Annotated in this window: 97 protein-coding genes and 3 pseudogenes; 59 read left to right on the top strand and 41 right to left on the bottom strand. The window is 60.1% G+C overall.

Going from position 1 to position 115,029, the window contains the following annotated elements; all coding sequences use genetic code 11:
• Nucleotides 1-469 precede the first annotated feature (469 nt).
• Complete coding sequence (locus BJ928_RS31730; protein ID WP_047637188.1) at nt 470-718, top strand: type II toxin-antitoxin system VapB family antitoxin; 249 nt, start codon at nt 470-472, stop codon at nt 716-718.
• A complete protein-coding gene (locus BJ928_RS31735; RefSeq protein ID WP_047637169.1) occupies nt 715-1,104 on the top strand; it encodes a type II toxin-antitoxin system VapC family toxin in 390 nt (129 codons plus the stop codon). The genes BJ928_RS31730 and BJ928_RS31735 overlap by 4 nt, the downstream gene beginning before the upstream one ends.
• A 306-nt stretch (nt 1,105-1,410) precedes the next feature.
• Here BJ928_RS31735 and BJ928_RS31740 read toward each other — a convergent pair whose 3' ends face one another.
• The 4 genes from BJ928_RS31740 to BJ928_RS31755 are packed head-to-tail and all read right to left on the bottom strand — an operon-like array spanning nt 1,411 to nt 6,414.
• Nucleotides 1,411-1,950, bottom strand: coding sequence for a sarcosine oxidase subunit gamma family protein (locus BJ928_RS31740; protein ID WP_047637171.1), 540 nt, complete (start codon nt 1,948-1,950; stop codon nt 1,411-1,413).
• Nucleotides 1,943-4,876 carry a sarcosine oxidase subunit alpha family protein gene (locus tag BJ928_RS31745; RefSeq protein ID WP_047637173.1) on the bottom strand — a complete coding sequence of 978 codons (2,934 nt, stop codon included), beginning with the start codon at nt 4,874-4,876 and terminating at the stop codon, nt 1,943-1,945. The genes BJ928_RS31740 and BJ928_RS31745 overlap by 8 nt, the downstream gene beginning before the upstream one ends.
• Nucleotides 4,873-5,151, bottom strand: a complete 279-nt coding sequence (locus BJ928_RS31750; RefSeq protein ID WP_047637175.1) for a sarcosine oxidase subunit delta — start codon at nt 5,149-5,151, stop codon at nt 4,873-4,875. The genes BJ928_RS31745 and BJ928_RS31750 overlap by 4 nt, the downstream gene beginning before the upstream one ends.
• 12 nt (nt 5,152-5,163) lie before the next feature.
• Nucleotides 5,164-6,414, bottom strand: coding sequence for a sarcosine oxidase subunit beta family protein (locus BJ928_RS31755; protein ID WP_047637190.1), 1,251 nt, complete (start codon nt 6,412-6,414; stop codon nt 5,164-5,166).
• An 88-nt stretch (nt 6,415-6,502) separates the two neighbouring features.
• Here BJ928_RS31755 and BJ928_RS31760 point away from each other — a divergent pair, with 88 nt between their 5' ends.
• The 15 genes from BJ928_RS31760 (at nt 6,503) to aac(3) (ending at nt 21,486) form a co-directional block, all read left to right on the top strand.
• Nucleotides 6,503-7,462, top strand: a complete 960-nt coding sequence (locus tag BJ928_RS31760; protein ID WP_047637177.1) for a GlxA family transcriptional regulator — start codon at nt 6,503-6,505, stop codon at nt 7,460-7,462.
• Between the two features lie 77 nt (nt 7,463-7,539).
• Entirely contained in the window at nt 7,540-8,223 is a 684-nt protein-coding gene (locus BJ928_RS31765; RefSeq protein WP_047637179.1) for a helix-turn-helix domain-containing protein, read from the top strand.
• 92 nt (nt 8,224-8,315) lie between these two features.
• Entirely contained in the window at nt 8,316-9,224 is a 909-nt protein-coding gene (locus BJ928_RS31770; RefSeq protein WP_047637180.1) for a glutamine amidotransferase family protein, read from the top strand.
• Between the two features lie 31 nt (nt 9,225-9,255).
• Entirely contained in the window at nt 9,256-9,942 is a 687-nt protein-coding gene (locus BJ928_RS31775) for a GXGXG domain-containing protein (protein WP_047637181.1), read from the top strand.
• A gap of 15 nt (nt 9,943-9,957) precedes the next feature.
• On the top strand, nt 9,958-11,286 hold the full coding sequence (locus BJ928_RS31780; protein ID WP_047637183.1) for an FMN-binding glutamate synthase family protein: 1,329 nt from the start codon (nt 9,958-9,960) through the stop codon (nt 11,284-11,286).
• A gap of 77 nt (nt 11,287-11,363) precedes the next feature.
• The gene (gene glnT / locus BJ928_RS31785; RefSeq protein WP_047637184.1) at nt 11,364-12,671 is read left to right on the top strand and encodes a type III glutamate--ammonia ligase; all 1,308 of its coding nucleotides are present in this window, start codon (nt 11,364-11,366) and stop codon (nt 12,669-12,671) included.
• Between the two features lie 98 nt (nt 12,672-12,769).
• Nucleotides 12,770-13,654, top strand: a complete 885-nt coding sequence (gene purU / locus BJ928_RS31790; RefSeq protein WP_047637185.1) for a formyltetrahydrofolate deformylase — start codon at nt 12,770-12,772, stop codon at nt 13,652-13,654.
• Between the two features lie 3 nt (nt 13,655-13,657).
• The gene (gene folD / locus BJ928_RS31795; protein WP_120296757.1) at nt 13,658-14,563 is read left to right on the top strand and encodes a bifunctional methylenetetrahydrofolate dehydrogenase/methenyltetrahydrofolate cyclohydrolase FolD; all 906 of its coding nucleotides are present in this window, start codon (nt 13,658-13,660) and stop codon (nt 14,561-14,563) included.
• A 113-nt stretch (nt 14,564-14,676) separates the two neighbouring features.
• Nucleotides 14,677-15,810 carry an aminomethyltransferase family protein gene (locus tag BJ928_RS31800; protein WP_047635898.1) on the top strand — a complete coding sequence of 378 codons (1,134 nt, stop codon included), beginning with the start codon at nt 14,677-14,679 and terminating at the stop codon, nt 15,808-15,810.
• Between the two features lie 10 nt (nt 15,811-15,820).
• A complete protein-coding gene (locus BJ928_RS31805) occupies nt 15,821-16,426 on the top strand; it encodes a dimethylamine monooxygenase subunit DmmA family protein (protein WP_047635897.1) in 606 nt (201 codons plus the stop codon).
• On the top strand, nt 16,423-17,388 hold the full coding sequence (locus BJ928_RS31810) for a PDR/VanB family oxidoreductase (protein ID WP_047635896.1): 966 nt from the start codon (nt 16,423-16,425) through the stop codon (nt 17,386-17,388). The genes BJ928_RS31805 and BJ928_RS31810 overlap by 4 nt, the downstream gene beginning before the upstream one ends.
• 27 nt (nt 17,389-17,415) lie before the next feature.
• Nucleotides 17,416-18,456, top strand: a complete 1,041-nt coding sequence (locus BJ928_RS31815; RefSeq protein WP_047635895.1) for a DUF3445 domain-containing protein — start codon at nt 17,416-17,418, stop codon at nt 18,454-18,456.
• 68 nt (nt 18,457-18,524) lie between these two features.
• The gene (locus BJ928_RS31820; protein WP_047635894.1) at nt 18,525-19,862 is read left to right on the top strand and encodes an NAD(P)/FAD-dependent oxidoreductase; all 1,338 of its coding nucleotides are present in this window, start codon (nt 18,525-18,527) and stop codon (nt 19,860-19,862) included.
• 117 nt (nt 19,863-19,979) lie between these two features.
• The gene (locus BJ928_RS39760) at nt 19,980-20,579 is read left to right on the top strand and encodes a PAS domain-containing protein (protein WP_047635911.1); all 600 of its coding nucleotides are present in this window, start codon (nt 19,980-19,982) and stop codon (nt 20,577-20,579) included.
• An 85-nt stretch (nt 20,580-20,664) separates the two neighbouring features.
• Nucleotides 20,665-21,486 carry an aminoglycoside 3-N-acetyltransferase gene (aac(3), locus tag BJ928_RS31830; protein ID WP_052227944.1) on the top strand — a complete coding sequence of 274 codons (822 nt, stop codon included), beginning with the start codon at nt 20,665-20,667 and terminating at the stop codon, nt 21,484-21,486.
• 20 nt (nt 21,487-21,506) lie between these two features.
• Here aac(3) and BJ928_RS31835 read toward each other — a convergent pair whose 3' ends face one another.
• On the bottom strand, nt 21,507-23,876 hold the full coding sequence (locus tag BJ928_RS31835) for a DUF1989 domain-containing protein (protein WP_047635892.1): 2,370 nt from the start codon (nt 23,874-23,876) through the stop codon (nt 21,507-21,509).
• 243 nt (nt 23,877-24,119) lie between these two features.
• Here BJ928_RS31835 and BJ928_RS31840 point away from each other — a divergent pair, with 243 nt between their 5' ends.
• Nucleotides 24,120-25,904 carry an APC family permease gene (locus BJ928_RS31840; protein ID WP_047635891.1) on the top strand — a complete coding sequence of 595 codons (1,785 nt, stop codon included), beginning with the start codon at nt 24,120-24,122 and terminating at the stop codon, nt 25,902-25,904.
• A gap of 99 nt (nt 25,905-26,003) precedes the next feature.
• On the opposite strand, the gene BJ928_RS31845 is transcribed toward BJ928_RS31840, so the two are convergent.
• On the bottom strand, nt 26,004-27,458 hold the full coding sequence (locus BJ928_RS31845) for an MFS transporter (RefSeq protein WP_047635890.1): 1,455 nt from the start codon (nt 27,456-27,458) through the stop codon (nt 26,004-26,006).
• Between the two features lie 111 nt (nt 27,459-27,569).
• On the opposite strand from BJ928_RS31845, the gene BJ928_RS31850 reads away from it, so the two are divergent.
• Both BJ928_RS31850 and BJ928_RS31855 read left to right on the top strand, forming a co-directional pair.
• The gene (locus BJ928_RS31850) at nt 27,570-28,445 is read left to right on the top strand and encodes a helix-turn-helix transcriptional regulator (RefSeq protein WP_047635889.1); all 876 of its coding nucleotides are present in this window, start codon (nt 27,570-27,572) and stop codon (nt 28,443-28,445) included.
• A gap of 301 nt (nt 28,446-28,746) precedes the next feature.
• Nucleotides 28,747-29,052, top strand: coding sequence for a hypothetical protein (locus tag BJ928_RS31855; RefSeq protein ID WP_047635888.1), 306 nt, complete (start codon nt 28,747-28,749; stop codon nt 29,050-29,052).
• A gap of 109 nt (nt 29,053-29,161) precedes the next feature.
• On the opposite strand, the gene BJ928_RS31860 is transcribed toward BJ928_RS31855, so the two are convergent.
• On the bottom strand, nt 29,162-30,061 hold the full coding sequence (locus BJ928_RS31860) for a LysR substrate-binding domain-containing protein (protein ID WP_047635887.1): 900 nt from the start codon (nt 30,059-30,061) through the stop codon (nt 29,162-29,164).
• Nucleotides 30,062-30,246: 185 nt separating this feature from the next.
• Between BJ928_RS31860 and BJ928_RS31865 the strand changes: the two genes are divergently transcribed.
• The 11 genes from BJ928_RS31865 (at nt 30,247) to BJ928_RS31915 (ending at nt 42,058) form a co-directional block, all read left to right on the top strand.
• Nucleotides 30,247-31,749 (top strand): ABC transporter substrate-binding protein, encoded by a 1,503-nt coding sequence (locus BJ928_RS31865; RefSeq protein WP_348628269.1) that lies wholly within the window; start codon nt 30,247-30,249, stop codon nt 31,747-31,749.
• Between the two features lie 22 nt (nt 31,750-31,771).
• A complete protein-coding gene (locus BJ928_RS31870) occupies nt 31,772-32,653 on the top strand; it encodes a dihydrodipicolinate synthase family protein (RefSeq protein WP_047635885.1) in 882 nt (293 codons plus the stop codon).
• Nucleotides 32,654-32,687: 34 nt separating this feature from the next.
• Nucleotides 32,688-33,647 (top strand): nucleoside hydrolase, encoded by a 960-nt coding sequence (locus tag BJ928_RS31875; protein ID WP_047635884.1) that lies wholly within the window; start codon nt 32,688-32,690, stop codon nt 33,645-33,647.
• The gene (locus tag BJ928_RS31880; RefSeq protein ID WP_047635883.1) at nt 33,644-34,615 is read left to right on the top strand and encodes a nucleoside hydrolase; all 972 of its coding nucleotides are present in this window, start codon (nt 33,644-33,646) and stop codon (nt 34,613-34,615) included. The genes BJ928_RS31875 and BJ928_RS31880 overlap by 4 nt, the downstream gene beginning before the upstream one ends.
• Before the next feature lie 5 nt (nt 34,616-34,620).
• Nucleotides 34,621-35,595, top strand: a complete 975-nt coding sequence (locus BJ928_RS31885; RefSeq protein ID WP_047635882.1) for an ABC transporter permease — start codon at nt 34,621-34,623, stop codon at nt 35,593-35,595.
• Nucleotides 35,595-36,533 (top strand): ABC transporter permease, encoded by a 939-nt coding sequence (locus BJ928_RS31890; RefSeq protein WP_047635881.1) that lies wholly within the window; start codon nt 35,595-35,597, stop codon nt 36,531-36,533. Before BJ928_RS31885 ends, BJ928_RS31890 begins: the two co-directional genes overlap by 1 nt.
• A 3-nt stretch (nt 36,534-36,536) precedes the next feature.
• Nucleotides 36,537-38,342, top strand: coding sequence for an ABC transporter ATP-binding protein (locus tag BJ928_RS31895; RefSeq protein ID WP_047635880.1), 1,806 nt, complete (start codon nt 36,537-36,539; stop codon nt 38,340-38,342).
• Between the two features lie 114 nt (nt 38,343-38,456).
• Complete coding sequence (locus tag BJ928_RS31900; RefSeq protein ID WP_047635879.1) at nt 38,457-39,521, top strand: ABC transporter substrate-binding protein; 1,065 nt, start codon at nt 38,457-38,459, stop codon at nt 39,519-39,521.
• Complete coding sequence (locus tag BJ928_RS31905; protein ID WP_047635878.1) at nt 39,518-40,552, top strand: iron ABC transporter permease; 1,035 nt, start codon at nt 39,518-39,520, stop codon at nt 40,550-40,552. The genes BJ928_RS31900 and BJ928_RS31905 overlap by 4 nt, the downstream gene beginning before the upstream one ends.
• Nucleotides 40,542-41,330, top strand: a complete 789-nt coding sequence (locus BJ928_RS31910; RefSeq protein ID WP_052227943.1) for an ABC transporter ATP-binding protein — start codon at nt 40,542-40,544, stop codon at nt 41,328-41,330. Before BJ928_RS31905 ends, BJ928_RS31910 begins: the two co-directional genes overlap by 11 nt.
• Nucleotides 41,327-42,058 (top strand): molybdate ABC transporter substrate-binding protein, encoded by a 732-nt coding sequence (locus BJ928_RS31915; RefSeq protein ID WP_047635877.1) that lies wholly within the window; start codon nt 41,327-41,329, stop codon nt 42,056-42,058. Before BJ928_RS31910 ends, BJ928_RS31915 begins: the two co-directional genes overlap by 4 nt.
• Before the next feature lie 5 nt (nt 42,059-42,063).
• Here BJ928_RS31915 and BJ928_RS31920 read toward each other — a convergent pair whose 3' ends face one another.
• Nucleotides 42,064-42,954, bottom strand: a complete 891-nt coding sequence (locus BJ928_RS31920; RefSeq protein ID WP_047635876.1) for a LysR family transcriptional regulator — start codon at nt 42,952-42,954, stop codon at nt 42,064-42,066.
• Between the two features lie 172 nt (nt 42,955-43,126).
• Between BJ928_RS31920 and BJ928_RS31925 the strand changes: the two genes are divergently transcribed.
• From BJ928_RS31925 to BJ928_RS31945, 5 genes are all read left to right on the top strand, one after another.
• Nucleotides 43,127-43,903, top strand: coding sequence for a class I SAM-dependent methyltransferase (locus BJ928_RS31925; RefSeq protein WP_047635875.1), 777 nt, complete (start codon nt 43,127-43,129; stop codon nt 43,901-43,903).
• Between the two features lie 10 nt (nt 43,904-43,913).
• Nucleotides 43,914-44,558, top strand: a complete 645-nt coding sequence (locus BJ928_RS31930; protein WP_047635874.1) for a pyridoxal 5'-phosphate synthase — start codon at nt 43,914-43,916, stop codon at nt 44,556-44,558.
• Between the two features lie 84 nt (nt 44,559-44,642).
• Nucleotides 44,643-45,860 (top strand): DUF2325 domain-containing protein, encoded by a 1,218-nt coding sequence (locus BJ928_RS31935; protein ID WP_052227942.1) that lies wholly within the window; start codon nt 44,643-44,645, stop codon nt 45,858-45,860.
• A 153-nt stretch (nt 45,861-46,013) separates the two neighbouring features.
• Nucleotides 46,014-46,502 carry a peptide-methionine (R)-S-oxide reductase MsrB gene (gene msrB / locus BJ928_RS31940; protein ID WP_047635873.1) on the top strand — a complete coding sequence of 163 codons (489 nt, stop codon included), beginning with the start codon at nt 46,014-46,016 and terminating at the stop codon, nt 46,500-46,502.
• Between the two features lie 18 nt (nt 46,503-46,520).
• On the top strand, nt 46,521-48,371 hold the full coding sequence (locus BJ928_RS31945) for a cytochrome c biogenesis protein DipZ (RefSeq protein WP_047635872.1): 1,851 nt from the start codon (nt 46,521-46,523) through the stop codon (nt 48,369-48,371).
• Between the two features lie 82 nt (nt 48,372-48,453).
• Here the strand turns inward: BJ928_RS31945 and dinB are convergent, their stop codons facing one another.
• Complete coding sequence (gene dinB, locus BJ928_RS31950; protein ID WP_047635908.1) at nt 48,454-49,551, bottom strand: DNA polymerase IV; 1,098 nt, start codon at nt 49,549-49,551, stop codon at nt 48,454-48,456.
• A gap of 384 nt (nt 49,552-49,935) precedes the next feature.
• Here dinB and BJ928_RS31960 point away from each other — a divergent pair, with 384 nt between their 5' ends.
• A complete protein-coding gene (locus BJ928_RS31960) occupies nt 49,936-50,259 on the top strand; it encodes a hypothetical protein (RefSeq protein ID WP_047635871.1) in 324 nt (107 codons plus the stop codon).
• Between the two features lie 78 nt (nt 50,260-50,337).
• On the opposite strand, the gene BJ928_RS31965 is transcribed toward BJ928_RS31960, so the two are convergent.
• The 4 genes from BJ928_RS31965 to BJ928_RS31980 form a co-directional block, all read right to left on the bottom strand.
• Nucleotides 50,338-50,898: a GNAT family N-acetyltransferase gene (locus BJ928_RS31965; RefSeq protein WP_047635870.1), complete on the bottom strand. Its 561-nt coding sequence runs from the start codon at nt 50,896-50,898 to the stop codon at nt 50,338-50,340.
• A 123-nt stretch (nt 50,899-51,021) separates the two neighbouring features.
• Nucleotides 51,022-53,379 carry an Orn/Lys/Arg decarboxylase N-terminal domain-containing protein gene (locus tag BJ928_RS31970; protein WP_047635869.1) on the bottom strand — a complete coding sequence of 786 codons (2,358 nt, stop codon included), beginning with the start codon at nt 53,377-53,379 and terminating at the stop codon, nt 51,022-51,024.
• 250 nt (nt 53,380-53,629) lie between these two features.
• On the bottom strand, nt 53,630-54,877 hold the full coding sequence (locus tag BJ928_RS31975) for an MFS transporter (RefSeq protein ID WP_052227941.1): 1,248 nt from the start codon (nt 54,875-54,877) through the stop codon (nt 53,630-53,632).
• Entirely contained in the window at nt 54,874-55,278 is a 405-nt protein-coding gene (locus tag BJ928_RS31980; protein WP_047635868.1) for a DoxX family protein, read from the bottom strand. The genes BJ928_RS31975 and BJ928_RS31980 overlap by 4 nt, the downstream gene beginning before the upstream one ends.
• Before the next feature lie 155 nt (nt 55,279-55,433).
• Here BJ928_RS31980 and BJ928_RS31985 point away from each other — a divergent pair, with 155 nt between their 5' ends.
• The 4 genes from BJ928_RS31985 (at nt 55,434) to BJ928_RS32000 (ending at nt 60,553) form a co-directional block, all read left to right on the top strand.
• The gene (locus tag BJ928_RS31985) at nt 55,434-56,330 is read left to right on the top strand and encodes a LysR family transcriptional regulator (RefSeq protein WP_047635867.1); all 897 of its coding nucleotides are present in this window, start codon (nt 55,434-55,436) and stop codon (nt 56,328-56,330) included.
• Nucleotides 56,331-57,211: 881 nt separating this feature from the next.
• Nucleotides 57,212-58,126, top strand: a complete 915-nt coding sequence (locus BJ928_RS31990; RefSeq protein WP_063769477.1) for a CheR family methyltransferase — start codon at nt 57,212-57,214, stop codon at nt 58,124-58,126.
• 81 nt (nt 58,127-58,207) lie between these two features.
• Nucleotides 58,208-59,722, top strand: coding sequence for an oligosaccharide flippase family protein (locus tag BJ928_RS31995; RefSeq protein ID WP_047635866.1), 1,515 nt, complete (start codon nt 58,208-58,210; stop codon nt 59,720-59,722).
• Between the two features lie 417 nt (nt 59,723-60,139).
• Nucleotides 60,140-60,553, top strand: a complete 414-nt coding sequence (locus BJ928_RS32000) for a hypothetical protein (protein WP_047635865.1) — start codon at nt 60,140-60,142, stop codon at nt 60,551-60,553.
• Between the two features lie 434 nt (nt 60,554-60,987).
• On the opposite strand, the gene BJ928_RS32005 is transcribed toward BJ928_RS32000, so the two are convergent.
• Complete coding sequence (locus tag BJ928_RS32005) at nt 60,988-64,929, bottom strand: alpha-L-arabinofuranosidase B (protein ID WP_197070150.1); 3,942 nt, start codon at nt 64,927-64,929, stop codon at nt 60,988-60,990.
• A 50-nt stretch (nt 64,930-64,979) separates the two neighbouring features.
• Entirely contained in the window at nt 64,980-65,960 is a 981-nt protein-coding gene (locus BJ928_RS32010) for a hypothetical protein (RefSeq protein WP_047635864.1), read from the bottom strand.
• Between the two features lie 170 nt (nt 65,961-66,130).
• Between BJ928_RS32010 and BJ928_RS32015 the strand changes: the two genes are divergently transcribed.
• Complete coding sequence (locus BJ928_RS32015; RefSeq protein ID WP_047635863.1) at nt 66,131-67,258, top strand: cellulase family glycosylhydrolase; 1,128 nt, start codon at nt 66,131-66,133, stop codon at nt 67,256-67,258.
• Between the two features lie 252 nt (nt 67,259-67,510).
• Here the strand turns inward: BJ928_RS32015 and BJ928_RS32025 are convergent, their stop codons facing one another.
• The 5 genes from BJ928_RS32025 to BJ928_RS32045 all read right to left on the bottom strand — a co-directional run bounded on the left by BJ928_RS32025 (nt 67,511) and on the right by BJ928_RS32045 (nt 74,898).
• Nucleotides 67,511-68,863, bottom strand: coding sequence for an NCS2 family permease (locus BJ928_RS32025; RefSeq protein WP_047635862.1), 1,353 nt, complete (start codon nt 68,861-68,863; stop codon nt 67,511-67,513).
• 47 nt (nt 68,864-68,910) lie between these two features.
• On the bottom strand, nt 68,911-70,689 hold the full coding sequence (locus BJ928_RS32030; RefSeq protein WP_047635861.1) for an adenine deaminase C-terminal domain-containing protein: 1,779 nt from the start codon (nt 70,687-70,689) through the stop codon (nt 68,911-68,913).
• Nucleotides 70,670-71,677 carry a LacI family DNA-binding transcriptional regulator gene (locus tag BJ928_RS32035; protein ID WP_047635860.1) on the bottom strand — a complete coding sequence of 336 codons (1,008 nt, stop codon included), beginning with the start codon at nt 71,675-71,677 and terminating at the stop codon, nt 70,670-70,672. The genes BJ928_RS32030 and BJ928_RS32035 overlap by 20 nt, the downstream gene beginning before the upstream one ends.
• A 159-nt stretch (nt 71,678-71,836) precedes the next feature.
• The gene (locus tag BJ928_RS32040; RefSeq protein ID WP_047635859.1) at nt 71,837-73,669 is read right to left on the bottom strand and encodes an ABC transporter ATP-binding protein; all 1,833 of its coding nucleotides are present in this window, start codon (nt 73,667-73,669) and stop codon (nt 71,837-71,839) included.
• Between the two features lie 32 nt (nt 73,670-73,701).
• Nucleotides 73,702-74,898, bottom strand: a complete 1,197-nt coding sequence (locus tag BJ928_RS32045; RefSeq protein ID WP_047635858.1) for an aminotransferase class V-fold PLP-dependent enzyme — start codon at nt 74,896-74,898, stop codon at nt 73,702-73,704.
• Between the two features lie 192 nt (nt 74,899-75,090).
• Between BJ928_RS32045 and BJ928_RS32050 the strand changes: the two genes are divergently transcribed.
• The gene (locus BJ928_RS32050) at nt 75,091-75,828 is read left to right on the top strand and encodes an IclR family transcriptional regulator (RefSeq protein ID WP_245432649.1); all 738 of its coding nucleotides are present in this window, start codon (nt 75,091-75,093) and stop codon (nt 75,826-75,828) included.
• Nucleotides 75,829-75,839: 11 nt separating this feature from the next.
• On the opposite strand, the gene BJ928_RS32055 is transcribed toward BJ928_RS32050, so the two are convergent.
• From BJ928_RS32055 to BJ928_RS32075, 5 genes are all read right to left on the bottom strand, one after another.
• The gene (locus BJ928_RS32055) at nt 75,840-76,337 is read right to left on the bottom strand and encodes a RidA family protein (RefSeq protein ID WP_047635856.1); all 498 of its coding nucleotides are present in this window, start codon (nt 76,335-76,337) and stop codon (nt 75,840-75,842) included.
• Between the two features lie 33 nt (nt 76,338-76,370).
• Complete coding sequence (locus BJ928_RS32060) at nt 76,371-77,579, bottom strand: amidohydrolase/deacetylase family metallohydrolase (protein ID WP_047635855.1); 1,209 nt, start codon at nt 77,577-77,579, stop codon at nt 76,371-76,373.
• On the bottom strand, nt 77,580-78,458 hold the full coding sequence (locus BJ928_RS32065) for an ABC transporter permease (RefSeq protein ID WP_047635854.1): 879 nt from the start codon (nt 78,456-78,458) through the stop codon (nt 77,580-77,582). It abuts the gene before it with no gap.
• The gene (locus BJ928_RS32070) at nt 78,458-79,399 is read right to left on the bottom strand and encodes an ABC transporter permease (protein ID WP_047635853.1); all 942 of its coding nucleotides are present in this window, start codon (nt 79,397-79,399) and stop codon (nt 78,458-78,460) included. Before BJ928_RS32070 ends, BJ928_RS32065 begins: the two co-directional genes overlap by 1 nt.
• 82 nt (nt 79,400-79,481) lie before the next feature.
• Nucleotides 79,482-81,008 carry an ABC transporter substrate-binding protein gene (locus BJ928_RS32075; protein ID WP_047635852.1) on the bottom strand — a complete coding sequence of 509 codons (1,527 nt, stop codon included), beginning with the start codon at nt 81,006-81,008 and terminating at the stop codon, nt 79,482-79,484.
• A 280-nt stretch (nt 81,009-81,288) separates the two neighbouring features.
• On the opposite strand from BJ928_RS32075, the gene BJ928_RS32080 reads away from it, so the two are divergent.
• Together BJ928_RS32080 and BJ928_RS32085 are read left to right on the top strand one after the other, a co-directional pair.
• Entirely contained in the window at nt 81,289-83,709 is a 2,421-nt protein-coding gene (locus tag BJ928_RS32080; protein WP_052227939.1) for a glucan 1,4-alpha-glucosidase, read from the top strand.
• A gap of 38 nt (nt 83,710-83,747) precedes the next feature.
• On the top strand, nt 83,748-84,488 hold the full coding sequence (locus BJ928_RS32085) for an ROK family protein (RefSeq protein WP_052227945.1): 741 nt from the start codon (nt 83,748-83,750) through the stop codon (nt 84,486-84,488).
• Nucleotides 84,489-84,533: 45 nt separating this feature from the next.
• Here BJ928_RS32085 and BJ928_RS32090 read toward each other — a convergent pair whose 3' ends face one another.
• Together BJ928_RS32090 and BJ928_RS32095 are read right to left on the bottom strand one after the other, a co-directional pair.
• Nucleotides 84,534-85,412 carry a hypothetical protein gene (locus tag BJ928_RS32090; protein WP_047635851.1) on the bottom strand — a complete coding sequence of 293 codons (879 nt, stop codon included), beginning with the start codon at nt 85,410-85,412 and terminating at the stop codon, nt 84,534-84,536.
• Between the two features lie 121 nt (nt 85,413-85,533).
• The gene (locus BJ928_RS32095; protein WP_120296759.1) at nt 85,534-86,460 is read right to left on the bottom strand and encodes a LysR family transcriptional regulator; all 927 of its coding nucleotides are present in this window, start codon (nt 86,458-86,460) and stop codon (nt 85,534-85,536) included.
• A 105-nt stretch (nt 86,461-86,565) separates the two neighbouring features.
• On the opposite strand from BJ928_RS32095, the gene BJ928_RS32100 reads away from it, so the two are divergent.
• The 5 genes from BJ928_RS32100 (at nt 86,566) to BJ928_RS32120 (ending at nt 91,150) form a co-directional block, all read left to right on the top strand.
• Nucleotides 86,566-87,132 (top strand): chromate transporter, encoded by a 567-nt coding sequence (locus BJ928_RS32100; RefSeq protein ID WP_120296763.1) that lies wholly within the window; start codon nt 86,566-86,568, stop codon nt 87,130-87,132.
• Complete coding sequence (locus BJ928_RS32105; protein WP_047635850.1) at nt 87,129-87,659, top strand: chromate transporter; 531 nt, start codon at nt 87,129-87,131, stop codon at nt 87,657-87,659. The genes BJ928_RS32100 and BJ928_RS32105 overlap by 4 nt, the downstream gene beginning before the upstream one ends.
• 360 nt (nt 87,660-88,019) lie before the next feature.
• Entirely contained in the window at nt 88,020-88,934 is a 915-nt protein-coding gene (locus BJ928_RS32110; protein WP_245432648.1) for a diguanylate cyclase, read from the top strand.
• A 304-nt stretch (nt 88,935-89,238) separates the two neighbouring features.
• Complete coding sequence (locus BJ928_RS32115; protein ID WP_047635848.1) at nt 89,239-90,657, top strand: LLM class flavin-dependent oxidoreductase; 1,419 nt, start codon at nt 89,239-89,241, stop codon at nt 90,655-90,657.
• A 190-nt stretch (nt 90,658-90,847) separates the two neighbouring features.
• Entirely contained in the window at nt 90,848-91,150 is a 303-nt protein-coding gene (locus tag BJ928_RS32120) for a hypothetical protein (RefSeq protein ID WP_052227938.1), read from the top strand.
• A 242-nt stretch (nt 91,151-91,392) separates the two neighbouring features.
• On the opposite strand, the gene BJ928_RS32125 is transcribed toward BJ928_RS32120, so the two are convergent.
• The 11 genes and pseudogenes from BJ928_RS32125 to BJ928_RS32170 all read right to left on the bottom strand — a co-directional run bounded on the left by BJ928_RS32125 (nt 91,393) and on the right by BJ928_RS32170 (nt 99,079).
• Nucleotides 91,393-91,794, bottom strand: a complete 402-nt coding sequence (locus BJ928_RS32125) for a type II toxin-antitoxin system VapC family toxin (protein WP_047635847.1) — start codon at nt 91,792-91,794, stop codon at nt 91,393-91,395.
• Nucleotides 91,791-92,054: a type II toxin-antitoxin system VapB family antitoxin gene (gene vapB / locus BJ928_RS32130; protein ID WP_047635846.1), complete on the bottom strand. Its 264-nt coding sequence runs from the start codon at nt 92,052-92,054 to the stop codon at nt 91,791-91,793. The genes BJ928_RS32125 and vapB overlap by 4 nt, the downstream gene beginning before the upstream one ends.
• Nucleotides 92,055-92,330: 276 nt before the next feature.
• A pseudogene (locus tag BJ928_RS32135) lies at nt 92,331-92,465 on the bottom strand (integrase); the annotation flags it as partial.
• A 4-nt stretch (nt 92,466-92,469) separates the two neighbouring features.
• Nucleotides 92,470-92,816: pseudogene (locus BJ928_RS39495) on the bottom strand (type II toxin-antitoxin system VapC family toxin); the annotation flags it as partial.
• A pseudogene (locus BJ928_RS39500) lies at nt 92,811-92,956 on the bottom strand (IS6 family transposase); the annotation flags it as partial. The pseudogenes BJ928_RS39495 and BJ928_RS39500, both read right to left, overlap by 6 nt.
• Before the next feature lie 61 nt (nt 92,957-93,017).
• Nucleotides 93,018-93,599 (bottom strand): NAD(P)H-dependent oxidoreductase, encoded by a 582-nt coding sequence (locus BJ928_RS32145; protein ID WP_047635844.1) that lies wholly within the window; start codon nt 93,597-93,599, stop codon nt 93,018-93,020.
• Nucleotides 93,596-95,005 carry an FAD-binding oxidoreductase gene (locus BJ928_RS32150; protein ID WP_047635843.1) on the bottom strand — a complete coding sequence of 470 codons (1,410 nt, stop codon included), beginning with the start codon at nt 95,003-95,005 and terminating at the stop codon, nt 93,596-93,598. The genes BJ928_RS32145 and BJ928_RS32150 overlap by 4 nt, the downstream gene beginning before the upstream one ends.
• Nucleotide 95,006: 1 nt before the next feature.
• Complete coding sequence (locus BJ928_RS32155; RefSeq protein WP_047635842.1) at nt 95,007-96,320, bottom strand: cytosine deaminase; 1,314 nt, start codon at nt 96,318-96,320, stop codon at nt 95,007-95,009.
• Nucleotides 96,320-97,120 (bottom strand): ABC transporter permease, encoded by an 801-nt coding sequence (locus tag BJ928_RS32160; protein ID WP_120296765.1) that lies wholly within the window; start codon nt 97,118-97,120, stop codon nt 96,320-96,322. The genes BJ928_RS32155 and BJ928_RS32160 overlap by 1 nt, the downstream gene beginning before the upstream one ends.
• A 65-nt stretch (nt 97,121-97,185) precedes the next feature.
• Nucleotides 97,186-98,010: an ABC transporter ATP-binding protein gene (locus tag BJ928_RS32165; protein WP_047635840.1), complete on the bottom strand. Its 825-nt coding sequence runs from the start codon at nt 98,008-98,010 to the stop codon at nt 97,186-97,188.
• Nucleotides 98,011-98,062: 52 nt separating this feature from the next.
• Nucleotides 98,063-99,079 carry an ABC transporter substrate-binding protein gene (locus tag BJ928_RS32170; protein ID WP_047635839.1) on the bottom strand — a complete coding sequence of 339 codons (1,017 nt, stop codon included), beginning with the start codon at nt 99,077-99,079 and terminating at the stop codon, nt 98,063-98,065.
• A gap of 184 nt (nt 99,080-99,263) precedes the next feature.
• On the opposite strand from BJ928_RS32170, the gene BJ928_RS32175 reads away from it, so the two are divergent.
• Nucleotides 99,264-100,232 (top strand): LysR substrate-binding domain-containing protein, encoded by a 969-nt coding sequence (locus BJ928_RS32175; RefSeq protein ID WP_047635900.1) that lies wholly within the window; start codon nt 99,264-99,266, stop codon nt 100,230-100,232.
• On the opposite strand, the gene BJ928_RS32180 is transcribed toward BJ928_RS32175, so the two are convergent.
• From BJ928_RS32180 to BJ928_RS32190, 3 genes are all read right to left on the bottom strand, one after another.
• Nucleotides 100,220-101,017, bottom strand: coding sequence for a creatininase family protein (locus BJ928_RS32180; RefSeq protein ID WP_047635838.1), 798 nt, complete (start codon nt 101,015-101,017; stop codon nt 100,220-100,222). The two genes, BJ928_RS32175 and BJ928_RS32180, sit on opposite strands and share 13 nt — an antisense overlap.
• 220 nt (nt 101,018-101,237) lie before the next feature.
• Nucleotides 101,238-102,161 (bottom strand): response regulator transcription factor, encoded by a 924-nt coding sequence (locus tag BJ928_RS32185; RefSeq protein WP_047635837.1) that lies wholly within the window; start codon nt 102,159-102,161, stop codon nt 101,238-101,240.
• A 1-nt stretch (nt 102,162) separates the two neighbouring features.
• Nucleotides 102,163-105,543 carry an ATP-binding protein gene (locus tag BJ928_RS32190; protein ID WP_047635836.1) on the bottom strand — a complete coding sequence of 1,127 codons (3,381 nt, stop codon included), beginning with the start codon at nt 105,541-105,543 and terminating at the stop codon, nt 102,163-102,165.
• 231 nt (nt 105,544-105,774) lie between these two features.
• Here BJ928_RS32190 and urtA point away from each other — a divergent pair, with 231 nt between their 5' ends.
• The 8 genes from urtA to BJ928_RS32235 all read left to right on the top strand — a co-directional run.
• A complete protein-coding gene (gene urtA, locus BJ928_RS32195; RefSeq protein ID WP_047635835.1) occupies nt 105,775-107,064 on the top strand; it encodes an urea ABC transporter substrate-binding protein in 1,290 nt (429 codons plus the stop codon).
• 72 nt (nt 107,065-107,136) lie between these two features.
• The gene (gene urtB, locus BJ928_RS32200) at nt 107,137-108,762 is read left to right on the top strand and encodes an urea ABC transporter permease subunit UrtB (protein ID WP_082011990.1); all 1,626 of its coding nucleotides are present in this window, start codon (nt 107,137-107,139) and stop codon (nt 108,760-108,762) included.
• Complete coding sequence (gene urtC, locus BJ928_RS32205) at nt 108,759-109,919, top strand: urea ABC transporter permease subunit UrtC (protein ID WP_047635834.1); 1,161 nt, start codon at nt 108,759-108,761, stop codon at nt 109,917-109,919. The genes urtB and urtC overlap by 4 nt, the downstream gene beginning before the upstream one ends.
• Nucleotides 109,920-109,923: 4 nt before the next feature.
• A complete protein-coding gene (gene urtD / locus BJ928_RS32210) occupies nt 109,924-110,679 on the top strand; it encodes an urea ABC transporter ATP-binding protein UrtD (protein ID WP_047635833.1) in 756 nt (251 codons plus the stop codon).
• 1 nt (nt 110,680) lies between these two features.
• The gene (urtE, locus tag BJ928_RS32215; RefSeq protein ID WP_047635832.1) at nt 110,681-111,376 is read left to right on the top strand and encodes an urea ABC transporter ATP-binding subunit UrtE; all 696 of its coding nucleotides are present in this window, start codon (nt 110,681-110,683) and stop codon (nt 111,374-111,376) included.
• Between the two features lie 279 nt (nt 111,377-111,655).
• Nucleotides 111,656-111,856 (top strand): hypothetical protein, encoded by a 201-nt coding sequence (locus BJ928_RS32220; protein ID WP_047635831.1) that lies wholly within the window; start codon nt 111,656-111,658, stop codon nt 111,854-111,856.
• Between the two features lie 876 nt (nt 111,857-112,732).
• Complete coding sequence (locus tag BJ928_RS32230) at nt 112,733-113,980, top strand: efflux RND transporter periplasmic adaptor subunit (protein ID WP_052227937.1); 1,248 nt, start codon at nt 112,733-112,735, stop codon at nt 113,978-113,980.
• A 9-nt stretch (nt 113,981-113,989) separates the two neighbouring features.
• A partial coding sequence (locus tag BJ928_RS32235) for an efflux RND transporter permease subunit (protein ID WP_183079482.1) occupies nt 113,990-115,029 on the top strand: 1,040 nt, incomplete at its 3' end.

Here is a 115,029-nt window from a genome sequence, read left to right on the forward strand (position 1 = left end):
TCAAATCAAAGCGCGCCATCACAGCCTCCAATCGCTGAAGAAAGTGAATCACAAACCGCTCAAATCTAAAACTATTTTATGGGTATGTGACCTAGCCGCGACATCATTGGCGACATCATTGGCAACAAGCGGGCCGACTATAAACGGCTACTGGCTGCGACAATGAAGGATGCATGGGAGGAATGGATACTCTATATGCGGGAAGCTGTGCGCGACACAACGGAGTGGTGGACGGCCCGGGTCCGCGCTATTCGCGATCTTCTCGATCAAACTGCGCAACAGCGACACGATCACGCTGAATGGGACGGTCACGATAGTGCATAAGATGCCGAACAGCGAATGGCTGCATTCGGTGCGCTGTTCCGAACTGTAAGTATCTGCCCTGTACGACATGCTCACCTGGAAACTGTCAAACAATAGGGTAGAATGGTAGAAAAATAGACATTTAGGTAGAATGGAGCGCCTCAGCATGAGCCTCAATGTGAAGGACCCCGAAGCGCGTCGCCTTGCACAAGCAATCGCCCATGCGACCGGGCAGAGTATGAGCCGTGTCGTGACCGATGCTCTGCGTGAGCGGTATGCGCAAATTGAAAAACAGAGAGGCAGGGCCTCTGTCGAAGAGCTTCTGGCGATAGCCCACAGGGCCGCAGCCCATCTGAAGCGGCCTTATGCGGATCACGCCGAACTCCTTTATGACGAGGACGGCCTGCCGAAATGACTATCGATACATCCGCAATGGTCGCGATCCTCTATGGCGAGCCGGAGGCCGCTGCCTTCACGCGACTGATCCACGATTCCGCAACAAGCCGGATCAGTGTGGCAAACTATTTGGAATTGTCCATGGTGATCGAAAGGCAGCTCGGGCCGGAAGGCATGAGGCAGGCGGATGCCTTCTTCCGCCGTGCAGCGATTGACATTGAGCCTGTGACGGTTGGACAGGGTCATCTGGCCAGACAGGCATTCCTCGATTTCGGGACAGGCAGACATAAAGCGGGATTGAATTTCGGTGACTGCTTTGCATACGCTCTCGCCAGGGATTTCGATGAGCCGTTGCTATTCAAGGGCAACGATTTCACCGAGACAGACATTCGTTCGGCTGCATGACGCACGAACTGGTATGATGGCTAGGGGCTGACGTGCTGATCGGTGCTTTGGCGCCTCGTAACCAAAACGGCAGCTTTCCACGTTTGCCACTCAAGCGGACCAGTTCTAGCCCTCCCATCCCGTCCTACCCAAATGGTGGTCGCCGGTTTCCCATGCCCCTGGATAACTGGAGATGGCTTTATATTGCGGCTGTTACAGCGTCTCCGCGCTAGCCGCCTCAGGTTCCGGCACCAGATAGGGTGATCGGCGAAGGACATGCGACCGATCGTTGCCGGCCCGCTCGGAGATGACGAGAGGTTTTGGCGATCACCGCCCTTCGGCGGTTTCGGAGAGGACCAGGGCGGCCAACTCCTCGTGAAGCGATTCCGCAAAGCTGCGCAGCACGGTCAGCTCGAAATCCTCCATGTCTGTGCGCGTGAGCTGCACCGAAATATGCCCGAAGAGCGTCATGGCGCTGCTTGCCTCGGGGAAGCTCAATGGATGCAGGTCGACGGCGGTACCCTTGTTGAGCACCCGGGCAGCACTTGATCCTGAGACGCGGATACGGACGCGACCGTGGCTTTGGTCGCAGATGAAGGCACGGCCAGCAAGGGCAGTGGCGAGGGCCTGCAGATGCGTATCCGTAAGGCGGTCATTGCCGGCGACGAACCATTGCCGGTATCCGGCCGCACGCACAGAGCTCTCCTTGAGGCCGGCTGCCAGAAGATGGCCCGCGAGTTCCTCGCTCGTGGTCGCACCCATCACATGCAGGAGGTGGCCTTCAGGCAGGGCTTCCAGCCGGATCGTCTCGCCTTGTAAAACGGCCTTCCCGGCAAGGACCGGCTTCGATGTCGGCAAATCAGGCATGGAGTTTCTCGTTCTGAGGGTCGATGAAGACGAGGCTGCAGATCACTGCATCCGTGTATTCGTTTCTAAGGCCGTTCCAGACGGTGACCTTTTCGCCGATGCGCTCCGGCCCGTTCTTGATGAGGGCGAGCCCGATCGTATGGCCAAGGCTCGGTGAAAAGGCACTCGATGTGACGTAGCCTTGGTCGTTTTCAAGCGTCGCGGCTGCGCCTTCCGCCAGGATATGGGCGCCGGTGCGGAAGCTGGTCGCGGGGTCCACCGGTTTGACGCCGACGAGGCGAGGGCGGTCGGCCGCTTGCAGACCTTCGCGCTGAAGCATCGCCTTGCCGATGAAATCTGGCTTTGTGGCCGAAACCATGCGGGCAAAGCCGAGATCGCCCGGCGTCACCGTACCGTTGATTTCGGCGTGGGTGACATGGCCCTTCTCGATGCGGAGCACGCCGAGCGCTTCGGCGCCATAGGGGCAGATTTCATGCTTGCGACCCGCCTGCATGATCGCATCGGCGACAAATTCGCCATAGGCAGCAGGCACACCAAGCTCATAGGCGAGCTCGCCGGAAAAGGAGATACGGAAGAGCCGGCCCTTGAGCTTGCCGCCGAACAGGGAGACCTCGCGTGCGCTCATGAACGGGAACGCGGTATCGGAAATGTCGTCATCGACGATTTCGGAAAGGATGGCGCGGGATTTCGGACCTGCCACCGCCATCTGCGCCCATTGGTCGGTCGACGATGCAAAATAGACGTCCAGTTCCGGCCATAGCGTCTGGGCGCAGAATTCCAGATGCGTCAGCACGCCGGCGGCAAGCGCAGTCGTCGTGGTCATGAAGAAATGGTCTTCGCTCAACCGGCTCGTGGTGCCGTCGTCGTAGATCATGCCGTCCTCGCGCAGCATGATGCCGTAGCGTGCCTTGCCGACCGGCAGCTTGGCAAAGCCGTTGCAATAGATGCGGTCGAGGAAGGTGGCGGCATCCTTGCCGAAGATCTCGATCTTGCCGAGCGTCGAGACATCGCAGATGCCGGCGTTCTTGCGGATGTTCAAGACTTCGCGATCGACGCTTTCGCGCCAGATCTTTTCGCCCTCGCGCGGGAACCAGGACGATCGATACCAGAGGCCGGTCTCGACGAAGATTGCGCCATTCTTCCTCGCCCATTCGTGCAAGGGCGACTTGCGCGCCGGCTGGAAATGCTTAGCCCGCGAAGCACCTGTCAGCGCACCGAAGGAAACAGGGGTATAGAACGGTCGGAACGTCGTCGTGCCGACTTCCGCCGGCGAAATGCCGCGCGCCTCGGCGAGGATGCCGATGGCGTTGATATTGGAAAGCTTGCCCTGGTCCGTTGCCATGCCGTTGGTCGTGTAGCGCTTGGCAAGCTCGACGTCACCATAGCCTTCATGGACCGCGAGGCCGAGATCCTTCAGGTGCACGTCGTTCTGATAGTCGACGAAGGCTTTGCCCTTGCCGCCTTTGACATGCCAGAGCGACGCGGCAGCGGGTGACACCTCGTCCGCTGAAGCAAAGGCAGGGTCAACCTTGCCAAAGCCGATTGCTTCCAGTGCCTCGATCGCCTTGCGGGCACCGTCACCAAGGCAGGCCTCGGTGGAACCAAGGCCGGCTGCGGAGCCGGCGATCGACAATCCTTCCTGCCGTTCCGGCGCGAGAAAGGCTGCGTATCTTTCCGACCAGAGCGGCTTGGCACCGCGATGGCAGGCAAGGTGGATGATGGGGCTCCAGCCGCCGGACATGGCCAGCGCATCGGCATCTATGTCTTCGGAACCGGAGGATGTCGCAATCGTCACACGGCGCAATTGCTTGCCGCCATGTGCATCGACGATGCGGGCACTGGGTAGTATTGGTGCCTTGCCGTTCCATCGTTCGTCGCTGTTGGTGCGGCTGTCGATGATGGCGGCCACCTCGATGCCGGCGGTCTCAAGATCGGCCGCCGTCCGATAGCCCGAGCCGTTTGTCGTGAAGATCACGGTGCGTTTGCCGGGAGCGATTGCCTGGCGGTTCAGATAGCTGCGCATGGCGCCGGCCATCATGACGCCTGGGATATCGTTGCCGCCAAAGACGATCGGCCGCTCTTCCGCGCCGGTGGCGAGAATTGCCTGTTTTGCGATGATGCGCCACAGGCGCTCGACCGGGCGGTGCGCTTCAGGTGTCGCGACATGTTTCTGGACGCGTTCGACAGCGCCGAAGACATTGTCGTCGTACCAGCCGATGACGGTCGTACGTGGCAGGCATTGTACGTTCGGCAAACCATCAAGCTCGTCCAACATTTCCCTGAGGTGCGAGCCGGGCTCCGCAAGCAGACTGCCGCCGAGCGCGAAGCCTTCGTCGGCGAGAAGAACGCGCGCGCCGGCGCGGCCAGCCGTCAGTGTAGCGGCAAGACCCGTTGGCCCCGCGCCGATGACGAGGAGATCGCAATGTGTCCAGCACTTTTCATAGGAATCGGGATCGGTCTCATAGGAAGCCTTGCCAAGGCCGGCGGCGTTGCGGATCAATGGCTCGTAGACCTTCTCCCAGAAGGCGGCGGGCCACATGAAGGTCTTGTAGTAGAAGCCCGCGCTCAAGAATGGCGAGAGCAGTCCGTTGACGGCGCCGACGTCGAAATTGAGCGAGGGCCAGCGGTTCTGGCTGCGGGCGGTCAGTCCTTCATGCAGCTCGATCATCGTGGCGCGCGTGTTCGCCTCGGTGCGGCCGCCCGTGCCTGTCGTGACAAGCGCGTTGGGTTCCGCGGCGCCTGCGGTCAGGATGCCGCGCGGCCGATGATATTTGAAGCTGCGGCCGACAAGCTGGATGCCGTTGGCAAGCAGGGCGGAGGCGAGCGTGTCACCGGGATGGCCGGCAAGCTCCTTGCCATCGAAGCTGAAGCCGATGGTGTGCGAGCGGTCGATCCGGCCACCGGAAGACAGACGGTAGCTGCTCATGCTTCACCTCCGAGCCTGGCAAGCGCCGCATCGCTGACGCCGTGAACCTTATGGGTGACCGTGTCGCGCTCGACGATTAGCCAGCGCCGGCAGCCGGAGGAGTGATGCCAATACTCCTTGTGCAGCCCTTTCGGATTGCCACGGAGATAGACGTAGTCGAACCAGTCTTCGGCGCCCGCATCCGCAGCGGGGCGGCTGATGCTCGCATCACCTTTGATGGTGAACTCTTCCTTGGGCCGCGCGCCGCAGTGAGGGCAGGAAATCAGGCTTGCCATCGTGTCATGTCCTCAATGCAGGTTCGGTTGGGCGCCAACACCCTTTTCATCAAGCTGATAGCCGCGCTTGAAGCGGTCGAGGCGCAATTGTGTTGCCGTCTCATGTGGCTCGTTGCGAGCGATCAGATGCGCGTAGCAATAGCCCGATGCTGGCGTCGCCTTGAAGCCGCCGTAGCACCAGCCGGCGTTCAGATAGAGATTGTCGAGATGGGTGCGGTCGATGATAGGGGAGCCGTCCATGCTCATATCCATGACCCCACCCCATGTGCGCAGGTAACGCACCCGCGTCAGTGCCGGGATCATCGCCACGCCGGCTTCGGCAACATGTTCGACGGTCGCAAGATTACCGCGCTGGGCATAGGAATTGTAACCGTCGATGTCGCCGCCGAAGACGAGGCCGCCCTTGTCGGATTGCGAAACGTAGAAATGCCCGGCGCCGAAAGTGACGACGCAATCGATGAACGGCTTCAAGCCCTCTGAGACGAAGGCCTGCAGTACATGGCTTTCGATCGGCAGGCGCAGGCCCGCCATGTCAGCGACCACGGTGGAGTTGCCGGCCGCCGCCAGCGCCAGCTTGCCGCAGCCGATGAAGCCCTTGGTCGTTTCGACACCGATGACGCGGCCCTGGTCGGTGCGGATGCCTGTGACTTCGCAGCCGGTGATGATATCGACGCCGCGGCTGTCGGCACCGCGGGCATAGCCCCACGCAACGGCATCGTGGCGGACCGTGCCGCCACGCTGCTGCAACAATCCGCCCATGATCGGGAAGCGGGCATTTTCAAAATCGAGGAAGGGCAGCTTATTGCGGACAGCCTCGCGATCGAGCAGCTCGGCATCGACGCCGTGCAGGCGCATGGCATTGCCGCGGCGGGTATAGGCGTCGCGCTGCGCATCCGAATGGAAGAGGTTGAGCACGCCGCGCTGCGAGACCATGGCGTTGAAGTTGAAGTCCTGCTCCAGTCCTTCCCAGAGCTTCATCGACAGCTCGTAGAAGGGATTGTTGCCCGGTAGCAGATAGTTGGAGCGGATGATCGTGGTATTGCGGCCGATATTGCCCGAGCCGAGATAGCCTTTTTCCAGAACGGCGACATTAGTGATGCCGAAGGTCTTGGCAAGATAGTAAGCTGTTGCCAGCCCATGGCCGCCGCCACCGACAATGATCACGTCGTAATGCGGCTTCGGTTGCGGCTGGCGCCAGGCTGGTGCCCAGCCGGTATTGCCGCGAAGACCGTTGAGGAAAACAGAAAAAGCCGAATAGCGCATGGTCAGGTCCGCCTTGAATTGTGCCCATGATGCCAGAGTGGAAAATGACGACTTGCCCAATTGGGACTTATTTCGATAGAAAAGGGACATGACGTCGATCGACACAAGAAATTCCCAGAATATCGGGTTCATCCTGATCCCGGGATTCGCGCTGATGTCGTTTGCATCGGCGAGTGAGCCGCTGCGCGCTGCCAACCTTCTGACTGGTCGTGAGATTTATCGGCAGACCAATTTTTCGCCGGATGGCGGGCCGTCGCTTTCGTCGGGTGGTGTGCCGGTGCCAGCCGGGCCGCTTCCAGGTCGAGGCTCGGATCTTGGCACCGTCTTCGTCTGCGCCGGTGGGTCGGTCCGAGACTGGCACTATCCCGCAGTTCTTGCCTGTCTGCGCCAACTGGCGCGCGACGGCGTCCGTATCGGCGGGATTTCAGGCGGCTCTTATCTTCTTGCCGCCGCCGGTCTTTTGGCCGAGCGTGATTTTACCATTCACTGGGAATACGCGCCGGCACTGCTTGAAGCCTTCCCGACGCTTTCGCCGCGCCAGGCTCGCTTTGTCGTCGATGGCAACCGGATTACCTGTGGCGGCGGGATAGCGTCGCTCGACATGATGCATGTCCTGATTACCGAGCGCATGGGTGCCGATTTTGCCCGCCGTGTCAGCGACTGGTATCTGCAGACCGAAGTCGGTGAGCCTGCGGCACCCCAACGCGGATCGCTCGCCGAGCGCTATGGCGTCCACCATCCCGGTTTGCTGAGCGTGTTGAAAAAGATGGAGGAAACGATCGAGATGCCGCTCGATCGCGCCGCCATGGCGCGGATTGCCGGCGTCACGCCGCGCCATCTCGACCGGCTGTTCGCCACGCATCTCGGCTCGACATTCCTTAAGCAATATCGCCGGATAAGGCTGCAGCATGCCCGTAGGCTTCTGGAACAGAGCCCGCTTTCGATTTCCGAAATCGCCGTCGCCACGGGCTTTTCCAGCGGCGCGCATTTTTCCCGGACCTACCGTTCTCTCTACGGGGTCGCGCCCGGCGACACCCGTCGTGCATGATTTTCGTGGCAGTTGAGAAAATTTCACTGGGAGGATAGGATCGCTGCAGCAAGCCCTGCCGGCAAAAAGGATCATAAATGAAAACCAAGGCAGACAAAACGCAAAATGACGAGCATGCGCACGCCGCGCGCACCGCCTTCTTGCAAAACCCGCACGCAGTTCGGGAGCCTAAAGAAAACAATCTTGAGATGGCGATCGGCCACGAGGTCCGCGCCTATCGCAAGAAGCTCGGCATCACTGTGACAGATCTTGCAGCCGCGACCGGTATCTCGCTCGGCATGCTGTCGAAGATCGAAAACGGCAATATCTCGCCGTCGCTGACCACGCTGCAATCGCTGTCGCGGGCGCTCGGCGTACCCTTGACGGCCTTCTTCCGTCGTTACGAAGAGCCGCGCAACGCTGTCTTCGTCAAGGCTGGCCAGGGCGTCGAACTGGAACGCCGCGGCACGCGTGCCGGCCATCAATATAATCTGCTCGGCCATATCGACAATAATTCGAGCGGCGTCATCGTCGAGCCTTATCTCATCACGCTGACCGCCGATTCCGACGTCTTTCCGACATTCCAGCACGAGGGCATGGAATTTCTCTACATGCTCGAAGGCGAGGTGATGTACCGTCACGGCGACCAGCTTTATCCCATGCAGCCCGGCGATAGCCTCTTCTTCGATGCGGATGCGCCACATGGTCCCGAAGTGCTGGTGAAGCTGCCTGCAAAATACCTGTCGATTATCAGTTACCCACAGCGAGGCAAGACCGACTAACTTGCCTTAAAAGAAAAATTTATTCTTTTGAGTTGAAAAGCCGCTGTGGACCTGATAGCCATTTTGCAGATGCGAAAATGGAGGGTTTGGGCATGTGCGGAATTGTCGGTCTTTTCTTGAAGGATAAGGCGCTGGAGCCGAAACTCGGCGCGCTTCTGTCCTCCATGCTTGTGACGATGACCGATCGCGGACCTGATAGCGCAGGCATTGCGATCTATGGCAATGATAATGGCACCACGGCGAAGATAACCGTTCAATCCGCCGATCCGGCAAAGGATTTCGACGGGCTTGAATATGAGCTGAGACGCGCCCTCGACGTGCCGGTTACAGTGACGATCAAGAGCACGCATGCGGTCATCACGCTTGCCAAGGACAAGCTTGACGAGGGCAGGGTGGTTCTGACGGAACTTCGTCCGAACATCCGGGTGATGAGCAGCGGCGACACCGTCGAAATCTACAAGGAAGTCGGCCTGCCGAAGGACGTGGTCACGCGCTTTGGCGTGACTTCCATGTCCGGCACGCACGGCATCGGGCACACGCGCATGGCGACGGAATCGGCCGTCACCACGCTCGGCGCCCATCCCTTCTCCACCGGCTCCGACCAGTGCCTGGTTCACAACGGTTCGCTGTCGAACCACAACAACCTGCGCCGTGAGCTGAAGCGTGTGGGCATGACCTTCGAAACGGAAAACGACACCGAAGTCGCCGCCGCCTATCTCACGGCGGAGATGGCGAAAGGCAAGGATCTTGGGGCGGCGCTGGAAGGTGCGGTCGACGATCTCGATGGCTTCTTCACCTTTGTCGTCGGTACCAAGTCGGGCTTCGGCGTCGTTCGCGATCCTATCGCCTGCAAGCCGGCGGTCATGGCCGAAACCGATCAATATGTCGCTTTCGGCTCTGAATATCGCGCGCTCGTCAATCTCCCGGGTATCGAAAATGCTCGCGTCTGGGAGCCGGAGCCGGCGACCGTCTATTTCTGGGATCACGAAAAGGCTGCCTGATCAGAAGCGCCGCAATCGAGAGAGATCTTTCATGCCAGTTTTCGACCTATCCGTTACGCCGCTGCGTGAACTCAACAGCGCCCTTCATGGCCTTCCCGCGGGCGCCAATGATCTGGCCTTCGAAGTCGTTAATCCGCGCGGCCATCATGCTGTCGCCGCCGGCATCGACGCGCCCGTCACCGTCGATATCAAAGGGTCTGTCGGTTACTACTGCGCCGGCATGAACGATGGCGGTAATGTTACGGTACATGGCTCGGCCGGTCCGGGAGTTGCCGAAAACATGATGTCCGGCAGCGTCGTCATCGAAGGCGATGCCAGCCAGTATGCCGGCGCGACCGGCCGCGGCGGGCTGCTTGTCATCAAGGGCAACGCCGCCTCGCGTTGCGGCATTTCGATGAAGGGTATCGACATCGTCGTCCACGGCAATATCGGTCACATGTCCGCCTTCATGGGACAGTCGGGTCATCTGGTCGTCTTGGGCGACGCCGGAGATGCGCTGGGCGACAGCCTTTATGAGGCCAAGCTTTTCGTTCGCGGGACGGTCAAAAGCCTCGGCTCAGACTGCATCGAGAAGGAGATGCGCCCCGAACATCTCGCAAAGCTCTCCGAGCTTCTCGAAAAGGCCGGCGTGCGCGGCGTCAGGCCGGAAGAGTTCAAGCGCTACGGATCCGCGCGCAAGCTCTATAACTTCAACATCGACAATGCCGACGCGTATTAAGGCGAAGGGGACCTCATGAGCTATCACAATCCGTATACGCCGCCGCGCAAGTCCGCCACCTTCGACGATCATACGCTGGCGGAAATCCGTCGCGCTGCGGCAACCGGCATTTACGATATTCGCGGCGCCGGCACGAAGCGCAAGGTGCCGCATTTCGATGATCTATTGTTCCTCGGCGCGTCGATCTCGCGCTATCCGCTCGAAGGCTATCGCGAGAAGTGCGATACGACTGTCGTTCTCGGCAGCCGACATGCCAAGAAGCCGATCACGCTGAAGACCCCGATCACGATTGCCGGCATGAGCTTCGGCGCGCTCTCGGGCAACGCCAAGGAAGCGCTTGGCCGGGGTGCAACGCTTGCAGGCACGTCGACCACGACGGGTGACGGCGGCATGACGGATGAAGAACGCGGCCATTCGCAGACGCTGGTCTATCAATATCTCCCCTCGCGTTACGGCATGAACCCGAAAGATTTGCGTCGCGCCGATGCGATCGAAGTGGTCGTGGGACAGGGAGCCAAACCTGGCGGCGGAGGCATGCTCCTCGGCCAGAAGATCTCCGATCGCGTCGCCAACATGCGCAATCTCCCGAAGGGCATCGACCAGCGCTCGGCCTGCCGTCATCCGGACTGGACCGGTCCGGACGATCTCGAAATCAAGATCATGGAATTGCGCGAGATCACGGATTGGGAAAAGCCGATCTACGTCAAGGTCGGCGGCGCGCGGCCGTATTACGATACGGCGCTTGCGGTCAAGGCCGGAGCCGACGTCGTCGTGCTTGACGGCATGCAGGGCGGCACCGCTGCAACGCAGGACGTCTTCATCGAGAATGTCGGCATGCCGACGCTTGCCTGCATTCGTCCAGCCGTGCAGGCGCTGCAGGATCTCGGCATGCATCGCAAGGTGCAGCTCATCATTTCAGGCGGCATCCGCTCCGGCGCCGATGTGGCGAAGGCGCTGGCGCTCGGTGCCGATGCGGTTGCCATCGGCACGGCGGCGCTCGTTGCGCTCGGCGACAACGATCCGAAATGGGAAGAGGAATACCAGAAGCTCGGTACGACCGCCGGCGCCTATGACGACTGGCACGAAGGCAAGGACCCCGCCGGTATCACGACGCAGGACCCGGAGCTCGCAAGCCGGCTCGACCCGATTGCGGCCGGCCGACGTCTTGCCAATTATCTGAAGGTCATGACGCTGGAAGCGCAGACGATCGCGCGCGCTTGTGGCAAGAATCATCTGCACAACCTGGAACCGGAGGACCTGTGCGCGCTGACGATGGAAGCGGCCGCCATGGCCCAGATCCCGCTCGCCGGCACCAACTGGTATCCGGGCAAGGGAGGCTTTTGATATTTCGGCCGGGCCGAAAGGCCCGGCCGATGCATGCATCATCGAAGTGTCTCTGAGAAATCCAAAGGGGAACGAGAATGACACTGGATCTTGCTGCCTTTGCCAAAGACAAGGGCATCAAATATTTCATGATCAGCTATACCGATCTTTTTTCCGGCCAGCGTGCCAAGCTGGTGCCGGCCCAGGCGATTGCCGGCATGCAGGAAGACGGCGCCGGCTTTGCCGGTTTCGCCACCTGGCTCGATATGACGCCGGCCCATCCCGACCTTTTTGCCGTGCCCGATGCTTCCTCTGTTATCCAGCTCCCATGGAAGAAGGACGTTGCCTGGCTCGCCGCGGATTGCATGATGGAGGGCGAACTGGTCGCCCAGGCGCCGCGCAACGTCTTGAAGAAGCTCGTGAAGGAGGCGGAAGCAGCAGGCAAGCGCGTCAAGACCGGGGTCGAGGCCGAATTCTTCCTGATCACGGCCGATGGCGCCAAGATTTCAGACGAATACGATACGGCGGAGAAGCCCTGCTATGACCAGCAGGCCGTCATGCGGCGGTATGACGTTATTTCCGAGATCTGCGACTATATGCTGGAACTCGGCTGGGGGGCCTATCAGAACGACCACGAGGACGCCAACGGCCAGTTCGAGATGAACTGGGAATTCGACGATGCCTTGAAGACGGCCGACAAGCACTCCTTCTTCAAGTTCATGGTGAAATCGATCGCCGAGAAGCACGGGCTTCGCGCTACCTTCATGCCAAAACCCTTCAAGGGTCTGACGGGCAACGGTTGCCATTGCCACATTTCCGTGTGGAGCAACGACGGCAGGACCAATGTCTTTGCCGACAGGGAGGCTGAATTCGGCCTGTCGGCCGAGGGAAAGCATTTCCTCGGCGGCATCATGAAACATGCCTCGTCGCTTGCGGCAATCACCAACCCAACGGTGAATTCCTACAAGCGCATCAATGCGCCGCGCACGACCTCGGGCGCCACCTGGTCTCCGAACACGGTGACATGGACCGGCAACAACCGCACGCACATGGTGCGCGTTCCAGGTCCAGGCCGCTTCGAGCTGCGCCTGCCCGACGGCGCCGTCAATCCTTACCTGCTGCAGGCGGTCATCATCGCGGCTGGCCTCGACGGTCTGCGCAGCCGCGCCGATCCGGGGCCTCATCACGATATCGACATGTATGCGCAGGGTCATCTGGTGAAGAATGCGCCGCGCCTGCCGCTCAATCTTCTCGATGCTTTGCGGGCTTATGACGAGGACGAGGGGCTGAAGCAGGCGATCGGTTCGGAGTTTTCCGAAGCCTATCTGAAGCTCAAGCATCAGGAATGGAACGCCTACTGCTCGCACTTCACGCAGTGGGAGCGCGACAGCACGCTCGATATCTGAGTGCGCAGCTAAGAGATGTCTGAATTGACCCATGTGCCGGGGCGTACCGCCCCGGTGCAAAAGCGGAATTTCGGCCGTTGACGGTGAGGAAGATCAGCATGAAAAGCTATGTACTGACTGTATCCTGCAAATCGACCCGCGGGATCGTTGCGGCGATCACCGGCTATCTGGCCGAACAGGGCTGCAACATCGTCGATTCCAGCCAGTTCGACGATCTCGACACCGGCATGTTCTTCATGCGCGTCTCCTTCATCTCCGAGGAAGGCGTCGGCGAGGCGGCGCTGGTGGAAGGCTTCAAGCCGATCGCCGAGAAGTTCGCCATGGTCGCCGAATTCCACGACAGCAGGAAGCGCATGAAGGTGCTCTTGATGGTGTCGCGCTTCGGCCATTGCCTCAACGACCTGCTCTATCGCTGGAAGATCGGCGCTCTGCCGATCGACATCGTTGGCGTCGTCTCCAACCATTTCGATTATCAGAAAGTGGTGGTCAATCACGACATTCCCTTCCACCACATCAAGGTGACGAAGGAGAACAAGCCTCAGGCCGAAGCCCAGCTTCTGGAGCTGGTCGAGCAGACCGGCACCGAGCTTGTCGTGCTCGCCCGCTACATGCAGGTGCTGTCGGATGCGATGTGCCGGAAGATGTCGGGACGGATCATCAACATCCACCATTCCTTCCTGCCGTCCTTCAAGGGGGCGAACCCCTACAAGCAGGCCTATGAGCGCGGCGTGAAGCTGATCGGGGCGACGGCGCATTACGTCACGGCCGATCTCGACGAAGGTCCGATCATCGAACAGGACACGGCGCGCATCACACATGCGCAGTCGGCCGACGACTATGTCTCGATCGGCCGCGACGTGGAGAGCCAGGTTCTCGCCCGCGCCATCCATGCCCATATCCACTTCCGCACCTTCCTCAACGGCAACCGAACCGTCGTCTTCCCGGCAAGCCCCGGTTCATACGCCTCCGAGCGCATGGGGTGAGAGATGGCGCTTGCAACAGTGATCGACGGAAAGAAGGCGGCAGCTTCGGTGATCGAGGCTGTGAAGGTTGCGGCGGCAGGGCTTGAGGCCGAGACCGGCGTAAAGACCGGGCTTGCGGTCGTCATCGTCGGCGACGATCCGGCCAGCCACACCTATGTCGGTGCCAAGGGCCGCATGGCCAAGGAATGCGGCTTCAACTCCATCCAGCACACGCTGCCGGCCGAGACATCTCAAGGTGAATTGGCAAGGCTCGTGCAGTCGCTGAATGAGGACGCCTCGATCCACGGCATTCTCGTGCAGCTGCCGCTGCCGAAGCATCTGAATTCGGAGCCGATCATCCAGTCGATCAGGCCGGAGAAGGATGTCGACGGCCTGCATGTCGTCAATGCCGGCAAGCTTGCCACCGGCGATCTTGAAACCGGGCTGATCTCCTGCACGCCGGCCGGCGCCATGCTTTTGGTACGCTCGATTCACGGCGAGGACCTGTCGGGCCTGAATGCCGTGGTCATCGGCCGCTCCAACCTGTTCGGCAAGCCGATGGCGCAATTGCTGCTCAACGCCAATGCGACGGTCACGACGGCGCATTCACGGACGAAGGATCTGGCCTCTGTCGCCAAGGGCGCCGATATTCTGGTGGCGGCCGTCGGCCGTCCGGAGATGGTCAAGGCGGATTGGGTGAAGCCGGGTGCGACCGTCATCGATGTCGGTGTCAACCGGATCGATGCGCCGGAGCGGGGCGAGGGCAAGAGCCGTCTGGTGGGCGACGTCGCCTATGCGGAGGCCTCCGACGTTGCCGCGGCCATCACGCCGGTTCCGGGTGGTGTCGGGCCGATGACGATCGCCATGCTGATGGCCAATACCGTTATCGCAGCTCATCGTGCCGCCGGCAGAAAGCCACCGAAGTTTTAAAGGAAAATGCGGTCTGGCGGTCGAGAAAAAACCCTCAGGTTTGGCTTGCCAAGGCGTGAAAGACGATTATAGTCAGGAAATAAATATTCCGTAGAAGAAAATGAGGGAACGAAATGGCATTATCATGGCGTTTCTCCGCCTTGGCGGACCGGCACCGTGCTCTCGGATCGAAACTCGAGGACTGGAGCGGCATGGGAACCGCCTGGACCTACGACAAGGACATGTCGCAGGAACATGTCGCGATCCGCACCAGGGCCGGCATCATGGACGTTTCCGGCCTGAAAAAGGTGCATCTCGTCGGGCCGCACGCCATTGCCGTGCTCGACTATATCACCACCCGCGACATGTCCAAGATCTATCCTGGCCGCTCGGTCTATGCCGCAATGCTCAATGACCGCGGCTACTTCACCGACGATTGCATCGTCTACCGCACCGGCCCGAATTCCTTCATGCTGGTACATGGTTCGGGCTCGGGCCATGAGGAAGTGCTCAAACAGGCTGCCGGCCGCAACTGCGCCGTCCTCTTCGACGATGATCTGCACGATCTGTCGCTGCAGGGTCCGGTCGCTGTCGACTATCTCGCCAAATATGTGCCCGGCATTCGCGACCTCAAATACTTCCATCACATGCAGACGACGCTGTTCGGCGCGCCTGTGATGATCTCGCGCACCGGCTATACCGGCGAGCGCGGCTACGAGATCTTCGTGCGTGGCCAGGATGCGCCGATGGTCTGGGATCGCATCGTCGCCGAAGGCGAAGAGATGGGGATCATTCCCTGCTGCTTCAGCGTTCTCGATATGCTGCGCGTCGAAAGCTACCTGCTTTTCTACCCCTATGATAACTCGCAGATGTACCCCTTCGCTGATCAGCCGCCCGGCGACAGTCTTTGGGAGCTTGGCCTCGACTTTACCGTCAGCCCCGGCAAGACCGGTTTTCGCGGTGCTGAAGAGCACGCGCGGCTCAAGGGTAAAGAGCGCTTCAAGATCTTCGGCATGCTGATCGATGCCGATAGCCCGGCCGATCTCGGCGATGAGGTCTTTGCCGAGGGCAAAAAGGTCGGCGTGATTACCTGCCCCTGCTATTCGACCTTGACGAAGAAATCGATGGCGATCGCCCGTCTCGATGTTGACAAGGCCGTTCAGGGCACGAAACTTGAAGTGCGCGGCAAGAGCCTCAAGGCGAGCGCGATTGCCCATACGCTGCCGTTCGACGATCCGGAAAAGAAGAAGAGGACGGCTATCGGCTAAGGAGGCGCTCATGCTTGTCGAAGGCATAAAGAGCCGACCGGTCTATAAGGGTCTTTCCATTCAGCCGCACGCCCGGCGGCATCTGTTTGCGCTGGAAGGCGAGGGGGCCAATGCCCTCCTCGACCAAGGATCTACGTTCGATGATGTCGCGCTGTCACGCAGCGAAATCCTCTATGTTGCCCGCGGTTCGCAAGGGACGGGCAGAGACGAGATGCTGCGCAAGCTCGGTGCCGATATGTTTTTTACGGCGCCAACGATCTCGACCCTGCTCTTCCGCCTGAGAGGGTCACTGTCGACGGCTCACATGGGCACGCGGCTCTATATTGCCGGCACCGAGGGTTTTATCGGCCAGGCTATGATGGTGGCATTGGATCTGGGCATGGATCACGCCTCGATTGTGACGGAGCATCGCGGTTCGCTTGCCCGCCGGGTGCAATGCGTACACTGCAAGGGCATCACCGAAGATGTGACGCAAAGTCCGTTTGCCTGTAGTCATTGCGGGCTTCCGCTTCTGGTGCGCGATCATTACTCGCGCCGCCTCGGCGCTTTCCAAGGCGTCAATATCGATGCGGAGGAACCAGGCAGCGCGCCCGATACCGAGGAGTTGTTCCTGTGAGCGGTGGTACAGAAATTCCTGTTCGTGTCGCGAAGGTGACGCCGGTCGCCGAGCGCATCAAGCGCTTCCGCTTTGTGCGTCTAGACGGCGAGCCGATGCCGTATTTCTCGGGCGGCGCCCACGTCATCGTCTCGATGAACGACGAAGGGCACGTGCGTCGCAACGCCTATTCTTTGATGTCGCCGCCGCATGATTGCTCGGCCTATGAGATCAGCGTGCTCCGCGTCGAGGAATCGCGCGGTGGCTCCGCCTTCATGCATGAAAAGGTGAGGGAGGGCGACGAACTGAAAGTCAGCTATCCCGTCAATCTCTTCCAGCCGGACTGGCGCGGCCGCAAGCATCTCTTGATTGCCGGTGGCATCGGCATCACCCCTTTCATCGCCATGATGCAGCAGTTCTCGCGCGAAGGTGCCAATTTCGAGCTGCATTATGCGGTGCGTTCGCTCGATCGCGGCGCTTATTGTCGCGAGCTTGTCGAACAATACGGCTCGCAGCGGGTGAAGATCTATTGCGATGCAGATCGCAATTTCATCCCCGTCGCGCGCCTGCTCGAAAGCCAGCCGCTCGGTACGCATCTCTATGTGTGCGGACCCGCCGGCATGATCGACGGCGTGCTGAGGACCGGTATCGAGGCCGGCTGGCCGGAGCAGAACCTGCATTCGGAACGCTTCCTGTCGTCGCAGCCCGGCAAGCCTTTCTCGATCGTGCTGACTAGATCGGGCAGGACCGTCCATGTCGGCCATCATGAAAGCATGCTGGAGGCGATCGAAGCTGCCGGTGTCGATCCGCCGTTTCTCTGTCGCGGCGGTGCTTGCGGCCAGTGCGAGACCGGCGTTGCCGTCTGTAACGGCAAGCTTCTGCATAATGACGTCTATCTGAACGATGAAGAAAAGGCTTCGGGCCGAAAGGTGATGATCTGCGTCTCCCGTTTCGAGGGGAGCGCATTGCATCTCGACCTCTAGGCGTCCGGCCGGAACAGGAGAGCGGATATGGCTATCGCATTCAAGCAGGAAACGTTTCGCGACGATTTCAGCTATCGCAACAGTCCGGAGAACATCCGGCGCTTTCCGTTCCCGTTCGACCGCGACGAGTACATGTACGCCGTCAATATGGAACCGCATGTGAAAGGTCAGAAGAACACGGTCTTCGAAAGCCTGATCGATGTCGATGAGCACTATGTCGCCGAGATGCGCGACCGGGCGCTGGTGCTGAAGGAAGATCCCCTGCGCTACCAGGCGCTGCCGCACATGATGACGGCGCAATGGGATACGCTGGAGCTCCTGATGGAGGAGCAGGCAGCCGGCTATCCCGAACATTTCACGCTCACCAAGAACGGCGATCAGTGGCGCTGGATCAACCGTCCCCTCGGCATTGACGACACCTTTACATTCGGCGATGCGTCGACGCTGCCTTACGAGCCCTTCGAATACATCACCCGGCAGGCACAGGGCGATTTCTGCATCGTCGACCAGCGCGACGGCAATCTGTGGATGGATGCCGGCATGGTGACGACCCAGGCGGACTGGTCGCTCGATTTCGACATTGGCATGAACTTCATGGAATGGCACGGGCCGGTGCCGCTTGCCCATCAGATCGGCGTCTTCGACCGCGCGCTCAAATTCCTCTTGAACCTGCAGCAAGGCAAGCCGACACGGCGGTTCAACTGGACGATGACGATCAATCCCCGCCTCGATACCAGCCCCGAAAACTACCCGAAATGGGGACCTGACCGCACGAGCGTCACGCCGGAAAATGTCGGCGAGAAGGTGCACCTGCGCGTGGAGTTGCAGAGCCTTTGGCGCCTGCCGCGCTCGAACGCCATTCTCTTCGTCATCCGCTGCTATCTGATGAATATGGACGAGCTCGTCACCGTGCCGAAATGGGCGCGCCGCTTCCCGCGCGTGCTGCGCACACTCCCGCCCGAGCTCATCGACTATAAGGGCCTGACACGGTTCCGTCAGACCACGATCGACTGGCTTTCGACCTATGACGACGGGGCTCCGACCAGTGCCGGCATCTTCCCGGACTGAGGCTTCAAGCCGCACCAAACGACCGCATGCAATAAGAATATCGATACAATCGAGAAGGGGAATGCGACATGACACGAGTTGCCGTTATCGGTGCCGGCCCTTCGGGCCTTGCCCAGCTGCGGGCCTTCCAATCGGCTGCAAAGAAGGGCGCTGATATCCCTGAAGTTGTCTGTTACGAGAAGCAGGCGGACTGGGGCGGCCTTTGGAATTATACCTGGCGCACGGGCCTTGACGAATATGGCGAACCTGTTCATGGCAGCATGTACCGCTATCTCTGGTCGAACGGTCCGAAGGAATGCCTGGAATTTGCCGATTATTCCTTCGAGGAGCATTTCGGCAAGCCGATCGCCTCCTATCCGCCGCGCGCCGTGCTTTGGGACTACATCAAGGGCCGCGTCGACAAGGCTGATGTCCGCAAATGGGTGCGCTTCAGCACGCCGGTGCGCATGGTGCGTTTCGACGATGCCACGAAGAAGTTCACCGTGACGGCGCATGATCGCACGCAGGATCGGATGTATGACGAGGAGTTCGACTATGTCGTCGTTGCGTCGGGTCATTTCTCAACGCCGAACGTACCTTATTTCGAAGGCGTAAAGACCTTTAACGGCCGGGTGCTGCATGCGCATGACTTCCGCGATGCAGTCGAGTTCAAGGGCAAGGACGTCCTGCTTGTCGGCCGCAGCTACTCGGCCGAGGATATCGGTTCGCAATGCTGGAAATACGGGGCGAAATCCGTCACGACAAGCTATCGCTCCAAGCCGATGGGCTTCAAATGGCCTGCCAATTTCGAGGAACGGCCGCTGCTGACGCGGCTTGAGAATAAGACGGCTCATTTCCTTGACGGCTCGTCGAAGGAGGTCGATGCGCTGATCCTCTGCACCGGCTATCAGCATCACTTCCCGTTCCTGCCGGATGATCTGCGCCTGAGGACGGCAAACCGCCTCTGGGCCGATCATCTCTACAAGGGCGTGATCTTCGACAAGAATCCGCAACTCTTCTATATCGGCATGCAGGATCAGTTCTACACCTTCAACATGTTCGACGTGCAGGCCTGGTGGGCGCGCGATGTCATCATGGGCCGCATCAAGCTGCCGCCGGAAGCCGAGCTGCAGGCGAATTTCGACAAATGGCGCGCCCGCGAGGAGACGCTCGAGGATGCCGAGCAGATGATCTGGTATCAGGGCGACTACGTGAAGGAATTGCTCGCCGAGACCGACTATCCGAGCTTCGACATCGAGGGCACGAATAAGACCTTCATGGAATGGGAGCACCACAAGGCGGAAAATATCATGGGCTTCCGCGACAACGCCTATCGCTCGTTGATGACCGGCACCATGTCGCCGACACATCACACACCCTGGGTCGACGCGCTTGACGATTCGATGGAGGAATATCTGCGCAATTGATCCGCGGTCATTTCCCCACCTAACCGGCAAGGGTGGCGAACAGCCACCCTTGCCGGCCCTTTTGTGCGTTGAGACAAAACGAGTTCATCCGCAACCCTCTCTTCGGGCATGGCCTTCATGGATTTTCAGACAAGCGTTCTCGGTCGCATGGCCGGCTTCCTTTATCGCTGCCGGGCAGATGAAAACTATACGATGCTTGACATGACCGACGGCATTGAACGCGTCTTCGGTTATCCGGCCGACGAGATCGTCGGCAATCGTGTACGAACTTTCACGTCGATCATGTATGAGGAGGACGTTCCGCTCATGGATGAGCTTGTCGGCAAGGCGCTGGAAGCGCGCACCGACTGGACGATGGAATATCGCATTCGCCACCGCGGCGGACATCTTGTCTGGGTGACGGAGACCGGCGGCGGCGTTTGGGACGAGGCCGGAGAGCTCTTGTATCTCGAGGGCAGCATCCTGAACGTCGAAACCTTGTATCAGCGCCTCGACGAGCAGACCGCCGGTATGCGGGTCACGGCATCCAAGACCAACGAGATCCTGCAGTCTCTGCGCTACCTGAAGCTGCTGGCAGTCAATGCCGGCATCGAAGCCGCGAGGGCGGGGACGGCAGGATCGGGCTTTGCTGTGCTGGCGGCCGAAATGCGCTCGCTTGCAAACTCCTCGGAAGAAGCTGCACGCGCCATTACAATTGCACAGAAAAGGGCTGATTAGATTTTGTTGCGATGTAATCTTGTTTCTAATTGCCTGACATTTATTTGAATCGCAGTCGGCGATCAGCCCTGGGAGCAATAGAGCGGTGTTAGAAAGCAGAAGTGCTCCATTTAGAACTCATTGTTCTTTGCAAGAGGACCTGCAGCGCATTGGATTGTGTTCGGGCGACACCGTGATGGTTCACGCGGCAATGAGTAAAGTTGGACGCCTGCTTGATGGGCCAGATACATTCATTAGGGCGCTTGTTGATACGGTGGGGCCAACGGGAACCATTGTTGCTTATACTGATTGGAATTCAGGCTACGACGAGCTTTTGGATGAAAGCGGCTATGTTCTCAGCATGTGGCGTTCTCACGTTCTTCCTTTCGACCCACGGACCTCTCGCGCTATTCGTTCGAATGGAGTTTTTCCCGAATTTCTCCGCACCACGCCGGGTGCTGTTCGAAGTGGCAATCCGGCCGCATCGGTAACTGCTATCGGAGAACAGGCGGTTTGGATCACCGCTGACCATCCTCTCGACTACGGCTATGGACAAAAATCTCCATTGGCAAAGCTCATTGCCCTGAAGGGGAAGGTTTTAATGACGGGAGCACCGTTGGATACGATGACCTTGCTCCATCATGCTGAGCATATCGCGCGGATTCCCGGGAAGCGCATCCGTCGCTATGAAGTGCCCTTCGTGGCTGCTTCTGGCCCCGAGTGGCGGATGACGGAGGAATACGATACCGCCAACCCGGTTGTGCCGAGCCTCGAAGAGGGCTATTTCGCGACAATCGTTGAGGAATTTCTAGCAACAGGCGAAGGGGCACGTGGCGTTGTCGGGGAGGCCAGTAGCGTCTTGGTCGACGCTCCGTCAATCACCGCGTTTGCCGTTGACTGGCTGGAATCTCGACTCGGTAAAACGTGATCTGCGGAGCTGCTGCGTCCTTAAGCGCGCGGCCTCGTCTTCTGTGGATCGTAGTGGGACAGCGGCACGATAACGGCCGGAAGCCGCTTCTGCTGACCGTCGAGCTTGCCGATCTCGACCCTGGTGCCGACGGCAGCATGGGTGACGTCGACGCGGGCAAGCGCAATGGTCTTGCCAAGGATCGGTGATCGCGTAGCACTGGTGATCACACCGATCTGCGCCCGGCCGATATGAATGCAATCGCCATGTCCGACGGCTTCGTTGGCTTCGATGTCGAGGCCAACCATCAGGTGACGCGGATGTTCCTTTCGCCTGATCAATGCATCGCGACCGATGAAATCGTCCTGCTTGGATTTCAATGGCACGGTGAAGCCGATGCCGGCTTCGAAGGGATCGGTCTGGTCGTCGAATTCGTGATGGGCAAAGACGAGGCCGGCCTCGATGCGCACCATGTCCAGTGCCTCCAGGCCCATCGGTTTCAGCCCATGGGGTTCGCCAGCCTTCCAGACTGCGTCGAAGACGGTAGTCGCATCCTTCGGATGGCAGAAGATTTCATAACCGAGTTCGCCGGTATAGCCGGTACGCGACACCACGACGGGCGCACCCTCGAAATGGCCGATACGGCCTACCGCGAAGCGGAACCATTCGAGTTCGCTGATCGTCGGCTGGCGGGGAGCCGTCCAGATGATCTCTTTCAAAATATCGCGGCTCTTCGGACCTTGCAGGGCAATATTGTGCATCTGGTCTGTGGAAGAGCGCACCCAGGCCTTGAAGCCCTTTTTCTCGGCCTGCTCACGCAGCCAGATGCCGCTATAGTCGTCGCCGCCGATCCAGCGGAAATTCTTGTCCCCGAGGCGGAACAGCGTGCCGTCGTCGATCATGCCGCCATGCTCGTAGCACATAGCGGTGTAGACGACCTGGCCGGGCGACAGCTTGCGCACGTCGCGGGTCAGGCAATATTGCAGAAGCTCTTCCGCATCCGGTCCGGTGACCTCGAATTTGCGGAGCGGCGAGAGGTCGATGACGACGGCGCGTTCGCGACAGGCCCAGTATTCCTCGACGGGCCCCTCCGAGGAGAAGCGGTTCGGCAGCCAGAAGCCGCGATATTCGGTATAGTCGCGTGTCATGGCGGAGAGGCGCGGGTGAAACGCGGTTTCGCGCGTCAGTTCGGGGTCGGCGTCAGGGGTCATGCGATAGGCCACCGCTCGTGTGAATTTTTCTTTGCCGGAGAAGGTGCGGACGTGAATGTCGGTCGGGTCCCATCCGTTGGCCGCGTCGATATCGTCGGGACAGGAAGAGGAAACGCAGACGAGATCCGTCAGCGCGCGCATCAGGACGTAGTCGCCCGGTCTCGACCAAGGCTCGTCGAGATAGAGCTGGTTATTGTGATCGATGTTGGTGTTGTAGAAATAATTCAGCGCTTCCCAGCCCTTGCGGCCGGCAATCCCATAGGGCGCGAGTGCCGCGTTGAAATTGTCGGTGCAGTTGACATGGCCGGGATAGCCCATGTCGTCGTAATAGCGAGAATTGCAGGCGGTGGCGAAAGCGTCATGTCGGCCGACCGTGTCCTGCATGATTTCTATAAGAGGCTCGAAATCACGGTCGAAGGCCTTGGAAGGAAGGCCGGGCATCGGGTAGCTGCGGCCGAGCAGGGTGCGGGTCACGGTGGAATCGAGCGCGAGATCGAGACCCTTGTCGACCTTGCGGGCGGAAAAGGCCTGGAAGTCGGTACATTGCCGGCCATAGACATCAATGATCTGGATATATTCGCCGGCACGGACGAAATAGGCCGAGGCGGTCGCCGCCTTGATGCGGATGTCTTCGATCGGATCGGCGAGCGGTTCAGGCAGCGCGGACGTATAGTCGCGCAGGATCGCCGTGCGACGTATCCTGACCTCGATGGGCGTCGCCGTATCCTGCGCCTCCGGCGACATGGCCGTTCCCGGCGCACAGGCGACAAGCAGGCCCTTGATGGCGATGGTGAATTCCGCCGTGCTGCCCGCTGGCGATGACGCGCCGAAGAGGTGTAGCGCCGCCGCAGAGGCTAGATCGGCGCCACGCCGCTCCAGCGCCGCTTTCACGCGAGAAGCGCTATCATTGCCGGACGAAAGGATGGCCTTCAGGCCGGTTGCTTCGCCGGTGAAGGCCGACCCCAATCCTGCGGATTGAAAGCGGCCCTTCTCATCCAAGAAAGTGAGCTCGCAGACCTGCCCGCCTTCGCTATCGGTGACCGTGATACGGTCACCGGGTTCGACGCGCACGACGAGCGATCCGCCACCTTTGCAGCGATAGCGTTCGGTATCGCCCGGCAGCACAGGAATGCCCGGATAGCGCACGACGCTCGCCGAAATTGGCCGTATTCCGGCGGTTGGCGGGTGGAGATCTCGCATTGGGCCCTCTCGGGAAATGACGTCCGTCAGGACACCGGAATCATGCTGACAAAATGCCGTCTGAAAGTAAAGAGATATTGACTAGAAAGAAAATATCTTCACTATGTATAAAGGGCATGCATCTGGAAACCCGCGCACAGACTCGGCTCATGAAAACCTCCAGCAGGCCCCGCAATGCCATGGGAGGCACGTTCAGGGAGACGTACAAAGATACGTCCGGAACAAAGATGGGGAATACCAACAATGACAGACATCGTGGACGCCGGCGCTTCTGCCGGCACCGAAGGTAAGCTTATACGCGCGCTTGACTGGAAGGGCGCGTTCTGGGTGGCAGCAGGCGTACCGCCACTTGTTCTTTTCTCCATCGGCGGCATCGCCGGAACGACGGGCAAGCTTGCCTTCGTCGTCTGGATCATCTCGATGGTCATGGGGTTCCTGCAATCCTTCACCTATGCCGAAATTGCCGGCATGTTCGGCAACAAGTCCGGCGGCGCCTCGGTTTATGGCGCGACGGCCTGGCTGCGATACTCGAAATTTATCGCGCCGCTTTCGGTCTGGTGCAACTGGTTTGCCTGGTCGCCGGTGCTGTCCCTCGGCTGCGCCATTGCGGCCGGCTATATCCTCAATGCCTTCTTCCCGATACCGGCTGCGGATTCGCAGGCCGTGATCAGCTGGATCAGCGCGCACGCCAGTTCTATCACCGTCGATAGCCCGCGGGTGGCGGAATATATTGCCGCCCATGCCGGCACCTCGCCGGCGGATGCGGTCAAAGCACTTTTAAGTGCTGACGGCGTCGCCGCCCTGACGCCGGCCATTCGCAACTGGTCGCTTTTGACCTTCAACATTCCATTCCTTGCGACCGCCAATATCAACGCCACTTTCTTCATCGGCGGCATCTTGATGCTGATTATTTTCGCGATCCAGCATCGCGGCATTTCCGAGACGGCGAGCGTGCAGAAGTGGCTGGCCATCATCGTTCTCGTGCCATTGCTCATTATCGGCATCTATCCGATCGTCAGCGGCCAGATCATGTCATCCAACGTTACCGGGCTGGTGCCGCCAACGGCCGCCTATGCGGGTACGGATGGAACCTGGAGCAATGGCGGCTGGACGCTCTTCCTCGGTGGCCTCTATATCGCCGCCTGGTCGACCTATGGTTTCGAAACCGCGGTCTGCTATACGCGAGAACTGAAGAACCCGAAGACGGACACATTCAAGGCGATCTTCTATTCAGGCCTTGCCTGCTGCATCTTCTTCTTCCTGGTGCCCTTTGCTTTTCAGGGCGTGCTCGGCCATGCCGGCATGCTGGCGCCGGGCATCGTTGACGGCACCGGCGTTGCCGAAGCGCTCGGCGGTCTGATCGGCGCCGGTCGGATCGTCACGCAGTTGCTTGTCATCCTGATGATCCTGGCCTTGTTCCTCGCCATCATGACCGCGATGGCCGGTTCGTCGCGTACGCTCTATCAGGGGTCAAAGGATGGCTGGTTGCCGAAATATCTCGATCATGTGAACGAGAACGGTGCGCCGACGAGAGCGATGTGGACGGACTTCGCCTTCAACCTCTCGCTTCTGGCGATCGCGTCGGATACCAGCGGCTATTTCTTCGTGCTTGCCGTCTCCAACGTCGGATACATTATCTTCAACTTCCTCAATCTCAACTCCGGCTGGATACATCGTATGGACTCCGGCCATGTCGAGCGTCCGTGGAAAGCTCCGTCCTGGCTCATCGGCCTCAATACCGTGCTTGCCTTCGTCAACGCGCTGTTCCTTGGCGCCGGCGCCAAGGTCTGGGGTTATGCCAATGCGCTCTGGATAGGCTTTGCTTTCGCGGCTCTCATCCTGCCGGTCTTTGCCTACAGGCATTACGTGCGCGATGGCGGCAAGTTCCCGGCCGGCGCGATGGACGATCTCGGGCTGGTCGGTCAGGATTTGGGCGTCAGGAAGGCGGGGATTCTGCCCTACTTGGCGCTCGTCGGCGGCCTTGCCATCGTGCTGATCGCCAATTGGGCCTTCCAGCTGCCGGCATAGCGGCATCCGGCCGGAGGGATAATCGAACATGCAGGTCCGGCCTGGTCACAGGCCGGACTTCGCTATTGAAGCGACAGATTGCTCACCTTCTCGGCCCGATCATTCGGGCGCGACGATCAGCGTATCGTCGATTTCGGCTTCGTCTTCGGGCCGACGGCGCTGCCGCGCCAAGCGTAGAAGCGTTGCCATCAGCAGGATGGCCATCAGCCCGAACTCGACGGTGACGGCTGTTACCCCGGCCGAGAGATAGGCGCCGGAATGCTGCAGCACCTGAGCAAATACGGCTCCGAGGATCGCCGGCCCGAGACCCAATGACACCTGCTGCATGGTCGCAAGCATGGCGCTGCCGGCGCCGGCATGTTCGTGCGGCACGTCGGCCAGCCCGAGCCGGTAGAAGCTATTGACGATCAGAGCCTGTCCGAAACCGATCAGCACGGTGGACGGAATAAGGTTGATGACGCCCGGCTGCGGCCAGACCGTTTTGAGCGTCACGATGAGCAGCGCAAGACCGGTCATCTGGATCACGCAGCCGATTGCCAGCATGAGTTCACGGCGTATGTTTGCCAGGCGCCGCGTCACGAAGGCGGCCGAGATGAAGTAGGAGCCGCCGAGCGCGATCAAGGCATTGCCCGATTGCAGTGGTGTCAACCCGGCACCTGCCTGCAGCGTCAGGGCGAAGACGAACATGAAGCCGCTCCAGCAGGTGAAGAAGAGTATGGCGATCAGCCCTCCGAACCGCATGCTGGAGATGCGGGTGAGCGACGGAGGCAGGATCGGGAAGGCGCCGCGTGCCTCCTTGGCGCGTTCGATGCGCCAGAGGAGGGCTCCCAGCGGCAGGATCGGGACGAAGCCGAGCAGGCAAAGCCAATTCCAGTGGAGCGACGGGCCAAGCGCGGTTGGCAGCAGAACCGAGAGCGTCAAAAGCGCCAGCGTGATCATGCCGGACCAATCCACCGGAACTCTGCCCTTGCCGCGCGTCTCGGGAACGTGGCGCCACATGCTGAGCAGGATCAGGATGCAGATCGGCAGGTTGATGAGAAAGATGCTGCGCCAGCCGGACCCGGCGATATCAGCCGAAATTAGGAAGCCGCCGAGAACCTGACCGACGATGAAGGCGATGCCGCCGATCGCGCTGTAGAGAGAAACGGCCCGGGCGTGATCGCGTCCGGTCAGGCTGACATGGATGGTCGCCAATACCTGCGGCACCATGAGCGCTGCCGCAATGCCCTGCAATGCGCGGGCAACGATAAGAAAGGCGACTGAAGTCGCCACGCCGCACAGAAGCGAAGCGAGGCAGAACATCAAAACGGCCAGGCCGAACATGCGGCGACGGCCGAAATTGTCGCCGAGACGGGCGCCCATGGCCAGGCAAACGGCAAAGGCGACGCCATAGGCGGCGACGAAGAGTTCGAGTTCGGTCTCGCCGGCATGCAGCGAGGCGGAGATGGCGGCAAGACCGACATTGATGATGGAAAAATCGAGCTGCAGCAGCAATTGCCCGGCAAGCAGGATCATCAGGCCGAATTGGCCAAGCCGGATTGGTGCGGATGACATGGGGACCTCAAAGGATTTCCAGAACTGAGTCCACAGCGTTTTACACCCGTGCTAAACTAGTACAAGATACCTGTTTAGACTGGTATAAAAAGTATTAGGCTGGAGAGTGAAATGCACGGCACGCTCGATATCGTCCCCAATCAGATGCCTTCGCGCGCACAGGAACTCGGCGAGATGCTGCGAAGACGACGGGAAGCTCTCGACCCGCAGCGGCTGGGCCTTGGCCGTGCGGGGCGCATTCGTACGCCCGGATTGCGGCGGGAAGAAGTGGCCTCGCGCGCCGATATCGGCATTACCTGGTATACGAAGCTCGAGCAGGGCCGGCCGATCCGTGTGTCGCCGCGCGTGCTTCTCTCCGTTGCGCACGCTTTGGAATTCAACGAAGTCGAGACGGAGCACCTGTTCAGATTGGCCAATCTGCCGATCCCGCCCCGGTTCGAAAATCCGCGGGTTTGTGAGCCGCTGACGGCAGCAACCCAGCACATTCTCGATCAGCTCTGTCCTTATCCTGCCATGATTCAGACGAAGCGCTACAATATACGCGGCTTCAACGAGGCCTACCGCCGTCTCGTCGGCGTCGATCTCGATGCAATCGCACTTGAAGATCGCAATTGCATCTATCTGTCCCTCGTCAATCCTGCCTGGCGCGCCAGTCAGGTAAACCCCGACGAGGTGCTGGCCAGCATGGCCGCGCTCTTCCGCGCCTCCATGGCGGAGCATCTCGACGATCCGGCCTGGGAGCGGCAACTGGAACGCTATATGAGCGTCTCGGATCAGTTCCGCATCGTCTGGGACCGCTATCAGCTCAAAGGTATCGAGAATGTCGTAAAGCGATTCCGCTTGGCCGATGGCACGATCCTGGCGCTGCAATCCAACAATTGGTGGGCAAGCCCCAGCAATGACGACCGTATGATCGTCTATACACCCGTCGACGAAGACGGCGCGGAGAGGCTCTGCGCAATGATGAAGCGCAAGCGGACTTGCTGAGCGACAAGCCGGCAGAACCTGAAGCATCGATTGCCACAACCGCACTTGAGGCACTTTTACCGCCCCTCGATGGGGTTTTTGGCGTTCCGGCGGTGTCAAAAATGGACGTAGGCTTTAAACGACTGTCTGCCTAACGTGCTTGCAGCAGACATAGGCGTGGTCGATCCGGCCGACGGCTTGCCGCCAAGGACCGCCCATCGCGCAAAACTGAAGTAACGAACTGTAATAGTGTCAGAGTAGTTTCACTTGCAAGGGCGAGGCCATCCGTGATGTCGCACCGGCAGTGGTCCTCGAAGGAGGCATGATGGAACGTTTTCGCCACCTTACGGGAGGCAACCTATCGCCGAAGCAAGCAGCGACACTCCAGAAGGTGCTGGACAGCGTCGTCAGCCAACCCTGGTTCGACAGCAACGAGCAATGCCGCAATGCCTTGGCCGGGCGACTGACATTCCTGATGAAAATTGGAATAGAAAACGCCGCGCATCTTCAAACTATCGCTGTCTGTTGGGCAATAAACGACTTCAATCGGGATGTGATGAAAACGAATGGAAGGAAGCCGACGGAGATAAGGGAGCCCGAGCAGCTTCGACTTCAGGACTACCGGTAAGGCTTTACTCCCGAGCTCGAAATCGACGGGCATCTCGCCGAACATCCGATGCCCCGCCGTAGGCTGCGATTTCACTTGCATGGCAAGCGCGAGCAAGGCCATCCGTGGCCTAGATCGGGGATGTTGCACCTGAGCCTACGAGCTCGCTCATTCGTTTGATCAGTTCGTCCAAGATAGAGATGCGGTGAGCGCCGGAAGGACGAATCGCGAAGTAGGCGACCTCGATCTGCGGTTCGAACGGGATCGCGACGATATCGATTCCGGCGGACTGCAGGCTTGTGTGGTCAACGATGCCGACGCCCATGCCTGCCGCCGCGAAATGACAGCAGTTAAGCATCGACGTTTCCATCGTGCTCATCGGCTGATGATCCTGCCCGGAAAAGGCGCGGTCGAGCGCCAGTCTGAGCGGCGAATTGCGGCCGGGGATCAGCACGCGCTCATCCATGAGATCGGCGGGTCGGATGACCTTTCGCGCGGCAAGCCGGTGTTCCGGCGCCATGGCGGCGACGGCATGGGAGCTATGCAGGAGAACGGCATTCTTGTCCGCCATGCGGGGCGAGCCGAACACGAAGCCGAGATCGTAGCGGTTCTTGTCGACCATATCCCAGATGTGCCGGCTGTTTTCGACATCGATGACCAGCGGAATATCACGCCGATTGCCGACGACATCAAGGATCGCCTGATGGAGATATGGTCTGACGAGCGATGTTACGCTTGCAATGCGCAAGACGATGTTCTTGTGCCGGCGGATGTCGTCGGCCGCCTGGGCGATCTGGTCAAGGCCGAGATACAGCCGCTCGACTTCCCGGAAGAGCTGTGTCGCCTCGACCGTCGGCACGAGGCGGGCGCCGACTCGCTCGAACAGGGTAATATCCAGAATTTCCTCGAGGTCGCGGATGAGGCGGCTAACGGCGGGCTGCGTGACGTTCAGGGCATCGGCCGCTGCCGTGATGCCCCCCGTCATCATTACGCTTCTGAACGCTTCCACTTGCCTTGGTTTCAATCGCATCCTGGCATCCCCTCCATAACATTAGGGCATGGATCGAACACAAAATGCAATTTTTCTTTTTGGAGCAGACGCTTTAGTGGCAGATCAAATCTGTTTGGAGAGCGCGGATTTTAAAAAAGCGCTGGAGGAGCACCGTCATGAAATTTCTAAAGGCCGCGGCCGTCTTGGCGGTATCCGCCCTTGCCATGCCACTCATAAGCCACGCCCGGGACCTGACCGTTGGCCTTGCCGCCTCGACGACGTCGATGGACCCGCAATTTTACGTCGTCGGTCCGAACAGCGCGATGGCGCGCAATATTTTCGATGGCCTCGTCAATCAGGACGAGAAGCAGCGGCTTCAGCCGGCGCTGGCGCTGTCCTGGAAGACGATCGACGACACGACCTGGGAGTTCAAGCTCCGTCCGAATGTGAAGTTCCACGACGGAAGCGATTTTACCGCAGATGACGTCGTTGCCAGCATCAAGCGGGTTCCGCTTGCGTCGAAAAACAGCCCGAGTTCTTTTGCCGCCTATGTCAAGGCGATCACCGAGGTCACCGCGGTCGATCCGCTGACGGTCCGCATCAAGACCGACGGACCGACGCCTTTGCTGCTGAACAACCTCAGCCGTATCGCGATCCTGCCGGCCAAGATGCGAGATACCACGACGGAAGAGATGAATTCCGGCAAGGGGGTAGTCGGCACGGGTCCGTTCAAGTTTGTCTCATGGACACCCGACGACAACGTCGTGCTGGCACGCAACGACGCCTATTGGGGCGAAAAGGCTGCCTGGGACAAGGTCACGTTCAAGATCTTCAAGAACAGCAGCGCCCGTGTTGCCGCAATGCTTGCCGGCGATGTCGATATGATCGAAAGCATCCCGACGGCCGACACGCGTCGCCTGCAGGCTTCCGATCAGTTGAAGGTCGTCAATGTCGCCGGCAACCGGATCATGTATCTGCATATGGATCAGGCGCGCGACGTGTCGCCGTTCGCCAAGGGGCCCGATGGCAAGAACCCGCTGTTGAAGCCCGAGGTGCGCCGTGCGCTTTCGCTTTCGATCAATCGCGAAGCGCTCGTCGACCGCATCATGGACGGGCAGGGCGTGCCCGCCGGGCAGCTAGTTCCGGAAGGCTATTTCGGTTACGATCCAGCCATCAAGGTCGATCCTTACGATCCGAACAAAGCGAAGGAGTTGCTCGCCAAGGCCGGCTATCCCAACGGCTTCTCGCTGACCTTCCACGCGTCGAACGATCGCTATCCGAACGATTCCAAGGTCGCCCAGGCGATCGGTCAGTTCTTCAGCCGCATCGGCATCAAGACCGAAGTTGCGACCCTGCCGGGCAGCGTTTACTTCACTCGGGCATCCAATCTGGAATTCAGCTTCATCATGGGCGGTGCGGCGGTCGAGACGGGCGAGGCATCCGGCGTACTCGGCCCGATCCTCGAAACCTTCGGAGACAAGGCCGGGCAGGGCAACCGCGGACGCTATTCGAACCCTGAATTCGACAAGGCGCTGAACGAGGCGCGCTCGACGCTTGATGACGGTAAGCGCGAGGAGCTGCTTCGCAAGGCAACCGAGATCGCCATGAACGATCTTGGCGTCATCCCGATCTTCTATCTCGCCAATACCTGGGCGGTGAAAAAGGACTTGTCTTATCCCGGCCGGTCGGATGGCTACACGCTTCCCTATTACGTGAAGCCGAACTGAGCCGGCGAAGGGACGATCGAACATGTCTTTGCGCGGCGTATTTCCCTATCTCGTTTCTCCGATCGATCCGTCCGGTCAGGTGATGAAGGGCGTGTTGACCGACCTCGTGGACCACCTGATTGCCTCAGGGGTCCATGGCTTGACGCCGCTTGGGAGCACGGGCGAATTTGCCTATCTGAACTGGGATCAGCGCCGCAGCGTCGTCGACACGGTGATTACGGCCAGCCGTGGACGTGTTCCCGTCGTTGCCGGCGTCGCATCGACATCGACCAGCGATGCCGTCGCCCAGACCGAGTACATGGTCGAGGCGGGAGCCGACGGCATCCTCGCCGTGCTGGAATCCTATTTTCCGGTCAGTGACGAAGGCGTCGAAGCCTACTTCACCGCCATTGCCAAGGGGGCAAAGGGGCGGCCGGTGGTGCTCTATACCAATCCGCAGTTCCAGCGTTCCGATCTGAGCCTGCCTGTTATTGAGCGGCTGAGCCGGGTCGATAACATCCGTTACATCAAGGATGCCTCGACCAATACGGGGCGTCTTCTTTCGATCATTGAGCGCACGGAAGGCCGGATGGAGGTATTCGCCGCCTCGGCCCATATCCCGGTCTGCGTGATGATGATCGGTGGTGTCGGCTGGATGGCAGGCCCGGCCTGCGTCGTGCCGAAGCAGAGCATCGCGCTCTATGAGGCGGCCAATGCCGGTGATTGGACAAGGGCGATGGAACTGCAGCGGCCGCTTTGGCAGGTCAACGAGATCTTCGCGAAATATTCGATCGCCGCCTGCATCAAGACGGCGCTAGAGCTGCAGGGCTTTGCGGTCGGCGCGCCGATGCAGCCGCAGCTCCCGCTTGGCGAGGCCTCGCGCAGCGAAATCGCGGAAGTTCTCCGCAAACTCGGCGCGCTTTGACATCGCATCCACCATCTATTGAAGGCACTCTCCCATGAAGCCGATTTCGATCATTGTCGATTGTGACCCTGGAATTGACGATACGATCGCCCTTCTGACCGCATTCGTGTCGCCAGAGCTCAACATCCTCGGCATTACCCCGGTCTGCGGCAACCAGCCGCTGGAACGCACCGTGCGCAACGCCCTCCAGGTCTGTGAATTGGGTGGGCGCCCCGACATTCCGGTCTTTGCCGGCTGTTTTCGCCCGATGCTGCGCGAGCCGATCCATGGCCAGTTCCACGGCAAGACCGGCCTTGGCAACACCGTTTTGCCGGAGCCGGAAAAGGTGGCGGAGAGCAAATCGGCTGTCGATTTCCTCATCGAGACCTTGACCGAAGCGGCGCGGACGGGCGAGCGCGTCACGCTTTGCTGCCTCGGGCCGATGACCAATCTTGCCGTCGCCCTCAGGATGAAGCCGCAGATCGCCGAAGGCGTCGAGCGGATCGTCATGATGGGCGGAGCCTACCGCGAACCCGGCAACCGGACCATGACCTCCGAATTCAACATGCTGGCGGACCCGCATGCGGCGCATGTGGTGTTCTCGAGCGGAATTCCGCTCGTCGCTCTCGCGCTCGATGCGACGCATCAGGTGATGCTGAAGCCCGAACATGTGGCCGAGTTCTCGCGTGTCAGCGGCCGTATCTCTCAGACGCTTGCCGAGCTGATGGCCTTCTGGGATCGCAACGATGTCCGCCGCTACGGCTCGCGCGGCGGCCCGCTGCATGATCCGCTGGTGATGGCCTATATCCTTGCCCCGCATCTGTTTCAGACCGAGAAGGCCCGCGTCTTCGTCGAACATGAAAGCGAGCTCTGTATGGGGCAGACGATTGCCGACTGGTATGGCAAGAGCGGTCTCGAACCGAATGCGGATATCGTCACCAAGGTCGATGCCGAGGGTGTGATTGCCTTCTTCCTCGACCGGCTGTCACGCTACGCCGAAAAGGCTGTCGCATGACGCGCGAGAAGATCATCATCGATGCCGATCCGGGGGTGGACGATGCCGCAGCCATCCTGATGGCGCTCGCATCGCCGGAAGTCGACGTGCTCGGCCTGTCGATCGTCGCCGGCAATGTTGCCCTTCGCGATACGGTGCTCAATGCTTGCAAGATCGTCGGCCTCAGCGGTCGACGCGACGTGTCGGTTTACGCAGGCGCGGCCGGACCGCTGGTACGCGACCAGGTCTATGGCAAATATGCCCGCATCGGTGCCTTTGACGATGCCTTGGTCAGAGCCGGCGATATCGGCGCATCCGAAGAACATGCCGTGCATTTCATCGTGCGCTCGGCGCGCGAAGCGGCAAAGGCCGGCGAAAAGATCACCATCTGCGCCATCGGGCCGATGACCAATATTGCCCTGGCGCTCGTCCAGCATCCGGACGTGGCATCCGGCATCAGGCAGATCGTTTCGATGGGCGGCGCTTTCACGGCGCTGGGGCATCGCACACCCTGGGCCGAGTTCAATATCTATGCCGATCCGCATGCCGCCGAGATCGTCTATCGCTCCGGCGTGCCGATCATCATCATGCCGCTCGACATGACGTTCCAGGCCCTGTTTACCTCGGAGCATTTCGAGCGGTTCCGGGCCGGCGGCGAGGCGGGGAATGCGCTCTTCAATCTGTTTTCGACCTTCGATCGCAGCGATGTCGGGCGGTTCGGCAGGCCGGGCGGTCCGATCCATGATGCCACCACGATCGCCTGGCTCATTCGCCCGCAGTTGTTTAGCGGCCGCGAAGCTTTCGTCGGCGTGCAGGTGACGGGCCTCACCATGGGCTACACCTATGCCGACTTTTACGGAAAGATGGATCGCGCGCCGAATGCCACTGTCATCACCGATGTCGACGAGGACGGGTTTATCGCACTGCTGATCGAGCGCATTGCCCGCTTCGGACAAGGCGGCCTCGGCGTCGCAGCGCAGGGAGGTTGAAACTCATGGGCGGATATTTGCTGAGCCGGTCGGTCCAGACCGTTCTGACGCTGCTCGTCATGTCGGTTCTGGTCTTTGCCGGGCTCTATCTGGTCGGTAATCCTGTCGATGTGCTGTTGAGCCCGACGGCAACGCCGGCGGAGCGTCTTCAGGTCATCCAGTCCTTCGGCCTCGACAAGCCGGTCTGGGAGCAATACTGGCTGTTTCTGACGCGTGCGCTTTCGGGCGATCTCGGCAATTCCTTCGTGTACAATCAACCCGCTTTGACGCTGATCCTGCATCGTATGCCCGCGACGTTGGAGCTTGCCTTCGTCGCGCTGGTCATGGCGCTCGTCATCGGCATTCCGCTTGGCGTCTATGCCGGCCTGAAACCGAAGGGCCTGATCTCGAAATCGATCATGACCTTCTCCATCCTCGGCTTCAGCCTGCCGACCTTCTGGATCGGCCTCGTGATGATCATGCTGTTCAGCGTGCATTTCGGCTGGCTGCCGGCATCGGGCCGAGGGCAGACGGTGCCCGTCTTCGGGGTGCCGCTCAGCCTTTTCACCCTGGACGGCCTCTCGCATCTGGTGCTGCCGGCCTTCAACCTGGCGCTCTTCAAGATTTCGCTCGTCATCCGCCTGACCCGCGCCGGCGTGATGGAGACGATGCAGCTTGATTTCGTCCGGTTCGCCCGTGCCAAGGGTCTCACGGAACGCCGGATCGTCACCGTGCATGTGCTGAAGAACACGCTGATCCCGCTGATTACCGTGATCGGCCTCGAACTCGGATCGCTGATCGCCTTTGCCGTCGTGACCGAGACGATCTTTGCCTGGCCCGGCATGGGCAAGCTCATCATCGACGCGATCGGCGTGCTCGACCGTCCGGTCATCCTCGCCTATCTGATGATCACCGTCGTGATGTTCAGCGTCATCAACCTGCTGGTCGACATTCTCTATTCGATCGTCGACCCTCGCGTTCGTCTCGAAGGGAATTCGTAATGAGCGACAACAGCGCAAACGCCGGCTCGGTGCATGCGGGCCAGGGACGTGCAGGAAAGGCCGCCTCGCGTTCACCCTTCCGCCAGACGATATCGGCGCTTCTGCATGACAGGCTTGCTCTCGCAGGCCTCATCATCGTCGCCATCTTCGTGATTGCGGCAATATTCGCGCCATTGCTCGCGCCGCAGAACCCTTACGATCTCGCCCAGCTCGACATTCTTGACGGCCGCTTGCCGCCCGGCTCGCACGCCACGAGTGGCATGCTTTACCTGATCGGCACGGACGATCAGGGCCGTGATCTGATGAGCGCGATCCTCTATGGTCTTCGCACCAGTCTGCTGGTGGGTATATCGAGTGCAGCCGTAGCACTTGTCATAGGTGCATCGATCGGGCTCATCAGCGCCTATATCGGCGGTCGCCTCGATGCCTTCCTGATGCGCATTGTCGATATCCAGCTAAGCTTTCCCGCCATTCTCATCGCGCTGATCTTTCTCGCCATCCTCGGCCAGGGTGTCGACAAGATCATTCTGGCGCTCATCGTCACGCAATGGGCCTATTACGCCCGCACGATCCGCGGCTCGGCGCTGGTGGAGCGCAAGCGCGCCTATGTGGACGCGGCCCGTTCCATGGCCTTGCCCGATGGCAGCATCCTCTTTCGCCATATCCTGCCGAACTGCCTGCCGCCCTTGATCGTCGTTGCCACGATGCGCGTGGCCTATGCGATCATGCTGGAGGCGACGCTTTCCTTCCTCGGCATCGGCCTGCCGGTTACGCAGCCGTCTCTTGGCCTCTTGATCTCCAACGGCTTCGAATATCTGCTCTCCGGCGACTACTGGATCAGCTTCTTCCCGGGCCTGGCGCTCCTCATGCTCATCGTCGGCATCAATCTCATCGGCGATGCGCTCCGCGATATCCTCAATCCAAGGCGGGAAGGCTGAGCCATGACCAGACCGATCCTTTCCATCTCCAAGCTCAACACGGCCTTCCGCGTCGGCGGCGAATGGCGCAATGTTGTCAGCGATATCAGCTTCGATATCGGCCCAAAGGAAACTGTCGCAGTCGTCGGCGAATCCGGCTCCGGCAAGAGCGTCACGGCCATGTCGATCATGCGGCTTCTGTCCCCGATCAATTCGCGTATCACAGGCAGGATCGAATTCGAGGGAAGGGATCTCCTGTCGCTGCCGCTTGCCGACATGCAGGCGATCCGTGGCAATCGGATCGGCATGATCTTCCAGGAGCCGATGACCTCGCTCAATCCCGTTTTGAAGATCGGCCAGCAGATCACCGAGGTCCTGGTGCAGCATCGCGGCATGTCGCAGTCGCAGGCCGTAGCCGAAGCGGTGCGCCTGCTCGACAAGGTGCGCATCCCCTCGGCGAAATCGCGCCTCAACGAATATCCGATGAATTTTTCCGGCGGCATGCGCCAACGCGTGGTGATCGCGATCGCGCTAGCCTGCGATCCGAAACTGCTGATCGCCGACGAACCGACGACAGCGCTCGATGTGACTATCCAGGCGCAGATCTTGGGCCTGATCAAGACGTTGCAGGAAGAGGAGGGCATGTCGGTCCTCTTTATCACCCATGATATGGGCGTCGTCGCCGAGATTTCCGATCGCACCGTCGTCATGTATCGCGGCGAGCAGGTTGAGACGGATACGACGGCCGCGCTCTTTGCCGGTGCCAGGCATCCCTACACGCGAGCGCTTTTGTCCGCGGTGCCGCAACTCGGCTCGATGACCGGGAAAGACCGGCCCTTGCGCTTTCCGCAGGTGGACATGGCGACCGGCGAAGTGCAGCCGGTCAAGCCGACCGAGGACACGGTAAGGCTGAACCAGCCGCCGATCCTGAAGGTCGATAACCTCGTCACCCGTTTTCCGGTCAAGCGCGGCTTCCTGCGCAGGACCGTCGGTAGCATCCACGCCGTCGAAGGCGTCTCGCTCGAGCTTCGGCAGGGCGAAACCCTGTCGCTTGTCGGCGAATCCGGTTGCGGCAAGTCGACGACGGGTCGTTCGATCATCCGTCTTGCCCCGGCGACGTCAGGAGAAATCCGCATCGACGGCAAGGATGTCCTGAAGGCCGGCAAGGGCGATCTTGCCGATATCAGGCGCGAAGCGCAGATGATTTTTCAGGACCCGTTCGAAAGCCTCAATCCGCGCATGCGTATCGGCCAGGCGCTCGCCGAACCGATCATTGCCCATGGACTGGCAAGTGCCTCGCAGGCAAAGGATCGCGTGCGCGACCTTCTCGAACGGGTTGGCCTCTCTGCCGAGATGGCGGATCGGTTCCCGCACGAATTCTCGGGTGGGCAACGCCAGCGCGTCTGCATCGCTCGGGCATTGGCGCTTGAGCCGAAGCTTCTCATTGCCGATGAATCGGTTTCCGCCCTCGACGTCTCCGTCAAGGCGCAGGTCATCAACCTGATGCTGGACCTGCAGGAGAAATACGGGCTTGGCTATCTCTTCATCAGCCACGACATGGCTGTGGTGGAGCGTATCAGCCACCGCGTTGCGGTGATGTACCTTGGCGAGATCGTCGAGATCGGGCCGCGCCATGCGGTGTTCGACAACCCGCAACACGACTATACCAAGCGCCTGATGGCAGCGGTTCCGATTGCCGATCCCGCGCGTCGTCAGGTACGCCGCATCTCTAATGAAGAGATCGGAAGCCCGTTCCGCAGAGCCGACTACCAACCACCAAAGCGCAGATACGAGCAGGCGAGCGATGGCCATTTTTTCCAGGTGGCCTGAGAGGCGGACGTGCCGCGCCGATGAGGGCGCGGGCGCGGTTTGGTTTTCGGATTTGCGGTCGTTGTATACCAAGAAATATAATGATAGCGGTTGGAATCTTTTCAGGAGAATTCCATGTTCCAGCGCCGCCATCTGCTTATTTTTGCTAAAATTTCCATCATTTTCAGCAGTTTGCTATTTTCCGCTCCCGCCTGGGCCGACCGTCTCGTGACCGATCAGATCGGCCGGCAGGTGCATATTCCGGATGCCGTCAATCGCGTCGTCATCCTGCAGCATCAGACGCTGAACATCGCCGTTCAGCTCGATGCGATGGACAAGGTGGTCGGCGTTCTCGACGAGTGGAAGAAGCAGCTCGGCGCCAATTATGTGCGGCTTGCGCCGCAACTGCCGAACCTGCCGATGCCGGGCGGCCTGACCAAGGTGAATATCGAGGAGCTTTTGAAGCTGAAGCCGGATGTGGTCTTCGTGACCAATTATGCGCCGGCCGACATGGTGAAGCAGATCGAGGATGCCGGCCTTTCCGTCGTGGCGATCTCGCTGCTCGACGTGCCGGCGGCGGAGGCGGTCAAGCTCAACCCATCCGTCAAGGATGAGCCGGCTGCGATCGATTCTGGTTTTGCCACCGGTGTACGCCTCATCGCCGATGTACTCGGCCGCAAGGACCAGGGCGAAGCGATGATTGCGGCGACCAAGAAGACCCGCAAGCTCGTTGCCGATCGTCTCGCCGACATTCCGGCAGACAAGCGCGTGCCTGTTTATATGGCCAATCCGGATCTGACGACCTATGGCCGCGGCAAATATACCGGCCTGATGATGGAGCGCGCCGGTGCGCGCAACGTTGCAAGTTCGATCAGCGGCTTCAAGCAGGTGACGATGGAGGACGTGCTGACATGGAACCCCGCCGTCATCTTCGTCCAGGAGCGCTACCCGGCCGTCGTGGACGAGATCAGGAAGACCCCCTCCTGGCAGACGATCGATGCGGTCAAGAACGGCCGCATCTACCTGATGCCGGAATATGCAAAGGCCTGGGGCTATCCGATGCCGGAGGCCATGGCGCTTGGCGAGCTCTGGATGGCGAAGGAGCTTTATCCCGAGCGGTTCAAGGATATCGATATGCAGAGGCAAGCGGACGCCTATTACAAGGAATTCTACCGCACCGATTACCGCGCCGCGCAATGAGCGCGGTGACTTCCAGCCGACACGGGCCTAGAGCGACGATCGCCACGCTGGCGATCCTGCTTGCGATGGTCGCTGTCGTCTCGCTCGGTGTCGGGCGGTACGATATTCCCTTCATGCGGGTCGTGGAGATCCTCTGGTCGCCGATCTCACCGCCGGCGGTGCCCGTGACGGCGACGGAGGCGAATGTCGTCTTTACGGTGCGTATGCCGCGCATCCTGCTGGCGCTGCTTGCCGGCGCTGGTCTGGCTCTCTCGGGTGCCACGCTGCAGGGCGTGTTTCGCAATCCTCTGGTGGGGCCGCAGGTGATGGGCGTCTCTTCCGGGGCGGCTTTCGGCGGAACGCTTGCCATCCTGTTGAGCTTTTCGCGCTATGGTCTGCTCGGTTCGGCTTTCGCGTTCGGTTTGTCCGCCCTTATCATCGTCTATGGGCTGAACGGCATTGTCGCGCGTCGCAATATCCTGGCGCTTGTTCTCGCAGGTGTCGTGGTCAGCGGCTTCTTCGGAGCGCTGGTAAGCCTTGTGCAATATCTCGCCGACACCGAAGACAAGCTGCCGGCCATGGTCTTCTGGCTGCTCGGCAGCTTTGCGACGGCCAATTGGGAGAAGTTCTGGCTGATTGCAGCACCCGTCGTCATCGGCAGCTTGCTGCTGCTCGGTCTGCGCTGGCGCATCAACCTCCTGTCGATCGGCGACGAGGATGCCCGCGCGCTCGGCGTCAATGTTGAGCCCTTGCGCTGGCTGATCCTTGTGCTGGTCTCCTGCATCGTCGCGGCGCAGGTTGCCGTCAGCGGCATCATCGGGTGGGTCGGTCTTGTCGTGCCGCATATGGCGCGCATGCTCGTTGGCCCGGATCATCGCGTGATGATGCCGGCATCCCTGCTGATCGGCGCACTCTACCTGCTTGTGATCGACACGATTGCCCGGACGGCGACCGGCTCCGAAATCCCGCTTGGCATCCTGACGGCGCTGATGGGCACACCGGTCTTCGCGCTAGTGCTGAGGCAAACCCAGCGAGGCGCACGTGGTTTCTGATCGGGTCAAGCTGCGTTTGGAAGGGGCGAGCCAATCCTATGACGGCGAACGCTGGCAATTTCGCGAGCTTGATCTTGAACTTCGCGCCGGCGAGATCACGACCATTCTCGGGCCGAACGGCCGCGGCAAGTCTACCTTGCTGCGCGTGCTCGCCGGGCTTTTGAAGCCGAGCGCCGGCAGTATCGCCCTGAACCCGCAGACTGGCTTCGTGCCGCAGGAGTTTTCCGGTTCCTTCCCCTATTCCGTGCTCGACGTGGTGTTGATGGGCCGTGCCCGTCACATCGGGCTTTTCCAGACACCCCGCAAGGTCGATGTCGAGAAAGCCATGGAGGCGCTCGAGCTTACCGGTATGGTCGGCTATGCGCAACGCAACATCGAAGCGCTCTCAGGAGGCGAGCGGCAACTGGTGCTAATCGCGCGGGCGCTGGCCGGCGAGAACGCCGTGCTACTGCTTGACGAGCCGGCCTCAGCGCTCGATCTCAAAAATCAGGATGTCGTGTTGTCGTTGCTGGCGACACTTGCCGATCGGCAGGGATTGGCGATTGCCTTTACCACGCATCAGCCGAACCATGCGGTTGCTGTCGCCGACAAGGTGCTGCTCATGCTCGAATGGGCAAGAACCGTCTTCGGCGCCACCGATGATGTGATGACCGAAGAGAATCTCGAAGCGCTCTATGGCCTTCCGGTTCGCTCGGCGACGCTTGGCAACGGTAAGCTTGTGGAGACCGCGTTCGTGCCGCTGTTCCGCCAAAGAGACCGAAAGGGAAATCGCCCGTGAGCAATGCAGTTCAAGTCTTGTCCGCCGGCAGCCTACGCCATGCGTTTCCGGCGATTATCGGCGCGTTTGGTTATGAATTCGGCATTGGCATTTCGCTGACGCTCGGGCCTGCCGGCCTGTTGCGGGAAACGATCGAGGCGGGCACCAGCTTCGATCTCTTTGCGTCCGCTAACATGGCGCATCCGCGGCGGCTTGTTTCGATGGGTCTTGCGCAAGACGCGGTCTGCTTTGCCCGCAATCGGCTCTGTGTGCTCTCGCGTGCCGAGCTTGGCCTGACGACGGAGAATTTTCTCGCGGTGCTGTCAGATCCCGCCGTGAGGATCGGCACGTCGACACCGGGCGATGATCCGGGCGGTGACTATGCTTTCGAGGCCTTCGACCTCATCGAAGCCCGGCATCCGGGGAGAGGGGAGGCGATCCGGTCCCGCTCTCGGCAATTGGTGGGCGGGCGCAATTCGCCGCCGACGCCGCCGGGCAAGGGCGCTGCCTACCTGGTCACCGATGGCGTGGTCGATCTCATGATGAGCTATTCTTCGAATGCACGCCTTCTGGCGGGTGATCCGGCTTTCAACATTGTCGATATCCCCGACGAATTTCAGCCGCTGATCGAATACGGCATGGTCATTCGCATGGATGCGGATGCCGAAACCAGAGAGCTGCGCGATTTTTTATTGTCGCCGACCGGGCAGAAAATCCTGAGCGAAGCCGGCTTTTCTGCCATCGGCTGACGACATCATCTCCTCGGAGGTGCGTTGGAGCGAGCATAGGCCTCGGCTTCCTCATGCAGCCATTCGCAGAAGAGTACGGATTTTCTGTTCCGGCGGGCGCGGCGCAGCGCCACATATTCGTGGCCGCTTTCCAGGAAGCCATAGGGTGCTATCAGCCGGCCGAAGCGGATGTCGTCGCTGACATAGGGCCACGGGGCGACGCAGACGCCAAGCCCGGCGCTCGCGGCTTCCAGCATGAAATAGAAATGCTCGTATTCGACGCGCGGGCCGATCGCCACGGATCGCTGAGAGCGGGCGAGCCAGTCACCCCAGGCTCGCAGCCTTGTACGCGTATGAAGCTGCGGCAGGCCGTCGAACTCGGGCGTCGACGTGGCAAAAAGCGACGGCGCGAGCACCGCGCCGGTCTGTTCCGGAAACAGGGGGATCACATCGGCGCCTGAGGGCCACGGCGCTGTGCCGACCCGGATCGCCACATCGAACCCGTCACGGCTGAAATCGACCGGCTTTGATGAGGCTGACAGGCGCACTTCTATGGCGGGATATTTCGCCTGAAACCGATAGAGGCGAGGAATGAGCCAGCGCATCGTAAACGTGCCGGGACAGGAGACGTCGAGCTGACCGTCTTCGGTGTCGGCAACGGCACGCACCGACAGATCCATCTGGTCGAATGCGGCCGTCAATCCCGACAAGAGGGTCGAACCGCCTTCGGTGAGCCTCAGCCGGTTCTTCGGTCCCTCGAAGAGGGGAACGCCAAGGACCTCTTCGAGATGCTGGATTTGCCGGCTGACGGCGCTGTGCGTCACATTGAGTTCGTCGGCGGCAAGCGTCATGCGGCCGAGCCTGCCTGCTGCCTCGAAGGCGCGCAATGCGTTCAGTGAGGGTATTCGCCTAGCCATGTGCATTTTCCGAACATTGACTGTTCGAACATATCGTTTTTCTTCCGAGGGAATAGCGTGTTTTTTGCCGCCGAGACGAATGGACAATGCGAGCAACGAACAAAGATGCGGCGATGCAATGGCATTTTCGCACTTGGCGAAGCTTTGTCCGTAAATACCAAGGAGACAGGACATGCAGAATAGACATCAGGACGGCAGTGCAGGCGACGCGAACTACGGGGTGATCGGATCGGGCTACACCAGCTATCGTCAGCCGGACCCGCACATTGCCGAGTTCATCCGCGCCGCGCTCGGCGATGCCAGGACCGTGTTGAACGTCGGCGCCGGCGCCGGCTCCTATGAACCGATCGATCGTCAGGTGACGGCTGTCGAGCCTTCCGACTCGATGCGTGCCCAGCGGCCCGCGCATCTTCCCGTCGCGATCGACGGCACCGCCGAACACCTGCCCTTCGCAGACCGGAACTTCGATGCCGCAATGGCGACTTTCACCGTACATCAATGGTCGGATTTGAAGCAGGGGCTTGGCGAGATGCGCCGCGTCACGCGTGGCCCGGTCCTTGTGCTCAGCTGCGATCCGGATCTGCTGGAGCGGTCATGGCTGCACGCCTATGCGCCTGAAATGATCGCCGTCGAGGCAAGACGTTATCCGGCTATGAATATGATCGCGGAAGCGCTTGGCGGCGATGTGGAGATCAAGGCGGTGCCGATCCCGCTGAACTGCGTCGACGGCTTCGGCGAAGCCTATTACGGCCGACCCGAACGAATGCTCGATCCCGGAGCGCGGCTTGCCAATTCCGCATGGAGTTTTGTCGATTCTTCCGTGGGAGAGCGATTTGTCGCGAAACTTGGTGGTGATCTGGCCGATGGTTCCTGGGATCGCCGCTATGGCGCCCTTCGCACGCAACCCTTCTTCGAGGGTTCGCTGCGTCTGATTATCGCCAGACCTTGAGGAGTATGCCGTGAGAGACGAGCTACGCATATTGAAATCGCTGGCCGGACCGTTTCCGCCATTCGAAGCGGATCTGACGCCGGATGAGCCGCGAGATCTGTTTTCCTCCTGGCTGCGCGATGCCATCGAGGCTGGGATCAAGGAACCGCATGCCATGGTGCTCTCCACGATCGACGAAGATGGCACGCCGGATGCCCGCGTTCTCATCCTGAAGAATCTCGACCAGCGCGGCTGGCATTTCGCAACGACGGGTCGGGGGCCGAAGGGCCGGCAGATTGCCGCCAATCCCTCCGTGGCACTGACCTTCTATTGGCCGCAACTCGGGCGGCAGGTGCGCCTGCGGGGCATGGCGTTTCAGGCCGAAGCCCATGAGCGCTATGCGGATTTTCGTGCGCGGACGTCGGGCGCCAAGGCGGTGGCGCTGACGGGGCGGCAGAGCGAGGTCCTTGGTTCGTCGCAGGAGCTGGAAGATGAGTTGGCCCTGCAGCATCGACGATTGCAGGAAGAGCCCGATCTCGTCGCCACCGGCTGGGCGCTTTTCATCGTCATGCCGCATGAGGTCGAATTCTGGCAGGGAGACACCGAGCGGCGCCACCATCGTCTGCGATACAGGCGGGAAAAGGCCGGGTGGCTGAAGGAGCGGCTCTGGCCGTGAAGGCCTGGTCGCGATGGCTGGGCTTGCCTGATGGCGAAAGACGCACTAGCGTAATATTCGGTGAAATATAACGCTAGTGCGGACATGTCGGTTCTCCTCAATCACAAACGGCCCTTTGCGCTTCCGATCGTCGAACAGCATCCGGCTGCCTCCACAATATCTGTCAGGGCTCAGCGCCTGAAAACCTGGGAACTGCCTTCGATGTTCCATTGCTCCATCGTCGGCACATGCCTGACGACGGTGGAGCTGCGGCAGGTGCTGACGAAAGTCGGCGATATCGATACGAAGACGGCGACGGATCACGTTCTGCACAGCCGCGGCGTTCGTGCCGCCGGCCAGCGCGATATCGCGGCCAAGCTGCTGAACAAGGCGCTCGACCGCCGTCATGAGCGCATTCTCAAGCATTTTTCAAAGCTTTCGACGCCGGCCGAGATCAAGGTCCAGTGGGACAAGGCCGTCGATGACGGCGATATATCGGGCGCCTATTGGGCCGTCATGAGCCATCCGGCCAGCGATCGTCCGCTGATGAACGATATTTTCGGCGAAGTGCACATGCTGTCGCATCTCGTCGGCAGCTCCAGCCGGCTCGATCTCGCGCGTCTGCGCAGACTGCAACTGGATGTCGAGGCGAGGGACGACAAGATCGCCCGGCAGGAGGCGCGCCTGCAAGCGGCTGCTCAAGACAATGTCATCTTGCAAAGGCGCATGGAAGAGCTGGAGGAAAACCTGCGGCGTGCGCAGGCCGCCGCCGGCGAAACGGCGCCGGCGATGGTGGATCAGCGGCAAGAGACGAGGCTGTCGGAAAAGCTGCAAGCAGCCGGGGAGCGCGCGGAGGGATACGAGAAACGCCTCGCACTCGCCGAGACGAAGCTTACAAAGGCCCTCTCGCTGGTCTCCGTCCTCACAGAGGAGAACCTGGCGCTGAAGCGCGAACTGGATCTGCTGGAGGTGACCATCGCTATGGCCGCTGAACCCGGCACCGCCGCGGGCGAGCATGGGCAAGAGACGCTGCTCTATGTCGGCGGCCGACCGAACCTTTTCGATCGCCTGCGGAAGCTCGCTGAAAGCCGGAACATCGAGTTGCTGTTTCACGATGGCGGCGTGGAAGATAATCTCTCCTTGTTGCCTGCCATGGTCGGGCGGGCGTCATCGGCGGTTTTCCCGGTCGACTGCATCAGCCATTCGGCCGCCGACATGGTGAAGCGGCTCTGCCGCGAGAGCGACAAGCCATATCTGCCGCTGCGATCTGCAAGCCTTGCGAGTTTCGCTGCCGTGATTGCCGAGCCTTTGGCGGCGGAGTGAGGGTCGATCACGTTTCGGTGTCTTCACCGGCATGTGTGTAACAAGCTGGCCCCCTCTTCCGTAATCCATGGTGACAGGACACGCTGCGGCGCTGCCGATTGCGGATAATTGCCCTGTAAGCTGGCGGCTTGTCCGTCGAAGGAGAAAGGTGCGATGCTGAACAGACGACGGATACTTCTGGCAACGGTTCTTGGCGCCATTGGCCTTAAATTGGGCTACGGCTCGGCCGCGGCCAAAACCGCCATGAATTTCCCGGTTTCCCACACCGATAAGGAATGGCAGAAGATCCTGACAGCGGATCAATATGCCATCTTGAGAGATGAGGGGACCGAACGCCCCTTTACCAGCCCGCTGCTGAACGAACACGGCAAGGGCAATTTCGCCTGCGCCGGCTGCGATCAGGACGCCTTTTCCTCGACCACGAAATTCGATAGTGGCACCGGCTGGCCGAGCTTCTGGGCGCCGCTCGACGGCGCCGTGGCGACATCACGCGATACGTCCTTCGGCATGGTGCGCGACGAAGTGCATTGCACTCGCTGCGGCGGCCATCTCGGGCATGTCTTCAACGATGGGCCGAAGCCGACCGGCCTTCGCTACTGCATGAACGGCGTCGCCATGACATTCCATAGGGCTGCGGCCTAAGCGATCAGAGACCGACCGATGCTTCTGTTTATTCTTGCCTATCTTGGCGGCGTTCTGACGATCGTCAGCCCCTGCATCCTGCCCGTCCTGCCATTCGTCTTCGCACGCGCGGGCCAGCCCTTCCTGCGCAGCACGTTGCCGATGCTGATCGGCATGGCGGCGACCTTTGCCGCCGTTGCAACGCTTGCCGCCTTCGGCGGCGGCTGGGCTGTTGCGGCCAACGAATATGGGCGCTACGCCGCGATGGCGCTGCTTGCGCTCTTCGGGATCATTCTCCTCTTTCCGTCCCTTTCCGATCGTCTGACACGTCCTCTCGTGTCACTTGGCGCGCGGTTGTCGCAGTCGGCCGACCGCGCAAGCCGGAGCGGCGGCTCGGCGATTGCCGCGTCGTTGCTGCTCGGTGTGGCGACCGGTCTGCTTTGGGCGCCTTGTGCCGGCCCCGTGCTTGGTCTCATCCTGACGGGGGCGGCGCTGCAGGGCGCAAGCGTCGGCACGACGCTGCTGCTGCTCGCCTATGCGCTGGGCGCGGCGACATCGCTTGCACTTGCTCTTCTGATCGGCGGCCGCGTCTACCTGGCGATGAAGCAATCGCTTGGGATCGGCGAGTGGCTGCGCCGCGGCGTCGGTGTTGCCGTGCTTGCCGCAGTCGTCGCGATTGCGATGGGGCTCGATACAGGTCTTTTGACGCAGGCGTCGCTCGCAAGCACAGCATCGCTTGAGCAGAACCTGGTCGACCGTTTCAAAGCTCAGGCCCCGAACAAGCCGTCATCGGTCGTTATGAAGAATGATGGCGGCGCGATGATGAGCGCGACAAACCAGGCGATGATGAGCGCAAAGCCGGAAGGAGCCGCCGGTGGCGATTCCATGGCGATGGTGATGACGCAAAAGCCTGCCGCCGCGCAATTGCCGGTCGAAGGGCCCATTCCCTCGCTCAATGGTGCGGTGCAATGGCTGAATTCGCCGCCGCTTACGGCGGCCGGCCTGAAAGGCAAGGTCGTCCTCGTCGACTTCTGGACCTATTCCTGCATCAATTGCCTGCGCGTCATCCCCTATGTCGAAGCTTGGGCGCAGAAATATAGGGATCAGGGCCTTGTCGTCATCGGTGTGCATGCACCCGAATTTGCCTTTGAAAAGAACGTCGACAATGTGAAAAAGGCAATCGCCGATCTCGGCATTACCTACCCGGTTGCGATTGACAACAACTATGCGATCTGGCGCGCCTTCGACAATGAATATTGGCCCGCCCATTATTTCATCGATGCGCAGGGGCAGGTGCGCCACCATCATTTCGGCGAAGGCGATTACGATCAGTCCGAAAGGGTGATCCAGCAACTGCTCGCCGAAGCGGGTAAGAGCAATGTCGCGAGCGACATCGTGGCCGTGAAGGCGACGGGCGCGGAGGCCGCCTCCAACGAGGCCGATGTACAATCGCCGGAAACCTATGTCGGTTATCTGCGCTCGCAGAATTTTGCGGATGATGCCGGCACCGTGAACGACGCCGCTCACGACTATGTCGCGGCAATGCCGAAACTCAACGAATGGGGTCTTGCCGGTAACTGGACCGTCGGCCCGCAGGAAGCGACTTCGAACGCTGCCGATAGTCGGCTCTATTATCGCTTCCATGCCCGCGACCTGCATCTGGTGCTTGGGCCATCGGCGGACGGAAAACCCGTTCGCTTCCAGATCACCGTCGATGGCAAGCCGCCCGGCGACAGCCACGGCGTCGATACCGACGCAGACGGTAGTGGGGTGGTGACGGGGCAAAGGCTCTATCAGCTCGTGCGTGCGAGCGGCCCGGTGTCGGATCACACATTCGAGATCAAGTTCCTCGATCCAGGCGCCGAGGCTTATGCCTTTACCTTCGGCTAAGGAAAAGGTCTAGCATTCTCGTTCGCCCAGGGTAGAGAGATCAGGGTCGTTATCGTGATCGATCGGAGGGAGGTCGGCCTTCTCAAATACCCAGGTCGAGCTGGGACTGCGGCTGACCATTATCGGCATCTTCGTTCGTCAGAGACGAGAGCGTGATACCAAGCAGCCGGATAGGCCGCACAAATGGATGGACGGTTGCTAGAAGCGCGGATGCTATTGCGAGAACATCGCTTGCGTCGGCGACCGGATGGGCACTTGTCCGGCTGCGTGTTGCCTGGGTAAAGTCGGAGTATTTGATCTTCACGGTCACCGTCTTGGCGCTGATGCCGCCGGTCTCGCAGTAGCGCCAGACTTTCTGCGCGAGTGGCCGCAGCTCCGCCGTCGCCAGTTCGAGGTCGTCTATGTCCTGCGTGAATGTATCTTCCGCGCCTATGGATTTGCGAACCCTGTCGGGTTTTACCTGGCGCTCGTCGATACCGCGGGCGATGCCGTAGAAGTAAGGCCCTGCCTTTCCGAAATGCTCCTGCAGGAAGGCGAGGGACTTAGATTTCAGATCAAGCCCGGTTTCGATCCCGTATTTGTGCATGCGCTCGGCGGTCGCGGGCCCGACGCCATGGAACTTCTTGACGGGAAGCGTTTCGACGAAGGCCGGCCCATTCTTCGGCGTGATGACCGCCTGGCCATTCGGCTTGTTCAGGTCGCTCGCCATCTTGGCGAGGAACTTGTTATAGGAAATGCCAGCCGAAGCATTGAGCCCGGTGACCTGCCTGATCTTGGTTCGGATCTCCAAAGCGATCTCGGTGGCGATCTCCATGCCCTTCAGATTCTGGGTGACATCGAGATAGGCTTCGTCCAGCGATAGTGGCTCGATCATCGAAGTATATTCGGCGAAGATCTCCCGGATCTGCTGCGATACAGCCCGGTAGACGTCGAAGCGCGGCGGCACGAAAATCAGGTCGGGGCATTTCCGCTTTGCCGTGACCGATGGCATCGCCGAGTGAACGCCGAAGGCGCGGGCTTCATAACTTGCCGCCGCGACCACGCCGCGTGCCGCAGACCCACCGACGGCAAGCGGCTTGCCCCGCAGTTCGGGATTGTCCCGCTGCTCGACCGAAGCATAGAACGCATCCATGTCCACATGGATGATCTTTCGTATGGGGCTGGGGCTCATGTCGTTCATGGCGGACTCGGTCATCAAACTGCAAGTTCAGCACGGCTCTTCATCTGTAGCTGCCGAAACAAATGCAGAACATATCATCCTTGATGACGATATCAAACCGGCTCTGTCGTCATGCCTGAGAAAGCCCAAGAAGGCATCCCGTGCCAGTCTTGCTGCAAACGCCACCTTGAGATGCGGTCGAGGCTTCCTATCTCTTGTCCGTCCCCCAATACGGAGCCTCATGATGGGCCAAATCGCAATCAATCCAGTTTCCGACCTGCTTATGGAGATTCTCCCGCCCGAGCGCGACGAGGAATCGCGAGCAGACGGTACCGCGTGTCTGTGCTGTCGAAAGGTGCGATCGGCCAGGAAGATGGATGAGGACGGTTGCGGCATATGCGACGAATGCCTGGCTCCATGAGGGACGACACGCCAAAGTTGCGGTCCGGCGGCTTGGCTGAATTCGAAAATGCGCTTGCAGAGCTGCCCGAGGGCTATGCGGAGGGGCGCTTTCTGGAGCAGGCCTGGGGTGTGACCGTCAAGCGGTCCGCCGATGAGAAACGGGTCTGGCTCTACGGCGAGGAACTCGGCGGCACCGACATCATCAGCTTCAATCTCTATGTGCTTTCCGGAACGAAGATTGCCCTCAAGCCCTGCGAGATGTCCTCGTCCAAGGTCGTGGATTTCGTGCTGGGTTTCAGGCTCGCTGCGATGCCGCGCACAAGATAAGCACGGGTCTTCGTGGCGGCAGAAGGCACCAGTTCGCCGTTATCGACATACGCGCGGCTTGCAGCAACTCGCTCGGTTTCAGCGGGTGGAGAGCGGTGGCGGAGGCGGCTGCGTGGTTGCGCCGGGGCCGAGTGAGCGCTGGACCATCACCGTGTCAGCCCAACGGCCGTAGCGATAGGCAACGGCCGGCAAAAGGCCGACACGAACGAAGCTGAAGCGTTCGTGCAGGGCAAGCGAAGCCGCATTGTCGGCGTCGATATAGCCGATCATCTGTCGGAAGCCGGCCGCTGCGCAGGCGTCGATCAGCCCGCGCATGAGCAGGCTGCCGACGCCCTGGCCGATATGGTCGTGATGCACATAGATCGAGTGTTTGACGGTGTAGCGATAGGCTGGGCGCTTGCGGAACAGCACGACATAGGCATAGCCCACGACCTTCTCGCCCTCGATCGCAACGACATGCGGAAAGCGCCGATCCTTTAGATTCTTGCGACGCTCGCGTAGATCGTCGGGTTGCGGCGTGTCGCTATCGTCAACCCCGGCTTCGACGCCGCGATGAATGTGGCGGCGATAGATTGCCAACATGGCGTCGACATCGCTCTCCCGGGATGGGCGAACGACGATTGTTTTATCCTGCTTCATGATCGAACCTGATTTTCAAGCCTGGAGCGGTTCAGCTCTTCACGGAATCTCTGAACCGCTCTACCTCTTTGTTATCTAGCAATTCCGGACGGAAAACCGCTGCGCAGTTTTTCTGGAATTGCTCTATTCCGCGACGACGTAGGTATAGAGCCTGATTCTGCCTGATGCATCGACTTCGCGATAGAGTCCTTGAATCTCCACCTCGAAACCGGGGAAGGTATTGAAGCAGGTTTCAAACATCTTGAGATAGTCGATCATCGGCTTTGCTCTTTCCGTCAGCCGCTCGCCGGGCACGATGGTCGCGATCCCTGGCGGGTAGACAACGAATGGCGTCGTTGCGATGCGGCCGGCAATCTCGTCGATCGGCAGATAATCCACATCGTTGCGTACCAGGCAGCGCGCGGCATCATGGGGCGACATTGCGATCGGCGGCAGATGATCGGCGGAAAACTGCTTGGCCTGGAGTGCGCTGACATCGGCCTGGCGAAAGAACTTGTGCATTTCCATGCAGAGGTCGCGAAGCCGCACGCCCGCATAGCGGCCCGGCCGGCGCCGATAGAATTCCGGAATTGCCTCCTCCAGCAGCGCGTTGTCGTCATGGAGTTTCTTGAAGGCGACCAGCCCGCTGATCAGCGTGCCGGCCTTGCTCGCCTCGACGCCCGGTGTCAGCAGGAAGAGCAGCGAATTGAGGTCGTTCTTCTCCGCGACGATGCGGTTTTCGCGCAGATATTGCGCGACCACGGGCGCGGGAATGCCGTGCTCGGTGTATTGCCCCGTCGCCCGGTCGAAGCCGGGGGTGAGCAGGGTGAGCTTGTTCGGGTCCGTCATGGCAAAGCCGGGCTCCATCCCCGAAAAGCCGTGCCATGTCGCGCCGGGCGTCAGATGCCAGAAGGCCGGATTGGTGGCGAGCTGGTCGGTGGCGACGCTCTCCCAAGGCACGTCATGCACGGCGCCGGGGCTCGACACGTCCGGGATCGCGACGCGATCCGGCACGAAAGGTTCGAAGAACCAGCGGCGTTCCGGGCGATGCTCCTTCTCCTCGAATTCGCGGCGAACGGCGCGGATCTTCTTGCGCAGCTCGATGCCGAGGCGGATCGTGTCGTCCCAGAGCACTTCGCCCGAGCGGCCCTTCATCATCTGCGCACCGACATCGAGCGAGGCAAAGAGCGGATAAAAGGGCGAGGTCGAGGCGTGCTGCATGAAGCTTTCGTTGAAGCGGCGGTGCTCGACGCGGCGTTTCTGACCGGTGATATGCCGGTCCTTCATGTGGATCTGCGAGGCCTGCGAGAAGCTTGCCAGCTGCTTATGGGTGGATTGCGTGGCGATGATGCCGGGCGCATCCGGGCCGAGATCGGCAAGCCCCATGGCGAAGCGTCCGGCATAGAGCGGGTGGAACTTCATGAAGCCCGCCCATGCCTCGTCGAAGAGGATGTAGTCGCAGAGATGGCCGATGCGCTTGAGGATCATCTCGGCATTGTGGATGGTGCCGTCATAGGTGCACTGCTCCACGACGGCGACGCGGAACGGGCGTGGCTTCTTGTAGGCTTCGGGGTCTTTCACCAGCGGATGGGTACGGATGTGCTCTCTCAGAGTGTCCTCGTCCATGGTCGCGAAATCCATCGGGCCGATCAGGCCATAGACGTTGCGTATGGTCGGCAGGTAGACCGGAATGCCGCCTGATATCATCAGGGCGCCGTGATGGGCGGCCTTGTGGTTGTTACGGTCGAACAGCACCAGGTCGCCATCGGTGACGAGAGCTGACAAAGCGACCTTGTTTGAGGTGGAGGTACCGTTCAGAACAAAATAGGTCTTTTCGGCGCCAAAAATCTTGGCCGCCTCCTTTTGTGCGGCGAGTGCCGGCCCCTCATGGGTCAGCAGATCGCCGAGATCGAGCACGGAATTGTCGAGGTCGTCGCGGAACACCGCTTCGCCGAGATGCTCCATGAAGACCCGCCCGATGGGGCTTCGGCTGTAGAAGATGCCGCCATTGTGGCCGGGGCACGTCCAAAGATGATTGCCTTCTTCCGCATAGTCGACCAGCGCGCCGAAGAACGGCGTCTTCAGCGTCTCGGCATATTGCTTCAACCGGCTGATAAGGCTTTTCGCGATGAAGGCCGGCGTTTCCTCGGACAGGAAGACATAGCCATCGATGAAATCGAGCACTTCGACCGGCACGTCCTCGAAGCGCTTGCGCCGGATCAAGAGGATGATCGGAAACTCGAGGCCGCGTCGGCGCATCAGGTTGATGAGGGAGGCCGTCTTGCCCTCAAGCCCCTTCTTGCCCCAGTCGACCAGCATGCAGCCGATGGCGGCATCCGTCTGGACGGCGATCTCGGCGTCTTCGAGATTGCGGGCCCGCACCACTTCAAAGCCGGAGCGTTCGATTTCCTTGATGATCTGATTGTAGCGGGCGCCTTCCAGATCCTCGCTGTCGAAGGTTGGCGTTGCGAACAGAAAGTTGAAACGTCTGAAATAATCCATGTCGATACCCGCTCCTGATTAGGCATGAGGTGTCGGCGCATTTGATGACAAGGATGTGACAGAATAGAGGAGCCTCGAAACAGGGCCGGTGACGGCCTGTCCTCGCTAATTTTCGAGCTTCCTCAATTGGTGCTGCTGACTGGTCATCGAAGGGATGGCAAGCGCACTGAATAAGGTGGCTGCGCGGCCCGAAGATCAAGGTTCCGGGCCGCATGTCTGCTGGCGATGGCGGTTGGGTCGCTTTCGGCAGCTACCGGCCGGCTGCCGACGGCTTCAGGGCAGCGAACATGGCGGCCGTCAGAAATGCCGTAACGGCGGCAGCGGCAAAAGCGGCCTTCAGGCCCAACTGGTCGAAGAGGAGGCCACCGATGAGGGCACCGCTTCCGATCGAAGTCTGGGCTGCTGAAACCAGTATCGCCTGTACGCCTTCCAATTGATCGGGCGCAGCATTGAACATCCAGTTCTGTATGACGATCGGCTGCATCCCGAAGCCGAGCCCCCAAACGAGGATCAGTGGAATTGCCGCAGCGGGGTAGGAACCGAGCAATATCAGCAATAGCACCGAAGTACCAAGAAGCGTCAGGGTACCGGCGGTCGCCCATCGCAGGCTCTTTCCAACCGCCCAGCCGCCGAGAATGTTGCCTGCGACGCCAACTAGTCCAAATCCGAACAGGACTGCGCTGACCGTCGGAGGGTCGACGCGTACGATCTTCAAGAGAAACGGCGCGATATAAGTGTAGCCGGCAAACTGACCGACGAACGATAGGAAAATCCCGACGAGGCCGAACCGAACCATGGGGTTCTTGAAGACCCGATAGAGGTCGCCGAGCCCACCGGAGCTCTTGACCGGGAGCGGCGGAACGAGCAGCGCGATGGCGACAAGCACGAGCACGGCGACAATGGCCGATAGACCGAATGTATACCGCCAGCCGACGAGCTCACCGATCAGCGCGCCCACCGGCACGCCAGCCACCGTTCCGAGCGAAACCCCCGACAGGATGATCGCCGTTGCAAGGCCTGCCTTTGGACCCGGCTTCAGCCGGGGACCGAGCGGACCGGCGATGGTCCAAAAGGCGCCGATCGTTGCGCCGAGAAGAACACGGCCGAGCAGGATCATCAGGAAGCTCGGTGCCATCGCAACGATGAGATTGGCGATCAGGAGTATTCCGAGGAGAAACAGCAGCACCTTGCGTCGATCAAGGCTGCCCGCGATCCAGATGCTGATCGGTGCGGCGGTGGCGGCAAACAGGCCCGACATGGTCACCGCCAGTCCGGCCTGGCCTTCGGTTACGGTCATATCGCTGGCGATCTGCGGAAGTAGGCCAACCGGCAGGAACTCGGTCGTGACCAGAGCGAAGGCGCCAACGCCGATCGCCACCAGTGCCGCCCAAGACGCTGTCGTTGCCGGCGGTTCAATCGGCTCTTCCGCTTCGATGCCTTGGTGGGCAAGCGCCATGGCCAGGGGCTCGGACAAGGTCTCGCGTGAATGCGCACTCATGCGGCGACCCTTGCAGATTGCCGGCCGTCGAGGCTGAATGCGCCGGCTCCGAAAGCGACGACCTGGAGCAGGCCGCCAGCCATGGCGACATTCTTCAGGAAATGGATCATCTGGTTCTGGTCGGCGAAATCATGATGAAAGAACAGGGCGGTCACGACCGTGAAGACGGCCATGGCGAGGGCGACGATCCGGGTCTGGAATCCGATCACCAGCAGGATGCCGCCGCCGATTTCGACGGCGATTGCCGCCAGATAGGCCAAGAGCGGCGCTGGCAGGCCGACTGAGCTGATGTAGCCCTGGGTCATCGCCGGTTCGGCGATCTTGCCAAGGCCACTGAAGATGAAGATCACCGCAATCAGCAGGCGACCGAAGGCAGGTAGATAAGAGGACTGCGTATTCATGATGTATCCCTAGTGTTCTTGAGGAGACTTAAGGCCCATGATCGGCCGAAGGGATCGGTTGATCTGCGACCCCCGCTGTCTGGTCGGAAAACTAAGCATTCACTTTGATAAAAAATACCCGTAAAATACTGGTCATAACGTTCAAGGAATTTGAAATGCAGGGCCCCGGCCAGCCGAGCCTCGATCAGTTGCAGGTCTTTCTGACCGTCGTCGAGACAGGCAGCTTCGCCGCCGCGGGCCGAAAGCTCGGACGGGCGACATCGGCGGTGAGCTACACGATCGCCACCCTCGAACAGCAGCTCGGGGTACAGCTGTTCGATCGCGACCGCACACGCAAACCGGTCTTGACCGCGATCGGGTCATCGGTTCTTTCCGAGGTTCGCACGGTGTCGATCGGCGTCGATAGCCTGCGCGCGAAAATCAGAGGCATGCTCGGTGGCCTGGAATCCGAGGTGTCGCTCGTCGTCGACGTCATGCTTCCGACAAGCCGGGTGGTTGATGCGGCACAGGCGTTCGAACGGGAATTTCCCACCGTCACTCTGCGACTGCATGTCGAGGCGCTCGGCGCGGTGACGCAACTCGTTCTATCGGGCGTTGCCACGGTGGGTGTCAGTGGTCTTGAGCATAAATCGCAATCCGGCCTCGAGCAGATCAATATCGGCGGTGTTGACTTGATCCCGGTCGCAGCCCCCGGACATCCACTGGCCAAAGGCGGCTCGATTCCGCCGGGCGCCGCCAGGGATCACGTTCAGCTCGTGCTGGCCGACAGGTTCAGATTGACGGAAGGCAAGGATCTTGGCGTCCTTGGAAATCGCACATGGCGATTGTCCGATCTGGGTTCCAAGCATGCCTTGCTGCTGGCCGGCATTGGTTGGGGCAGCATGCCGGCGCCCATGGTTCGTGCGGATATTGAAGCCGGGCGCCTCGTGCAAATTCACCTGCCCGAATGGGGCCTCGGTTTCTACCCGCTGCATGCGATCTACCGAACGGAGACGCCGCCCGGTCCGGCAGCGGCGTGGCTAATCGACCGATTCTCCGCACAGATAGTGTGAGGCTTACGCCCGCGGTAAACGCCTTCGTTGCACAAGCTCGCTCAGGGGCTCTGATGGGGTGGGCGCCCCTCGACGGTATCTGTGTGCCAGATGCGGCATCCGGGCAGAACCAGTATTTTCCTATCTCATCGGTGGTTACGTTGTCGACGCTGCTAGATGTCGACGAAACTACTCCCTTTGATCGATGGCTTGGGCACTCTTTGCTAAATTGAGTAAAGGGATGGTCCGTCCTACAACTATCATATGAAGCTACAACAGCTCAGTTTGGCGCAGAATGTTGTTATGATCGCTGGGCTTCTGGCATCCATCGCGCTCGCCCTGAACTCGCCGCATATCCGTTCAGGCATGCACCTTCATCAACCCTTCCAGATCGTCTCCACCATATCGTCGATCTCTGTACATCATTGTGCCATGTCTGATCTAGGCACGGGGCACGCGCAAATCCGCCAGCGGTTGTGCTTCTGCACGCACTGCAGCGGCGCTTATTCCGTCTCTCACGTCATCTGCCCGCCACTTTTCTCCCAAATGATCGAGACGACGCGCGCACATTTCACACGATACTGGCCAACGTTGTTTCCCGCTGGTCTGCGGAGTTTTCATCATCCGCCATAGGGGCCGTTTCACGTCGATCCGCGTCTTTGCGCTCGGTAGGACAAATCATTCTCCGCATCAGATGCCGGGCTCGAACTGAGCGGTTATCGGGATGAGTACAGCTGCGGAGACAGGCCAACCCTGTCGATTAGTCGGCAGGCTACAGCGGAGCCACACATTCACGTCTCAGTGCCGCTGCCCTGCTCATTGATTTGTCCCGCCTCAAATCGAGTCCCTGTTTGCCTGCCCGGCCATCTCAGGAGCCGGCGGCGCATTTGAAGGAGTTTTCGATGTCGATCACCATGACTGGTTTCACTCTTTTCCATCAAGCCCCCTTTCGTCTTTGTCGAGCGATCTGGGAGACCATACCGAGTTCGGTTAGGCGGACACCGACCATGGTCCGCGTGGGACGATACATCTATCGAAACTTCGTGAGAGACACCGTGAGGTTTCAGTCTCACTACACGCATTTCCTGCGCAACCCGCCGCTGCTTTCTGCGGTTGCATCGCTGACGTCCGGCTATCCTGCCAATGGCAATCTCAACATTATCTCGATCGGCTGCAGCACGGGGGCCGAACTCTATTCTTTTCTCCATGCGATCAAGAAGGTGCGAAGCGACCTAAATGTGAAGGCACAGGGTGCAGATATATCGGAAGTCGTGGTGGAGGTGGCAAAACGGGGCATCTACTTTCCGGACACCCCCGCAGCCGAGGGCGGCTTGTACGTCGCAGGCAGGGCGGAAGTTGCAAGTAAAGACGTTCCATCACTTGTCGAAATTCTAGAGCCTCTTGCGGATGGGTCGTTGCGTGTGAAAGACCGGCTCAGGCAAGATGTTGTATGGCTGACGGTCGACGCGACCGATGAAAGACTTTCAAACCTCGTCGGTCGGCAGGATATCGTCCTGGCAAACAACTTCATGGGGCCGATGCCAGACGAGCTGGCCGAACGGTGCCTCGTCAACATGATGGGGCTGGTCGTTCCGGGCGGGTATCTGGTGGTCGATGGAATCGACCTCGACATTAAGACTCAAGTGTTGAAGGCATCCAGGTTTCGACCCGTGCTGACGAGCCAGGAGGAAATATGGTCTTCGGAGAGTTCAAGGGGCGGATGGCCCTGGCTTCGTTGGGCCAGAGAGCCGTTCGACCGTAGCGAAGCTGACTGGGCATATCGATACTCGGTCATCTTTCAAAGTGGAGATCATTGACCCCTGAGCTTGAGGGCGATCACCATGTGCTGCTCGTCTAGTACATGGTGATCGTTGCCCTACCAAATCGGAACGTTGGCGATGGTTTTATCGATCAAGGACACAGATCCTCACACCGGCCAATCACAATCGCGAGGGGCGGCAAGGGGCCAGTTTCTGCCGATGATCGTATCCGGCGGAATTTGGATCGTTGCCGCCAAGATCGTCTCGCAATTTTCTCAAGTCGCGACCTTTTTCGTTGCGGCGCGCATGTTGAGCCCGGAAGAATTTGGGCTCTTTGCCTTCACATCCGCCATAGCGATGCTGCTGGTGGTTGTGGCGGAAGGCGGATGGGCGGAATTCATCATGAAAGCGCGAGATGCTGATCATTGCTTTGATCAAGTCGCTACCATCTCGCTCATCAGCGGAGGCTTACTCACTGCCGTCGGCCTGGTGGCTGCGATCGTCTTCCACATGTTTACTGGCGATGAAGCACAGAGCGCGATTCTGGCCTTATTCAGCGGCTGGATGTTGCCGGCGGCGCTGACTGCAGCGTTTGATGGAAGGCTCGTTGCCTCGGGGCGGCTGCGCCAACGTGCAATCGTCAGGATTGGGGGCGAGTTGTCTGGCCTGATAACAGCAATCGTGATGCTTGGCCAGCATGGGAATGCGTCATCTTTGGCCGTGGCGAAAGTCGTTTGCCAGCTTGTTCTCTTGCTTGGATCGGCGCATGCCGCGGCGCGATTGCCGCGCCTGCATCTCACAAAGCCAGTTGTCATCGAAGTCCTGGCATTTTCTCGCCAGATCGTCGGCAATCGCCTGGTCGTCTTTATTGGCTCCTATTCTGGGACCCTGGTCGTCGGAAGCTTTCTCGGAATAGCGGACGCTGGATTCTACAGGGCTGCAGAGCGTGTCGTTGCCGTCGTGTCCGAGCTGCTGGGTGAGCCGGCTCGGTCGCTGAGTTGGGTTGTTTTCCGCCGCGCGCACCTGGAGCCTGCCGGATCGACCCGCCGGGCCGGCTTTGCTTGTGATCGGTTCGTTCTGGTGTTAATTGCCATTGCCGCGCCCATGTATCTTGGACTAGGGCAGGTATCCGAGCCGGTCGTGCGGCTCGTGCTTGGTGATGCCTGGATGCCCGCAGCCTCACTAATTCCTTTTCTGTGTCTGCGACAACTGCTGCTCTCCCCGGGCTACATCAACGAGGCGTCGCTTTCGGTTGTCGGACGGATCGGATACCGGTTTCCAGTCACGCTCTTGAATGTTGCGATCTCGCTCGTAGTCGTCATCGTGGTCGCACAATTCGGATTGCGGGCGCTGGCAAGTGCGCAATGCTTCACGGCTGCTTTTGCGCTTTTGACCTGCATCGTACTACAGTCGAAACTCGCCAACGTGGATTGGTTGGAAATTACCAAGGGGGCAGCGTTATTGATCGTGCCTTCGAGCCTTATCATGGTCGTCGCGGTGTTTTTGGTTCGAGAGAGCTTTTCAGAGGCTTTGTCCTGGCACGAAATTTTTGTCCTTCAGATCGTCACAGGTGTGCTGACCTATGCTTGCGTATTGGCGATGCTGGTGGCGTTGAGCAGGCGTCTGCGTTGGTTGGCGTCGCTTGGCGCTTAGTCGAGCTCTCCCTCAATTTTGTGGTTCGACGGCTACATTTTCGCCCTCGTCAGTTATGGGCCGGCGCGATCATGCATTGCTCGCTCAAATGTCTTCAGGCGGTTGATCTGCTCTTCGGTTTGCGCGGCACTCTAGGTGAGTTCGATTGCTTCTTGTTGGGAGCCACTCACCCGGCCAAGAAGCTCATAACTGGGATTATCTGCGAAACGAACTCTTTAGGGGTACTGATCTAAATATGCGCCCCTTTGATGCGTGTTTAGATGCGGTGTCCAACTGCTCACCCTCCTCGTGCCGACCGGCCGCGCTCAAGCCGAAGCTATTGCTTCTTGCAACGCAAGGCTGGTACGGTGAGAAGATGCAAGGTCGCGCCATTCCGAGCTGTCGATGGCCATCTCCTTGTCTTTTCCGGAGTAGAGAATGGCGCGATTTGTAATTGGTCCGGATGTGGCGCTGCGTCTTGCAACGACGAGCGCGAAGATATCTCCAGCGGATAAGATGATGGCTCCTACGCTCATGCGATCGCAACTGCTGTCCATGCTATACGGAGAGGTTGCTCGTGGGGTGCTTGACCGCAAGGCAGCCGATACAGCGCTCGCCTACCTTCAGACCTTGAAGCTTAGATTTCTAGGGGACAGAACGCTCCAACGTCACGCATGGACGGTGGCCGAGCAACTAGCTTGGCCTGACACTTATCATGCAGAATACATCGCCTTGACGAAACTCCAGGCTGATGCCTTCGTGACCCTCGACAAGGAGCTGGAGGAATTGGTGAAAAATATCGTTCCTGTGGTGCCAATCGAGCAGCTACTCGACGTAACAGCGCAGCGATGACGGGCTGGGACAATAAGTCTTCACAAGACTGTGCTATTGCGGCAATCGCCATCCTAGAAGTGAGATCGATCCAAGCGACCGTTGCCAAGGCGCGAGGCCCGCAGCTCATTTGAGCGATGCGCGTGCTTCGGGTGCCTCCATCGTCGGCGGCACCATATCCCAGTTGCATGCAAATCAAATGAACACGGCCCAGCCGCGTTCGCATAGCTGCAATGCACAAAAAATGGATGCATCGATGATGCAAAATCGGGCATAAGGAGCGTAGCTGATGCATATGACGGCTTCCTCCCAGTTCCGTCGCAGCAGCTGTTCCCCTCTGGAGGTTTTTGACCTTCACACTTTATGGGCCGCAGTCTATCTGTCGGCCCTTTTTTCTTTCCGAAAGTAGCCCAGTACGAGTTCATGCGAATGCGGTGGCGGCTGGGTAATCGCGACTAGTGCGCAGTGCCGGCGACTGCAGCTGCGATACCAGGCAGCAGGTCGCCGGTGGAGGGATCCGTCATGCCGTCCAGGCAAAATCCGGCCGGAAGGTTCGTCTTCCAGCTGTATTTGACCTCAGCGCATTTTGGCGATTGGCCGGCGGAATCGTAGGCGTAGTAAAGGACGTGGCTGATGTTCACAGGCAAGCTTGCTGACGATCGCAGCGTCTCGACGACATCTTTGTTGAAGACGCGGATGGCGCCCGCCCGGTCCATCGCCGGATAGGTTCCGCTCGTATCAGCCTTGTTCAAGTCACCTCCGGGCTTGCCGCGGGCGTCGTATTGAAAATACCAGGGTTGACCGTTCCACCAGCTCGACCCCGCCGGGTTCCACTCCGTGATCCAAATAGGTTTCTGGTTCACATGCGGGTAGTGAGCGGCCTCGTAGTGCAGTTCGTCGGTGAGCTCCTCGACCATCGCCAGGGTGGTGGTCGAGGTCGGGTAAAGATGCGCGCCGTAGCCGTCGATCAACCCGGTGTAATCGGTCGTTCTGCCGTCCGTGTCGCGCATGCTGGCCAGAGCTTCGATCAGCGGCGCCGAAGCTGGCATGGAATTGCCATATGTGATGATTTCGGCCTTGGGAAAATACTTGCGGATCGAGGCGACCGAGGACGCCAGAAAGGGCGCATAGCCGCGCGCGAAGGCCTGCACCTGGGCGTCGCTCAGGAACCATTTCCACTGGTGCTTGGCCCAGTCCGTGCCGGTTGGATTATCCGCATCGTTGCAATAAAGATCGAGCTCATTGCCAATTTCGAAGGCGTCGACCGTCTCGCCAGCGTCGCGGATTGCCGAAAGCTCCGCCTCGATACGCTTCTGATAGGCGGCAAGGTTGATCTTGCTCAGAGGATAGGTCCCCCATTGGCAGCCGCTCTGAGCCTTGTCGATATAGGCGCCCGGTGGATAGTCGGTGGATGCCGCGCTGATGATCGCGAGCATTTTCATGTGGCGCTGGTGTACGAGCCTCAAAATATCGATCGCCTGAGCGGCATTGCCCAGGCCGTCGCGAAACCATTCGGCGTGAACCCGCGCGATCCCGTCCATCACGGCAACGCGGCGCGCCTCGAAATTCCCGGGCTTGTTGTAGTCGGCGGACAAAAAGGGTGAGACCTTGGGCTCCTGCGGCCATGCCAAGGTCCACTGCGTCGCCATGTTGGACCGATCGATGCCGAACTCAAGCGGCGTGGCCGGGGACGGCCGGGTATCCGGGGCGGCGGCCGCGCCGCCCCCGCCCGCCGTAAGGGCGGAAAGCGGGGGGCCGATGATGAAGCTGGTGTCGTCGCTCCAATGCGCTGTGGCATCCCAAGGATTTGCGCCACCATTGCCGGCGACATAGAGCTTTCCAAGGTAGTGGCGAATGTATTTTGTCGCGTCATCCACCGTCCGGAATGAACTTCCCTGCCCGTTCTTTCCAGGCTCGGGACAGAAGGTGGTATCAGACCGGCCGGGGCCTGTGCCGTCGAATGGTGCTACGCTGAGCGCAAGGTTCCGGCGTCTCAGGAAGTCGCCGGGGTGATTGCTCGATTCTAGCGAGATGCAGGCACTGTCGGCAAGGCCACGGCGAACGATCCAGGTCGCATCGCCCTTGTCTGGCTCGGGACTGTCCGCGGTGATGGGCACGATGACGGCGGCGGAATTCTCGTCTCGGATATAGTCTCCGGTGCAGCAGGGCGTGGTGGCCCGCAAGGAGATTTCCGCGCCCGGCGTCAGCGTTCCGGACAGGCGCGTGGATGCGCCGTAGCGCGCAGCGACAATGTCGGACTGGACGGCACTCTCCGCCCCCTCGGTCGGAAGACCCGCCGTCAGCGCGCCTTCGAAGAAGGAGCCCGCGGAGGCATGGCTGTTGTCGCCGCCGATGCCGAGGAGGATCGCGCCTTCCTGTCGCATTGGCGCGTATCCCGCGGGAAGCGCGCCGGAATAGATGGCGTGGAGCCCACCTGACTGCGCGTCGCCCCATTTCAATGCAAATTGCGTCTGACCATTGTTCTTCAGCCATGCTGAGATGAAGGGATGCAGCCCATCGCCTATATTCGAAGCGGGATTGCAGCTTGGCTTGTCCCAATCGAATATTCCGTTTTCGAGGTCGGCCTGCACTCCGGGCTCTGCAGGCCCGTTGCGGCAGTCGGGCCACTCCAGATTTCTGCTGACATTGAGAGCATCCATATGCCCCGCCCCGGTATCTGCGCCGCTCGTCTCGGCGTTGCCATAGTCGAAACAGCAGCCTGAATTGAAATGGGTTCCGGAGGCGACCATATACATACCCTCCGGCTCTCCATTGACCGCAACGCCCGAAGTCTGGTTGTTGCGGTAACCCATACCGGGGGAAATCGAGAGGCCGTAAACCTGGTGGCCGCCAGCCGTAATCGGCAACGCATCCGCGGCGGCACCGAGATCGGCGCCATTGGCGGCCGGCCCCTTGTACCGTCCGCCGACGGCAATCGCGAGGTCGTTGCGCCTTGGCGACTGATCGTAAATCCGGGTGATGATGCAGGTGGTGTTGGCGCAGAATTCGTCCTGCAAGGTGCCGTTTGCGTAGCCGTCGGAAAGCAGGCCGATATTTTGCCTGGTGCCGTCTGAAGCCCTCTCCACCTGATAGAGCGGACCGCCATATTTGGCGTACAGCGCGCGCACGGTGCTGTGCGCGGCGACGCAAGGCGTATTGTCGGCTGCATAGAGGTCACAGGGCCTTGGCTTGATCGATCCGGCGTGGCCGGCGTCAGGACCGGTCTCGCTTGCAGCTGTAGGAGCCGGGATCGGCGCGACCGCCAGGCGCCCGCTTTCTGTCACCGCGCCGCAGCGAAATGCGCTGTCATGGTCTTCCACCGCTGCATGAAGGGCACCTTGCCAGGTATAGTAGAGCGCTCCGCCCAGACGGTTTTGTCGCCAAAGCTCGCTGAACAGGCCGCGCATGTCTTGCACGGCCTCGACCCGCATGCCGTCATCGATCGGGCATGCGTCGAGCCCCTTCAGGCCGTTGAAGTTCCATTCCGTGATCCAGCAAGGCTTTCCGACAATGCCGGCGGCTGGCCGGCATTCAGATAGACCGTTGGCTTCAAGATGTGTGCGGAGCCCGGCGACGCCTTCAGTCGTCCCCGGGCTCGTCGCATAAGGGTAGAGATGCAGGCCGTAGCCGTCGACCAGCCTGTCGAGGCCATGGGCCTGGAGAAAGTGGAGGGTGGCCTCGACGCCGACCGCATCGGCCCCGACGCTCTTAAGCCACGTCTCCGATCCAGTCGGATCGGAGAGGCCTGCGGAGAGGATCGGCGTCTCCCGGTTGAGCCTCGATCCATCGCGTAGGGTCTTCAGTGCGGCGAGACTGTCAAGATAGCGCAAATAGCCCTTTGTGATCTTTTGCCCTTCGGGATCCTTGGCGAGGTCTTCCTCGTCCAGGATTCGCCCGTTGGCCGAGAGGGGAAAATCGGCATTGAAGCCGGTCCAGTTGATCTCGTTGCCGAGTTCGAAGCCGGCGAGCACGACGCCCTTGTTTTCCAGCCTTGCCAATTGCGCGCCGACTGCAGCCTTCAATTGGTCGGCATTCGTCGTCGAGAGCGGGTAGCCGCGCCAGAAGTTCTTGCCTCTGTAGGCGTCGGGCAGTTTCGGCCACGCGGTTCCGCGATCGGGATAGATCCATAGCAACCACTCGATCTTGATCCCGTGAGCATAGGCCCGCTGCGCAAAGGCCAGGCCGTCATCATTGTCGGGGATGCCGGCGCGGATGACGTGGACGCCGGCCGATTGCAGAGCCTTGAATGTCGCCTCCTGCTCCAAAACGCTCTGCTTATAGGGCTCGTTGACGAGGTTGACGCCGATCACCGGCGGCGTGGGAGCCGCAGTCGCGGGGCTTGCGAACGCCGCCGCGAGAACGAAGGCTGCGCTGAGCATCGATATTAGACGTTTCATCCGCAGGTTTCCCATCATCGCGTGCCAAATTGCGTTCCAAACGGAGCCTCTCACCGACCGTCGAAATAAAAATTAACCAGATGAGTGAACGCCTCGGGCGAACTGTCCGGCAGGTTACGGGTCGGAAAGGCGTGCCACGTGGCAAAGACGATCTGATCCGGCGGCCAGGCAGCGGACGCCTTCAACAGGGCGATGTTATGTTCGGCGCTCGCCATCCAGGCGGCGTCCGGCCCGTTCGGCCTTGCGGCTATGATGATCGGGGCAAAGGCGATGTGATTGCGCCGCACCAGATCGGCGACAGCAGGCAGATAGCCCGCGAGCGGTCGATCCCAATCGGTAATGTCTTCGTGGACAACGGCAAGGTGCGAGCCCGTTTGCTTCTCCAGGGCGTCGAGCCAGGCTTGCGTCTCCTTCGCCCAGCGACCGGTCGGATCGCCGGAAGGTGGCGGCCCCAGCGGCTCGGTGTCCCCGAGCTCCACGTTGGGAAATACGCGTCTATAGGCATTGAAATTCGCCGCCACATCTGCGGCAAGCGCATCGATCGGGCTGTGACAAGCATTCTCACCGCCATAGAACCGTCCGAACCAGAAGGCTTCATCGATGTCGATCGTGTCGAGCTCGCCGCCAAGCGCCTTGATTCTTTGAGCCACATAGTCGGAACCGCCCGGCGGCACGTAGCCTTCCACATGCTTTCCGCAGCGATTTGACCAGGTGAGCATGCCGATGCTGACGGCAAGCTTGAGGTGGTTTTGCTTTAAAAAGGCATAAAAGGAGCGCAGCTTGTCCGGCGGTCCGTTGGTGACAAGGTTCTGGGCGATCGAGATGCCCTCGACATGTGCCATTGCCCTTGCCCAGGGCGCACCAGGCTCAAACATCGACCAGAAATCGGGTGCTCCGCCGTGGGTAGGGTCGTTGCTGGAGATCCATGCCTTGGTGGTTGAGGCAAAAACCTCGTCGGCCGCGAAAGGATTGGCGGCGGTGGCAAAACACACGACCAAGATGAACACTTGCAGGGACTGGAAGAAACGCATCCGGCTTCCTCTTGCCGTTTGCCGACAGCCGCCTCGGTATAGCCGAATTCGGCGACGGTGCGATGAAACTCCGGTTGAGCGACCTGTTGATTTGGAATTCTGGTCTATATCTAACTGTAGCATCGAAATGACAATCTGGCGCTACTTTGGAAGGATGGGGAGTTCGCACCATGAAGACGGTTGCTCGCCTCTTCCTTACAGCGATGGCGTTTCAGATCTCTTTTACGAATAGTGTGAATGCCAACGGTCAGCCGCCGCCTAATCGCGTTGAAACATTGCGCCGGGGCGCCAATATCAATCGCTGGTTTTCAGATCCGGGCGCGCATCCCATAAGCTTTTATGCCAGCTATGTCAGCCTCCAAGTCCTCAAGCAGATCAAATCGGCCGGGTTCACCTACGTGCGCGTGCCGCTCTCACCCTCCGCCCTGCAGCAGCCGGACGGCGAGCTGGATGTTGACGTGGCCAAGGCGTTAGTGGTGCAGATGGCGGCGATCCAAAATGCAGGACTTGGCGTATCCATATCACCGGAACGCCAAAAATGGGACCTTTCGAACAATCCACGCGACCGCGCGTCGCTGGCGAAATTCTGGGATCAGCTTGCACCTCTGCTGGCGCCGCTCAACCCGAACCTCACCTTCGTCGAAACCCTCAACGAACCAAATTTTCCTAACGGCAGCGACTGGGATGCCCTGCAACTCCGCTTGCTGCGCATCATCCGCAGCCACCTGCCCAACGTGACCATCCTGGCCACTGGCAATCATTGGGACGACGTCACCACCCTGCCGAAGACGAAGCTTCTGCCGGACAGAAACATCGTTTACGTGTTTCATTTCTACGATCCGACCTTCCTGACCTCCACGCAGGTGAAGGATCTACCAGCGGAGGATGCACCGGTGCTTTCCGCTCTCATCTTTCCGGTGAACGATCCCTCCGGCTGCACCAGTGTCAGCCAGACCGCCAAGACTGCCAAGACCGAGGGCCAGGTCAAATGGTATTGCCAGTCCGGTTGGACGGCTGCCAAGGTTGCGGCCGACATTCATGCGGCGGCCGCCTGGGCGCACCAGAACGGCGTTGTGGTAGCCAATGAGGAATTCGGAATCCTCGATAATCGGCCGAAGGCTACCCGCTTGGCCTATTTGCTCGCTGTGCGGAAAGCCTGCGAAGCCGAGGGCATGGGCTGGGGACTGTGGGCCTACAACGACGGCTTCGGCCTCGGTGCGACCCTTGGTAAATCCGGCCCTGACACGCTCGATCCTAGCCTTCTCATGGCGCTGGGGCTAACTGTAACCAGTCACTGAACGGGTTTGCAACGATCCCAAGCGCTGAGGGTGCTCTGGCGCTGCGAGGGCTTTGTTCGATTAATCCCGGCATGGTGTAAGCCGGGGGGTAGGCCCCCTTCAAGATCGCGGTAGCTGACACCATAGCGGCAGCACCGGCGGACCGCCCAAAGGATAATCTTGCCCTGAAAATGGCGTCACATGAAATCCCTCATCAAAAGTCTCGCTGAAAATTGCGAATGCTCTTGATGCAAACGCAGGATCGGTGGCCGCTCAATGAGCAGCTATCGTCCAGAAATAATAGGCCAGCGGGATGGCAAGAAGATACATGCCGATGGAGACCTGCTTTGCTTCTCCCGACAATACCTTGACGATGACGTAGAACAACAGCCCACCGGCGATGCCGGTTCCAAAGCTGTTGGAGACGAGGGTCAAGAGGACCATCATCAAGGCGGAAAGACCGTCGGAGAAATTCTCAAGGTCGACCCGCTTTAGCGCGCTGAACATCGACATGCCGACGAGGATCAGGGCGGGTGCGGTGGCCGCTGCCGGGATCATCAGCGCGATCGGGGTGAAGAGCAAGGTAAGGGCAAAGAGGGCCGCGGTTGCAAGCGAAGCAAAGCCGGTGCGGCCGCCCGCTTCCGCGCCCGTGGCGCTTTCGACAAGCGCTGTCGCGGAGGGAATGCCGAGCAGCGGGCTGATCGTGGCAGCGATCGAATCGACGAGGAACGGCTTGCCCAGATCCGCCATATTGCCCTCCTCGTCGACAAGGCCGGCCTTGGCGCCTACGGCGAGCGTCGTGCCAAGCGTCGAGAAGAACTCGGATGCGAAGAAGGCAAAGAGATAGGGGAAATATTCGATCTTCAGCGCACCGAGGAAATCGAGCTGCAGGCCGATCTCGGAGATGCCGTGTGGTGCTCCGAAGAATGCGGCAGGCACCTTGGTGACGCCGAGCGGAATGCCGAGCAGCGTGCTGCCGAGAATGGCCCACAGGATCGGTCCCGGCACCTTGCGACCACGCAGAAAGACGGCGAGGAAGATGCCGAAGACGGCAATGATGGCCTGCCCCGAGCTGAATGAGCCGAGCATGAGCGCGTGGCTCTTGGCGTTGACGTCGACGAGACCGGCATTCTTGAAGCCGAGAAGCGCGATGAACAATCCGATCGCGGCACCCAGACCGAGCTTGATCTGGGCTGGAACCATGCGGGCGATGACCTGGCGTACGCCGAGCACCGTCAGCAGCACGAAGATGACACTGGACCAGAAGGAGATGGCAAGCCCGGTCTGCCAGGGAATATGCTCCACGGCTGCCATCGTCGGACCCACCAGAACCGAGCCGCCGATGCCTGGCCCCACCACGAAGGGCATATTGGCATAGAGCGCCATGAACAGGGTCGCGCCGATGATGACGAGAATGGTTGCTGTCGTTGCGGCGGCGCGGTCGATGCCTCCGGCCGAAAGCAGGGAGGGGATCACGACGAGAAGATAGGCCGACGCCAGGAAGGACGTCATGCCGGCGATGACTTCCGTCTTGATATTGGTCTTGCGCTCGCGCATGCGGAAATAGCTCTTCCACCACGGTTCGACCGCGTCGTCCGGCTGTCCGACATTCATATTTGAGGCCATTGTGACTATCTCCTAAGTCGGCAAACGCTGCCGTGCGGCTGATGACCTCAGTTTCGGCTTGCAGCCAGAAGCGGTCTGATTTCCTGGGTTGTCCCGTCTGTCAGACCGAGGTCGGTGACGTGCGGGCCTGGGTTGCATGCAAGGCTTGCGCCGACGACGGCCTTGAAGGTGCGAATGGGCGGCATCCAGTCGGCAATGTTGTCGGCCGCCGCGCGCAGTCTGGCGAAATCATCCGCCACTTCCTTCGCAGGCGCATCTGACAGCAAGCCGCAGACGGGCAGGGGCAGGACGGCCGTAACCATGCCATCGGCAGCGGTCGCCATGCCGCCGCCGGCCTCGATAACGGCATTGGCCGCCGCTGCCATATCCGCGGGATCGCGGCCGAAGACAGTGAGGTTGTGGCTGTCATGGGATATCGTCGTCGCAAGCGCGCCGCGCCAATGGCCCCAGTCTTCCAGCACGCCGATGGCCGGCGTCGGGTCCTTTCTTCCGTGGCGGTGGATGACCGCCATCAGAAGCATGTTGTCGGGCAGGACGAGCTTGTCGTCTTCCACTTTGACGGCCGCTTCCCCCCATTTCGTGAAACGCGGGCTGACAATCGTGTTGATCCTGGCTGCCGTCATGCCCGGCAGTGCGATCGTGAAGTCGGCGGCAGAAAGCCTGCCAAGCTTTACGGTGTCGCGATAGGCATTCGCGGATACGCTCTCACAGGTTCCAGTGAGGCTGCCGCCTCTTGCGACCTCACGCCCCGATGCGAAGACGTGGTCGACCGCGATCGTCTCCAGGTCGGAGAGAATGATGATGTCGGCGCGACGACCGGGCGCCACCAGCCCCAGATCATAGCGGTTCAGCCACATGGCGGCGTTGAGCGTGGCGGCGCGGATGGCGTCGATCGGCTTCATACCGTAGCCGATGAGGCGCCTGAGAACAGATGACATCGCACCATCGCTCACGAGGTCGTCGGGGAAGACGTCATCGGTGCAGATCGTCAGCGTTTGCGGCATATGCGGCAGCCTTTTCAACGCCTCGATCACGCCGGGCAGGACATAGTCGTGGGAACCGCGCAACTCGATGGTGAGGCCGGTCCGCAATTTTGCCAGCAGGTCTTCGCCCGAGGTGATCTCGTGATCGGATTGAATCCCCGCAGACACGAATGCCTGCAATTCCGCGCCTTCGAGGCCACGAGCATGGCCGCAGACGCGCTTGCCGCTCGCAAGCCCGGCCTCGACGATGCCGCGCATCGGCTCGCTTCTCTCAAGGACCCCACGCATATTCATGACTTCGGCAACGCCGGAAATCTCCGGCCAGCTCAGCATGGTCGCCATTTCGCCGGACCGGAACTCCGCACCGGCAAGCTCCAGGCCGGGCGCCGAAGGCACGCAGGACGGCGCCAGGGTCAGGAAGCGCAGCGGCAATTGCCGTGTTTCTTCGAGTGCCCATCGAATGCCGTCAAGACCGGCGACGTTGCCGATTTCATGCGGGTCCCAGCAGATGGTCGTCGTACCCTGCGGGACGACCGTTTCGGCGTATCGCCTCGGCGTCACCATCGAGCTTTCGACATGCATATGGGTGTCGATGAAACCGGGCGCGATGAAGCGTCCCGACGCGTCGACGATCTCGTTCGCGTCCTTCCTGCTTCCGGAGGGATGAACGCTTGCGATCAGGGGACCGACAAGGCCGATGTCGGCCGGCCTCATTTCCGAGGTCGCGACGTCGACGAGCGTGCCGCCGGCAATGAGCACGTCGAACGGCTCAAGGCCCAGGGCTGCCCGCACGGCGCGATCGCGCAGCTCCGGTGAATGGAGGTCATGGGGTTCGTTCGGCATCTTTGCCTCCTTGGACGAAAGCGGACGGGCGCGCGGTCGATTGCCGCAAGACAAGTTCCGTCGGGAATATCCCGCTGGTCTCGGTTTCTCCGGCAACGAAGGCGAGTGCGTGGTTCGCCACGGCTTCCAGATCCTGCCGGACGGTGGTGAGCGGCGGAGAAACGATTTGAGCCCACATCAGATCATCAAAGCCGGTGAGCGATATGTCTGCCGGAATGCTGTAGCCCCTGTCTCTGACGGCGATGGCAAAGCCGATGGCCAGGGCGTCGTAGGCGGCTGCACAGGCTGTAAAATCCCGCACATCGAGCTCGCGACCGAGGGCGCTGCCTGCTTCGAAAGTGGCATCGCCGTACCGCAATGCCGGTTCGACACCGGCCTGGCGGAAGATTTCGCACATTCCTTCGACGCGCTCGCGCGCCACCAGTGAATTCTCAGGGCCGGCGAGGATCAGAAGCCTGTCATGGCCAAGTTCGAGCAGATGACGGGCGATCAGGCGGCCTCCCTCACGATGATCGCTGGCGGCGATATTGCCCGTTGTGGCCGCGCTGTCTATGACGGCGACGGGCACCGAAACATCCTCGGGCACAACGGTTGTGCCGCGCGTCGGGATCACGATCAGCGCGTCGACGCCGCGGGCGATCATGGTTCTCATTTCGAAGTCCTGCTGCCGGGGATCGCCTTGGCTGTCGCCGATCAGAACGGCCAGATCGCGCTGCTTTGCCGCCCGTTCGATCGCCTGTGCAAAGGCAGGAAACAGCGGTTGCCCGATGTTCGGGACCAATAGGCCAACCGTATTGCTCCGGCCGGTGCGCAGCGCCCGTGCCGTATGGTCAGGGACATAGCCGAGCCTGTCCGCCTCCAGACGAATCTGAGCCGCAAGGGCTGATGATACCCGCCCCGTACCGCGCAGCGCATTGGAGACGGTTGCCGTGGAAACACCCAGCCTGGTTGCAATTTCGCGGATGGAAGAGGGGCGTGTACTGCTCATTCAAGAATGCGCTCTGGTTTTTGTGATTAAACGATTAATCAACATGGCACACTTTTGCAAGAGCATCTTTCGTCGCTCATCGATGCGGCGCGGATCGACCTATATTGGCGGCTCGATTTGTGGGTGACGATCGGCCCGCTGGCCGATCGGATAGAGGTATCAGACCGCAACCAGATGATTGGGGGAAACAGTTCGATATTCGCGCGGCGTGACCAGATAATCGACCGGCCGGATCGGGCTCTTCAGCTCGTCGCCGGCTGCCGCGCGTTTCTCGCGTCGGCGGTCGGGGTCCGGCACCGGAACGGCAGCCATCAGCTTCTTCGTATAGTCATGCTGCGGATTGCCGAAGACGGCTGCGCGGGGGCCGATCTCGACGATTTCACCGAGATACATGACGGCGACGCGGTGGCTGACGCGCTCGACCACGGCCATGTCGTGGGAAATGAACAGGAAGGAGAGGTTCAGGCTCTGCTGCAGGTCGAGCATCAGATTGATGACCTGCGCCTTGATCGAGACGTCGAGCGCGGACACGCTCTCGTCGGCGACGATCACCTTTGGCTGCAATGCCAGGGCGCGGGCGATGCAGATGCGCTGACGCTGGCCGCCGGAGAATTCATGTGGGTAACGGCTGGCCATGTCGGGTGTCAGCCCCACCTTGCGCAGCATGTCGGCTACGATCTCTCTCGCCTCCTTTGCCGTTCCCATCCCGTGTTCGAGATAGGGTTCCGCGACTGCCTGGCCGACCGTCATGCGCGGGTTGAGCGACGCGAACGGGTCCTGGAAGATCATCTGCACGGATTTGCGCATCTCGCGCATGTCACGCTTGCCAAGCGAGAGAACGTCCCGGCCATCGACCACGACGGAGCCGGATTGCGGCTCGATCAGCCGCATGATTGCGCGACCGGTGGTGGACTTACCGCAACCGGATTCACCAACCAGCGACAATGTTTCGCCGGCGAAGAGATCGAACGAGACGTCCTCGACCGCATGCACCCGACCTTTGAGCTTTCCGAAAAGGCCGGAGTGGATGTCGAAACGCTTGGTGAGGTTCTTGACCTGCAGTACCGGCTTTTCGGTCGCCACCGTATCCGGCACCTCGACCGGCGTGTCGGATTCTCCGGTCGCGGTATTGACGACGGGAAAGCGAAGCGGGCGCTCGTAGGCCTGCATCGAGCCGAGCACGGGCACGGCCGACAGCAGCGCGCGGGTATAGGGATGCCGGCCGCGATGGAAGATGTCGGCCGTCGCCCCCGTCTCCACCTGCTCGCCGCGATACATGACGACGGTGCGATCGGCGATCTCTGCGACCACGCCCATGTCGTGCGTGATGAACAGAACGGAGGTTCCTTCCTCCTCCTGCAGCATCTTGATCAGGTCGAGGATCTGGCCTTGGATCGTGACATCGAGCGCCGTTGTCGGCTCGTCGGCAATCAGCAGCCTCGGCTTCGAGGCGAGCGCCATTGCGATCATGACGCGCTGGCGCATGCCGCCGGAAAAGCGGTGGGGATATTCGTCGAAGCGCGACGCGGCCGAGGGGATGCGGACCTTTTCCAAAAGCCGGATCGTCTCGGCCTTGGCGTCCGCCGCCGACATGTCCTTATGGCAGAGTAAGGCTTCTGAAATCTGATCTCCGATAGTAAAGAGCGGATTGAGAGAAGTCATCGGCTCCTGGAAGATCATCGATACGTCATTGCCGCGCACTTTGCGCATCTCATGTTCGGGAAGCGAAAGCAGGTTGCGGCCGCCGAGCATGATCTTGCCTTCGATCCGGCTTGAATCGCTCTGCAGCAGCCGCATGATCGAAAGCGAGGTCACGCTCTTGCCGGAACCGCTCTCGCCGACGATCGCCACCGTCTCGGCCGGCTGGACGGAGAAGGAAACATTGCGCACGACAGGCTTCCATTCGCCGTCCACCAGGAACGAGGTAGTCAGATTTTCGACTGAAATGACCGGTTCCGCGCTCCCGGCGATCCTTACCTGTGATGTGCTCATCTTTACTCCCCCGCTACGATTCTTGTCATGGCTCAATCGGGCCAGTTCAGCATGCCGTCAAAGCGATGCCTGCTGCGGTTCTCGATCGGCGTCGCGATGATCTCGTTGGAGGCGCGCGCCTTGTCGAGCTCCTCGGCCAGCCGGGCAGCGACGATCGTCTCCTGGCCGGGATGCAGGTTGCAGGGATCGAGATAGAAATAGTGATGTTCGACCTCATGATCCCGTACGATGACGGGCGGGTTGCCGCGGCCAAGCGCTGCGGCAAGATCCCAGGCGCTGATATGCGCCTCCGGTGCCTGGACAATGACCCGCAAACGCTCGAGCGGATTGTTGGTGGGGTCCGGCTCGATCAGGGCGGTGACGCCGGGTCGGCCATCCAGGGTCCGCTTCCACAGGTTGAGATAGCCGGTTTCCCGTTCGCGGATGCCGGCATGGTCGCGCTTTTCCCAGGCCTCCAGCGCCGCCATGACGCCATAGATGCTTTCCTTGCCGACCTTCATGCCGCGGCCGATGCCCATATTCTGCAGGAAAGCATTGCGCACCAGTTCCTTCTTGCCGGCGACGATGCCCGACGTCGGGCCACCGAGGAACTTATGACCGGAATAGAGGACGATGTCGGCGCCCTGCGCGAGGAAAAGCTTGAGATCGTATTCCGAAGCGGCGTCGACGATGACGGGCACGCCCTTGGCATGGGCGATCTCGACGAATTCGATCAGATTCAGCAGGCCATAGTCGACCACATGATGGGATACGACATAGACGGCGGCAGCCGTCTTCTCGGTGATGGCGTTTTCCATGTGGAAGCGATGCGTCGATGTTGCCTGGCCGATCAGGACGACCTTGCCGCCGGCAAGGCGGATTGCCTGATCCACCGGAGCGCCATAGCTGACTACATGGCCCATCTGCACGATGACTTCGTTCTTGTCCGGACTGATGTCGGGCAGTCTCTCGATGGCGAGCAGATTGTTACCGGTTATGGCGCCGGCGACGGCGAGACTGATGCCCGAAGAACAGGATGCCGTCACGAAGCCTGCCTCGCTGCCCGTCAGTCGTGCGATGACTGCACTTGCCTTGCGCTGCAGGTCATTGATCTCAACGAACTGCGGAAGAATTGCCGTCATTGCCGCAATGGCTTCGGGTACGACGATCGACGCGCCGAGGCTGGTCATGGTGCCGGACACGTTGATGACAGGCCTCAGGCCGATTTTGCTGCGGATATCGTCAGACATTCTATCTCTCCAAAGTGACGGCCCGTTGCCGATTGTCATCGACAGTTATGCCATAGTAATGTAATAGCTTCTCGAAATATCACGAGGAGCGTTGATTTGGACGCGAAGACCCTACCCGCAGCACTCCCTGAAGGCACCGGCTCCAGCGGGGAAGCCGAAGCCAAAGGCGCTCGCCGCTCGCGCGTAAGCGGCATCGACCGCGCGCTGCAGGTGATCGATTATCTCTATGAAACCGGCGCGCCGGCCGGAGCCTATGCGATTGCCAAGGCGATCAAGGCGCCTCTTTCGACTGTCTACGTCATCATCGACGATCTGGTCGAAAAGAACATGCTTGGTCGCAATGCCGATGGTTCGGTTTGGCTGGGTGCTCGCCTTTATCACTACGGTCTCGCCTACGCCCGGTCGCTCGATTTCATGAGTGTCGCCACCCGCGAGATGCACGATCTTTGCCGGCAGGCAAGTGAGACGGTGCAGGTCTGCGGCCGCGACGGCGATACTATGCTGGTGCTGGCGATGGCGGATGGGCCAAGCCATTTCCAGGTGGCTTCCCGTGTCGGAACCCGCGTACCCCTCAACTGGACGGCGTCGGGGCGGCTTCTGGTCGGCCATCTGCCGGAGGACGAGAGGATCGAGCTTTTCAAGCGCTGCGCCCGCACCTCCCCGACCGGTCGGGCCGAGATTGACGCCCGCGTGCTTTCCGATTCTGCGGGCAAGGCCTTTGAGGAACGCCTGTCGGTCCAGGTGGCGGAATCCGACTACGCGGTTGCCTGCATCGCTTCGCCGGTCGTTGATCGTGACGGCCAATGCGTCGCGACCATTTCGATCGTGCTGCCCGAACAGAAAGTCGTTTCCGACGGCAGCCATTATGGCGAGCAGGTGCGCGCGGCTGCCGAGCGGATCGAAAAGCTGATGGGCTGGCGCAACCACTGAATTCGTCCTCCTCAGTCGTTGAGCGAGACGATCGCTTCGATCTCGACCGTGATGTTGCCGGGCAGCGAGCCGAAGCCGACGGCCGAACGGGCATGTTGGCCCGCCTCGCCGAAGACCTCGATGAAGAGGTCCGAGCAGCCGTTGATGACGCTCGGATGGTCCTCGAAATGCGGCACGGCATTGACCATGCCGAGCAGCTTCACCACTCGCTTGACCCGGGAGAGGTCGCCAAGCGCTCCGTGCATGACGGCGAGAAGGTTGATGCCTGTCAGCCGCGCGTGCTGATAGGCCCGATCAACACCGACGTCACCGCCGACCTTGCCTGAGTGGAGATGGCCGTCTAGCTCCCGCGGGCCCTGGCCCGACAGATAGAGCACGTTGCCCTCGCGGACATGGGTCACGAAGTTGGCAATCGGCGGCGGCGGCGGCGGAAGCTCGATCCCGAGCGCAGCCAGTCGCTGGTAAGGTGTTTGCGCTGCTGAAGCGGCCTGTGTTGGGGACGTAATCACGTATGCTCCTGCTATGCGATTTTAAGGTTCCGACTAGCGCCACGAGTAACCGTGGCTATGGCGTACGAGCTTGCGGGCGCGCGGTATGTAGCGGCTGGCGGTGACCGCTTCTGAGCCGATGACCGCGTAACGCGGCTCGAAGAGTTTCTGCAGGCGGGAGACGTCGCCGTTGGAATCAGTCGCCTCGAGATCTGCATCCACGAGGTCGAAGATGGTGAAGTCGCCCCGCTCACCGACGGATAGCCGGTTCTCCATCGACAGCTTGATGACCGAAGCGGGCGCGTGGGTAACCGCGTCCACGACCTTGTCGAAGGGCATGCCGACCGAGAGCAGCTTCGACATGGTGGTTGCAAGATCCCAGACCGGGAAGTTCATCGAATGCCCGTGCAGGTCGGTCGAGATCGAGTAGGGCAGCAGACCGCGCGCGATCGCTGCTTCCGCGACCTTGAAGGAGAAGGATGCGCCTCCATGGCCGATATCGAGCCGGATGCCTTCGCCGGCGCAGCGTTCGGCGAGATTGTAGAGATCCTCGTCCTCCATGATGCTGGAACCGGCCTTGCCGTTGAAGCAGTGGGTGACGACATCGCCCGGTCCGAGGATTTCGAGCACTTCGTCGTAGAGCGCCGGCGGCTCGCCGACATGCACCATCATCGGCACCTTCAGGATCTTTGCGATCTTCTTGCCGAGCTTGACGGGCGTGACACCCCAGGAGCCCGTGATGACGTGGCTGGCGCGCACCTTGATGCCGACGATGTGCTCGCTGTTCTCAGCATAGCATTCGAGGATGCGGTCGAGGTCGATATCCTTGATATCGCGAAGTTCGGGAACGCGATTGCAGGCGACAAGGCCGATCGAACCCAAATTGAGGAAGGCTTTGATACGCTCCTTGGACGGTTCGATGATGTATTCGCGAAACCCGTGAAAATTGGCTTCGCCGGCCGAGCCGGCATCGACCAGCGTCGTGACGCCGCGCTCGGCGCCGCATTCGGACGGACGGATCGAGATATCCGTGCCGCCATGCCAGATATGGACGTGGAGGTCGACCCAGCCGGGAGAGATCCATGCGCCCTTGCCGTCGACGCGTTCGACGTCACCCGGAGCGGCGAGCTGCGGCCCGAAAGCGGCGATCTTGCCATCGGCGCCGATGAGGATGTCGATCGCGCCGGCGGGCACATCGCCGCCGAACGCCATGGGCTTCACATTGGTGAGGAGGAGCGGCTTGCCCGCTTTTTCACCGGTCATTTACAGGTCCTTTCGAAGTCTTGGGTCGAGCATGTCCCGCAGGCCGTCGCCGACCATTTGCAGCGAAAGCACGGAGAGAATGATGGCAAAGCCAGGGAAGTAGGTCATCCAGTCGGCCTGGCCGATATATTGGCGACCGGCGGCGATCATGGTTCCCCAGGTCGGGATTTCGGGGCTGACGCCGAGGCCGAGAAACGAGAGCCCCGCTTCGGCCAGCATGGCGCTGGCGAAGAGAAACGAGCCCTGCACCAGGATCGGCGACAGAAGGTTTCTCAGCACATGCCGCGTCATGATGTGAAACGTCGAGATACCGAGAGCCTTTGCCGCCTCGACGTAGGGCAGCTCGCGGATAACAAGCGTCGATGCCCGAACGATGCGGGCCAGCCGCGGCGAATAGACGATAGACAATGCGATGATGACCGTTGTCAGCGACGGGCCGAGGGCCGCAACAAGCGCAATGGCAAGCAGGATATCGGGAAATGCCATCATCGCATCGATCAGGCGCGCGATCGGTGTGTCCAGTTTCGGGAAGAAGCCGGCGAGCAGGCCCAGCGTAACGCCGATAGCGGCCGATAGCGCCACTACGGCGGCTCCGACCAGCAGCGACAGCCGTCCGGCATAGATGGTGCGGGAGAAGATATCGCGGCCGAATTCGTCGGTGCCAAACCAGTAAACTTCGCTCGGTGGCTTCAGCCTGTTGACGATCGAGAGCTTCGAGGGGGAATAGGGAGCAATCCACGGCGCAAGAACGGCGAGTAGCACGAAAATCGTCAGGACGATCAGGCCGGCGGCGACGGTCTTGCGCTTCAGGAGCCGGCGCAGAAATTTGCTGCGCTCGCTTGGCATCTGTTTGGGTGTATCGGTTGCGATATCGGCCATCAGTAGCGTACCCTCGGATCAACCAGCAGATAGAGCATGTCGATCGCAAAATTGATCAGGACGTAGAGGCCGGCGATAACGAGCAAGGCCCCTTGGATCACCGGATAGTCTCGGCGCAGCACCGCGGAGACGACGAGGCTTCCGATGCCCGGCAGACCGAAGACGGTCTCGGTGACAACAGCGCCGGAAATCAGGACGGCGGCCGTCAGCCCCAAGACGGTGAGAATTGGAATGAGCGCGTTCTTCAGCGCATGTTTCAACACGACGCGACGTTCGATAAGCCCCTTTGCGCGGGCGGTGCGGATATAATCGTCTCCAAGGACGTCGAGCATCGAGGCGCGGGTGAAACGCAGGATCAGCGCCGACGAAACGAGGCCGAGCGCAACGGCCGGCAGCGTCAGGTGATACATCCGGTCAAGGAAACTTGCGCCCGGTCCGCCATAGCCGGAAACCGGGAAAATGCCCAGCCGCACCGCGAAGAACTGCATCAGGATGAGGCCGAGCCAGAAGCTTGGAATGCTCGCCGCCAGCATGCCTATCGCCATCGAGGCCTGATCGACCAGCGATCCGCGCCGATAGGCGGCATAGATGCCGATCGGCAGCGCGATGACGCCGGCGATGACGAGCGAAAACAACGTCAGGAAGAAGGTCGGTTCGGCGCGTTCAAGAAGCGCGGAGGAAACCGGAATGTTGAGAAAGATCGATTGGCCGAGATCGCCTTTCAGCAACTGTCCGACATAGAACAGGTATTGGACGAAGATGGACTGGTCGAGGCCAAGCCGCACTCGCAGCTCTGAAATATCCTGCGCGGTCGCGTCCGGGCCGAGCATGACGGCGGCCGGATCGCCGGGGGTTACGCGCACGATCACGAAGACGATCGTGACGACGAGAAACATCACGACGATCATGCCTGCGAGACGTTGAAGGATGTAGCGTATCATTGGATTGGTTCCTGTGTCCGCGGGGCAGACAGGATCGGGAACGGGCGCCGGCTGTGGCCGGCACCCGAACGCCTTGGGAGGCTTACTTCTTGATGGATGCGTTCCAGAAATAGGGCCACGGCGCAGGATCGACGCCCTGAAGCTTGGTGGAGATCGCCGCAACGGCGTTGAAATCGCCGATCTTCATCATGGGAGCTTCGTCATACATCGCCTTTTGAACGTTCGCCCAAAGCTCGACACGTTTCTTCGGGTCGACCTCTGTGTTGAACGCGTCGATCGCGGCCTTGCTTGTCGGCGTGTTCCACCACCCGGGCGAGCTCGGTGAAAGCGTGCCGATCAGGGCGGGCTCGGGCAGGAACGGGCTGTGCGTGATATAGATGTCCCACAATGCCTTGTCGGTGCGGCGCTGAGTGAGCGTTGCCCAGTCGACCACCTGAAGATCGACCTTGAAGCCCGCCTGTTTCAGATATTCGGCCGCGACCTGCGCCATCTTGTAATGGAACTCGTACTGGCGGCTGGTCAGGATGCGGATCGGTTCGCCGTTGTAGCCTGCGGCCTTGGCGGCAGCGGCAGCGCCATCCGGGTCGGCGACGTTGTAATTGCCCTTGACGCCGGCATCCGTGCTCCAGGTATAGGGGGCAGGGTAGATGTTGCCGTCGAGCGTGTAGAAATTCGTGCTGCCGAAGGCCGCCGCCAGCATGTCCTCCATGCTGAGTGCCTGACGGATCGCCTTGCGGATCGCGACGTTCTTGGCGATGCCGTCGGCGGTGTTGAAGACGAAGACCGGATAGCCAAACGGCTTCAGGAGCAGCGGCTGGGTCGCAGAGGAGGATTTCAGCTTGTCGAAGGATTCGACTGGCAGGCTGTCGATATAATCATACTGGCCGGAAATGGCCGCTTCGACGCGGGTATTGGCATCCGGAACCGGAACGAAGCGGATTTCGTCGAGATATTGGTGGCGAGCGCCGCCGTAACCGTTGCTCTCGCCATCCCGGGGCTTGTAGCCGTCGAAACGGACAAGCTGGATATACTGGTCGGGCTTGCGCTCCTTCAGCATGTACGGACCGGTGCCGATGAAGTCGGTCATCGTGTCGGCCTGCTTGCTGGCGGGAATGATGATGGCGGCGGAGTTGTTGAAAGCGAGCAGCGAGGTAAGCGGGGCATAGGGCTGCTTGAGCTTGATGACAACCGTCGCCGGATCTTGGGCAGCGATCGATTCGATGAAGCCGCCAGCCTGCTTGCCGCGCGATGCCAATTTGATCCAGCGGTTGAGCGAAGCCACGACGTCATTCGACGTCATGACGCTACCGTCGTGGAACTTGATGCCCGTCCGGAGCTTGATGGTGTAGGTTTTGCCGTCGGCGCTGATTTCGGGCAGGCTCTCGGCAAGGAGCGGCGTGACGTTCCAGCTCTTGTCGAAGGTGTAGAGCGTCTCGAAGATGTGTTGCGTCACGATGCCGACGAGATCGGCGGTCGAGGTCATCGGGTCCAGTGTCGGCGGTTCGCCGATCGTCGCGACGTTGATGACGCCGCCTTTTTCCTGGGCCAACAGTAGCGAAGGGGTTGCAATCAGGGCAGCCGCAATCAGCAATCCGACTTTTAATTTCATCGATATTCTCCCATTTATTGTTCCATTATTATGTTATATACAATTTTATAACAGAATACAGGACGTGCGCGGGCTGTCAATGGCGGCGGAACGGCACCTAGTCGGTTCAGCGAAATCGGGTGGATTCTGTGATGACGGCGGCGCGGTCGACGTGCGAATTATGCGGCCCACGGCGCTGCCTCATCGGGGCGATCGTCCTTTATTGTCAGCGATTTCAACAAACCGGCCCTTGCCGAAACATCTTTGTCGGAGCAGATTGCAACGATAGAGGAGACAGTGCATGGCGCTTTACGATGCTTCCGGCTCTAGCGTGAATGGTATCGAACCTCGCTGGACGTCCAGCGCAAAGAGCGGAGTTGGCACGGCGCTTTCGCCAGCTTGCCGCATCTGGTTCACACTCAGTCACGGCATTCTGAACGAAGTCTATTTTCCCCGCGTCGACAGCGCCTGCACCCGCGATATCGGATTGATCGTCACAGGCCCCAACGGCTACTTTTCAGATGAAAAGCGCGATACGCAGAGCGTGGTCGCGACGGTCGAGGATGGCGTTCCGGCTTACCGGCTGATTAATACGGCGATCGACGGCCGCTACCGGATCATCAAGCGCATCATTGTCGATCCGATGCGCAGTAGCCTGATTCAGCAGATATCATTCGAGCCGCTCGAAGGAGCGATCCACGATTATCGTCTCTACCTGCTTGCGGCTCCGCATCTGGTCAATGCCGGCTACGGAAATACGGGCTGGGTGGGAGACTATAAGGGTACGCCGATGCTTTTTGCGACGGGCGCGGGCGGTGTCTCGCTTGCGCTTGCCGTCAGCGGCGGTTGGCGCACGGCATCCGCCGGCTATGTCGGCATCTCCGATGGATGGCAGCAACTGCGAAAAACGGCGCAACTTGACCCGGCAGTCATGCATGCCGCCGATGGCAACGTCGCGTTGACCGGCGAGATCGATCTGACCGCCGGCAATGACACGGTTACGATATCGCTTGGTTTTGGGAGCCATGCCAAGGAAGCCGGCTACAATGCCCTTGCCAGTCTGCAGGCTGGCTACGAGCATGCGGAACGCAGCTATATTTCCGACTGGCGGGCGTGGCAGGACGGGCTGCTGGCCCTCGACGAACCGAAAGCACCTCCGCCCGAACTCAATCGCTATCGGATATCGACAGCCGTTCTGGCGACGCACCGGCCTTTATCCTTCGAGGGGCCGGCTGTTGCCTCCCTCTCCATTCCGTGGGGCTTTGCCAAAGGTGACGAGGATCTTGGTGGATATCATCTCGTATGGCCGCGAGATCTGGTCGAGACCGCCGGCGGTTTCCTGGCCGCGGGCGCCTCGCAGGATGCTCTCCGCATTCTGACCTATCTACGCGTCATCCAGGAAGAAGATGGACACTGGCCGCAGAATTGCTGGCTGGACGGCGAGCCTTACTGGACCGGGATACAGATGGATGAATGCGCCTTCCCGATCCTGCTTGCCGATGCGTTGCGTCGGGAAGGGGCGTTAACGGGCGAGCAGCTTTTATCCTACGTACCGATGGTCGAACGTGCCGCGCGCTATGTGGTTGTCAACGGTCCCGTTACCGGCGAGGACCGTTGGGAGGAAGACGGCGGCTTTTCTCCCTTCACCTTGGCGGTTGAGATCGCCGCATTGCTGGCGGCCGCCGATATTCTGGAGATTGCAGGGCAATCGCATAATGCGGATTACTTGCGGCAGACCGCGGATGCCTGGAACGACCAGATCGAGCGCTGGACCTATGTCAGCAACGATCCGGACAGCTCCGGCCTTGGGGTCAGGGGCTATTACGTCCGCATCGCGCCGCCTGACATCGCCGATGGAAGCTCGCCTGCCGATGGTTTCGTGCCGATCAAGAACAGGCCACCCGCCGAATCGCTGCTGCCGACCGCTCGCGTCGTCAGTCCTGATGCCCTGGCGCTGGTACGGTTCGGATTGCGGGCCGCCGATGATCCGCGCATCGTCGACACTGTCAGGGTCATCGACGCGCAACTGAAATGCGACCTGCCTCAGGGGCGGGTATGGTATCGCTATACAGGTGACGGCTATGGCGAGCACGAAGACGGCGGCCCGTTCGACGGCACGGGCATCGGGCGTCCATGGCCGCTGCTTGCCGGCGAGCGTGCCCATTACGAGCTTGCGGCCGGTCGACGCGAAGCTGCCTTCGAGCTGCTGAGAACGCTCGAACAGTCCGCGGGGCAGGGTGGTCTGTTTCCCGAGCAAGTGTGGGATCGCCCCGACATTCCGGAGTTGGGCCTTGTCTTCGGTGGACCCTCCGGTAGCGCCATGCCGCTTGTCTGGGCCCACGCCGAACATATCAAGCTCTTGCGCTCGCTGAGAGATGACGCCGTTTTCGACATGCCGCCGCAGGGTGTCGAACGGTATGTGAAAAACAGGGTTACGGCACCCTTCGTGCTATGGCGTTTCAATAATAAGTTGTCGCAGCTTGCCGTCGGCAAGCGCTTGAGGATCGAGGTCATGGCGCGGGCTGCCGTGCGCTGGAGCCTTGATGGTTGGGCGAGCGTCAACGATACCGAAACCCGTCAAAATGCCTTCGGCATCCATGTTGCCGAGCTTTCATGCGAACACCTATCCAAGGGGGCTGTGATCAGTTTCACGTTTTACTGGCCAGATACCGACCATTGGGAAGGAGAGGATTTCTCTGTCGCGGTCATTGATGCGGCATAGAACGAAGGATGCCCCACGAATAGAAGGTGCCGATGAAGATGAGCCAGGTGAAAGAAGGACGCAAAGCGAAGGTGGAACCCAAGGAAGAGAGTGCTAAGGCGGCGGCGAAGGATCCTGTCGTGCTGGCAATCGACCTTGGCGGTTCGCATGTGAAAATGCGCGTAAGCTCCGGCGGCGATCGCCGCGCGGCGGTGTCCGGCCCGACAATGTCGGCAAAGGAGATGGTCAAGGCCGTCAAGGACCTTACTCAGGATTGGCAATACGACGTTATCGGCATGGGATACCCAGGCCCGGTTCGAGATAACAAGCCGGCTGTCGAACCGCACAATCTCGGCCCCGGTTGGCAGGATTTCGATTTTTCCGCCGCTTTCGGCAAGCCGGTCAAGCTTGTCAACGATGCCGTGATGCAGGCGATCGGCAACTACAAGACCGGTAATATGCTGTTTCTCGGCCTCGGCACGGGATTGGGGTCGGCGATGATCGTCAATCACGTCTGCCTTCCCATGGAACTTGCCCACCTGCCCTACAAGAAGCGCGGCACCTTCGAAGATTTTATCGGCGAACGCGGCCTTGAGAAATACGGCAAGAAGAAATGGCGGGAGTCGGTTGAAGAGATTGTCGAGAGATTGCGGGCCGCGTTGCTGCCGCATGACATTGTCATTGGCGGAGGCAATGCCGAAAAGCTCAAGGAATTGCCGCCGGGCTGCCGCGTCGGCGAGAACGAAAATGCGTTTCTTGGAGGATTTCGCTTGTGGACGGATACCACGCTGAGCTTCTAACCTACGCGCGCTATCCTACCTGATGAGGCGAGGGGATAGGCGTCGTCAGAGCTTTTTGTCTCGAATGGTCACCACCCCGAACGGATTGAATTTATATTCATCTTCGTCATAGCGGCTGTCGTCGGATAGGGCCGCGCGACGAGCCGCCAATGTTGCGTCAACGCCGTCCCGTGCCATCTGGTCGCCGATGTCGTCAATCAGGGCAGCGATTTCAAGCTGTTCGGCATTGGTCGACGGTTGCTGATCGTCTTTTCGGATAAAGGTAACGTGCACATCGGGCAAGCCGACCAGATGATTGCCGACGCTGGCCATTCCCTCGGTATCGTCGCCAATCGGCCGGCGGGCAAAGGCGAGGCGGCAGGTCTTGGCAAGTGTCAGCAGGTCTTGAGAATCGGCTGCGCGGCGCGCCTGTCCGGAAAGCTCTTTCCATCGCCGTATACCGTGGGCTACCCCCGCAGTCTCACCCTTTACCGCGATCGCACCGTGATCGAGCATGTATTGCACGAACACCAGGGCCCTTGCGGATGTCGCGACAGCGACCTCGGCCGACATCGGCGGTCCGAGGACGTAAAGAACAGACCCGTGAGTGGCGACGGCGTCTTCGTCGGCCTCTTCATAGGCGTCAGGGTCCACGCGGTCCCAGCAGATATTGAATGAACGGACCATCCGGTCGTCGGGCTCGTCCTGCGAACCATCTTCATCGGCGGTGAAATCATCACCGAAGTTGGCGATAGCAGCGCGGGCACTCTGCAGGAGCGCGGCAAGACCATCTTCCCTGCCGAGAAAGCAAAGCACATGACGTGGTTTGTAGCTGGACCGGGACACGGCATACGCCGAGGACTTGCTGGACGCCCGACCGAGAGACGGCCTACCCAGGATAAGGCCGCCCAGGAATGCGAGAACGCTGCGCCGCATCCAATTCATTCCCGTGTCCCATGGTTTAAATCGATAGAGCAATATACGCTATATCGCGTTGGTTCCATTTTCATCGCAACTCATTTCACGTCCGTTCGATCAGTGCTTGTCGACAAATTGGATAGCCGGCTCACTGCCCGTATTTCAACGAGGCTTTCTCCTGATGGACAATATCGGCAAACAGCCGCAATGCGCCGCTTGGTTGCTCATCTCGGCGCGCGAGATGAAGCGGCGCGATGAGATTGGCGCGAGGATCGAGCCTTAGATATGCAATCCCGTTCGTCTCCAGCCGGGCCATCGACGCCGGGATGATTGACATCCCGAGCCCGGCGGCGACAAGGCTGAGCGTCGATAGCAATCGCGGGGCCTCATGCCGTATTTTCGGGCTAAAACCTGCGGCAAGGCAGGCCGCTATGATGCCGTCGTATAATCCGGGGCCTGATGGGCGCCGATATAGTATGAAGGCTTCGTTTGCGAGTTCCTGCAATTGGAGGGGCTCAGGCCTTTCGCCCTTCGCGATCGCAAGCGGATGACGATCGGGAAGGGCGATCAGCATTTCCTCGTCGAGTATGCGCGAAATCAAAAGGCCGCTCGACTGGGCGACGGGCGAGCGAACGAGCGCGACATCTAAGAGGCCGGAATGCAGCGCGGCGATGAGATCTGGCGTGCTGGCTTCCTCGAGCTTGAGGACGACGTCGGGTGACCTTTCACCGAGCGAGCGGACGGCCGAGGTGAGAAGGGGATGAAATGCCGCCGAACTGGTAAAGCCGATGGCGAGGCTTCCCTCCTCTCCGCGGACATTGCGTCTTGTCGCCTCGATCGCCAGATCGACGTCGTGCAGGACGGCCCTCGCCCGCTCCACGAAAGTACGGCCAGCGTCCGTCAGTTCGACGCCTCTCGGCAGGCGCCTGAAGAGCGGCGCGCCGACGATCGCCTCCAGCTTGGCGATCTGCTGGCTGAGCGGCGGCTGCTGGATGCCGAGCCGTTCGGCGGCACGGGTCATGTGCCCCTCATCGGCAACGGTAACGGCATAGCGCAGGTGTCGAAGCTCGATCATGGCATATCTCATAGATATGGATAATGCATAATCCATATATTGGACGCACAGCCGGTAAAAGCCTATTTTGTCGTCTTGTTTGACATGAAGCACGCAGGCCAGGATATGGACGCCATTTCTCCCCACGCCGTCGCGCAACGCGAAGGGCCAACCGTCGCCGAACTCTTCTTCGGCTTTTTCAAACTCGGTCTTATCGGCTTCGGCGGGGTCTTGCCACTTGCGCGCCGCATGGTGGTCGAGGATCGCAAGTGGCTGACCGGCGAGGAGTTCACCGAGTTGCTCGGGCTCTGTCAGTTCCTGCCCGGCGGCAATATCATCAACATGTCGGTTGCGATCGGCTCGAAGTTCCAAGGCGTTGCGGGAGCATTTTCGGCTCTTCTCGGCTTGATTGTTGCGCCGACGGCGATCGTGATCGGTCTCGGCGTCATCTACGATCAGTTCAACGGCGATCCGCGCATCCAGCATATGTTTGCGGGTCTTGCCGCGGCGGCGGCAGGCCTGCTGATCTCGATGGCGGTCAAGATCGTCCTGCCGCTGCGCCGCAGACCTGTCGCGTTGGTCGTTGCCGCCATTTGCTTTGTCGCCATCGCCATCGCCGGGCTACCGTTGCTCTCGACCATGCTGCTTCTCGCGCCTATCAGCATTATCGCCACCTGGAAGCTTGAATCATGACCACGACCTTGCTTACGCTTGCTCTCATCTTCACGCAGCTTTCCTTGCTGGCCTTTGGCGGCGGCAATTCCATTTTGCCGGAAATGCATCGGCAGATCGTCGACGTCCAGCATTGGATGACGGCACAGGAATTCGGTGCGCTCTTCGCATTGGCGCAGGCCGCTCCCGGCCCGAACCTGATGGTCGTGCCCCTGGTCGGCTGGCATGTCGCCGGATGGGCGGGCGTTCTGGTGACGTCGGCGGCAAAGTTCGGCCCCTCCTCGGTTTTGACCTATTTCGTGCTCCACCTCTGGAACCGTTTCAAGGACAGGCCGTGGCGCAGGATCGTGCAGGCCGGGCTGGTGCCGATGACTGCCGGGCTCGTCACGGCAAGCGCGGCCGTCATCACCGAGGCATCGACGCAGGGCTGGATTCTGGCTGTAATAGCCGCGCTCGGCGCAGTTGTTCTCTCGACAACGCGCGTCCATCCGCTTGTCGTCCTCGGCATTGGCGCATTGGTTGGCTTGAGCGGCATAGGCCAGGTATAGCGGAGAATCGGCCGGCGCCGGATGTCTCAGGACGATGGTGCCGGGGCCCATCTTCGTGATTGTCGAGTCGGCGGTGGTCGATAACGCGGTGTTAATCCGCAGCTCTTGCTTGCTCTAAGCATCCAGAAATACGTCCTTCGCTTGAGATCGTGCCGACTTCGGAGGCTTGGTTTCAAAAGAGAGCTGTTGATATCGGTGAGAATCGCGGCGTTCGGGCTTTTGGAAACCAAAATGCAAACAATCCATGCAATCCTCTACTCCGAAAAGATTGTCGGCAATGAAGCCGGCGATAATCTTTTGATCAGCGGGTGAGGGCTTCCAGTGTCTTGCGATGGAAATGGAATACTCGATCCACAGGCAATGGGTTCCCGCCAATTCCTGCATTTGCGGGAATTGTTCGATCGATCGTTCAAGGCTGCCCGTATCGGGGTGTGGGAATGCAGCCTACCCGATCAGACGCTTAGCTGGACAGATACGGTCTATGAGCTTTTTGATCTTGCTCCGCAAACGCCGCTGACGCGGAACCAAATCCTTAGGCTCTATACTCCGGAAACCCGCAGGCGCCTCGACGAGGTCCGCGAGAAGGCAATTCGTACCGGCGAGGGCTTTAGCCTGGACGTCGAGATCATTACCGCGAGTGGCAACCGCCGTTGGATAAGGATAACCGCTTGCGTCGAGGTCGCGGATGGGACCGCGACCCGAATTTTCGGGATGAAGCAGGATGTCACCGCCGAGAAGACGATGGTCGAGCAACTCAGGCAATTGGCCGAGCATGACATTCTCACCGGGCTGACGTCGCGCACCAGATTTGAGACATTTTTCAACGAAATCTGCGCCACCGAGGGCCGAACCGGCCGGGCGCTTCTTCTGGTCGATCTCGACGGCTTCAAGTCCGTGAATGACACTCTTGGCCATCAGGCCGGAGATGACTGCCTCAAAGCGGCGGGGCATCGGCTTTCGCGCGCGGTTCCCAAGGCCAATATGGTGGCGCGGATCGGTGGCGACGAATTTGCCGTTATTCATGAATGCGTCTCGACTGAGCATCTTGCAAAGATTGCCGACCGGGTCGTTAAAGGGCTGAACTGGACCGTCTCGACGCCGGCAAAGTCGATTCGCATTGCAACCTCGGTTGGTGCCGCCATCATCGTCCCCGGCCATTCATCCAAGGACATATTCGCGGAAGCGGATCGCGGGCTTTACGAGGCGAAACTGTCCGGGAAAAACGGCTTCCGCATCGTGCCGCCGACATGGTCCGCTTACGACGCGGCCCTCTAGGCTGAGCCGGGCAGTTGTCCGTGCCGGCGTCTGGGCCGCGCCGGATTGCGGTGGAAGCCAACGGCAGATTGGCACCTTACCGATCACATGCGGATATTCGTCTGGGCCGCAAGCCGTCCGCCGCAATACAGACCCATCCTCGGCTCCTTGCCGTCGATCGCCAACCACAAGCATCGAATAGCGAATTGTCGGCAAGCGATGGGAAAAATATTTCCCTATACAGTATATAGACATTATCTGATTACTTTCCGGAAAACACTGCCACAAATAGCTTGGTCGCCAGTGCAATTCGCCCGGAGCCGGCATGACAAGGCATATTCGATTCAACGCGTTCGACATGAACTGTGTCGCCCATCAATCCCCCGGCCTCTGGAGACATCCACGCGACAAGTCGTGGAAATACAAGGATCTGGACTATTGGCAGGATCTGGCCCGGACGCTGGAACGCGGCATTTTCGACGGCATATTCATCGCTGACGTCATCGGTTATTATGATGTCTACAAAGGGTCGAACTATCATGCGATCGAGCAGGCCGCGCAAATACCGGTCAACGATCCGATCCAGCTTGCGGCGCCAATCGCCCTTGCGACTGAGCATCTCGGCATAGGAATTACGGCCTCCACCTCGTTCGAACACCCATATACGTTTGCCCGACGGCTCGCGACCGCCGATCACCACACGAAGGGGCGCGTCGGCTGGAACATCGTGACCTCCTATCTCGAAAGCGGTGCCAAGAACATCGGTCAAGGCGGTTTGAAGACCCATGACAACCGCTACGAGATCGCCTCCGAGTATGTGGAGGTTCTCTACAAGCTGTTCGAAGGTAGTTGGGAAGAGGGTGCAGTGCTGCGTGACGCCGAACGCGGCGTCTTCACCGATCCCGCCAAGGTCCATGAAATCGGTCACAAGGGCAAGTACTTCGACGTTCCCGGTTATCATCTCTGCGAGCCGTCGCCACAGCGGACGCCCGTACTTTATCAGGCGGGTGCGTCTGGACCCGGCAAGGCCTTCGCAGCCGGTCATGCCGAATGCGTCTTCGTTGCTGCTCCGACCAAGACTTTGCTGCGCGCCTATGTTGCCGATATCAGGCAGAGGGCCGCGGCTGCTGGCCGCGATCCAAGGAAGGTGCTGATCTATAACCTCACGACGTTGATTATTGCGGAAACCGATGCGAAGGCGCAGCGCCTGTTCGAGGAATATCAGAGCTACGCCTCCTACGATGGCTCGCTCGTCTTCATGTCCGGCTGGAGCGGCATCGACTTTGGCCAATATGCGCCGACCGACGAGTTGAAGAAGGTGGAAACCAACGCCATCGTCTCGATGATCGAGCATTTCGGCGGCAAGGACCGGGTTTGGACAGTCGAGGAGCTCGCTAAATGGGGCGGGATCGGTGGAACCGGGCCGGTCTTCGTAGGCTCTCCCTCGACCGTCGCCGATATCTTGCAGGAATGGGTAGAAGAGACCGACGTCGACGGCTTCAACCTCGCTTATGCCGTGACGCCAGACAGCTTCGAGGCGGCCGTCGATTTGCTCGTTCCCGAACTGCAGAAGCGTGACGCTTATGCGACCGCCTATCGCCCGGGCACGCTGCGCGAAAAGCTGTTCGGCGATGGGCCTTACCTGCCGGCAACCCACCCGGCCAATGCCTATCGCGACATTCAGGCAGTCAAGCGTCGGGATGCGGAACTTGCCGCGCCGCTGCGCAAGTCGGCAGGCGTCTAGGCTTTGCCATATCACCGATTTGGTTGACGTATGCGCATATTCGGCTCGTCTTTGATGATGCTCTCAGGGCTGACGGGCCGGATTGATCTCGGCGATATCTCGCGCAATCGGCTATTTAGGGTAGCAACGCGTTAACGCTCTGTTCACCTTAAGATTACTAAGGTTTCCTGATCAAAAGGAAGGAAGCCCAATGAAGAAGATCTTTATTCTCGCCATGGCCGCGGTAACGCTGGCAGCACCCTTTGCCAACGCACAGGAATGGCCCCGTCATCATCGCGATCGTCCCGACGAAGTTCATCGCAAGATGCCGCCGCGGGGACCGGGGCGCCCAGGATGGGGACCATATCGGGGTAAGGACCGTTCGGGTTACTATCACGGTTACAGAGGTTACCACGACCGCCGCCCGGGCTATCGTCGTCACAGCGATGGCCTTTGGTATCCAGCCGCTGCCTTCGCACTCGGCGCCATTATCGGCGGCGCTTTGAACAACTAGAGCTCTTCTGCCTTTAATTGTCATTAAACTGCTTTTGGGGAATGCGATTCCTCGTTTCCCCAAATGCGCAAGCGGATCAAGGCGCTTCACGTTCTCCGCGAGCCAGAACAACGAGCCAATTTTCAGATCTCTCGACTACTGCGCATAAAGGATGAAGACGCTGATCCTCTTTTCGTTTAGCTCAGTTCCGGGCTTGGTTGCGTCGGCGACCTCAAGCTCGCCGGCTTTCTCATGACAGACCATCAGGTCCAATCGTCCGTTTTCAGAGGCGCTGAAATCCGGGTGAATGCCTTGTCCCGTGTAACGAGAACTGCATCGACCGCGACGGCATGCGCCGCAATCATCATATCCAGCGATGCAAGCGGCGTGCCTCTGGCTTCGCAAGCCGCGCGCAGGTCGCCATAGGTCTGCGTCACGTCATGATCCCACTGCAGTACGTCGACGCGAAGAAGGAATTGCCTGATCCTTTCCGATAGCGCCTTTGGATAGCCGCGCTTGGCAAGGCCATATAGCAACTCTCCTTCCGTGACGGACGAAATGACGATGTCAGCCATAGGAAGTGCTGCAAGCTGACTGACGATTTCGGGGCGATCGCCTTTGATGACATGGCTGGCGATATTGGTATCGAGCATCCACATCGTCATTCCGGCCAGCCTTCAAACGGATCGCGGTCCTGCGAATTCTGCTTGCGGTCATCCCTGTCCATGAAATCGTCCGGTACGGGTTCTTTACGATAGAGCGCGAAAAGACCGTCCCAGGAATCCGGTTTGCGTGATAGAATGACGTCGCCAGTTGTAGGGTCACGACGCACGAAGACCTCTTTTCCTTCGAAACGAAATTCGGCAGGAAGTCTGATTGCCTGGCTGCGGCCGGTGGTAAAAATCTTCGCTGTTCTTGCCGGCATAGCGACCCTCCTCATTCTTTGGATAGCTATCCTGATATAGTCCGTCGATTGATATCTATCAAGAGAGATATCATGTGAATCAGCTGCTGCTTTGAGGAGTGGTTGCGGAAACTGGGGCTTCAAGGAAGCCAATCGCGTCGCTTACTTCCGAAAGCCATTAGTTTGAACTCACCCCGCCGCTTAGGGTGGAAATTTCAGTCCCAAACAGCCTATTTCAACGGGAGCACGTTACAAAGCAACATCGCAAAAATTGATCCAGTTTGAAGGGTTCAGATCAGTGGCGACATCCTCGTCCTTCAGCAAGGTGGCCAGCTGATCGCGGCGGTCAAGTGGCAGGATGGTGTCGAGTGCATCCAGTTCTTCGGCGCGCCGTGCAACCTCCGTCGTTTCAGATTTCGAACTTTTAGCCACGCCGCTAGCCACGGTTCCATGGATTTACAAGATGCAGGCCGATCGCTTCGAAGTCAGGGATATTGCGTGTCGCCAGTGACGCCCCGCGAGACAACGTAATTGCAGCGATTTGCGCGTCGAACTGGTTGATCGGCCGCTCGGCTCGGCGACTGTCGGTGGCGATTGTCGCATAGAAGTCGGCGGCGTCGCGATCTAACGGCAGCACGCGTCCGGAAAAATCGTCGATAAATTCGGAAGAATGGCGGTCTCAAGCGCGCGACGACGGCGACCCTCCGGAAGCAGCCGCAAACCGTAGAGAATCTCGGCTTCGGTGATGGTTGTTGTAAACATCGAAAGTGGTGGTTGCTCAGCTGAAACGACAATTCCACGCTCCAGCAGCTTTCCTTGACGAGATGCAGGCTCAGCGGAGACCTGAAATACAGCCAGACTGCATTCGAGATGATTTGTTGCGGGTAATGGTGGCGCTTGTGGCTGACGGCAGAACTCTTCATGCCACCGTCTCCAGGCCAAATTCACTGATGCCGCGTTTATGTGACAACACCAAGGTCTGGTCTAAAATCGCTGCATCTCGCGATCGACCCGCGCCAGAAACTGGCTGCGCGAAGTCTCTGTCGAGCGGTTCATGTCGTAATGCGCCAGGAAGACCACGGGCGCAAAAGGCTTTATCTGGGCGCGCAGCACGCGCTTGACGATCTTCTTCGGCGGGTTGCCGGCAATAAAGGCTCGGAACGGATCGGCGCCATAGGTCAAGACAGCACCGAGCTTGCGGATATGCTGCAGTTTGGAGCGCACCTTGCCGTCGACGAGTTCGAAGGAAACGCCTGGAAGCCAGACCCGGTCGAAATAGCCCTTGAGGATGGCCGGAAAACCGAAGTTCCAGACCGGGGTGACGATCACGAGGGCTTCGGTGCGCTCCAGCCGCTCGACATAAGGTTTCAGAGCTTCGGTATTTTCGGGATAGTCATGGTAGATCAACCGGTCATGGCGTGACAGGACAGGGTCAAAGCCCTCCGCATAGAGGTTGCAGTCGTCGACCTCATGTCCCCTGCGTTTCAGGCTCTCTATGGTTTGCCGGTGCAACGCGCCGCCATAGCTTTCCTCGACCGGATGGGAATGAAGGACGAGAACCTTCATGAGGCCTCCATCAGATCGGCAAGACCGGGAAAGAGGTAGTTCTTGCCTGATTTGAAGTCGAAATTCGGATCGTCCCAGGCGATCATCTTGCCGGGATTGAGCAGGCCCTTCGGATCGGTTTCCTTCTTGAAAGCGAGCTGAACGACGTCCGTCTGTTTCATGCCGCCTTCTTCGAGCGTATAGCGGTGCGGATTGAAGATCGGGCAGCCGTGGTCCTGGTGAATCCTAATGATCTCCTCAAGCCGCTCCTCGGATGTGTAGCGTACCAGCGGCAGGCCAGCGCACTGGATCTGCCCGTCGAAGCGGATGAACTCGAGATGACCGGGCACCTCGTCCCCGAAGATTTCTACCATCTTCTGCACCTTGGCGACGTGATCCGGCCCTGGATACTGCACCTGCAGGTAGGTGATCGACGGATCGACCTTGAGGGCGCGCAGCGTCGTGTGGTTCCAGGCGAGTTCGTACGCATGGGGGATGCCCTTCATACTCTCCACCTTGTCGGAGCGGAAGGTGATCTCGCCCTTCTGCTGCCGGGTAAAGGCGATGAAGGGGTCCATCGCATGTGGTGCGATCATCAGTGCGACGATCGATTGCCCTTGACGGATATAGGGCTTGTGGCGTGCAAAATACTCATACGGAATGGGCGCGGCGATCGGGGCGATCTCCTTGACCAGAATGCCGTTGCATTTGGCGAGCGCATCGGAAAAGCGCACGGCATCCATGAAATCGTCGTATCCGACCAGCACATCGACCCAATCATAGGCAGGCGCCAGCGGCATTTCGATCTCGGTGATGATGCCGTTGGTGCCATAGGCATGGCTGACCTTGGTCAGATCCCAGCCGGTCAAATCGAGAACACGGGGTTCTGCTTCCATCGTCACGACGCGCAGCCGCAGGATATTGCCGAGATCGCGCAGGCCGCCCCAGGTAATCGAGCCGACACCGCCCGAGCCGCCGGCGATGAAGCCGCCGATTGTTGCGGTCTGCGCGGTCGAGGGATGGAACCGCAGCTCCTGGCCCGAATGAGCCTTGGTCTGGCGGTCGAGTTCGGCAATGACGATGCCGGGCTCGCAGATGACGCGGCCGGGATGGATTTCCTTGATGCTGTTCATGGTGGCGAGGTTAAGCACGATGCCGCCGGAGAGCGGCATGGCCTGGCCGTAATTGCCGGTGCCGGCGCCGCGCGGCGTAACGGGCACGTCATGCGCGTAGGCGACCTTTAGCGTGCGGATCACCTCTTCCTCGGTCTTCGGCGTTACCACGAGATCGGCCGTGACATTGTCGAGCTGGGCTTTCAGGATCGGCGAATACCAATAGAAGTCGCGGCTCTTCTGGCGCACGAGCGCCGGATTGTCTTCGACGGCGATACCTTCGAGTTCTTTCTTGATGCGCTGATAATCCGGCATGTCAGGCTCCAATGACGCTGTCGAGTTCACGATAGTCGGGCAGGCTGCGGTCGATCACCTTGCCCTTGCGAAGGACGACGCGATCGGACTGCGGACGGGACAGGAATTCGCTCCAGCGTCGGGCGCTGAAAAGCACGAGATCGGCGGGGCTGCCGACGGCGATCCGCCCGAGATCCGGGCGACCGAGAATGGCTGATGGAGAGGTGGTGATAACCCTCGCCGCCGTATCTAGCGGATGGTCGAGATGCAGGATGCGAACGCTTTCCCTGAAGACTTCGACCGGATCGAGATCGCCATAGGCATAGAAGGGGTCGCGCGTATTGTCAGAAGCAACGGCGGTCGGCACGCCGGCCTTGGTAAGTTCGTGCAAAAGCGTGACGCCGCGCCAGCGCGGCGTGCGGCCCGCATGGCGATCCTGCAGATACATGTTGCACATCGGCAGCGAGACGATGGAAATCCCGGCCTTTGCGACGAGATCGATGGTCGCGCGGGCGACATCTTCGTCCTGCCTGGCAAGCGAGCAGCAATGGCCGGCCGTCACCTTGCCGGTGAAGCCGTTGCGAAGCACGGCTTCGGCGAGTGCCTTCAGCGTCAGCACCTGCTTGTCTTCGGTTTCGTCGACATGCAGATCGATATCGAGACCGTTGTCGGCGGCAGCGCGGATCAGTTTGTCGAGCTGTGCATCAATGTCCGGGTTCATCTGTGTGACGCCGCCCATCAAGCCGCCGGCACTGCGCACGACGCGGAGCAGGTCGGCGAAAAAGGCATCGTCAACCATGCTGTCGAGCGGGAAGAGAGCGACGGCCTGCAGTGCGATCTTGTCCTTCCAGGCCTCGCGAATCGAGGCGAAAACCTCGAAGGAAATCCGATGCTGCGGCGCCAGCGAATCCAGATGAGTACGGATCAGGCCGGTGCCATGGGCATAAGCCGAGCGCAGCGAGAATTCCATGCGCTTGCGCACATCTTCCGCCGACCAATTGGCCTCGCGGTCAGTGCGCACGGCATCGAGCGCCCCCATGAAGCTGCCATCCGGATTGGACCGCCGTTCCCAAATATGCCCCTTGTCGAGATGGGTGTGCATGTCGGCGAAAGTCGGCCAGACCATGCCGTCCCGCATGTCGACCTTGGCATATTCGACCGGTGCTGTGCCCGGCACGAGGATGTTGCTGATGAGGCCGTCGGCGACGACGATATCGGCCCTGACGAGACCGTCGCTCGAAGGCGCCTTGAAGCCGGAGAGCGTCACGGCGGGAACGGTGGCATTGCAAAGCACGAAGCGGGCGGCGTTCGGCGGCGACATGAAGGCGTGTGACATCAGTTCTCCCGCTTGAGGCTGCTCTCATGCCAGCGATGCAGGCTCAGCCATGAGATGAAGGAGGTAAAGGCGAAGATGGCGACGCCGAGCGCCGAGAGAAGCAGGAGTGCCGCAAAGAGGCGCGGCATGTTCTGACGGTATTGCGCTTCGAGCAGGCGGAATGCCAGACCTGAGTTCGGGCCGCCGGAGCCGGCGGCAAATTCGGCAACAACCGAGGCGATCAGCGACAGGCCGCCGCCGATTCTCAAACCAGTCATGAAATAGGGTTGGGCGGCCGGCAGCTTTAGATGCAGCAATGCCTGCCAGCGCGAGGCGCCGTACAGATCGAAGAGATTGAGCAGGTTGTGATCGACGCTCTTCAAGCCCTGAACCATGTTCGAAAGGATCGGAAAGAAGGCGACGAGGAAGCCGCAGATCAACAGTGCAGCCTCGCGCGTCGGCGCATAGATCAGGATCAGCGGCGCGATCGCGACGATCGGCGTTACCTGAAGGATGACGGCCAGAGGATAGAAGGCAAGCTCGATCCAGCGCGACTGCACCAGGAAGATCGCAAAGCCCACACCGCCGATCAGCGCCAGGATCAGCGATATGAACGTGATCTCCGTCGTCACCCATAGGGCCGGCCAGAGGATGCCCCAGTCGGAATACAATGCCTTGGCGACTGCGGTCGGACTGGGCAGGATATATTGCGGGATGTCGGCGCAGACGACCAGAAGCTGCCAGAGAACGAGAAGCACGAGAACGGTCAGGACCGGCACAAAGACGCCGAGCAGACGTTCCAGATTGCGTTTTTCGATCATTTTGGCAGAGGGCGTGTCGCTGGATTCAATGGAAAGATTGGCGGTCAGGCCAGTGCTGTCGCTCATCAATGGACCTCCTGCCTGCCCATGGCCTCGATCAGGGAGCGAGATACCTTTTCGCAGACCTCTCGGTATTCTTCCGACGACCGATAGAGGGGATCGCGCTCGCCGCTGGTCTCTAATGGAAAATCGGTATGGACGCGGCCGGGGCGCGCCTTCATGACGACGATGCGGTTGGAGAGATAGGCGGACTCGTAGACGGAATGCGTGACGAAGATGACGGTGATCCCCGTTGTTTGCCAGAGACGCAAAACATCGTCGTTGAGCTTCTGACGGGTAATCTCGTCTAGTGCCGCAAAGGGCTCATCCATCAAAAGCAGCTTCGGCCTCGTCACCAGCGCCCGGGCGATCGAAACCCGCATTTTCATGCCGCCGGACAGTTCGCGGGGATAGGCTTCGGCGAAATCCTTGAGGCCGACCGTTGCCAATGTCTCCATGATCTGCTCGTGCGCAACCGCCTTCGAGATCCCCTGCAGTTTCAGTGGTAGATACACGTTGCCGAATACTGTCTTCCAGGGCAGCAGTGTCGGCTCTTGGAAAACGAAGCTGATATCGCCTTCCGGCAGTCCCTTGGCGTTGATGCGCGAACTTGGCCAATCGATCCTGCCGCTGGAAGCGCCACCAAGTCCGGCGATGATGCGTAAGGCCGTCGACTTGCCGCAACCGGAAGGGCCGAGCAGGCTGATGAACTCGCCGCTCTCCACATTGAGCGACATGCCCGATAGCGCCAGCGTACCGTTGGAGAAGACCTTGGAGACCTGCTCCATGGCGACAAGCGGCCGCTTGCGCATTTCCGTTTGGGTGAATTTGGTAGCCTCAGACACTGTCATGGTTTGGCTCCTTGTCGATTCCATCCTCCCCGAGGGGGAGGGTTGCCAAGCCCTACTTCTTTAGCGACATGCCTACGCCCTTGCAGGCGAACTGCGTGTCGAAGGCCTTCTTGTAGTCCGTGTCGGCATCGAAGAGCTTGATCTGCACCATCTCATCGAAGAATTTCTTGTAATGAGCATCGGTGATGCAGCCGATACCCTTGTCGAGGGCGTCGCCGGATTCGATGATCCCATGTTCCTTTATCTGGGCGATGGAATAGGCGATCTGGCCATCCGTCATATCCGGATTGTCCTTTTTGATCAGTTCGTTGGCCGCCTTGTTGTCGCCGTAGAGATAATTGTACCACCCTTCGATCGAAGCGTTGACGAAGCGTTGCACGAGATCCGGGTTCTTGTCGACGAGCGATTTCTGGGTTGTGATCATCGTCGAATAGGGCGAATAACCGGCATCGGCGATCAGAAAGACCTTCGGTTTCCAGCCGGCCTGCTTCTCGATCTCATAGGGTTCCGAGGTTACGTAACCCTGCTGTGCGGATTGTTTGTCGGCAAGGAAGGGAGTCGGGCTGAAATTATAAGGTTTGAATTGTTCGTCCTTGAAGCCCGGAAAGTTCGCCTTCATCCATTCGAAATAGGTGACGTAGCCGTCTTTGCTCAGAAAGAGCGTCGGCAGTTTGGCGAGATCCTCGAATTTCTCGACGCCGGCGTCCGGATGGGCGATCAGCACCTGCGGGTCCTTCTGGAAGATCGCTGCGACATCGACGATCGGAATACCCTGCTTGACCGCATCGATTTCCTGCTGCGGACTGCCCATGTAGAAATCCAGCTTGCCTGAGATAAGCAATGCCTGGTTGGCGGCGTTGGGACCACCCTGAACGATTGTGACGTCGAGGCCGTATTTTTTGTAGGTGCCGTCGGCAATAGCCTGATAGAAGCCGCCGTGCTCCGCCTGGGCGAGCCAGTTCGTGCCGTAAGTGACTTTGTCGAGCGCACTTGCAGGCTCGGTCGAAATGATCGTGGCGGCGAGACCTATGGCGGCAAAGAATGTTTTTGTCTTCAAGGCTTTATACATGGCTGACTGTTCCCTTTATCTGCCATGGGACGTCGTTGTTGGCGCCCATTTCCTGCATTTGAGCGGTTGCCTTGCGCTTTGAAAAGCATCAAAATTCGTGCGCATTGATGCCTTTTCGGCATCTGTTCCTGGGTCTGTGCCTAAATTGTGCGGCCTGGGCAAAAAATAAGCAATGGGAACGCGCATGCTGCATTCAAGACGGCTTCTCTACATCCATGAAATCGCTCGCTGCGGCTCGATCCGCAAGGCGGCGGCACGGCTCAATGTGGCCTCGTCGGCGATCAACCGACAGATCCTCGCGCTGGAAGAGGAAATGGGTGCGCCGCTCTTCGAGCGCCTGCCGCGCGGGTTGCGACTGACGGCGGCGGGAGAGCTCTGCATCGAGCACATTCGCGAAGTTCTCAAAAATTACGAGCGGCTGGAGGGCCGCATTCGCAGCCTCAAGATGCAGCAGGCCGGTAAGGTCAGGATGGTTGCGACGGTCGGGCTTACTGGCGGTCCCTTGCCCGAGATCATCGCGCGCTTTCTCTCCGAACATCCAAGGGTCTTCATCCAGCTGCGCAACGATGCCGGCTCGACGACCATTGCGCCGGTGGTGTCGGGCGAAGTCGATATCGGACTTGGTTTCAACATACCCGCGACACCTGGTATCCGTTCCCTCGGCAATTTCGATATACCAATCGGCGTCGTGCTGCCGCCCGGCCACCCTCTAATCGGACCGGGGCCGATCAACCTTGCGGATGTGGTCGAGGAGCGGCTGCTGCTGGCGCAGCCCGGCACCAGCCTTAGGGACGTCATCAATCTGACGCTGGCACGTCTTTCGGTCCAGGTCGAGCCTGTGCTGGAGAGCAATGCGTCGGAAATGCTGAAGCAGATGGTCAAATGCGGCGCCGGGCTGACGCTGCTCAATCCGCTTGACGTCATTACGGAATGTCGGCGTGGCGAGCTGGTGTTCCGGCCGATCGCCGAGCCGCATTCACGGCCTCAGCCGATGAAGCTCTTTGCCCGCACGCGCGCACCGCTCGATGCTGCCACCAGCCTCTTTGTCGAATACCTGCTCGCGGAATTGGCCGGGATCGTCGAGGAACTGCAGGGGAAGGGGCATATCATCCCGTTCTCCGAGCGACGACGCGCGGACGCCTATTTCGAATAGAGGTTGGCAAGCGGATAGTCGCGCAGATCGCGCAGCATCTCGATGAAGCCTGCGACCTCGTGGCGGCAGATGAGCGCGCCCTTCTCCGCTGTGCCGTTGGCGGCATTGCCGACGACGCCGTTAGGATTGAGGTCGTGCGCGATCCAGGCAAGCGAATGCGGCGGCAAGGGCTGGAGATATTTCGAATGCTCCTTCATCCACTCGGCCTTGGATGAAAAATTCTGAGCCTTGTCCATTCGTACGAGCTCGGGGCGGAAATGCAGCATCAGCGAGGTTTCGACGTCACCGCCATGGATGCCGAAGCGCTGCTCGTGCTCGTCGATCATGCCGTCGGGAGTGCCGAAGCGGGTCCATTGCGTCGCGACCACGGCCATCTGATGGCGCACACGAAGCTCGCGCGCGACAATGCCCATGATATCGAGATTGCCGCCATGGGAGTTGACGATCACCATCTTGCGGATACCGGCCTCGGCGACTTTCGCGCCGATGGCGGTCCAGACCGGGATCAGCAGCTCCGCACCCAGCGAGAGCGTGCCCGGGCCGTAGACATGTTCATTGGCCTTGCCGATCTCCTGCAGCGGCAGCACGAGGAAATCGAGATCATCCGGGCGCTGGACCTTAAGTTCCGCCAGCATCCCCTCAGCGATCGCGACATCGGTGGCGATCGGCAGGTGCGGACCGTGTTGTTCCGTCGAGGCGATCGGCAGGATCGCAATCGTGGTGTCGGGCGAGAGCTCGGCGAAATCATAGGTGTTGAGTTCATTCCAGTAGAAGGGCTTCGCCATTACCATATCCTCTCGTCTGCATCTCGCTTGTCAACGGATACGGCAAGGATGCTGGCGGTGGAAAGCATCAATTTGCGGTCGTGCCGCTGCCTTTTTGCGTACGCAGAACATGACAGCGACGATTGCCTGGCGAGGGTGTGTTGGCTTGAAAACCTCAATGGGCTCTATCGCAGTTCCGTCGCTGGGAAACTCCGTCCGTTCTGCTGGATGAGATTTGGCTTCAGGGCCGATGCAAAACATGAGCGGCCTTGACCGCAGCGGATGCACGGTTCTCGACGCCGAGCTTCACATAGATCTGTTCCAGATGCTTGTTCACCGTGCGGGCAGAAAGACCCAGGATTTCCCCAATATCGCGGTTCGATTTGCCCTTGGCCAGCCAGAGGAGCACCTCGGATTCGCGTTGTGTCAACGAAAAGCTCTGGCGCAGGGTCTCATCGTCGGCGTTCTGGTTACTGGCCGTCAGGCGGAAGAGATATTCGTCGGCCCCGATGGCGCCGAGGAAGGTGAATTGCAGCGCGGTCTGGCCGCCATTGCCGATGGGAAGAAGATTGTCGCGCGCCGGGCCAAGCCGTTCGCGTTCCAGCATGAAGGTTGCGATATGCCTTGAGGCGATCTCAAGGCCGTCGTCGCTGCCGGTTGCCGCATTGATGAGGCGAGTTGCCTGCGGCGTAGACCAATGGATCGCGCCACTGCCCTTGACCGCCAGCAGGTGACGGCCCGCGGCGTCGAGCGCCACCCTGGCGCTTTGAGCGGAGCGGGCGTTGCGTAGATGAACGCGAATGCGGGCGCGCAGTTCGTCGATATTGATCGGCTTGGTCAGATAGTCGACGCCACCCGATTCCAGCGCATGCACCACATGTTCGGTCTCGGTGAGCCCGGTCATGAAGACGACCGGGATCTGGGCAATGCCGGCATTGGCCTTGAGCCGACGGCAGGTCTCGAAACCATCCATGACAGGCATGACGGCATCAAGCAGGATGAGATCGGGCGTGATGCGCTCGACGATATTGAGCGCCGCCGACCCGGATGTGGCGATCAGCACGGAGAAGCCGGATTGCTCGAGCGCGTCGGTCAGGAAACCAAGCGCCTCTGGCGAATCGTCCACCAGCAGGACTATGTCGCGGGGATGGGTGGGCTCGGCCAATCTATTCTACCTTCTCAGTGTCGAAGCTGCGCAACATGTTTAGAAATCCCTCGAGATCGAAGGCTTGGACATGGCTGCGCAAGGCATCGGTAAAGGGTCTGTTTTCGTCAAGCTTGGCGAGATCCGCAAGCTTCGCCTCGATCCCCCTGATATAGCCGATCTCGCCGAGGCGCATCAGCTCGCACACATGCTCGATCCCAGGGCTCTTCAGGGGTGACGGCGGTTTCGTAGCGGGCGGAGCAGCCGAATCGGCATAGAGCCATTTCAATCCGAGATGCAGCGCAAGCTTGTCACGGAGCTGGCGGATGTCGACGGGCTTGGAGATGGCGTCGCTATGGCTATCGTCGCTGTCAGTGGCCGCCGCCGCATCGCCGATATTGGCCGACAGCATCAGGATCGGCGCCGCCTGGCCGTTTTCCCTGAGCCGGGAGACAAGCTGCCAGCCGTTCATGCCGGGCATGGAGATGTCGACCAGGAACAGATCGGGCTTGATGCCTTCAATCAGCGTCAGGCAGTCCGGCCCGCCGGCGGCGGTGAGGACGATAAAATCGAGTGGCGATAGGATTTCGCGCATCATTTCGCGGTGATCCTCGTTGTCGTCGACGACGACGACGGTGCGGCGCGGCCCTTCATAGCCGACGATACGTTGTTCCTGCGCCGGCGGCTTCATCGGCCGGATCACGGCAGATAACATCAGGCGCACCTTGAACGTCGAGCCGACATCCTTCTCGCTTGAGACGGAAATCTCGCCGCCGAGCGTATTGGTCAGCAGCTGTGTGATGGTAAGGCCGAGACCCAGGCCGGGCGTCGGCCTGATGCTGTCGGCCTCGCCGCGCTGGAAGGGCTCGTAAATGCGGGTAAGGTCCTCTGCGGCGATGCCGCGGCCAGTGTCCGAAACCGTGAATGTGGCGACCTGATTGCGATAGCCTACCTCGAAGCAGACGGTTCCGGCATCGGTAAACTTGATGGCGTTGGAGAGCAGGTTGACGAGAATCTGCCGCAGCCGCTTCTCGTCGGTGCGGACATAGTCGGGCAGGGCGGACGAGCGCTCGTGGATGAAACTCAAGCCTTTGGCCTGTGCCTGCGGGTGAAACATGTCGACGATCTGGTCGAGAAAATCCTGGATGTTGATCTCGTTGGAATAGACTTGCAGGCGGCCGGCCTCGATCTTCGAAATATCGAGCAGCCCGTCGATCAGACCCGACAGATGCTCGGCACTGCGGCGGATGACCTTAAGCGAGGATTGCCTAGGTGCCGGAATGGTCTCGTCGCGCTCGAGGATTTGCGCATAGCCGAGCACGGCATTGAGCGGCGTGCGCAATTCATGGCTCAAGCCCACGACATAGCGGCTTTTGGCGCGGTTTGCCGCTTCGGCCGCCTCCTTGGCGCCCTGCAGGGCGGCGTCCGTCTTCTTGTGCGCCGCGATCTCCTTGAGGAGCAGCGTATTCTGGCGCGAGGACTCCTCCTCCGCAACCACGCGGCTGTCATGGGCAAGAACATAGAACCAGCAGGCGACACCGGCGATCACGGCAAAGACGAAGAAGACGATCAGGATCGTTCGATCGACGACACTTGCCGTTTCGGGAGAGGCGGCGCCGACCTGATGCGCGATCATTGCGAGGATCGCGCCCATGGCGGTCAGCGCCACCGCAACGGCAATACCGTAGCGGCCGAGGCGCGTGGCGAGCTTGGCGACGATGCTTTCCGGCAGCAGGGTCTTTGCGACTGTCCCGACCTGTGTGTTGAGCCGTGCCTTCGGCTTGCACATGTCATGGCAGCGGCTGTCGAGCGAACAGCAGAGCGAGCAGATCGGCGCGGCATAGGCCGGGCACCAGGCCATATCCTCCGGCTCGAACGGATGCTCGCAGATCGAGCAGGTGATGGTGTTGAGGTTCTTCCAGCTCTGTCGCGGCTTGCGGGCGAGATAATACTTGCCCTTGGTGGTCCAGGCGATGGCCGGCGAGGCGACGAATGCCACGATCAGGGTAATATAGGGCGCAAGCGATGCCGCGATCGAGCCGAAAGCGCCGAAATGCGCCATGAGGGCAATGGTTGCCGAAAGTGCCATCGCGCCCAGACCGACCGGATTGATATCGTAGAGATGCGCGCGCTTGAATTCGATGCCGGGTGGAGCGAGCCCCAGCGGCTTGTTGATGAAGAGATCGGCGGAGACGGTACAGAGCCAGGCCATGGCGATGATCGAGAAGATGCCGAGCGTTTCTTCGAGCAGCCGGTAGATGCCGAGCTCCATCAAAAGCAGCGCAATCGCGACATTGAAGACCAGCCAGATCACGCGCCCGGGATGGCTGTGCGTCAGCCGCGAAAAGAAGTTCGACCAGGCGAGCGAGCCGGCATAGGCGTTCATGACGTTGATCTTCAGCTGCGAGATCATCACGAAGGCGGCCATGAGGAGTAGCGCGGCATTGTGCCAAGGGATCATGTAGCCGAAGGCAGTCAGATACATCTGGGCGGGATCGGCGGCGCGATCGGCCGGCACGCCCGAGGTCAGCGTCAAGACGACGAGGAAGGAGCCAGCGAGCAGCTTCGGTGCGCCGATGATGACCCATCCTGGGCCGGCCAGAAAGACGGCCAGGCGATGACGCCATTTGCGATGGCCGTCAGGCGGCAGGAAGCGCAGGAAATCGGCCTGTTCGCCGATCTGTGACATCAGCGCCAGGATGACGGCGGAAGCCGCGCCGAATTCGATCAGACCGAAGGGAGCGGCGGTGCCCGATGGGCTGGCTGCGTGATGCAGGCCGGCAAAGGCCCGCCAGAGATCGAACTTCCCCCAGTCGGCAAAGGCGATGAAGACGAAAGGGAGGACGTTGAGCACGATCCAGAAGGGCTGCGTCAGCAACTGGAATCGGCTGATGAGACGAACGCCATGCGTAACGAGCGGGATCACCATGACGGCGCTGATGATGTAGCCGATCCACACCGGTATGCCGAGCGTCAGCTCCAGCGCTCCCGACATGATAGACGCCTCGATCGCAAACAGCATGAAGGTGAAGCTGGCATAGATCAGCGAGGTGATGGTCGATCCGATATAGCCGAAGCTTGCGCCGCGCGTCAGGAGATCGATATCGACGCCGTGGCGGATGGCATAGCGGCTGATCGGCAGGCCAACCGTCAGCATGACGAGGCTGGCGACGATGATGGCATAGAAGGCGTTCGTCGTGCCGTAGGAAAGCGTGATCGTGCCGCCGATCGCCTCTAGCGCCAGGAAGGATATGGCGCCGATCGCCGTTTGCGAGATGCGCTGCGAAGAAAATTGCCGCGCGCTCTTGGCGGTGAAGCGCAGGGCGTAGTCTTCCAGCGTCTGGTTCGCGACCCAGCGATTATACTCGCGTCTTACCGGAATGATGCGTTGCCGCGCAGCCATGCTTGCCCTTCGTCCGTCCAGCTATAGTCACGCTGGCAGTCCAAGGATGTCGTAACATGGATCGATACGGTGCTTAAGGGCATCAGCGTGTCCAAAGCTGCACATTTCGCCCCGGCACCTACGTCATTTTACGTATGTGGTTTCCCAAGAGGCGGCCGGATAGTCGCAAAAGGCAACGGTTAATACTTGTTTACCGGCCGTTGCGGCAGACAAAAAAGAGGGGAACCACGGATGAAATTCAGATCTCTCGTCTCCGGCGCGCTGCTTGGCGCCATCATGTCCACCACCGCATTTCACGGCGCCTTCGCAGCCGACGATACCATCAAGGTCGGCGTCCTGCATTCGCTGTCCGGCACCATGGCGATCTCGGAAACGACGCTGAAGGATGCCATGCTGATGCTCATCGACGAGCAGAACAAGAAGGGCGGCGTTCTCGGCAAGAAGCTCGAGCCCGTCGTCGTCGATCCGGCCTCCGACTGGCCGCTCTTTGCCGAAAAGGCACGTGAGCTGATCCAGAAGGACAAGGTCGCTGCTGTCTTCGGCTGCTGGACCTCGGTGTCGCGCAAGTCCGTCCTGCCCGTCTTCAAGGAACTGGATTCGATCCTGTTCTATCCGGTGCAGTTTGAAGGCGAAGAGTCCGAGCGCAACGTCTTTTATACGGGTGCTGCTCCGAACCAGCAGGCGATCCCGGCCGTCGACTATCTGATGAAGAATGAAGGCGTGCAGCGCTGGGTGCTCGAAGGCACCGACTATGTGTATCCGCGCACGACCAATAAGATCCTCGAAGCCTATCTGAAGTCCAGGGGCGTTAAGGACGAGGACATCATCATCAACTACACGCCGTTCGGCTTCTCCGACTGGCAGACGGAAGTCTCCAAGATCAAGACCTTCGGTTCGGCCGGCAAGAAGACGGCTGTCGTCTCGACCATCAACGGCGACGCCAATGTTCCCTTCTACAAGGAACTGGGCAACCAGGGCGTCAAGGCCGAGGACATTCCGGTCGTCGCCTTCTCGGTTGGCGAAGAGGAACTCGCCGGCGTCGACACCAAGCCGCTTGTGGGCCATCTCGCCGCCTGGAACTATTTCCAGTCCGTCGACACGCCGGCCAATGCCGCCTTCATCAAGGAATGGCACGCCTACACCAAGAACGACAAGCGCGTGACCAACGACCCGATGGAAGCCGCCTATATCGGCTTCAACATGTGGGTGAAGGCCGTCGAAAAGGCCGGCACCACCGATCCGGACAAGGTGATCGACGCGCTCGTCGGCGTGACCGTTCCGAACCTTACCGGCGGCTATGCCACCATGATGCCGAACCACTACATCACCAAGCCGGTCCTGATCGGCGAAGTGCAGGAAAACGGCCAGTTCGATGTCGTTTCGCAAACCCCTGCCGTGGTCGGCAAGGAATGGTCGGACTACCTTCCAGATAGCAAGGACCTGATCTCGGATTGGCGGATGCCGATGAACTGCGGCAACTTCAACGTCACCACCGGCAAGTGCGGCGGCAAGGGCTCCTGATTTCAGCTGTCGTGATGCAAGGGCGCCGCGGACAGGCTCTTCTGCCCGCGGCAACCTGAGGGGACTAGCACAATGTTCGACAAATTCGTTTACCGTATGGCCTTGGCGATGATCGCCGGCTTCTGCCTCGTCTTGACGCTGACGGCGACGAGCCTGCGCGCCCAGGAAGATGCCCACGGCCTGATCAATTCCCTCGGCCAGGCCAATTTCCAGAAGGCCGGCGAGATCGTCCAAGCTCTTGCGAAGACAGGCGATCCCAAGGTCGTGCCGGCATTGCAGGCCTTTTCCGACGGTGATCTCTACGTCAGAAAATCCGACAATCAGGTATTCATTGCAAAATCCTCTGGCGACATCATGGATCTGGTCGACGCACTCACTGGGCAAAGCGCTGGCCAGGTAGCCAAGGACAATCTCAGCAAGATCAAGATCAACAACAATCTGCGCCGTGCGGTTCGCGCGGCTCTCGGCGGTCTGACGCTGATGAGCCCGGATCGCGCAACGCGGCTCGAAGCGGCGCAATCCATTTTGAAGGCGCCGGGCGCCGATTCGCTGGAAGCCGTCGAGACCGCGCTTCAGAGTGAGAAGGATGCGGAAGTTCGCGGCGTTCTCGAAAGAGCAAGGGCCGTTGCGATCCTTGGTTCTGACCGACGCACAGAAGACAAGAAAGCGGCGATAGAGACGATCAAGAATGAAGGCGGGCGCGATGCCATCGGCATTTTATCTTCGGTTTCAGTCGATGACAGCCTTAAGCCCGATGTTACAGCCGCCATTGCCGGCATTCAGGAACAATTGAAGTTCTGGGATGCGGTGCAGAACGTCTGGTACGGCCTGTCGCTCGGCTCCGTCCTGCTGCTTGCCGCCATCGGCCTTGCCATCACTTTCGGCGTCATGGGCATCATCAACATGGCGCATGGCGAGATGGTGATGCTCGGCGCCTATTCGACCTTCGTCGTTCAGAGCATAATCCGCGCGTCCCACCCGGAGCTGTTCGACTGGTCGCTGGCGATCGCCCTGCCGGTCGCCTTTATCGTCACCGGCGCTGTCGGCCTCGTCATCGAACGCTGCGCCATCCGCTTTCTCTATGGCCGGCCGCTGGAAACGCTACTCGCCACCTGGGGCATTTCGCTGATCCTGCAGCAGGCGGTGCGCTCGATCTTCGGGCCGACCAATCAGGAAGTCGGCAACCCCTCGTGGATGTCGGGTTCCTTCGATCTTGGCTATCTCTCCATCACCTGGAACCGGCTCTGGATCATCGTCTTTTCGCTCGGCGTGTTCGTGGCGCTCCTGCTTCTTTTGAAGCGCTCGGCTTTCGGCCTGCAGATGCGGGCGGTGACGCAGAACCGGCGCATGGCCTCCTCGATGGGGATACGCACGTCCTGGGTTGACGCATTTACTTTTGCGCTGGGGTCTGGCATCGCCGGCATGGCGGGTGTCGCGCTCTCGCAGATCGACAACGTTTCGCCGAACCTCGGTCAGGGCTACATCATCGACAGTTTCATGGTCGTGGTGTTCGGCGGCGTCGGCAATTTGTGGGGAACGCTTGTGGGCGCCTTCTCGCTCGGTATCCTCAACAAGTTCCTCGAGCCCTATGCGGGGGCAGTACTCGGCAAGATCCTTGTTCTCGTCCTCATCATCCTCTTCATCCAGAAACGCCCGCGCGGCCTCTTCGCGCTGAAGGGAAGGGCGGTGGAAGCATGATCACGGCGTTCATTCTGCGCTCGCTCGACCGCCGCATAAGCATCGCCATTGCGATCCTGCTTGCCGTCGCGGTGCTCGTGCCGCTGTCAAACTTGGCTCTGCCCGAAACCAGCACGCTGCATGTGCCAACCTATCTTATGTCGCTGTTTGGCAAGTATCTGACCTATGCGCTTCTGGCTTTGGCGCTCGATCTCGTCTGGGGCTATTGCGGCATTCTCTCGCTCGGCCATGGCGCCTTCTTCGCGCTTGGCGGCTACGCGATGGGCATGTATCTGATGCGGCAAATCGGCTCGCGCGGCACCTACGGCAACCCGATCCTGCCCGACTTCATGGTCTTCCTGAACTGGAAGGAACTGCCCTGGTTCTGGTACGGCTTCGATCAGTTCTGGTTCGCGATGCTGATGGTCCTCGTCGCACCCGGCCTGCTGGCCTTCGTCTTCGGCTGGTTTGCCTTTCGTTCCCGGGTTAACGGCGTCTATCTGTCGATCATCACGCAGGCGATGACCTATGCGCTGCTGCTGGCTTTCTTCCGCAATGACATGGGCTTCGGCGGCAATAACGGCCTGACTGATTTCAAGGACATTCTCGGCTTCAACATCCAGGCCGATGGTACCCGCGCCGTGCTCTTTGCGCTAACGGCGGTGGTCCTGGCGCTGGCGCTGATGCTGTCCTCGGCTATCGTGCGTTCGAAGTTCGGCAAGGTGCTTGTGGGCGTACGCGACGCTGAAAGCCGCGCGCGCTTTCTCGGCTATCGCGTCGAGCACATGAAGCTTTTCGTCTTCGTCGTCTCGGCCATGATGGCTGGCGTTGCCGGCGCGCTCTATGTGCCGCAGATCGGCATCATCAATCCCGGCGAATTCGCGCCGGCCAATTCGATCGAAGTCGTCATCTGGACGGCCGTTGGTGGTCGCGCCACCCTGATCGGCCCGATCGTCGGCGCCATCCTCGTCAATGGCGGCAAGACCGTCTTTACCGGTCTGTTTCCCGATTTCTGGCTGTTTGCACTTGGGGGTCTGTTCGTCGCGGTGACGCTATTCCTGCCGAGGGGTATCGTCGGTACCGTCGCGCAATATCTCGGCAAGAAAAGCAAGCCGGCAAGCCCACCACCGAAAGCCGAAAAGGATGAAGCCCAGCAATCCGTGCAGGCTGCGGAGTAGAACCATGATCCCGGACATCAAACCCAACAGCATGCTCTATCTCAACAATGTCTCCGTCTCCTTCGATGGCTTCAAGGCTTTGAACTCGCTGTCGATCGTCATCGAGCCGGGTGAGCTTCGTGCCATTATCGGCCCGAACGGCGCGGGCAAGACGACGATGATGGACATCATCACCGGCAAGACGCGGCCCGACGAGGGCGAGGTGTTCTTCAACGGCCAGATCGACCTGACGAAGAAGGACGAGGCCGATATCGCCCAGCTCGGCATCGGGAGGAAATTCCAGAAGCCGACCGTCTTCGAAAGCCATACCGTCTGGGACAATCTTGAATTGGCGCTCAACCGCAATCGTGGCGTCTTCGCGACGCTCTTCTATCGTCTGACGCCTGTAGATCGCGGTCGCATCGAGGAGATTCTTGAGACGGTGCGGCTATCGCATCGGCGTGACGAACTGGCGGCCAATCTTTCACACGGCCAAAAGCAGTGGCTGGAGATCGGCATGCTGCTCGCCCAGGAGCCGAAGCTGCTTTTGGTCGACGAGCCGGTGGCAGGCATGACGGATGCAGAGACAGCCGAAACAGCTGTACTGCTGAAGGAAATTGCCAAGACGCGCTCGGTCGTGGTGGTCGAGCACGACATGGGCTTCATCCGCGATCTCGGCGTCAAGGTCACGTGTCTTGCCGAAGGATCGGTTCTGGCGGAAGGGTCCATCGATTTCGTCAGCAGCGATCCGAAGGTGATCGAGAATTATCTGGGGCGGTGAGATGCTGACAGTCGAAAACGCAAACCTGCATTACGGCGCCGCCCAGGCGCTGCGCGGCATCTCGATCAAGGCGGAGATGGGCAAGATCACCTGCGTGCTTGGGCGCAATGGCGTCGGCAAGAGCTCGCTCTTGCGCGCCGTGACCGGACAGCATGCGCTGTCGTCGGGCACGGTTGCCTTCGACGGTGTGACGTTGAACGGCATGGCGCCGTCCGCGCGCGCCAAGCAGGGGATTGGCTATGTGCCGCAAGGTCGCGAGATCTTTCCGCTGCTCACTGTCAAGGAGAATCTCGAAACCGGCTACGCACCGCTTGCCCGCCGCGACCGCAGCATTCCCGATGACATCTACAGCTTGTTTCCGGTGCTGAAATCGATGCTGTCGCGCCGCGGCGGTGATCTCTCCGGCGGACAGCAACAGCAGCTGGCGATCGGCCGGGCGATGGTGACGCGGCCGAAGATTCTGGTCCTGGACGAGCCGACCGAGGGCATCCAACCGTCGATCATCAAGGATATCGGCCGGGCCATCCGCTATCTCCGGGATTCGACCGGCATGGCGATCCTGCTCGTCGAGCAGTATCTCGATTTCTGCCGTGAGCTCGCCGATTACGTCTACATCATGGATCGCGGCGAGATCGTGCATGAAGGGTTGGCGGAGACACTCGATACGCCGGAAGCCCGTCGGCACCTGACTGTTTGAGCAGACAATATTGCCTGCTGCCTGAGCTCTGGAAATACGAGCGGCTATGACGGCGGCTTGGGGCATCGAGGAACCTGCTGGACGCCTTTGCTCGCCGACAACTTGGCGGTGGAGCCGCATGGAATATTTCCGCATGGCGATGGCCGCTTCCATGAGCAGATCCTCACGCTTTTGTGACAGTTTCCCGAATTCCTGGGATATCTTTGCGACAAATCGCGACTAAAGTGTCGGCAGTCATTTCATCTCTTGAAGGCGCCCCGACTTTTGAAAGAGAACCCTATGCAGCAACGTAAAAGCGTGTCGGTCGAAGAACTCCCGGAAAATACAGCGCTTGCTATATATGAGCTAATTGGCGGCACGTTCCGCAACTATTCCGAGATCCTTTATATTCGCGTGCCAGATGTGACCGACGATGGCAAGTCCATGGGTGGTATCGAAATTACCATCCGCAAGACGACTTCTGGTGCATCGCTGCAATGAGCGCGGCTGAACGCGCATAGCAATCCATCTTCTTAAAATCAATCCAGGCTGCGGTCAGCGGTTGTGCAATCGCCATGTCAAGTCGATTGATAAACATATCGTGGGTATACACCAATCAACGATTGGTGTGACCATTTGCTTAGGATTAGCGCATCAGCAAGCATGTGCTTCTTGCGATAGAAGGTATGATCAGGGTTGCGCAGTCGAGCGACATGCAGAACTCCATATCGCAAACACGGCTTCGTAAGCAAATATGCTGAGATCAATTGACACACTTTGCCCACTTTTCGGCAAAACTGCGCAACAAAACCAGAATAACCTTAGTGTTGGCGCACATTGAATAAGGTTTAAAACGGTGAATATCAGCTTGGTATCAAGTCGAAAGATATGCAGGAAACAATGCCGAGATAGTGATGATGGTAACTCGACATCCGTCCTTTATATGTCGGTTTCAAATGATGCCCATACGGAAATAGAAGTCGGGAGCGACGATCCAAACCCTAAGACGCTTATTCGTCTTTCAAATTCAACCATCGATTCTTGCACCGAACGCTCCGCCCTTCGTGGAAACGCATTTGCACAACGGGAGCGGTGAAATCGTGAATCACAACCGATCGGCGGCTTGCGTCGCAACTGCCAATGGATTGAGCGCGCGGAGTTCTGGGGCCGAGGCCGCTGATGGCATCCACAGCCTCGGCGGAGCTCGGATGGTCGGCCATGCGATCGTGCTCGATGTGCCGCCGCATGGTCGATCCGAACAGACCTGACGATGATTTCCGGAGCTGACGGCGTTGCGGAGAGTTCGCGCACAACTGCGCCGTTGAGGAGGCAGTCCTGCTCCGTCTTGGATTTAGATCCTTACACAATGAGGAATATATGAAACGATACTTAATGCGAGCCGTGGCTTCGGGATTTGCAGTCACACTACTGGCCGGGTGCAACGAGCAGCAGGCGGCGCAGAACAGGGGTGGAACTGTAAAACCCGAGATCAGCGCGATGTCCCTGCATCCGCAATCGGTAGCCATCACCGCCGACCTGCCGGGGCGTGTCAGCGCCAACCTTGTTGCCGAAGTGCGACCGCAGGTTGGCGGCATTATCCGCAGCCGCAATTTCAAGGAAGGCAGTGAGGTCCGAGAGGGCGACGTGCTCTACGAAATCGATCCGGCCCCCTACCAGGCATCCTATGATAGCGCGGCGGCCGCCCTGCAGAAGGCCGAAGGTGCTGTGCCCAATGCTCAGGCCCGGCTGGATCGCTACAAGGGTCTCAGCGCGCAGAACGCAGTCAGCCAGCAGAATGCCGATGATGCGCAGTCGACGCTCGTTCAGGCGAGGGCTGACGTGGCTTCCGCCAAGGCGGCTCTGGAGACGGCGCGGATCAATCTCGATTACACGAAGATCCGCGCCCCGATCTCCGGTCGCGTCGATGCATCGACTGTCACGGTCGGCGCACTGGTCACGGCCGAGCAGACGACGGCACTCACTACCATCCGCCAGCTTGATCCGATCAATGTCGACGTGACCCAATCGAGCACCAACCTCCTGAAATTCCGCCGGGCGGCGGAGGAGGGGCGGCTGAAGACAAGTGGCGACAATGTTGCCGTCCGTCTGATGCTTGAGGATGGGAGCCAGTACAAGGAAACCGGCAGCTTGGCATTTGCCGAGGCTGCGGTCGCCAAGACGGTGGGAACGCTCAATGTCCGCGCCGTCTTCCCCAATCCGGATCGCACTCTGCTGCCGGGCATGTATGTACGCGCTACGCTTCAGGAGGGTATTGCCGAAAACAGCTTCCTGGTGCCGCAACGTGCCGTGACGCGCAACACCAAGGGCGAACCGATCGCCATGTTCGTGACCGCCGACGGCAAGGTGCAGCAGCGGGTCTTGAAGGTCGAACGCAGCATCGGCAACAGTTGGCTCGTCAATCAGGGCGTCACCGACGGCGATCGTGTGATCGTCGAAGGCGTCCAGCGCGTCCGTGACGGCCAAGACGTGAACGTAGCGCTGGTGACCGTTGATGATGCCAGCGGCAATCTTGAGCAGGCGTCTGCGGCCGACGCACCTCAATCCGGGCAAAGGAGCAAGGCTGACGGCACAGACGAGGCCGCGGTCACCGGCTCGACGAATTGAGGGTAAGAAATGTCTCGCTTCTTTATTGACCGACCCGTCTTTGCCTGGGTGATCGCCATCGTCATCATGCTGGCCGGCGGCCTATCCATCCTGACCTTGTCGGTTGCGCAATATCCGCAGATCGCGCCGACGACGGTGCGCATCACCGCCACCTATTCAGGGGCCGACGCCGCAACCGTTGAAAACTCGGTGACCAAGGTCATCGAGCAGGGCATGACCGGCATCGACAATCTCGACTATATGGCGTCGACCTCGACGGCGACTGGGCAAGCCTCGATCTCGCTCACTTTCACCAACAAGGCCGATCCTGACGTCGCGCAGATGCAGGTGCAGAACAAGCTGCAGCTCGTCACCGCCCAGTTGCCGCAGGTCGTGCAGAACACCGGTATCACCGTCTCGAAATCGACAAGCAGCTTCTTCCTGGTTGCTGCTTTCGTTTCGACGGATCGCAAGCTGTCGCCAACCGATCTTGCCGACTATATCGACAGCACGCTCAACGATACGCTGAAGCGAGTTCCGGGTGTCGGCGATACTACGCTTTTCGGTGCGCGCTATGCCATGCGCATCTGGGTCGATCCGGATAAGCTCGTCAAATATCAGCTGATGACCTCGGACGTCGTTTCCGCGATCGAGGCGCAAAACGTGCAGGTCTCATCCGGCCAATTGGGTGGACTGCCGCAGCTTGGCGGCCAGCAGCTCAATGCGACTGTCACGGCCGGCAGTCGCTTCCAGACGCCGGAGGAGTTCGAAAACATCATCCTCAAGAGCCAGCCTGATGGCTCCCTGGTGCGCGTCAATGACGTCGCCACCGTGCAATTGGGTGCCGACAGCTACATCACATCAGGCGTGTACAACGGCATGCCGGCGGCCGGTCTTGGCATCAGCCTCGCGACCGATGCAAATGCCATCGACACGGCGGCCAGAGTTCAGTCGACGATCGACGGCCTGCGCAGCACCCTGCCGCCGAACGTCGAGATCGTCTATCCCTATGACACGACGCCGTTCGTGAAGCTGTCGATCGAGGACGTGGTCAAGACGCTATTCGAAGC

Origin of the sequence: Rhizobium sp. WW_1, assembly GCF_003610155.1 — a bacterium.
Classification (GTDB): Bacteria; Pseudomonadota; Alphaproteobacteria; order Rhizobiales; family Rhizobiaceae; genus Rhizobium; species Rhizobium tropici_A.

Excerpts from the sequence above, each read along its gene's own strand:
- BJ928_RS31730 (WP_047637188.1), top strand. The coding sequence starts at position 470 with ATGAGCCTCAATGTGAAGGACCCCGAAGCGCGTCGCCTTGCACAAGCA.
- BJ928_RS31735 (WP_047637169.1), top strand. The coding sequence starts at position 715 with ATGACTATCGATACATCCGCAATGGTCGCGATCCTCTATGGCGAGCCG.
- BJ928_RS31740 (WP_047637171.1), bottom strand. The coding sequence starts at position 1,950 with ATGCCTGATTTGCCGACATCGAAGCCGGTCCTTGCCGGGAAGGCCGTT.
- BJ928_RS31745 (WP_047637173.1), bottom strand. The coding sequence starts at position 4,876 with ATGAGCAGCTACCGTCTGTCTTCCGGTGGCCGGATCGACCGCTCGCAC.
- BJ928_RS31750 (WP_047637175.1), bottom strand. The coding sequence starts at position 5,151 with ATGGCAAGCCTGATTTCCTGCCCTCACTGCGGCGCGCGGCCCAAGGAA.
- BJ928_RS31755 (WP_047637190.1), bottom strand. The coding sequence starts at position 6,414 with ATGCGCTATTCGGCTTTTTCTGTTTTCCTCAACGGTCTTCGCGGCAAT.
- BJ928_RS31760 (WP_047637177.1), top strand. The coding sequence starts at position 6,503 with ATGACGTCGATCGACACAAGAAATTCCCAGAATATCGGGTTCATCCTG.
- BJ928_RS31765 (WP_047637179.1), top strand. The coding sequence starts at position 7,540 with ATGAAAACCAAGGCAGACAAAACGCAAAATGACGAGCATGCGCACGCC.
- BJ928_RS31770 (WP_047637180.1), top strand. The coding sequence starts at position 8,316 with ATGTGCGGAATTGTCGGTCTTTTCTTGAAGGATAAGGCGCTGGAGCCG.
- BJ928_RS31775 (WP_047637181.1), top strand. The coding sequence starts at position 9,256 with ATGCCAGTTTTCGACCTATCCGTTACGCCGCTGCGTGAACTCAACAGC.
- BJ928_RS31780 (WP_047637183.1), top strand. The coding sequence starts at position 9,958 with ATGAGCTATCACAATCCGTATACGCCGCCGCGCAAGTCCGCCACCTTC.
- glnT (WP_047637184.1), top strand. The coding sequence starts at position 11,364 with ATGACACTGGATCTTGCTGCCTTTGCCAAAGACAAGGGCATCAAATAT.
- purU (WP_047637185.1), top strand. The coding sequence starts at position 12,770 with ATGAAAAGCTATGTACTGACTGTATCCTGCAAATCGACCCGCGGGATC.
- folD (WP_120296757.1), top strand. The coding sequence starts at position 13,658 with ATGGCGCTTGCAACAGTGATCGACGGAAAGAAGGCGGCAGCTTCGGTG.
- BJ928_RS31800 (WP_047635898.1), top strand. The coding sequence starts at position 14,677 with ATGGCATTATCATGGCGTTTCTCCGCCTTGGCGGACCGGCACCGTGCT.
- BJ928_RS31805 (WP_047635897.1), top strand. The coding sequence starts at position 15,821 with ATGCTTGTCGAAGGCATAAAGAGCCGACCGGTCTATAAGGGTCTTTCC.
- BJ928_RS31815 (WP_047635895.1), top strand. The coding sequence starts at position 17,416 with ATGGCTATCGCATTCAAGCAGGAAACGTTTCGCGACGATTTCAGCTAT.
- BJ928_RS31820 (WP_047635894.1), top strand. The coding sequence starts at position 18,525 with ATGACACGAGTTGCCGTTATCGGTGCCGGCCCTTCGGGCCTTGCCCAG.
- BJ928_RS39760 (WP_047635911.1), top strand. The coding sequence starts at position 19,980 with ATGGATTTTCAGACAAGCGTTCTCGGTCGCATGGCCGGCTTCCTTTAT.
- BJ928_RS31835 (WP_047635892.1), bottom strand. The coding sequence starts at position 23,876 with ATGCGAGATCTCCACCCGCCAACCGCCGGAATACGGCCAATTTCGGCG.
- BJ928_RS31840 (WP_047635891.1), top strand. The coding sequence starts at position 24,120 with ATGACAGACATCGTGGACGCCGGCGCTTCTGCCGGCACCGAAGGTAAG.
- BJ928_RS31845 (WP_047635890.1), bottom strand. The coding sequence starts at position 27,458 with ATGTCATCCGCACCAATCCGGCTTGGCCAATTCGGCCTGATGATCCTG.
- BJ928_RS31850 (WP_047635889.1), top strand. The coding sequence starts at position 27,570 with ATGCACGGCACGCTCGATATCGTCCCCAATCAGATGCCTTCGCGCGCA.
- BJ928_RS31855 (WP_047635888.1), top strand. The coding sequence starts at position 28,747 with ATGATGGAACGTTTTCGCCACCTTACGGGAGGCAACCTATCGCCGAAG.
- BJ928_RS31860 (WP_047635887.1), bottom strand. The coding sequence starts at position 30,061 with ATGCGATTGAAACCAAGGCAAGTGGAAGCGTTCAGAAGCGTAATGATG.
- BJ928_RS31865 (WP_348628269.1), top strand. The coding sequence starts at position 30,247 with ATGCCACTCATAAGCCACGCCCGGGACCTGACCGTTGGCCTTGCCGCC.
- BJ928_RS31870 (WP_047635885.1), top strand. The coding sequence starts at position 31,772 with ATGTCTTTGCGCGGCGTATTTCCCTATCTCGTTTCTCCGATCGATCCG.
- BJ928_RS31875 (WP_047635884.1), top strand. The coding sequence starts at position 32,688 with ATGAAGCCGATTTCGATCATTGTCGATTGTGACCCTGGAATTGACGAT.
- BJ928_RS31880 (WP_047635883.1), top strand. The coding sequence starts at position 33,644 with ATGACGCGCGAGAAGATCATCATCGATGCCGATCCGGGGGTGGACGAT.
- BJ928_RS31885 (WP_047635882.1), top strand. The coding sequence starts at position 34,621 with ATGGGCGGATATTTGCTGAGCCGGTCGGTCCAGACCGTTCTGACGCTG.
- BJ928_RS31890 (WP_047635881.1), top strand. The coding sequence starts at position 35,595 with ATGAGCGACAACAGCGCAAACGCCGGCTCGGTGCATGCGGGCCAGGGA.
- BJ928_RS31895 (WP_047635880.1), top strand. The coding sequence starts at position 36,537 with ATGACCAGACCGATCCTTTCCATCTCCAAGCTCAACACGGCCTTCCGC.
- BJ928_RS31900 (WP_047635879.1), top strand. The coding sequence starts at position 38,457 with ATGTTCCAGCGCCGCCATCTGCTTATTTTTGCTAAAATTTCCATCATT.
- BJ928_RS31905 (WP_047635878.1), top strand. The coding sequence starts at position 39,518 with ATGAGCGCGGTGACTTCCAGCCGACACGGGCCTAGAGCGACGATCGCC.
- BJ928_RS31920 (WP_047635876.1), bottom strand. The coding sequence starts at position 42,954 with ATGGCTAGGCGAATACCCTCACTGAACGCATTGCGCGCCTTCGAGGCA.
- BJ928_RS31925 (WP_047635875.1), top strand. The coding sequence starts at position 43,127 with ATGCAGAATAGACATCAGGACGGCAGTGCAGGCGACGCGAACTACGGG.
- BJ928_RS31935 (WP_052227942.1), top strand. The coding sequence starts at position 44,643 with ATGTCGGTTCTCCTCAATCACAAACGGCCCTTTGCGCTTCCGATCGTC.
- msrB (WP_047635873.1), top strand. The coding sequence starts at position 46,014 with ATGCTGAACAGACGACGGATACTTCTGGCAACGGTTCTTGGCGCCATT.
- BJ928_RS31945 (WP_047635872.1), top strand. The coding sequence starts at position 46,521 with ATGCTTCTGTTTATTCTTGCCTATCTTGGCGGCGTTCTGACGATCGTC.
- dinB (WP_047635908.1), bottom strand. The coding sequence starts at position 49,551 with ATGAACGACATGAGCCCCAGCCCCATACGAAAGATCATCCATGTGGAC.
- BJ928_RS31960 (WP_047635871.1), top strand. The coding sequence starts at position 49,936 with ATGCCTGGCTCCATGAGGGACGACACGCCAAAGTTGCGGTCCGGCGGC.
- BJ928_RS31965 (WP_047635870.1), bottom strand. The coding sequence starts at position 50,898 with ATGAAGCAGGATAAAACAATCGTCGTTCGCCCATCCCGGGAGAGCGAT.
- BJ928_RS31970 (WP_047635869.1), bottom strand. The coding sequence starts at position 53,379 with ATGGATTATTTCAGACGTTTCAACTTTCTGTTCGCAACGCCAACCTTC.
- BJ928_RS31975 (WP_052227941.1), bottom strand. The coding sequence starts at position 54,877 with ATGAGTGCGCATTCACGCGAGACCTTGTCCGAGCCCCTGGCCATGGCG.
- BJ928_RS31980 (WP_047635868.1), bottom strand. The coding sequence starts at position 55,278 with ATGAATACGCAGTCCTCTTATCTACCTGCCTTCGGTCGCCTGCTGATT.
- BJ928_RS31985 (WP_047635867.1), top strand. The coding sequence starts at position 55,434 with ATGCAGGGCCCCGGCCAGCCGAGCCTCGATCAGTTGCAGGTCTTTCTG.
- BJ928_RS31990 (WP_063769477.1), top strand. The coding sequence starts at position 57,212 with ATGTCGATCACCATGACTGGTTTCACTCTTTTCCATCAAGCCCCCTTT.
- BJ928_RS31995 (WP_047635866.1), top strand. The coding sequence starts at position 58,208 with ATGGTTTTATCGATCAAGGACACAGATCCTCACACCGGCCAATCACAA.
- BJ928_RS32000 (WP_047635865.1), top strand. The coding sequence starts at position 60,140 with ATGGCGCGATTTGTAATTGGTCCGGATGTGGCGCTGCGTCTTGCAACG.
- BJ928_RS32005 (WP_197070150.1), bottom strand. The coding sequence starts at position 64,929 with ATGAAACGTCTAATATCGATGCTCAGCGCAGCCTTCGTTCTCGCGGCG.
- BJ928_RS32010 (WP_047635864.1), bottom strand. The coding sequence starts at position 65,960 with ATGCGTTTCTTCCAGTCCCTGCAAGTGTTCATCTTGGTCGTGTGTTTT.
- BJ928_RS32015 (WP_047635863.1), top strand. The coding sequence starts at position 66,131 with ATGAAGACGGTTGCTCGCCTCTTCCTTACAGCGATGGCGTTTCAGATC.
- BJ928_RS32025 (WP_047635862.1), bottom strand. The coding sequence starts at position 68,863 with ATGGCCTCAAATATGAATGTCGGACAGCCGGACGACGCGGTCGAACCG.
- BJ928_RS32030 (WP_047635861.1), bottom strand. The coding sequence starts at position 70,689 with ATGCCGAACGAACCCCATGACCTCCATTCACCGGAGCTGCGCGATCGC.
- BJ928_RS32035 (WP_047635860.1), bottom strand. The coding sequence starts at position 71,677 with ATGAGCAGTACACGCCCCTCTTCCATCCGCGAAATTGCAACCAGGCTG.
- BJ928_RS32040 (WP_047635859.1), bottom strand. The coding sequence starts at position 73,669 with ATGAGCACATCACAGGTAAGGATCGCCGGGAGCGCGGAACCGGTCATT.
- BJ928_RS32045 (WP_047635858.1), bottom strand. The coding sequence starts at position 74,898 with ATGTCTGACGATATCCGCAGCAAAATCGGCCTGAGGCCTGTCATCAAC.
- BJ928_RS32060 (WP_047635855.1), bottom strand. The coding sequence starts at position 77,579 with ATGACCGGTGAAAAAGCGGGCAAGCCGCTCCTCCTCACCAATGTGAAG.
- BJ928_RS32065 (WP_047635854.1), bottom strand. The coding sequence starts at position 78,458 with ATGGCCGATATCGCAACCGATACACCCAAACAGATGCCAAGCGAGCGC.
- BJ928_RS32070 (WP_047635853.1), bottom strand. The coding sequence starts at position 79,399 with ATGATACGCTACATCCTTCAACGTCTCGCAGGCATGATCGTCGTGATG.
- BJ928_RS32075 (WP_047635852.1), bottom strand. The coding sequence starts at position 81,008 with ATGAAATTAAAAGTCGGATTGCTGATTGCGGCTGCCCTGATTGCAACC.
- BJ928_RS32080 (WP_052227939.1), top strand. The coding sequence starts at position 81,289 with ATGGCGCTTTACGATGCTTCCGGCTCTAGCGTGAATGGTATCGAACCT.
- BJ928_RS32085 (WP_052227945.1), top strand. The coding sequence starts at position 83,748 with ATGAGCCAGGTGAAAGAAGGACGCAAAGCGAAGGTGGAACCCAAGGAA.
- BJ928_RS32090 (WP_047635851.1), bottom strand. The coding sequence starts at position 85,412 with ATGAATTGGATGCGGCGCAGCGTTCTCGCATTCCTGGGCGGCCTTATC.
- BJ928_RS32095 (WP_120296759.1), bottom strand. The coding sequence starts at position 86,460 with ATGATCGAGCTTCGACACCTGCGCTATGCCGTTACCGTTGCCGATGAG.
- BJ928_RS32100 (WP_120296763.1), top strand. The coding sequence starts at position 86,566 with ATGGACGCCATTTCTCCCCACGCCGTCGCGCAACGCGAAGGGCCAACC.
- BJ928_RS32105 (WP_047635850.1), top strand. The coding sequence starts at position 87,129 with ATGACCACGACCTTGCTTACGCTTGCTCTCATCTTCACGCAGCTTTCC.
- BJ928_RS32110 (WP_245432648.1), top strand. The coding sequence starts at position 88,020 with ATGGGTTCCCGCCAATTCCTGCATTTGCGGGAATTGTTCGATCGATCG.
- BJ928_RS32115 (WP_047635848.1), top strand. The coding sequence starts at position 89,239 with ATGACAAGGCATATTCGATTCAACGCGTTCGACATGAACTGTGTCGCC.
- BJ928_RS32120 (WP_052227938.1), top strand. The coding sequence starts at position 90,848 with ATGAAGAAGATCTTTATTCTCGCCATGGCCGCGGTAACGCTGGCAGCA.
- BJ928_RS32125 (WP_047635847.1), bottom strand. The coding sequence starts at position 91,794 with ATGACGATGTGGATGCTCGATACCAATATCGCCAGCCATGTCATCAAA.
- vapB (WP_047635846.1), bottom strand. The coding sequence starts at position 92,054 with ATGCCGGCAAGAACAGCGAAGATTTTTACCACCGGCCGCAGCCAGGCA.
- BJ928_RS32145 (WP_047635844.1), bottom strand. The coding sequence starts at position 93,599 with ATGAAGGTTCTCGTCCTTCATTCCCATCCGGTCGAGGAAAGCTATGGC.
- BJ928_RS32150 (WP_047635843.1), bottom strand. The coding sequence starts at position 95,005 with ATGCCGGATTATCAGCGCATCAAGAAAGAACTCGAAGGTATCGCCGTC.
- BJ928_RS32155 (WP_047635842.1), bottom strand. The coding sequence starts at position 96,320 with ATGTCACACGCCTTCATGTCGCCGCCGAACGCCGCCCGCTTCGTGCTT.
- BJ928_RS32160 (WP_120296765.1), bottom strand. The coding sequence starts at position 97,120 with ATGATCGAAAAACGCAATCTGGAACGTCTGCTCGGCGTCTTTGTGCCG.
- BJ928_RS32165 (WP_047635840.1), bottom strand. The coding sequence starts at position 98,010 with ATGACAGTGTCTGAGGCTACCAAATTCACCCAAACGGAAATGCGCAAG.
- BJ928_RS32170 (WP_047635839.1), bottom strand. The coding sequence starts at position 99,079 with ATGTATAAAGCCTTGAAGACAAAAACATTCTTTGCCGCCATAGGTCTC.
- BJ928_RS32175 (WP_047635900.1), top strand. The coding sequence starts at position 99,264 with ATGCTGCATTCAAGACGGCTTCTCTACATCCATGAAATCGCTCGCTGC.
- BJ928_RS32180 (WP_047635838.1), bottom strand. The coding sequence starts at position 101,017 with ATGGCGAAGCCCTTCTACTGGAATGAACTCAACACCTATGATTTCGCC.
- BJ928_RS32190 (WP_047635836.1), bottom strand. The coding sequence starts at position 105,543 with ATGGCTGCGCGGCAACGCATCATTCCGGTAAGACGCGAGTATAATCGC.
- urtA (WP_047635835.1), top strand. The coding sequence starts at position 105,775 with ATGAAATTCAGATCTCTCGTCTCCGGCGCGCTGCTTGGCGCCATCATG.
- urtB (WP_082011990.1), top strand. The coding sequence starts at position 107,137 with ATGTTCGACAAATTCGTTTACCGTATGGCCTTGGCGATGATCGCCGGC.
- urtC (WP_047635834.1), top strand. The coding sequence starts at position 108,759 with ATGATCACGGCGTTCATTCTGCGCTCGCTCGACCGCCGCATAAGCATC.
- urtD (WP_047635833.1), top strand. The coding sequence starts at position 109,924 with ATGATCCCGGACATCAAACCCAACAGCATGCTCTATCTCAACAATGTC.
- urtE (WP_047635832.1), top strand. The coding sequence starts at position 110,681 with ATGCTGACAGTCGAAAACGCAAACCTGCATTACGGCGCCGCCCAGGCG.
- BJ928_RS32220 (WP_047635831.1), top strand. The coding sequence starts at position 111,656 with ATGCAGCAACGTAAAAGCGTGTCGGTCGAAGAACTCCCGGAAAATACA.
- BJ928_RS32230 (WP_052227937.1), top strand. The coding sequence starts at position 112,733 with ATGAAACGATACTTAATGCGAGCCGTGGCTTCGGGATTTGCAGTCACA.